This is a genomic window from Bordetella flabilis, assembly GCF_001676725.1.
Classification (GTDB): Bacteria; Pseudomonadota; Gammaproteobacteria; order Burkholderiales; family Burkholderiaceae_B; genus Bordetella_C; species Bordetella_C flabilis.
This window is the reverse complement of record NZ_CP016172.1, coordinates 4498324-4612754: the sequence shown is the minus strand read 5'-3', so window position 1 is coordinate 4612754 and position 114431 is coordinate 4498324. Positions and strand designations below refer to the sequence as shown.

The 114431-nt window shown below is 66.0% G+C and carries 103 protein-coding genes, 2 tRNA genes and 1 other RNA gene (2 of these 106 only partly in view); 55 read left to right on the top strand and 51 right to left on the bottom strand.

What is annotated here, in order from left to right; all coding sequences use genetic code 11:
* Positions 1–46: the 5' portion of an NADP-dependent succinate-semialdehyde dehydrogenase gene (gabD, locus tag BAU07_RS20525; RefSeq protein ID WP_066661770.1), read on the bottom strand. It extends 1415 nt beyond the left edge of the window; the window shows 46 of its 1461 coding nt (coding positions 1–46); it begins with the start codon at positions 44–46; its stop codon lies off the left edge, out of view.
* A gap of 79 nt (positions 47–125) precedes the next feature.
* The gene (locus tag BAU07_RS20520; RefSeq protein WP_066661768.1) at positions 126–1109 is read right to left on the bottom strand and encodes a 2-hydroxyacid dehydrogenase; all 984 of its coding nucleotides are present in this window, start codon (positions 1107–1109) and stop codon (positions 126–128) included.
* A 131-nt stretch (positions 1110–1240) separates the two neighbouring features.
* Here BAU07_RS20520 and BAU07_RS20515 point away from each other — a divergent pair, with 131 nt between their 5' ends.
* The 4 genes from BAU07_RS20515 to BAU07_RS20500 all read left to right on the top strand — a co-directional run bounded on the left by BAU07_RS20515 (position 1241) and on the right by BAU07_RS20500 (position 5542).
* Positions 1241–2071 carry a FadR/GntR family transcriptional regulator gene (locus tag BAU07_RS20515; protein ID WP_232338175.1) on the top strand — a complete coding sequence of 277 codons (831 nt, stop codon included), beginning with the start codon at positions 1241–1243 and terminating at the stop codon, positions 2069–2071.
* A gap of 268 nt (positions 2072–2339) precedes the next feature.
* Complete coding sequence (locus BAU07_RS20510) at positions 2340–3488, top strand: mandelate racemase/muconate lactonizing enzyme family protein (protein ID WP_066661759.1); 1149 nt, start codon at positions 2340–2342, stop codon at positions 3486–3488.
* A gap of 38 nt (positions 3489–3526) precedes the next feature.
* Positions 3527–4504 carry a Bug family tripartite tricarboxylate transporter substrate binding protein gene (locus BAU07_RS20505; RefSeq protein WP_084025894.1) on the top strand — a complete coding sequence of 326 codons (978 nt, stop codon included), beginning with the start codon at positions 3527–3529 and terminating at the stop codon, positions 4502–4504.
* Positions 4505–4774: 270 nt separating this feature from the next.
* A complete protein-coding gene (locus tag BAU07_RS20500; protein WP_066661755.1) occupies positions 4775–5542 on the top strand; it encodes a bestrophin-like domain in 768 nt (255 codons plus the stop codon).
* 93 nt (positions 5543–5635) lie between these two features.
* On the opposite strand, the gene BAU07_RS20495 is transcribed toward BAU07_RS20500, so the two are convergent.
* From BAU07_RS20495 to BAU07_RS20480, 4 genes are read right to left on the bottom strand one after another with little or no spacing between them, the layout of a single operon-like run.
* Positions 5636–6871 (bottom strand): NAD(P)/FAD-dependent oxidoreductase, encoded by a 1236-nt coding sequence (locus tag BAU07_RS20495; RefSeq protein ID WP_066661753.1) that lies wholly within the window; start codon positions 6869–6871, stop codon positions 5636–5638.
* Positions 6872–6875: 4 nt separating this feature from the next.
* A complete protein-coding gene (locus tag BAU07_RS20490; protein WP_066661751.1) occupies positions 6876–8399 on the bottom strand; it encodes an amidase in 1524 nt (507 codons plus the stop codon).
* Between the two features lie 25 nt (positions 8400–8424).
* On the bottom strand, positions 8425–9411 hold the full coding sequence (locus BAU07_RS20485) for a Bug family tripartite tricarboxylate transporter substrate binding protein (RefSeq protein ID WP_066665592.1): 987 nt from the start codon (positions 9409–9411) through the stop codon (positions 8425–8427).
* 53 nt (positions 9412–9464) lie between these two features.
* Positions 9465–10805, bottom strand: a complete 1341-nt coding sequence (locus BAU07_RS20480; protein WP_066661749.1) for a D-serine ammonia-lyase — start codon at positions 10803–10805, stop codon at positions 9465–9467.
* Between the two features lie 150 nt (positions 10806–10955).
* On the opposite strand from BAU07_RS20480, the gene BAU07_RS20475 reads away from it, so the two are divergent.
* From BAU07_RS20475 to BAU07_RS20465, 3 genes are all read left to right on the top strand, one after another.
* A complete protein-coding gene (locus tag BAU07_RS20475; protein WP_066661747.1) occupies positions 10956–11864 on the top strand; it encodes a LysR family transcriptional regulator in 909 nt (302 codons plus the stop codon).
* A 532-nt stretch (positions 11865–12396) separates the two neighbouring features.
* The gene (locus tag BAU07_RS20470; protein WP_066661745.1) at positions 12397–12660 is read left to right on the top strand and encodes a helix-turn-helix transcriptional regulator; all 264 of its coding nucleotides are present in this window, start codon (positions 12397–12399) and stop codon (positions 12658–12660) included.
* Positions 12657–14003 (top strand): type II toxin-antitoxin system HipA family toxin, encoded by a 1347-nt coding sequence (locus BAU07_RS20465; protein ID WP_066661740.1) that lies wholly within the window; start codon positions 12657–12659, stop codon positions 14001–14003. Before BAU07_RS20470 ends, BAU07_RS20465 begins: the two co-directional genes overlap by 4 nt.
* Before the next feature lie 180 nt (positions 14004–14183).
* Here BAU07_RS20465 and BAU07_RS20460 read toward each other — a convergent pair.
* Positions 14184–14259: transfer RNA gene (locus BAU07_RS20460), tRNA-Gly, on the bottom strand.
* Positions 14260–14314: 55 nt separating this feature from the next.
* Here BAU07_RS20460 and murB point away from each other — a divergent pair.
* Entirely contained in the window at positions 14315–15364 is a 1050-nt protein-coding gene (gene murB / locus BAU07_RS20455) for a UDP-N-acetylmuramate dehydrogenase (protein ID WP_066661732.1), read from the top strand.
* A gap of 7 nt (positions 15365–15371) precedes the next feature.
* On the opposite strand, the gene dapB is transcribed toward murB, so the two are convergent.
* The gene (dapB, locus tag BAU07_RS20450) at positions 15372–16163 is read right to left on the bottom strand and encodes a 4-hydroxy-tetrahydrodipicolinate reductase (protein ID WP_066661729.1); all 792 of its coding nucleotides are present in this window, start codon (positions 16161–16163) and stop codon (positions 15372–15374) included.
* 17 nt (positions 16164–16180) lie between these two features.
* Positions 16181–16804, bottom strand: coding sequence for an outer membrane protein assembly factor BamE (locus BAU07_RS27825; RefSeq protein ID WP_084025893.1), 624 nt, complete (start codon positions 16802–16804; stop codon positions 16181–16183).
* 183 nt (positions 16805–16987) lie between these two features.
* Between BAU07_RS27825 and fur the strand changes: the two genes are divergently transcribed.
* On the top strand, positions 16988–17404 hold the full coding sequence (gene fur, locus BAU07_RS20440; protein ID WP_066661726.1) for a ferric iron uptake transcriptional regulator: 417 nt from the start codon (positions 16988–16990) through the stop codon (positions 17402–17404).
* A gap of 71 nt (positions 17405–17475) precedes the next feature.
* On the opposite strand, the gene recN is transcribed toward fur, so the two are convergent.
* Positions 17476–19119 (bottom strand): DNA repair protein RecN, encoded by a 1644-nt coding sequence (gene recN / locus BAU07_RS20435; protein WP_066661723.1) that lies wholly within the window; start codon positions 19117–19119, stop codon positions 17476–17478.
* Between the two features lie 7 nt (positions 19120–19126).
* Positions 19127–20026, bottom strand: coding sequence for an NAD kinase (locus BAU07_RS20430; RefSeq protein ID WP_066661713.1), 900 nt, complete (start codon positions 20024–20026; stop codon positions 19127–19129).
* A gap of 118 nt (positions 20027–20144) precedes the next feature.
* On the opposite strand from BAU07_RS20430, the gene hrcA reads away from it, so the two are divergent.
* From hrcA to dnaJ, 6 genes are all read left to right on the top strand, one after another.
* Positions 20145–21149 carry a heat-inducible transcriptional repressor HrcA gene (hrcA, locus tag BAU07_RS20425; RefSeq protein WP_066661710.1) on the top strand — a complete coding sequence of 335 codons (1005 nt, stop codon included), beginning with the start codon at positions 20145–20147 and terminating at the stop codon, positions 21147–21149.
* A 48-nt stretch (positions 21150–21197) separates the two neighbouring features.
* On the top strand, positions 21198–22280 hold the full coding sequence (gene hemH, locus BAU07_RS20420; RefSeq protein WP_066661706.1) for a ferrochelatase: 1083 nt from the start codon (positions 21198–21200) through the stop codon (positions 22278–22280).
* A gap of 148 nt (positions 22281–22428) precedes the next feature.
* Entirely contained in the window at positions 22429–23028 is a 600-nt protein-coding gene (gene grpE / locus BAU07_RS20415) for a nucleotide exchange factor GrpE (protein ID WP_066661703.1), read from the top strand.
* 63 nt (positions 23029–23091) lie between these two features.
* Positions 23092–23427 (top strand): YbbN family protein, encoded by a 336-nt coding sequence (locus tag BAU07_RS20410; protein ID WP_066665591.1) that lies wholly within the window; start codon positions 23092–23094, stop codon positions 23425–23427.
* A 95-nt stretch (positions 23428–23522) separates the two neighbouring features.
* Entirely contained in the window at positions 23523–25448 is a 1926-nt protein-coding gene (dnaK, locus tag BAU07_RS20405; protein WP_066661700.1) for a molecular chaperone DnaK, read from the top strand.
* A gap of 171 nt (positions 25449–25619) precedes the next feature.
* Positions 25620–26741 carry a molecular chaperone DnaJ gene (gene dnaJ / locus BAU07_RS20400; RefSeq protein WP_066661698.1) on the top strand — a complete coding sequence of 374 codons (1122 nt, stop codon included), beginning with the start codon at positions 25620–25622 and terminating at the stop codon, positions 26739–26741.
* Positions 26742–26874: 133 nt separating this feature from the next.
* Here the strand turns inward: dnaJ and BAU07_RS20395 are convergent, their stop codons facing one another.
* From BAU07_RS20395 to BAU07_RS20380, 4 genes are all read right to left on the bottom strand, one after another.
* Positions 26875–28929: a 2Fe-2S iron-sulfur cluster-binding protein gene (locus BAU07_RS20395; protein WP_066661695.1), complete on the bottom strand. Its 2055-nt coding sequence runs from the start codon at positions 28927–28929 to the stop codon at positions 26875–26877.
* A gap of 126 nt (positions 28930–29055) precedes the next feature.
* Positions 29056–29670: a glutathione S-transferase family protein gene (locus BAU07_RS20390; protein WP_066661690.1), complete on the bottom strand. Its 615-nt coding sequence runs from the start codon at positions 29668–29670 to the stop codon at positions 29056–29058.
* A gap of 259 nt (positions 29671–29929) precedes the next feature.
* Complete coding sequence (locus BAU07_RS20385) at positions 29930–30874, bottom strand: Bug family tripartite tricarboxylate transporter substrate binding protein (protein WP_198168828.1); 945 nt, start codon at positions 30872–30874, stop codon at positions 29930–29932.
* A gap of 225 nt (positions 30875–31099) precedes the next feature.
* Positions 31100–31969 carry a polysaccharide deacetylase family protein gene (locus tag BAU07_RS20380; RefSeq protein ID WP_066665590.1) on the bottom strand — a complete coding sequence of 290 codons (870 nt, stop codon included), beginning with the start codon at positions 31967–31969 and terminating at the stop codon, positions 31100–31102.
* 130 nt (positions 31970–32099) lie between these two features.
* Here BAU07_RS20380 and BAU07_RS20375 point away from each other — a divergent pair, with 130 nt between their 5' ends.
* The 3 genes from BAU07_RS20375 (at position 32100) to BAU07_RS20365 (ending at position 34806) form a co-directional block, all read left to right on the top strand.
* On the top strand, positions 32100–32939 hold the full coding sequence (locus BAU07_RS20375) for an IclR family transcriptional regulator (RefSeq protein WP_232338173.1): 840 nt from the start codon (positions 32100–32102) through the stop codon (positions 32937–32939).
* Between the two features lie 4 nt (positions 32940–32943).
* Entirely contained in the window at positions 32944–34176 is a 1233-nt protein-coding gene (locus BAU07_RS20370; protein WP_198168827.1) for an amidase, read from the top strand.
* Positions 34177–34260: 84 nt separating this feature from the next.
* Complete coding sequence (locus BAU07_RS20365; RefSeq protein WP_066661673.1) at positions 34261–34806, top strand: cytochrome b; 546 nt, start codon at positions 34261–34263, stop codon at positions 34804–34806.
* A 30-nt stretch (positions 34807–34836) separates the two neighbouring features.
* Here BAU07_RS20365 and BAU07_RS20360 read toward each other — a convergent pair whose 3' ends face one another.
* From BAU07_RS20360 to BAU07_RS20350, 3 genes are all read right to left on the bottom strand, one after another.
* Positions 34837–35538: a DUF6776 family protein gene (locus BAU07_RS20360; protein WP_066661671.1), complete on the bottom strand. Its 702-nt coding sequence runs from the start codon at positions 35536–35538 to the stop codon at positions 34837–34839.
* A gap of 168 nt (positions 35539–35706) precedes the next feature.
* A complete protein-coding gene (gene murU / locus BAU07_RS20355; RefSeq protein ID WP_066661669.1) occupies positions 35707–36402 on the bottom strand; it encodes an N-acetylmuramate alpha-1-phosphate uridylyltransferase MurU in 696 nt (231 codons plus the stop codon).
* Positions 36402–37442 carry an aminoglycoside phosphotransferase family protein gene (locus BAU07_RS20350; RefSeq protein ID WP_084025891.1) on the bottom strand — a complete coding sequence of 347 codons (1041 nt, stop codon included), beginning with the start codon at positions 37440–37442 and terminating at the stop codon, positions 36402–36404. The genes murU and BAU07_RS20350 overlap by 1 nt, the downstream gene beginning before the upstream one ends.
* Before the next feature lie 212 nt (positions 37443–37654).
* Between BAU07_RS20350 and BAU07_RS20345 the strand changes: the two genes are divergently transcribed.
* Genes BAU07_RS20345 through rsmA form a run of 3 tightly spaced genes read left to right on the top strand, consistent with a single transcriptional unit; the run spans position 37655 to position 42621 of the window.
* A complete protein-coding gene (locus tag BAU07_RS20345) occupies positions 37655–40171 on the top strand; it encodes an LPS-assembly protein LptD (protein WP_415830455.1) in 2517 nt (838 codons plus the stop codon).
* Complete coding sequence (locus BAU07_RS20340; protein WP_066661663.1) at positions 40168–41781, top strand: peptidylprolyl isomerase; 1614 nt, start codon at positions 40168–40170, stop codon at positions 41779–41781. The genes BAU07_RS20345 and BAU07_RS20340 overlap by 4 nt, the downstream gene beginning before the upstream one ends.
* Before the next feature lie 21 nt (positions 41782–41802).
* Entirely contained in the window at positions 41803–42621 is an 819-nt protein-coding gene (gene rsmA / locus BAU07_RS20335) for a 16S rRNA (adenine(1518)-N(6)/adenine(1519)-N(6))-dimethyltransferase RsmA (protein ID WP_066661661.1), read from the top strand.
* A 35-nt stretch (positions 42622–42656) separates the two neighbouring features.
* Here the strand turns inward: rsmA and BAU07_RS20330 are convergent, their stop codons facing one another.
* A complete protein-coding gene (locus BAU07_RS20330; RefSeq protein ID WP_066661654.1) occupies positions 42657–43793 on the bottom strand; it encodes a glycerate kinase in 1137 nt (378 codons plus the stop codon).
* 152 nt (positions 43794–43945) lie between these two features.
* Here BAU07_RS20330 and pyk point away from each other — a divergent pair, with 152 nt between their 5' ends.
* The gene (pyk, locus tag BAU07_RS20325) at positions 43946–45388 is read left to right on the top strand and encodes a pyruvate kinase (protein ID WP_066661651.1); all 1443 of its coding nucleotides are present in this window, start codon (positions 43946–43948) and stop codon (positions 45386–45388) included.
* Between the two features lie 38 nt (positions 45389–45426).
* On the opposite strand, the gene BAU07_RS20320 is transcribed toward pyk, so the two are convergent.
* The 9 genes from BAU07_RS20320 to glyQ all read right to left on the bottom strand — a co-directional run bounded on the left by BAU07_RS20320 (position 45427) and on the right by glyQ (position 54152).
* Positions 45427–46656: a nucleoside recognition domain-containing protein gene (locus BAU07_RS20320; RefSeq protein WP_066661647.1), complete on the bottom strand. Its 1230-nt coding sequence runs from the start codon at positions 46654–46656 to the stop codon at positions 45427–45429.
* 18 nt (positions 46657–46674) lie between these two features.
* Complete coding sequence (gene def, locus BAU07_RS20315) at positions 46675–47208, bottom strand: peptide deformylase (protein ID WP_066665586.1); 534 nt, start codon at positions 47206–47208, stop codon at positions 46675–46677.
* A gap of 126 nt (positions 47209–47334) precedes the next feature.
* Complete coding sequence (gene gloA, locus BAU07_RS20310) at positions 47335–47730, bottom strand: lactoylglutathione lyase (protein WP_066661645.1); 396 nt, start codon at positions 47728–47730, stop codon at positions 47335–47337.
* A gap of 36 nt (positions 47731–47766) precedes the next feature.
* On the bottom strand, positions 47767–48864 hold the full coding sequence (locus BAU07_RS20305) for a 2-aminoethylphosphonate--pyruvate transaminase (protein ID WP_066665585.1): 1098 nt from the start codon (positions 48862–48864) through the stop codon (positions 47767–47769).
* Between the two features lie 19 nt (positions 48865–48883).
* The gene (locus BAU07_RS20300) at positions 48884–49843 is read right to left on the bottom strand and encodes a M48 family metallopeptidase (protein WP_084025890.1); all 960 of its coding nucleotides are present in this window, start codon (positions 49841–49843) and stop codon (positions 48884–48886) included.
* Entirely contained in the window at positions 49830–50567 is a 738-nt protein-coding gene (locus BAU07_RS20295) for a lysophospholipid acyltransferase family protein (RefSeq protein WP_066661643.1), read from the bottom strand. The genes BAU07_RS20300 and BAU07_RS20295 overlap by 14 nt, the downstream gene beginning before the upstream one ends.
* A complete protein-coding gene (gene gmhB, locus BAU07_RS20290; RefSeq protein WP_066661641.1) occupies positions 50564–51109 on the bottom strand; it encodes a D-glycero-beta-D-manno-heptose 1,7-bisphosphate 7-phosphatase in 546 nt (181 codons plus the stop codon). Before gmhB ends, BAU07_RS20295 begins: the two co-directional genes overlap by 4 nt.
* Positions 51106–53244, bottom strand: coding sequence for a glycine--tRNA ligase subunit beta (glyS, locus tag BAU07_RS20285; RefSeq protein WP_066661638.1), 2139 nt, complete (start codon positions 53242–53244; stop codon positions 51106–51108). The genes gmhB and glyS overlap by 4 nt, the downstream gene beginning before the upstream one ends.
* Positions 53241–54152, bottom strand: coding sequence for a glycine--tRNA ligase subunit alpha (gene glyQ / locus BAU07_RS20280; protein WP_066661635.1), 912 nt, complete (start codon positions 54150–54152; stop codon positions 53241–53243). The genes glyS and glyQ overlap by 4 nt, the downstream gene beginning before the upstream one ends.
* A gap of 176 nt (positions 54153–54328) precedes the next feature.
* Here glyQ and BAU07_RS20275 point away from each other — a divergent pair, with 176 nt between their 5' ends.
* Positions 54329–55096: a crotonase/enoyl-CoA hydratase family protein gene (locus tag BAU07_RS20275; protein ID WP_066661632.1), complete on the top strand. Its 768-nt coding sequence runs from the start codon at positions 54329–54331 to the stop codon at positions 55094–55096.
* 72 nt (positions 55097–55168) lie between these two features.
* On the top strand, positions 55169–56692 hold the full coding sequence (locus BAU07_RS20270; RefSeq protein ID WP_066661630.1) for a fumarate hydratase: 1524 nt from the start codon (positions 55169–55171) through the stop codon (positions 56690–56692).
* Positions 56693–56877: 185 nt separating this feature from the next.
* On the opposite strand, the gene BAU07_RS20265 is transcribed toward BAU07_RS20270, so the two are convergent.
* The 4 genes from BAU07_RS20265 to hda all read right to left on the bottom strand — a co-directional run bounded on the left by BAU07_RS20265 (position 56878) and on the right by hda (position 60229).
* Positions 56878–57396 (bottom strand): 2-amino-4-hydroxy-6-hydroxymethyldihydropteridine diphosphokinase, encoded by a 519-nt coding sequence (locus BAU07_RS20265; RefSeq protein ID WP_066661628.1) that lies wholly within the window; start codon positions 57394–57396, stop codon positions 56878–56880.
* Positions 57397–57468: 72 nt separating this feature from the next.
* Complete coding sequence (gene pcnB, locus BAU07_RS20260) at positions 57469–58827, bottom strand: polynucleotide adenylyltransferase PcnB (RefSeq protein WP_066661626.1); 1359 nt, start codon at positions 58825–58827, stop codon at positions 57469–57471.
* 5 nt (positions 58828–58832) lie between these two features.
* Positions 58833–59531: an HAD family hydrolase gene (locus tag BAU07_RS20255; protein ID WP_066661620.1), complete on the bottom strand. Its 699-nt coding sequence runs from the start codon at positions 59529–59531 to the stop codon at positions 58833–58835.
* Positions 59528–60229 carry a DnaA regulatory inactivator Hda gene (gene hda / locus BAU07_RS20250; RefSeq protein ID WP_066661618.1) on the bottom strand — a complete coding sequence of 234 codons (702 nt, stop codon included), beginning with the start codon at positions 60227–60229 and terminating at the stop codon, positions 59528–59530. The genes BAU07_RS20255 and hda overlap by 4 nt, the downstream gene beginning before the upstream one ends.
* Before the next feature lie 158 nt (positions 60230–60387).
* Between hda and purM the strand changes: the two genes are divergently transcribed.
* On the top strand, positions 60388–61437 hold the full coding sequence (purM, locus tag BAU07_RS20245; protein WP_066661616.1) for a phosphoribosylformylglycinamidine cyclo-ligase: 1050 nt from the start codon (positions 60388–60390) through the stop codon (positions 61435–61437).
* Here purM and miaA read toward each other — a convergent pair.
* The gene (gene miaA / locus BAU07_RS20240; RefSeq protein WP_066661608.1) at positions 61434–62423 is read right to left on the bottom strand and encodes a tRNA (adenosine(37)-N6)-dimethylallyltransferase MiaA; all 990 of its coding nucleotides are present in this window, start codon (positions 62421–62423) and stop codon (positions 61434–61436) included. The genes purM and miaA overlap by 4 nt on opposite strands.
* Positions 62424–62447: 24 nt before the next feature.
* Positions 62448–64406, bottom strand: a complete 1959-nt coding sequence (mutL, locus tag BAU07_RS20235; protein ID WP_066661603.1) for a DNA mismatch repair endonuclease MutL — start codon at positions 64404–64406, stop codon at positions 62448–62450.
* A gap of 96 nt (positions 64407–64502) precedes the next feature.
* On the opposite strand from mutL, the gene BAU07_RS20230 reads away from it, so the two are divergent.
* Positions 64503–65159, top strand: a complete 657-nt coding sequence (locus tag BAU07_RS20230) for a VTT domain-containing protein (protein ID WP_066661601.1) — start codon at positions 64503–64505, stop codon at positions 65157–65159.
* Between the two features lie 30 nt (positions 65160–65189).
* Here BAU07_RS20230 and BAU07_RS20225 read toward each other — a convergent pair whose 3' ends face one another.
* Positions 65190–66569, bottom strand: coding sequence for an N-acetylmuramoyl-L-alanine amidase (locus BAU07_RS20225; protein ID WP_066661599.1), 1380 nt, complete (start codon positions 66567–66569; stop codon positions 65190–65192).
* A complete protein-coding gene (gene tsaE, locus BAU07_RS20220; protein ID WP_066661597.1) occupies positions 66500–67033 on the bottom strand; it encodes a tRNA (adenosine(37)-N6)-threonylcarbamoyltransferase complex ATPase subunit type 1 TsaE in 534 nt (177 codons plus the stop codon). The genes BAU07_RS20225 and tsaE overlap by 70 nt, the downstream gene beginning before the upstream one ends.
* A 133-nt stretch (positions 67034–67166) precedes the next feature.
* Between tsaE and fumC the strand changes: the two genes are divergently transcribed.
* The 3 genes from fumC (at position 67167) to ybaK (ending at position 70366) form a co-directional block, all read left to right on the top strand.
* Entirely contained in the window at positions 67167–68564 is a 1398-nt protein-coding gene (fumC, locus tag BAU07_RS20215) for a class II fumarate hydratase (RefSeq protein WP_066661594.1), read from the top strand.
* Positions 68565–68814: 250 nt separating this feature from the next.
* Positions 68815–69798, top strand: a complete 984-nt coding sequence (locus BAU07_RS20210; RefSeq protein ID WP_066661591.1) for a tripartite tricarboxylate transporter substrate binding protein BugE — start codon at positions 68815–68817, stop codon at positions 69796–69798.
* A 76-nt stretch (positions 69799–69874) separates the two neighbouring features.
* A complete protein-coding gene (gene ybaK / locus BAU07_RS20205; RefSeq protein WP_066661589.1) occupies positions 69875–70366 on the top strand; it encodes a Cys-tRNA(Pro) deacylase in 492 nt (163 codons plus the stop codon).
* Between the two features lie 237 nt (positions 70367–70603).
* Here the strand turns inward: ybaK and BAU07_RS20200 are convergent, their stop codons facing one another.
* Positions 70604–71569 (bottom strand): GlxA family transcriptional regulator, encoded by a 966-nt coding sequence (locus BAU07_RS20200; protein ID WP_066661587.1) that lies wholly within the window; start codon positions 71567–71569, stop codon positions 70604–70606.
* 122 nt (positions 71570–71691) lie between these two features.
* Between BAU07_RS20200 and BAU07_RS20195 the strand changes: the two genes are divergently transcribed.
* Positions 71692–72333 carry an HD domain-containing protein gene (locus BAU07_RS20195; protein ID WP_066661584.1) on the top strand — a complete coding sequence of 214 codons (642 nt, stop codon included), beginning with the start codon at positions 71692–71694 and terminating at the stop codon, positions 72331–72333.
* Positions 72334–72515: 182 nt separating this feature from the next.
* Here the strand turns inward: BAU07_RS20195 and pbpG are convergent, their stop codons facing one another.
* The 4 genes from pbpG to vapB form a co-directional block, all read right to left on the bottom strand.
* Positions 72516–73691, bottom strand: a complete 1176-nt coding sequence (pbpG, locus tag BAU07_RS20190) for a D-alanyl-D-alanine endopeptidase (RefSeq protein ID WP_066661581.1) — start codon at positions 73689–73691, stop codon at positions 72516–72518.
* 440 nt (positions 73692–74131) lie between these two features.
* Positions 74132–74206: transfer RNA gene (locus BAU07_RS20185), tRNA-Arg, on the bottom strand.
* A 144-nt stretch (positions 74207–74350) separates the two neighbouring features.
* Complete coding sequence (locus BAU07_RS20180) at positions 74351–74752, bottom strand: type II toxin-antitoxin system VapC family toxin (protein ID WP_066661579.1); 402 nt, start codon at positions 74750–74752, stop codon at positions 74351–74353.
* Entirely contained in the window at positions 74752–74988 is a 237-nt protein-coding gene (gene vapB / locus BAU07_RS20175; protein WP_066661572.1) for a type II toxin-antitoxin system VapB family antitoxin, read from the bottom strand. Before vapB ends, BAU07_RS20180 begins: the two co-directional genes overlap by 1 nt.
* A 222-nt stretch (positions 74989–75210) precedes the next feature.
* Between vapB and ffs the strand changes: the two genes are divergently transcribed.
* From ffs to BAU07_RS20130, 9 genes are all read left to right on the top strand, one after another.
* An RNA gene (ffs, locus tag BAU07_RS20170) (signal recognition particle sRNA small type) lies at positions 75211–75308 on the top strand.
* 126 nt (positions 75309–75434) lie between these two features.
* Positions 75435–77918, top strand: coding sequence for a DNA polymerase III subunit gamma/tau (gene dnaX / locus BAU07_RS20165; RefSeq protein ID WP_066661570.1), 2484 nt, complete (start codon positions 75435–75437; stop codon positions 77916–77918).
* Between the two features lie 57 nt (positions 77919–77975).
* Positions 77976–78302 (top strand): YbaB/EbfC family nucleoid-associated protein, encoded by a 327-nt coding sequence (locus BAU07_RS20160; protein ID WP_066661563.1) that lies wholly within the window; start codon positions 77976–77978, stop codon positions 78300–78302.
* A gap of 79 nt (positions 78303–78381) precedes the next feature.
* Positions 78382–78990: a recombination mediator RecR gene (gene recR, locus BAU07_RS20155; protein WP_066661560.1), complete on the top strand. Its 609-nt coding sequence runs from the start codon at positions 78382–78384 to the stop codon at positions 78988–78990.
* A 127-nt stretch (positions 78991–79117) separates the two neighbouring features.
* Positions 79118–80353, top strand: coding sequence for a CaiB/BaiF CoA transferase family protein (locus BAU07_RS20150; RefSeq protein WP_066661552.1), 1236 nt, complete (start codon positions 79118–79120; stop codon positions 80351–80353).
* A gap of 23 nt (positions 80354–80376) precedes the next feature.
* The gene (locus BAU07_RS20145; protein WP_066661533.1) at positions 80377–81423 is read left to right on the top strand and encodes an ABC transporter substrate-binding protein; all 1047 of its coding nucleotides are present in this window, start codon (positions 80377–80379) and stop codon (positions 81421–81423) included.
* Positions 81416–82222: an ABC transporter ATP-binding protein gene (locus BAU07_RS20140; protein WP_066661531.1), complete on the top strand. Its 807-nt coding sequence runs from the start codon at positions 81416–81418 to the stop codon at positions 82220–82222. Before BAU07_RS20145 ends, BAU07_RS20140 begins: the two co-directional genes overlap by 8 nt.
* Before the next feature lie 3 nt (positions 82223–82225).
* Positions 82226–83020, top strand: a complete 795-nt coding sequence (locus BAU07_RS20135; RefSeq protein ID WP_066661523.1) for an ABC transporter permease — start codon at positions 82226–82228, stop codon at positions 83018–83020.
* 10 nt (positions 83021–83030) lie between these two features.
* Entirely contained in the window at positions 83031–83558 is a 528-nt protein-coding gene (locus tag BAU07_RS20130; RefSeq protein ID WP_066661520.1) for a carboxymuconolactone decarboxylase family protein, read from the top strand.
* A 50-nt stretch (positions 83559–83608) separates the two neighbouring features.
* Here the strand turns inward: BAU07_RS20130 and BAU07_RS20125 are convergent, their stop codons facing one another.
* The 5 genes from BAU07_RS20125 to tal form a co-directional block, all read right to left on the bottom strand.
* Complete coding sequence (locus tag BAU07_RS20125; protein WP_066661515.1) at positions 83609–84583, bottom strand: Bug family tripartite tricarboxylate transporter substrate binding protein; 975 nt, start codon at positions 84581–84583, stop codon at positions 83609–83611.
* A 137-nt stretch (positions 84584–84720) separates the two neighbouring features.
* Positions 84721–85536, bottom strand: a complete 816-nt coding sequence (locus BAU07_RS20120) for an enoyl-CoA hydratase (protein WP_066661513.1) — start codon at positions 85534–85536, stop codon at positions 84721–84723.
* On the bottom strand, positions 85533–86285 hold the full coding sequence (locus tag BAU07_RS20115; protein WP_084025889.1) for a FadR/GntR family transcriptional regulator: 753 nt from the start codon (positions 86283–86285) through the stop codon (positions 85533–85535). Before BAU07_RS20115 ends, BAU07_RS20120 begins: the two co-directional genes overlap by 4 nt.
* Positions 86286–86315: 30 nt before the next feature.
* Positions 86316–87494: a CaiB/BaiF CoA transferase family protein gene (locus tag BAU07_RS20110; protein ID WP_066661509.1), complete on the bottom strand. Its 1179-nt coding sequence runs from the start codon at positions 87492–87494 to the stop codon at positions 86316–86318.
* A 217-nt stretch (positions 87495–87711) separates the two neighbouring features.
* A complete protein-coding gene (gene tal / locus BAU07_RS20105; RefSeq protein WP_066661507.1) occupies positions 87712–88668 on the bottom strand; it encodes a transaldolase in 957 nt (318 codons plus the stop codon).
* Between the two features lie 220 nt (positions 88669–88888).
* Between tal and carA the strand changes: the two genes are divergently transcribed.
* From carA to BAU07_RS20085, 4 genes are all read left to right on the top strand, one after another.
* Entirely contained in the window at positions 88889–90061 is a 1173-nt protein-coding gene (carA, locus tag BAU07_RS20100) for a glutamine-hydrolyzing carbamoyl-phosphate synthase small subunit (protein ID WP_066661506.1), read from the top strand.
* Between the two features lie 11 nt (positions 90062–90072).
* A complete protein-coding gene (gene carB, locus BAU07_RS20095) occupies positions 90073–93318 on the top strand; it encodes a carbamoyl-phosphate synthase large subunit (RefSeq protein ID WP_066661504.1) in 3246 nt (1081 codons plus the stop codon).
* A gap of 65 nt (positions 93319–93383) precedes the next feature.
* The gene (gene lpxO / locus BAU07_RS20090; RefSeq protein ID WP_066661501.1) at positions 93384–94283 is read left to right on the top strand and encodes a lipid A hydroxylase LpxO; all 900 of its coding nucleotides are present in this window, start codon (positions 93384–93386) and stop codon (positions 94281–94283) included.
* Positions 94284–94393: 110 nt separating this feature from the next.
* Entirely contained in the window at positions 94394–95170 is a 777-nt protein-coding gene (locus BAU07_RS20085; protein ID WP_066661489.1) for an SDR family oxidoreductase, read from the top strand.
* A gap of 46 nt (positions 95171–95216) precedes the next feature.
* On the opposite strand, the gene BAU07_RS20080 is transcribed toward BAU07_RS20085, so the two are convergent.
* Positions 95217–95861 (bottom strand): histidine phosphatase family protein, encoded by a 645-nt coding sequence (locus tag BAU07_RS20080; RefSeq protein WP_066661487.1) that lies wholly within the window; start codon positions 95859–95861, stop codon positions 95217–95219.
* Between the two features lie 248 nt (positions 95862–96109).
* Here BAU07_RS20080 and BAU07_RS20075 point away from each other — a divergent pair, with 248 nt between their 5' ends.
* Both BAU07_RS20075 and greA read left to right on the top strand, forming a co-directional pair.
* Positions 96110–97426 (top strand): solute carrier family 23 protein, encoded by a 1317-nt coding sequence (locus tag BAU07_RS20075; RefSeq protein WP_066661485.1) that lies wholly within the window; start codon positions 96110–96112, stop codon positions 97424–97426.
* A 381-nt stretch (positions 97427–97807) separates the two neighbouring features.
* On the top strand, positions 97808–98284 hold the full coding sequence (gene greA / locus BAU07_RS20070; protein ID WP_066661482.1) for a transcription elongation factor GreA: 477 nt from the start codon (positions 97808–97810) through the stop codon (positions 98282–98284).
* A 70-nt stretch (positions 98285–98354) separates the two neighbouring features.
* Here greA and BAU07_RS20065 read toward each other — a convergent pair whose 3' ends face one another.
* Positions 98355–98957, bottom strand: coding sequence for a YhbY family RNA-binding protein (locus tag BAU07_RS20065; RefSeq protein ID WP_066661480.1), 603 nt, complete (start codon positions 98955–98957; stop codon positions 98355–98357).
* A gap of 17 nt (positions 98958–98974) precedes the next feature.
* Here BAU07_RS20065 and BAU07_RS20060 point away from each other — a divergent pair, with 17 nt between their 5' ends.
* The 5 genes from BAU07_RS20060 to BAU07_RS20040 all read left to right on the top strand — a co-directional run bounded on the left by BAU07_RS20060 (position 98975) and on the right by BAU07_RS20040 (position 104866).
* Positions 98975–99616 carry an RlmE family RNA methyltransferase gene (locus BAU07_RS20060; protein ID WP_066661476.1) on the top strand — a complete coding sequence of 214 codons (642 nt, stop codon included), beginning with the start codon at positions 98975–98977 and terminating at the stop codon, positions 99614–99616.
* A 128-nt stretch (positions 99617–99744) separates the two neighbouring features.
* Positions 99745–101634: an ATP-dependent zinc metalloprotease FtsH gene (gene ftsH / locus BAU07_RS20055; protein WP_066661473.1), complete on the top strand. Its 1890-nt coding sequence runs from the start codon at positions 99745–99747 to the stop codon at positions 101632–101634.
* A 23-nt stretch (positions 101635–101657) separates the two neighbouring features.
* Positions 101658–102548 carry a dihydropteroate synthase gene (folP, locus tag BAU07_RS20050; RefSeq protein ID WP_066661471.1) on the top strand — a complete coding sequence of 297 codons (891 nt, stop codon included), beginning with the start codon at positions 101658–101660 and terminating at the stop codon, positions 102546–102548.
* Entirely contained in the window at positions 102545–103888 is a 1344-nt protein-coding gene (glmM, locus tag BAU07_RS20045; RefSeq protein WP_066661469.1) for a phosphoglucosamine mutase, read from the top strand. The genes folP and glmM overlap by 4 nt, the downstream gene beginning before the upstream one ends.
* Before the next feature lie 138 nt (positions 103889–104026).
* Positions 104027–104866, top strand: a complete 840-nt coding sequence (locus BAU07_RS20040) for a GNAT family N-acetyltransferase (protein ID WP_066661466.1) — start codon at positions 104027–104029, stop codon at positions 104864–104866.
* 40 nt (positions 104867–104906) lie between these two features.
* Here BAU07_RS20040 and ppx read toward each other — a convergent pair whose 3' ends face one another.
* Positions 104907–106394, bottom strand: coding sequence for an exopolyphosphatase (gene ppx, locus BAU07_RS20035; RefSeq protein WP_066661458.1), 1488 nt, complete (start codon positions 106392–106394; stop codon positions 104907–104909).
* A gap of 163 nt (positions 106395–106557) precedes the next feature.
* Here ppx and ppk1 point away from each other — a divergent pair, with 163 nt between their 5' ends.
* From ppk1 to pstB, 5 genes are all read left to right on the top strand, one after another.
* The gene (gene ppk1 / locus BAU07_RS20030) at positions 106558–108642 is read left to right on the top strand and encodes a polyphosphate kinase 1 (protein WP_066661457.1); all 2085 of its coding nucleotides are present in this window, start codon (positions 106558–106560) and stop codon (positions 108640–108642) included.
* 128 nt (positions 108643–108770) lie between these two features.
* Positions 108771–109811 (top strand): phosphate ABC transporter substrate-binding protein PstS, encoded by a 1041-nt coding sequence (gene pstS / locus BAU07_RS20025; protein ID WP_157122543.1) that lies wholly within the window; start codon positions 108771–108773, stop codon positions 109809–109811.
* 66 nt (positions 109812–109877) lie between these two features.
* On the top strand, positions 109878–110894 hold the full coding sequence (pstC, locus tag BAU07_RS20020; RefSeq protein WP_066661454.1) for a phosphate ABC transporter permease subunit PstC: 1017 nt from the start codon (positions 109878–109880) through the stop codon (positions 110892–110894).
* Between the two features lie 17 nt (positions 110895–110911).
* On the top strand, positions 110912–111769 hold the full coding sequence (gene pstA, locus BAU07_RS20015; RefSeq protein ID WP_084025888.1) for a phosphate ABC transporter permease PstA: 858 nt from the start codon (positions 110912–110914) through the stop codon (positions 111767–111769).
* A gap of 55 nt (positions 111770–111824) precedes the next feature.
* A complete protein-coding gene (pstB, locus tag BAU07_RS20010) occupies positions 111825–112601 on the top strand; it encodes a phosphate ABC transporter ATP-binding protein PstB (protein WP_066661452.1) in 777 nt (258 codons plus the stop codon).
* A 184-nt stretch (positions 112602–112785) separates the two neighbouring features.
* Here the strand turns inward: pstB and BAU07_RS20005 are convergent, their stop codons facing one another.
* Positions 112786–113541: a hypothetical protein gene (locus BAU07_RS20005; protein WP_157122361.1), complete on the bottom strand. Its 756-nt coding sequence runs from the start codon at positions 113539–113541 to the stop codon at positions 112786–112788.
* 229 nt (positions 113542–113770) lie between these two features.
* Positions 113771–114431 carry the 3' portion of a GntR family transcriptional regulator gene (locus BAU07_RS20000; protein ID WP_066661446.1) on the bottom strand. Its footprint extends 56 nt past the window's final position, so only the last 661 of its 717 coding nucleotides appear in the window; the start codon falls outside the window, past its right edge — the gene reads right to left on this strand; it ends in the stop codon at positions 113771–113773.

Genomic DNA, 114431 nt, shown 5'->3' with positions numbered 1-114431 from the left:
CATAGCATTGCTGGCGGAACAGCTCGGAATGGGAAAGTGTAGTCATGGGCTTCGAAGGGTGGGAGAGGTGGGTCGGGAGGGCGTGTAGGGACAGGCAGGGCGAATCGGCGTGCCGCTGCCGCGTGTCAGCAAAGAAGGTTGGCTGGCTGGCCGCCGGCGCGCAGTGTTTCCAGGCCCCGGATCAGCAGCCAGCCCATGGCTTCGCGCGTCTGCGTCGTGGCGCTGCCGATGTGCGGCGAAAGAAATACGTTGTCGAGGTGGCGGTAGCGCGGATCCACGCGCGGTTCATTGGCGAATACGTCCAGGCCCGCGGCATGAACGCGTCCGCCTTGCAGCGCGGCGATCAGCGCGTCGTCGTCGACCAGGTCGCCACGCGATATGTTCACGACGACTGCTTGCGGCGGCAGCAGCGCGATGCGGTCCGCGTCGAGCACGCCCTTCAGCGATGGGGATCCAGGCGCGGCGATCACCAGGATGTCCGCGTGGCGCAGGGCGTCTTCCAGGGTGGCGTGGTAGCGCGCGCCCAGCTCCTGGTCAGCGGGAAGGCGGGAGCGGTTGTGGTAGTGGACCTCCACGCCGAAGCCCCGTGCACGCGCGGCAATGGCGCGGCCGATGCGCCCCATGCCGAAGATGCACAGGCGGCGCCCTTCCAGGCCCAGCCCCAGCAGTTGCGTGGGGGCCCAGCCGGGCCAGGCGCCGCTGCGCACCATGCGGTCGGCTTCGTAGCCGCGCCGGCAGGCATTCAGCACAAGCATCATGGCGACTTCGGCGCACGCGCCGCTGAGCACGTCCGGCGTGTTCAGCACGCGAATGCCCGATGCGCGGGCGGTGTCCATATCGATGTGGTCGTACCCCACCGACAGGGTCGCGATATGGCGCAGCGTGGGAGCCAGCGCGCGCATGACGTCCCCGGAGATCCGTTCGGTCGCGCTGACGAACAGGGTCTGCGCGCCGGCAGCGCGGCGCGCGATCTCATCGGATGGCAGGATGGTGTCGTCGTCGTTGACGGCGAGCCGGTAGCGTTCATGCAGGGCTGCTTCGATGGTAGAGGGATAACGGCGGCATAGGTATGCGCGGGGAAGATCCCGGGCGTTTGCATCGTTCGGCATGCCGGTGTCTCCAGTTCGGCTTTTTCCTATACTAGCAATTCATCATACAAATATGTCAAGCAAATTATCGCCGGATGCTATGATGTGCCACTGCCCCATCGCACCTGCGGTGCGATGCCACAGGCCCCGACATGGAAACATCCAAGCACGACATGAGCGCCCGGACCGCGCCCTCCACCGATGCGACGCTGGCCGATCGCGTGACGGCGCTGCTCGCGGCGCAGATCCGCAGCGGCGCCTATCCCGTCAACGCGCGCTTGCCGACGGAGCAATCCATGACGCAGACGTATGGCGTAAGCCGTACGGTGGTGCGCGAGGCGATCTCGCGGCTGAAGTCCGAAGGACTGGTGGAGACCCGCCAGGGCAGCGGGACCATCGTGCTGGATCCCTCCGCCGCGGAAGCGTTCCGGCTGGGGCGTTCCGACGACCCGGCGCGCGGCGTGCTGCGCATCATCGAGCTGCGGCGCGGCATCGAGGGCGAAATGGCGGCGCTGGCGGCCGAGCGCCGCAGCCAGGCCGATATGAAGGCGCTGCGTCGTGGGCTGGTCGCAATCGACAAGGCGGTGGCCGCCGGCGGCGACGGCGTGGCGGAGGACCTGGCCTTTCACATGGCCATTTCACGCGCCACCGACAATCCCCACTACACGGACCTGCTGGGACTGCTGACGCGCGCGCTGCACGACGCCATCCGCGTGACCCGCGGCAATGAAGCCCGCCATGCGCATTGGGCCGCCCAGGTCCGCGCCGAGCATGCCGCCATCTGCGCGGCCATCGACGCGCGCGACGCGCAAGCCGCCCGCGCGGCGGCCCTGGACCACATGCGCAACACGGCGGGCCGCATTCAGGAAGCGGAGGCCAGCTACTGGGCAGGTGACCGTATCGCCGCCGCCGAGCGGCTGGCGCGTACCAAGCTGGGCACCGTCCTGCGCGACACCGTCGAACCGCGGCGCGCCCGACGTTGAGATTCCCGCTTTGCTGTCGCGGCGATCCTGCGGCAACGGCGCCGTGTCAGGCCGCCGGCAATAGTCCGCCGGTCCATTCCGGCTCGCTTGAAGCGGTGTATCGATGCACATCGCATCGCCGCATCGATAGGCATTGCGCGGATGGTTTTCCGTGAATTTGGTGTGATACATTCGTCATACAAATTCGGCACCCGAGCCAGCGTGGCGGGGTCGTCGAGCGAGGTGTCCGCCCTGCCGGCGCGCCATCGACAATTTCCATGGAGGAGACATGAAGATCACGCGCATTACCGCCGTTCCGTTGTCGTATCGATTGCCGGAGGGCAAGACCGTCACGATGGGTATAGGCAGCACGCTCAAGCGCGATGCCATCGTGGTCCGCGTGGAAACGTCGGAAGGCATCACGGGCTACGGCGAATCGCACCCGGGACGTAGTCCGGGCGCCATCGTCAGCCTGATCCACAACACGCTGGCTCCCTTGCTGGAAGGCATGGACGCCACGGATGTCGTGGGCGTGTGGCAGCGTGTCCACCGCATGCAGCTATCCAGCCACGGGCTGGGCGCGGGGGCGGCGCTGGCACATTCGGGTATCGACATGGCGCTCTGGGACATACGCGGCAAGGCGGCCGGGATGCCGTTGTACGAACTCATGGGCGGCGCGCGCAAGCGCATTCCGGCCTACGCGGGCGGCATCGCGCTGGGCTACCAGCCACCGGCATCCCTTGCCGAAGAGGCGCAGGGCTATGTGGAGCGCGGTTATCGCGCGGTAAAGCTGCGTATCGGCGACAGTGTGGAGAACGATATCGCGCGGGTGCGTCGCGTGCGCGAGGCGCTGGGCGACGGCATCGATATCCTTACGGATGCGAACACGGCATACACGATCGCGCAGGCGCGTCGTGTGCTGCCGGTGTTGGCCGAAATCCAGGCGGGGTGGCTGGAGGAGCCGTTCGCCTGCAATGATTTTGCTTCCTACCGCCAGGCGGCCGCGATCACGCCCTTGGTGCCGATCGCAGCCGGCGAGAACCACTACACGCGCTTCGAGTTCGCGCAGATGCTCGAGGCCGGCGCGGTCCAGGTCTGGCAACCCGACCTCTCCAAGACGGGCGGCGTCACCGAGGGCATGCGCATCGCCGCGATGGCGTCGGCCTTCCGTATTCCCGTGCACGTGCATTGCTCCGCGACCGGGCTCAACCATGCCGCCTGCCTGCACTTCCTGGCCGCGACCGAGAACGCGGGCTACTTCGAAGCCTGCGTGTCCGCTTTCAATCCATTCCGCGACATGTTCGGCACCATCTTCGAGATTGGCGCGGACGGGTGCGTGGAGCCGCCGCCGGGCCCCGGGCTGGGCGTGGAGGTCGACGAGGACATCTTCAAGCGTTATCCGATCATCGATGGGCCGGGGTATGTCGTGAAGTTCTGAACAACAAAACACAGGCCGCCAAAGGCCGAGGAGACAAGATGAAAATAGTGCGCAGTCTTGCCGGTGCTGTCTGCCTTCTGTTGTCGCTGTCGGCCTACGCGGCCGATCCTGCCGGCTCCTATCCTGACAAGCAGATACGCATTGTGGTGCCGTATCCCCCTGGGGGCTTCAACGATACGCTGGGGCGCACGGCCGCCGAATACCTCGGCACGCGTTGGAATACCTCCGTTGTCGTGGACAACCGGCCAGGCGGCAACACGTTGATCGGTAACAGCATCGTCGCGCGCGCCGCGCCGGATGGCTATACGCTGCTCGTGACGCCACTGCCCTTCTCGGCATTGCCAGGCCTTTACCATGACAAGATGCCCTATGACGCCGTCAAGGATTTCACGCCGGTGATCTGGGCGGGCAGTACGCAGAACGCACTGGTCGTACGCGCCGATTCGAAATTCAAGACGGTGCAGGACGTGATCGACTACGCCAGGAAAAATCCCGGCAAGATCAACTACGCCTCCACGGGATCCGGTTCGTCCAATCATCTGTCCATGGCGCTCTTCAATTCGATGACCAATACCCAGATGACCCATATTCCCTACAAGGGCAGCGCGCCCGCGGTGACGGCGTTGCTGGGCGGTGATACGGATATGCTGTTCGACAATGTGCCGAACGTCTATCCGCAGATCCAGGCGGGCAAGTTGCGGGCGCTGGCGACCACGGGCACCAAGCGCTCGCCGATGCTGCCGGACATACCCACGGTCGACGAATCCGGCGTGCGTGGGTACGACGTCACGGTATGGTTCGGTATGCAAGCCCCGGCGGGCACACCCAAGCCTATCGTCGAGAAGTTGAATGGGGAACTGGGGCGCATGCTGAAGGACCCGTCCGTCATGGAGCGCTTCGCGAAGCAGGGCGTGCAGCCCGTCGGCGGCACGCCGGAACAGTTCGCCAGGCAGGTTGCCAGCGAAATCAGGAAGTGGGGAGACCTGATACAGCGCGCGGACATCAAGGTTCAATAAGGGTGTGGCGGCGGGGCGGCAGCACGGTTTCGTTTGGTCGAAGTGCGGGAGCGAAACTGGGCAAGCAGGGTGCGCGGTATCGATCCGGGGAGGTACGTTGTCAATTCGCCGCGTCCGCGTTTGAATTCTGACCGGACGATCGCGACGCTGCTATCCCGCCACGCCATATCCGGTATGGCTTCAGTACACTCCCCGGGAATCATTCCGTCGTACATGCGTCAGCAGGCGCGTTGCGCTCGACCATGGCCGCGATTCCCAGGAGAGTTCGTCATGGCAGATGTCATCGGTCGCCCGCTGCTTTTTTTCGTCATTTCACTGGCAATCATGTCGGCGGCCGCGTGGATCGGTGTCCTGGTGTTGCGGCATTCCGGGGCCATGGCTTCCGCCGACCGAGAGGATTTCAGCGTCATACAGTCGGCCACGCTGACGCTGCTGGCCCTGGTCATCGGCTTCAATCTATCGATGGCGGTCAGCCGCTACGACCAGCGCAAGAACTACGAGGAGGAAGAAGCCAACGCCATCGGTACCCAGCTGCTTCGGATCGACCTGCTTCCCGCCGCCAATGCAGCCGCCGTGCGTTCCCTTCTGGAGAAGTATTTGGAACAGCGCATCCAGTATTACCGGGTCACCGACAAGGAAACGCTGGACAGGCTCAACCGCACGAGCGCGGCGCTGCAAGCGCTAATGTGGAAAGCCGTGCGCGACGGCGCCCTGATGCAGCCCAACGCCGTGAACGCGCTGGCGGTCTCCGGCATGAACGACGTCATCAACCGGCAGGGTTATACGCGGGCGGAATGGACCAACCGCATCCCGCCGGCCGCGTGGGTTCTGATGATCGCGATCGGTGTCCTGAGCAACGTCCTGGTTGGCTACGGCTCGCGCACCGCGGCGTCCCGAACGCGCTTTCTCTTCGTCATGCCCGTCGTCGTTGCCTTGTCGTTCATGTTGATCGCGGATATCGACAGTCCCCGCGGCGGCATCATCCGTATAGCGCCCCAGAATCTGCAGCTCGTGGCGCAATCGTTGGCCGAGCCTTGACGGCGCATTGTGGGTGGTTCCGGTTCGACGCCGGCAGGCGACCCGTGCGCCGAGAAGAGAAAAGATGATCAACCGCGCGCTGGCCCGATCTCGCTAAAGCAGCCGCTCGACACCGAACGGCGAAGGGTCGATGAAAGGCTCGGATCCCGTGATCATTTCTGCGATCAGACGCCCGGTCACCGGTCCCAGCGTCAAGCCGTGATGCGCGTGGCCGAAGGCAAACCACAGGTCGCTGTACCGAGGGGCGGGGCCGATGATGGGCATCATGTCCGGCGTGCAGGGACGGCATCCCATCCAGGGTGTGGCATCGACGCGCGCCCCCAAGGGAATCAGCCCCCGCGCGAGCGGCTCCACGGCCGCCAATTGGTCGGGCGTGGCCGGCGAGTCGCGATGGGCGAATTCCGCGCCCGTCGTCAACCGGATCCCGCGCGACATCGGTGCGATGAGGAAGCCGTTTTCGGCATCCAGGACCGGATGGTTCAGGCGGGCGTTCGCGTCGGCCTCGTAGTGCATGTGATAGCCGCGCTTGACCGCGAGCGGAAGACGGTAGCCCAGCTTCCTGGTCACCACGTCGGACCACGGACCCAGGGCCACTACCGCGCTGCGCGCCTCTATGAGTCCGTGATCGCTGTGGACATGCCATCCTGGTTCCAATGTGGTCGCATCGCCGACGAGGATACGGCCCCCCAGGTCTTCGAAGTGCCGTGCGTAAGCGGCGACCAGTGCGTGAGGATCGGAAACCGACTCGGCATCGGTATAGCGCAGGCCACCCGCCAGCGCGGAACTCAGCGCCGGTTCCAGGCGGTGCAGCGCGTCCCCGTCCAGCGGTTCGAAACCCACGCCGAATTCGCGGTGCCAGCGCTGCGCCAGCCGCAGTTCCGCGTCGCGCATCGCGGCGCGGCGGAACACCTTGATCCAGCCGGATGGCCGGATCAACCCCTGAGCACCGGCCGTCGTCGCCAGACTGTGGTGTTCCGTGACGCAATGTTCGATCAGCGTGGCATACCGCGCCGCGATGGCCGCGTGCCGCGCCGGATGCGAGTGACGCCAATACCGGTACAGGAAGGGGGCGAGCCTGGGCAGCATGCTGGCGTGATAGCGCACGTCCGGCGCACGATTGCCGGCGTACTTGACGATCGAACCGAGCTCGCGCGGGAACGCATAGGGGTAGATCCCCTCACGTTGGATCAGCCCGCCGTTGCCAAAGGATGTCTCGGTGCCCGGCGGCTTGCGGTCGACCAGCGCGACCGACCGGCCGCGCATCTGCAGGTGCACGGCAGTGCAAACGCCCACGATACCGGCGCCCAATACGAGCACGTCGACTTTCATCGGGCTACACCGCCGACGCGTTGTTTTGCGGCCCTGCGTCGTCGAACACCGGCGGAGTCGTTACGATGGATCGCAGATCGGGCCGCGCGGGCCCCAGTGCCGCGATGTCGGGTATAGGCCGCCGAAGGGTATCCACGGAGACAAACGCCTGTTCCATGGCGTGCGCCGCCGCCAGCAGCGCATGGTCCCCACGGAAGCGACCGATAACCTGCAGGCCGAAAGGCATGCCGCGATCGTCGCGCCCACAGGGCAAAGCGATGGCCGGATGCGTCGTCAGCGTGATCACGTACGTCAGCGCCAGCCAGCGGTAATAGTTCTCCTGCCGCTCGCCGTTGATGAAGTCTGCGTACAGTTGCGTCCACGGAAACGGCGACACGGGCGTGGTGGGCGCCAGCACCAGATCATAGTCTTGGTAAACATGCTGAAAGCGCTTGATCAGGCGCGTCTGTGCAGCCTGGGCCCAGGCGCTGTCCTTCAGGTTCATCGTGGCGCCCAGTTCGTAGTTGGCACGGGTGTTCGGCCCCAGGCTGTCCGGATCCTTTTCATAGGCGTCGCCCATGCCCGCAACGAACGCCTCGGCGCGTAGCACGTCGAAGCACCGGTGCGCATCGCCCAGATCCAGTGTGACCGGATCGCAGGCCGCAAACAAATGGCGCATGGCGGCAATCTTTTTGCGGAAGACGGCGCGGATGCCGTCGTCGACGGCGCAGACACCGAAGTCTTCCGTATAGGCGACGCGCAGCGTGCCGAGATCCACGCCGCCGGGTCGCAGGAAGGACAACGGGTCGAGCGGATAACTGAGCGGATCGCCGGCATGCATGCCGGCGCTCGCCGCGAGCTGCAGGCAGGCATCGGCCACCGTGCGCCCCATGGGACCGACGACGGAGATGGGTGTCCAGCCCAGCAGTTTGCGCACGCTCGGCACCACACCAGGGGAAGGCCGAAAACCCACCACGCCGCATTTGGCGGCAGGGATGCGCAGAGAACCACCGGTATCCGAGCCCGTGCAAACGGGCAACATATCGCAGGCAAGCGCCGCGGCGGAACCGCCCGATGATCCACCGGCGTTCAGGTTGGGATCGAAGGGGTTGCCGGTCGCGCCCCACACCGTGTTGCGCGAATTGGCACCCGCGCCCATTTCGGGCACGTTCGTCTTCGCCGTCACGATGGCGCCCGCGCGCCGCAGGCGTGCGACCAGTTCCACGTCCTGTTCCGGCACATTGCCACGGTAGATGGCAGAGCCGTAGGTGGTGAGCAAGCCCGCCGTAGGCTCCAGGTCTTTCACCCCAAGCGGCAGGCCATGCAGCAGGCCGAGCGGTTCGCCTTGCATGACGGCGCGTTCGGCCTCCCTGGCCTGGGCGCGCGCCTGCTCGTAGGCCGTAGCCGTAATGGCGTTGACGTAAGGGTTGACAGCTTCGATGCGGTCAACGCATGCCTGTAGCAGTTCGACCGGGGATACCTGGCGGGCGCCGATCAAGCGGCGCAGCTCCACGGCCGACAGCGACACCAGTGAGTGGGAGGATGTCATGGAAGGGAATTCCAGATCGCGTTCATCAGTCTGCCTTGATATTCGCCCGTTCGGCGATTTCGCGCATTTGGGGTAGTTCCTTGCGGATCAGGGCTTCGCCTTGTTGCGCGTCCTGAAAGCCCGGCTCGAAGCCCTGCGCCAATAGACTCTTGCGGATATCGGGATTGGCGATCACATCGGCCAGCGCCTTGCCCAGCCTGGTCCGCACTTCGGCGGGCAAGCCCCGCGGCGCGGCCACCATCAGCCATGTATCCATGGCCACTTGGGGATAGCCCGATTCAGCGAAGGTCGGCACATCGGGCAGGAAGGCGGAACGCTGCGGACTCGATACCGCGATGGCCTTGACCTTGCCGTTCTTGAGCTGCGGTAGCGCCGCGGCAACCGTGTCAATCGAAAACGGGATCTGCCCGCCGATGAGATCGGCCATGGCGGGCGCGCTGCCCTTGTAGGCGACGTGCGTCAGCTTGATGCCAGCTGCCGCCGCGAACGCTTCTCCGACGAAGTTCGCCGTCGTACCGCTGCCGAAGGAGCCGTATGGCGTGCCGGCGTGCGACGGGTCCCTCGCATAGGCCAGGAACGATTTCACGTCGCTGACCGGGACCTGCGGATGGGCCAGCAGGATCAGCCCCGTGCGCGCCACGATGCCGATCGGCTCGAAGTTCTTGACGGGGTCGTAGGGCAGCTCCCGGCGTACGGCTGGATTGATGGTGAAGGTCGTGCCGGAACTGATCAGCAGGGTGTAGCCGTCGGGCGCAGAGCGCGCCACATACGAAGCGCCGATGACGGTTCCCGCGCCGGCGCGGTTCTCCACGACCACGCTTTGGCCGAGTTCCTTGCCAAGTGCCTGCGCGATGACGCGACCGCCCACGTCCGTGGCGCCGCCGGGGGGGAAGGGAACAACGAGCGTGACAGGGTGGGTGGGATAGCCGGTTTGCGCGGCGGCGGGGAACACGGCGGCGAGCAGGCAGGGCAAGGCCAGCCTGGCGGCGAGATACAGGTAACGAGCGTTCATGATGGGCTCTGTGGACGGGTGGCGGATGAAAAGGCGGCCGTGAAGCGCCACCCCTAGGTGTAGGCCGCGCTTGACCTGCCGCGGCTCAGGAAATGGTCGAATTCTTCCGGCGGCACGAAGCGGCCGCCGGTCGTCCATACCAGGTGTGTGGCGGCGCGCATGGCTTGCGCCAGTCCGCGCGATTCCAAATACGCTTGCCCGGCAGGGGTCATGCACAACTGCCCGGGTCCGCTGAAGCCCGCCGCCGCGGATGGTTCGATGTCCATTCCTTCCCTGTCGTGCAGGCGGGCCACGTCGGCGAAGAGCGTATCGTCGGCTACCGTATAGACGCCATCGAGCCGTGTCGCCATGACGGCCGCCGCCAGTTCGGATGCGCGCGGCACCGCCAGCCCGTCGGCTTCGGTGCGATTGTTCAAGCCCACGTCGTACACCGACGGCGAGGCAGGGGCGTTGGGCAACTGCCCAAAGGCGGCCATCATGCGGACGAGAAAGCACGGCGATTGCGTGGGTTCGGCGAAGAAACAATGCACGTGCGGGCCGAAAATCGTCTTCAAGCCGAATGTGATGCCGCCTGGCGCGCCGCCCACTCCGCAGGGCAGGTAGACGAAAAGCGGATGCGCCGCATCCACCGTGATATCGGCGGACTGCAGTTGGTCGTGCAGATGCAGGGCTGCCGCCGCATAGCCCAAAAACAGCGATGAGGAGCGTTCGTCATCGACGAAGTAGCCATTGGGATCGGCCTGTACCCGCGCCCGGCCCGCGGCCACTGCATTTTCGTAGTCGCCGTCATGCTCGATCACCGTCACGCCGTGCGCGCGCAGCCGTGCTTTCTTCCATGTCTTGGCGTCGGCCGACATATGCACCGACGCCTGAAAGCCAAGCGCGGCCGCAACGACTCCGATGGCCAGGCCAAGATTGCCGGTCGAGCCCACTGCAACGCGGTAGCGTGAGAAACACGCCCGCGCCAATGGCGCGGCCAGCGCGCGATAGTCCTGTCCCGGCTGCACCAACCCGTGGCGCAGCGCCAGCGATTCGGCGAACTCCAGGACCTCGTGCACCCCGCCGCGCGCCTTGATGGAACCGGCCACCGGCAGATCGTGGTCGGCCTTGATCCAGAGCCGGCCCATGGTCTCCGGCAAGCGCAGCGTCGCCTGCATGGCGGGAGCCGGAAGCAAGGGAGATTCGATCGTGCCCGCTGTCTTGGCCAGTTCCGGAAACAACGCCGCCAGCAGGGGCGCGCAACGATCGAAGCGCGCGCGTGCCTGGCGTATGTGCTCCAGCGTAAAGGGAGATTCATCGATCGTCCGGGCCGTCCCTGGCCGCACCCACAGTAGCGGACGTCCGTCGCGCAGGGCGCGGACGAGATCGAAATTGACGATGGGGATAGCGGTCATGGGCGCAAGGGCGGCAAGTGCAATGAAGGTGAAACAGCACAATGCTAGGGGTCAGCCTGCCATGCAGCAATATCAAGGGTTAGAATGTTCCGTTGCGATAAACGCAATTCACGTGCACCGGGTATTCGCCTCCCTCAGGTAAACGTATCCATGAACAACCTTGTTCTTCAAGGCACCGCACTGCGATATTTCCTGGAAGTTGTCCGCACCGGGTCGATCACGGAAGCGGCGGAACGGCTGGATGTCGCACCATCGGCGGTAAGCCGGCAGATCGCCCGACTGGAACGGGAACTGAACACGCTGTTGTTCGAGCGCCGCGCGCGCGGGATGGCATTGAATGCGGCGGGCGAAGTACTGGCGGCGCACGCCAGGCGCACGCAGCAGGATGTCGAACGGGTGGCGGGAGACATCATGGCCCTGCGGGGCCTGCGCCATGGAAAGGTTCGCCTGGTCAGCACGGAAGGGTACGCCTTCGACTTCATCCCCTCGCTGATCGCCACGTTCCGGCAAAGTTACGCCGGCATCCGGTTTTCGCTGGACGTGTGTTCCCAGCAGGACGTACCGCGTCGCGTCCGCGATGGCGACGCGGATATCGGCCTGACACTGAGCCTGACATCCGAACGGGATATCCGCGTCGAATTGCGCACGCCGTCGCCCGTGCTGGCGGTCCTGGCGCGCGATCATCCGCTGGCAGGCAAACGCTCGCTCTCCCTGGCGCAACTGGCGCCTTATCCACTGGCGCTGCCCGATCGCGATTCGACGCTGCGGCAATTGTTCGACATCAGCAGCAGTCGGCAGCAGTTGCAATGCGAACCGGTATTCGTCAGCCGGCATCTCGATTCACTGATCAGCTTCGCCAGCGCCGGCGGCGGCGTGGCGTTCTGCGGCGAACTGCCTATCCGCGGCCGGCTTCGACACGGCAGCGTGATCGCCGTCCCCTTGCGTGATCGCGAAATGAACGAGCGCCACTTCGAAGTGCAAACGCTTGCAGCCCGCATCCTGCCCGATGCCTGCAAGGCATTCCTGGGCCACATCCGGGATGCGGTGCGCACGACGTGAGGAGAGGGGCTCCGCACGTACAGAGCAACACCTTCATATGACGAATCATGCGCCCCGCCGGGGGATGCCCCGGCGGGGGCAGAAGAAGGCGCCATGGCCGTTCGCCGTGCAATGGTGGACTTCAGTGGGGGCAGGTGGAATGAAGAGAGGGGCGAATCTTGCGACGCCCTTCGGAGTCATTCAACGACTTGCAGCCTTCTTTGACTTCAGAGGAACACGGCAAATCGAAATATTGAAGCGGGAAAAGACACGTGCCTCAAGCCTGCATCGGGTTGAAATCAAGCAGGGTCGTGGCGCCCTTCTTTAGCCCTGAGGTGGACTTGACCTGGCGCCCGGCACCCAATCGCTGGTGTATCACTTGGGCTTCATGTCCAGCCGGTGAAGGTTGCCTTGATGCCCTAGGGCGACAAAGTGGGGCATTCCGGTTTTCCGGGGAGAGATGACGCATATCTCTAATCCGGCGCTTGTAAAATTGTGCCTTAGGGGATACATTAATTTCGATTTTAGCGATTTTTGATGCCCGAGGGATACAGTGACCACATTGTCGGACGTTGCGGACCTGCTGCGTAGCGTACGCCGCGAGGCAGGCCTAAGCCAGGAGGCCTTGGCCCAGCGAGCGGGCGTCTCCCGGACGACCGTGGCCCGCATGGAAACGGTTGCCAAGGGTGACATGAGCGTTTCCGCATTGCTGCGACTGTTAGAAGCCGCAGGCTATGACCTCAAGCCCGTCAAGCAGGGCCACGTCCGGACCGTCGAGGATATCCTGGCCGAGCAGCGGCGGGGTGACGGCCCATGAAACTCGATGTGCATGTATGCGGGAGGACGGTTGCCAAGCTTTATCGGGAGCGCGACGAGTATGTTTTGAGTTACCTGCCCGGCACCGATCCGGCCTACTTCGTCAGCCTGACGATGCCAGTGCGCGCGGAGCCCTGGCGATGGCCGCGCGACCTGCATCCCTTCTTTCGTCAGAATCTTCCCGAAGGTTATTTGCTGAGCGTCATCCGCGAAGAGTTCGGTCCGCTGCTCGATGGCACCGATCTTTCGCTGCTGGCCGTGGTGGGTGGAATGGGGATCGGACGTGTCACCGTCACGCCCGAGGGCGGGGTGCCCGGCATTGACATGCAGCCGTTGCAGGTCGAGCAGTTGCTGAAGGCGGAGAACACCGCGGCACATTTCGCCAGCCTGGTGCGCCGGTATGCCCGGGCATCCATCTCCGGCATGGTTCCCAAGTTCATTGCCCCGGAAGAGTGGGCTGGCACGTCCCCATCCGACGTGGGAAAGTCCACATTGCGCACGGGCCGCCACATCGTCAAGGGATCGGACGACAGCACTCCTTATCTCGGCTTCAACGAGTTCTATACCATGCGGGTGCTGGAGCGCTTGAATGTCGTGCCCGTGGCCAGGACACGCATGTCGGAGGATGGGCGCGTGCTCGTCGTGGACCGGTTCGACGTGGATGGGCAGGGCAGGGTCACGCATGGTGTCGAAGACGCGTGCAGCTTGCTCGGACTGCCGCCGCACGAGAAGTATGCGACGACGATGGAGCGGGTGTTGAACTCGACCCGTGTGTACGTGCCTGCCGCGCATGTGCGGACGCAATTGGAGTTGTTTGGCTGGCATTTGCTGACCAACTATGTGGTGCGTAATGCAGATTGCCATGCCAAGAACGTGGCGCTGTACTACACCAGTTTGAAAGACGTTGCATATACGCCGGTCTACGACCTCGTCACCACGCAGGCATATCCGCGCTACGCCGCCAATCCGCCAGGGTTGTCCGTCGATGGGCGGCAGGCCTGGGCTGTGGGAAAGAGCTTGGAACGTTTCTTCAAGGCCAGGCTGGGCATTGCGCCGAAGCAGTATGCGGAGATGGTCGAGCGCTTGTGCGATTCCGCGGTGGACGTCGGGCGGGAAGTGGTCGAGGCGGCCAGGAACGAGCGGCGGTGGCATGTCGTGGCTACGCAGATGGTGCATGCCTGGAATGATGGGATGGCATCGCTACGGAGCCCGAAGAGCCCCGTCGCCTTCAGGGGACTGGATGAGGCGATTGCGCAGGCAGGGCTTTCAACGCCGGCTCGCCCCGAGAAGGGGCGAGAGGTAATAGGCCGTTCAGAATTGTTGGTCAGGTCGCGCAAGCGCTAGGGGTTGTTGGCGGCGCTGGGCACGAGCGGGGCTCGTATCCGCAGGCTGCCGACGGCTGATAGTGGCGCTAACGCGTTCAAGGGCGGAACGTGGAAAACAAAAAGGCCGAAACGCGAAGTTTCGGCCTTTTTCGAAGGTCCATGGACCATATAACTAATGGACGTCCATGGGCCAGAATGCTGGAGCGGGAAACGAGTCTCGAACTCGCGACCTCAACCTTGGCAAGGTTGCGCTCTACCAACTGAGCTATTCCCGCTTGGGTGTTCGCGTAAAATCAGCGAAGAACGAAACTATATCGGCTGCCAAATACAATGTCAAATCCTCCGGCGTCTTGCCCAGACGCCGACACACTTACGCCAATGCCGGCGGACCTGACCTCCCTGAATACCTTCGGCCTGGCCGCCATGGCTCCGGCCTATGTGCGCGTGACTTCCCTTGCGCAGTTGGACAGCCTGTCCGCGCTGGTCAAACGCTATTCCCGTGTGTTCGTGCTGGGGGGCGGCAGCAACGTCGTGCTGCCATCCACGGTGGACGGCCTGGTGGTGCACATGTGCATCCCCGGTATCCGCCTGCTGGAAGCGCGCGCCGACGCGTGGATCGTCGAGGCCGGCGGGGGCGAGAGCTGGCATGGCTTCGTCGCGACCTGCCTGCGCCAGGCCTGGGATGGCCTGGAAAACCTGGCTTTGATTCCCGGCACGGTGGGCGCGGCGCCGGTGCAGAACATCGGCGCCTATGGTGTCGAGCTGGACCAGCGTTTCCTGGGACTGACGGCGTGGGACATCGTGCGCGGCGCGAGCGTGGAGCTGTCCGCGGCAGACTGCCGGTTTGCCTATCGCGACAGTCGCTTCAAGCACGATGATCCAGGCCGCTGGCTGATCGTCGCTGTCCGCTTCGCGTTGCCCCGGCCCTGGCGCCCCGTCCTCGAATATCCCGACCTCGCGCACCATGCCGGGCTCGCGGGCGGCGAAGCGGTATCCGCGCGCGCCATATTCGATGCCGTTTGCGCGATCCGGCGCCAGAAGCTGCCGGACCCGGCAGTCGTCGGCAACGCGGGGAGTTTCTTCAAGAACCCCATCGTCGACGCAAGTCGCCATGCCTCGCTCAAGCAGCGTTATCCGGGCCTGGTGTCCTACCCGCAGGCGGATGGCCGCTTCAAGCTTGCCGCCGGCTGGCTGATCGACCAATGCGGCTGGAAAGGGCGCGCGATGGGCGCCGCGGGCGTGCACGACCGCCAGGCGCTGGTGCTGGTGAACAGGGGCGGGGCCCGGGCTGCCGATATCCTGGCCCTGGCCGATGCCATACGCGCCGACGTCCAGGCGCGCTTCGGGGTCGACCTGGATCGCGAGCCCGTATTGCCTTAGCCGCTTCCTAGAGCCCCAACACCGCCTGCATATCGAAAAGGCCGCTGGCCTTGTCGCGCAGGAAGCCGGCCGCGCGCAGGCTGCCCTGGGCATACGTCGCGCGGCTGCTGCTGCGGTGCGTGATCTCGATGCGTTCGCCCATGCCGCAGAAATACACCGTGTGGTCGCCCACGATATCCCCGCCGCGCACGACGGAGAAACCGATGGTGCCCGGTTCGCGCACACCGGTATCTCCGTGGCGCGTCCATGTCGCCACGTCCGGCAAGTCCACTCCCCAGGCCTGCGCGATGGTTTCACCCATCTTCAGCGCGGTCCCGGAAGGCGCGTCCACCTTGTTGCGATGATGGGCCTCGAACACTTCGACGTCATAGCCGGAGTTCAGGATGCGCGCGGCCATATCGAGCAGCTTGAGCGTCGCGTTCACGCCCACGCTCATGTTGGGCGCGAAAACGATCGCGATATGGCCCGAGGCCTGTTCGATGGCGGCGCGGCCGGCATCGTCCAGCCCCGTGGTGCCGATGACCATCTTTACCTGGTGCTTCACGCAAGCCGCCAGATGCCGCAGTGTTCCTTCGGCACGGGTGAAATCGATCAGGCAATCCGCGCCGGCCAGCGCATCCAGGTCGTCGGTAATGAGGATGCCGCTGTCCCGGCCCAGGAACGCCGCGGCGTCCTGGCCCAGCTGGTCGCTGCCCGACCGGTCCAGCGCCACGGCCAGGGCCATGTCGGGATGGTTGAGGACGGCGTCGATGAGCATGCGGCCCATCCGGCCGCCCGCCCCGGCAATCGCGATGCGCATGGGGTGATCCTGAGTGGTTATTGCATGGGCTGGGCAGGGCTGCCCGGTATGGTGCCGGGCGCACCGGTGGGCGTGGCGCTGCTGGGCGTATTCGCCGAGGCGCCCTGGGCAGGCGCGCCGCCCGCGGGGGCCGGGTCTGCCGGCGTATTGCCGGTGGTGGCGCCGCCCGATGGCGCGCTCACGCCGGCCGGAAGGCCACCGCCGGACGTGCCTGCCGCCGGCATCGCGCCGGCCTTCTGGCCCGCCGCGTTGTTCGCCTCGGTCTTGGCGCGGGCGGCGGCCTTGGCCTGTTCGTCAGCGAGCTGGAAGGGCTGCACATCGGGCTGCTGGTCGCCGTCCCAGCGCGCGACCTTGTCGTTCTCGAACCAGACGGTGAACTTGCGCTCCTGCGCGTTGCCGTAGCCCGGCTTGAAATAGTAGGGATAGTCCCAGCGGTCGGCATGCAGCACGCTGGTCAGCGTGGGGCTTCCCAGAATGAAGCGCACCTGTTCGCGCGTCATGCCGGGCCGCAGTTGCGCGACCTGTTCGCTGGTGATCCAGTTGCCCTGTTGTACAGGCGCCTTGTAGGGGAATCCCCATTTCCCGGAGGAGCATCCCGCCAGCGCGAAGCTGATCGCCGCGATGGCAAGCACCGCTTTCATGCGGCGGGATGTTGAACGTGCAGTCCTGGACACTAGCGGGCCCCCGTAAATGGATGCTGGCAAAACCGTTATCATAAAGGCTTATCAAGTCATTTCCGCTTGGTGAAAAGGCACGGGGGCATGGGCCGGCGGCCGTCCCGTACGTTTCTTGTGCCGCCCACCGGCGGGAAAAATCCAAATACCATGACCGATCAAAGCGAACTGAAGACCATGGGTCTGAAGGCCACCTTTCCGCGCCTGAAGATCCTGGATATTTTCCGTAAAGCGGAGCAGCGCCATCTTAGCGCGGAAGACGTCTATCGCGCCTTGATCGCCGAGAACGTCGAAATCGGTCTGGCGACCGTCTACCGCGTCCTGACGCAATTCGAGCAGGCGGGCATCCTTGCCCGCAGCCAGTTCGATACCGGCAAGGCCGTCTTCGAATTGAACGATGGCGACCACCACGACCACCTGATCTGCACCAATTGCGGCAAGGTGGTCGAATTCAACGATGTCGACATCGAAAAGCGCCAGCACAAGATCGCCAAGGACAATGGCTTCCTGCTGGAAAGCCATGCCATGGTGCTGTACGGGACCTGCGGCGATTGCGCGAAGCGTTGAACGCAACGCCGTCCCATAGGCGGCGATCCGGGCGCCGGCGCGGCCCCGTGGCCGCGACGCCTGCCCAGCGGTCAGGCGCCGAGCATTTCGCGGGCGTGCTGGCGCGTCGTCGCGGTGATCTTGATGCCGCCCAGCATCCTGGCGATTTCCTCCACGCGCGCGTCCTCGTCAAGCTCGACGATGCGCGAATGCGTGGTGCCGCTTTTTTCCGCCTTGCTGACCTGGTAATGCGCGCCGCCCCGGGCGGCCACCTGCGGCAGGTGCGTGACGCACAAGACCTGGTGCCGCTGGCCCAGCTCGCCCAGCAGGCGGCCGACGACCTCGGCCACCGCGCCGCCCACGCCGCTATCCACTTCGTCGAAGATCAGCGTCGGGACGCGCGCGGCGCGGCTCGCGATGACCGACAGCGCAAGCGAGATACGCGATAGTTCGCCGCCGGAGGCAACCTTGCCCAGGGGACGGGGCGAGGTGCCCGCATGCCCCGCCACCAGGAATTCGACCGCGTCGTCGCCATGGGCGGATGGCGCGGCATTTTCCACGGCGACCTCGAAACGGCCCCCTTGCATGGCCAGCGCCTGCATGGCTTCCGTGACCAGCTTGCCCAGCTCCTTGGCGGTCTTGCGCCGCGCCGTGGACAGCTTGGCGGCCGCCTTGGCGTAGTCGGCCTGGGCCGCTTGCGCCTGGGCGCGCAGGGCATCGATGTCCGAAGCGGCAGCCATGTCGGCTAACTGCGCGTGCAGCGATTCACGCAACGCGGGCAAGGCATCCGGCTCGGCCTTGAACTTGCGCGCCAGGTCGAAGATGGCGCCCAGCCTTTCCTCGGCCTGTGCCAGCCGCGCCGGGTCCAGCTCCACGCGGCTGACGTAATTGTTCAGGTCGGATACCGCTTCGGCGATGGCGATGCGGGCCGACTCCAGTTCATCGCACACGCCCTGCAGTGCCGGATCGTGCCGCTTCAGCTGCTCCATCATGTGCACGGCCGCCACCACGCGGCTGTGCGCGGAGTCGTCGTCGCCGTCCAGCGCTTCCAGCGTGCGCGATGCGCCGTCGAGCAGGGATTGGGCATGGGCCAGCCGGGTATGCTCCTTCTGCAAGGTGTCCCATTCGCCGGGGCGCGGGTCGACCTTGTCGAGTTCGTCGGCCTGCCATTGCAGGCGCTCGCGCTCCGTTTCCAGCGTCGCGCTATCGCGTTCCGCCGTCTCCAGCTGCCTGGCGACCTGCCGCCACCGTTTCCACGCCTGGCCCACGACCTGGCGCAGTTCGCCGTGTCCGCCATGCGCATCGACCATATCGCGCTGGGCGTCCGGCCGCAGCAGGCTTTGATGCGCATGCTGCCCATGGATATCCACCAGGCTGTCGCCCAGCTCGCGCAATTGCGCGATGGTGGCGGGTACGCCGTTGATGAAGGCGCGGCTGCGGCCCTGGGGATCCACCACGCGGCGCAGGACGAGCTCGTCTTCGGCGTCGATCTCGCGTTCGGCCAGCCACGGCCGCAGCTCGTCCGGCGTATCGAAGACCGCGCTGATGTCGGCGCGCGTCGCGCCTTCGCGCAGTACCCCGGCGTCGGCGCGTTCGCCAAGCGTCAGGGCCAGCGCATCGATCAGGATGGATTTTCCGGCGCCGGTTTCGCCGGAGAAGACCGTGAAGCCGGGACCGAAATGGATATCGGCCTTTTCCACGATGACGAAATCCCGGATGTGCAACGTGCGGAGCATGTGCGGGTCATTCTCCGGAATCGCTGGCCTGCGGCATCAGGTTCCAATGGAGCTTGTGGCGCAGGGTCGTGAAGAAGCTATAGCCTTCGGGATGCAGGAAGCGGATGGTGTGCGGGGCGCGGCGGACAACGATGCGGTCCCCCGGCTGCAGGTCCGACCACGTCTGCATGTCGAAGTGGCAGGACGCACCGTGCTCCACCCGCCCCATGCCGATCAGCGTCATCGTCAGTTCTCCATTGTCGGGAATGACGATGGGCCGGTTCGACAGGGTTTGCGGCGCAACCGGCACCAGAACCATGGCCGTGATGCCGGGATGCAGGATGGGGCCATTCGCCGACAGGGCATAGGCGGTCGAGCCGGTCGGCGTGGCGACGATCAGGCCGTCGGCACGCTGGGTGTACATGAAGACGCCATCCAGTTCGACGCGGACTTCGATCATGCCGCCGCGTCCGGCGCGGTTCAGGACCACGTCGTTCAGCGCGGACGCCGAGTACATCTGCTGGTCGCCGCGCCAGATACTGCCTTCCAGCAGCATCCGGTCTTCCGCCTTGAAGTTGCCTTCCAGTACGCGACCCAGCGCATTCCTGGCGTCCTGCAGCGGAATATCCGTGATGAACCCCAGGCGCCCGTGGTTCACCCCGACGAGCGGGACGCCATGCGGCGCCAGGTATCGCGCCGCGCCCAACATGGTGCCGTCGCCGCCCATGACGACGGCCAGGCTGGCCTGGCGCGCGATGTCCTCCAGGCTGGCGACGGGAAATTCCGTCAAACCGGTGTTGTGCGAGGTGTCGGCTTCGATAAGCACGGCACGGCCGGCCTCTGTCAGCATCCGGGCCAGGACGCGCAGCGGCGCGTCCAGGCCGGTATCCTGGTGCCTGCCGATGAGGGCGACGGTCGGAAAGTGCATGGCTGGCGGCGGGCGTCCGTTTGAAGTTTGAGCTAGGATTGAACGATTATATGGGGCCATATTTGTCTTTGCGGGACAAAATTGGCACCGTTGCAAAAAGATTCCATAGAATAGCGACATGGACGACCGCGCACGCGCATTACTGAAGGCGTTGATTGAACGCTATATCGCCGACGGCCAGCCGGTCGGCTCGCGCACGCTTTCCAAAGTGTTCGATCTTTCGCCGGCCACCATACGGAATGTGATGGCGGACCTGGAGGAGTCGGGCCTCATCCATAGCCCGCATACCTCGGCCGGCCGCATCCCGACCCCGCGGGGTTACCGTCTTTTCGTCGACTCCCTGCTGGCCGTGCAGAACTATGACATGCAGGCCTCGCATATCGGCGAAAGCCTGCCGGCCGCGGAGCCGGCGCGCGCGGTCAACGCAGCGGCGGCCCTGCTGTCCAACCTGACCCAGTTCGCCGGCGTCGTGCTGACGCCCAAGCGGGCGCAGGTTTTCCGGCAGGTCGAGTTCATCCGTCTTTCCGACCGTCGTGTACTGCTCATCATCGTCACGCCCGATGGCGACGTCCAGAACCGCATCCTGTTCGTGCAGCGGGACTATGCCGAACATGAACTGGTGGAAGCGGCGAACTTTTTCAACGTCCACTTCGCCGGCAAGTCCTTCGACGCGGTGCGCCGCACCCTGGCCACCGAGCTCGCCCAGTTGCGCGACGATATTTCGCGCCTGATGCAGGCGGCGGTGGAGGCGGGTACGGAAGCGGCGGAGGATACCGATTCCGTCGTGATCTCCGGCGAACGCAAGCTGCTCGACGTGACGGACATCGCCTCCGATATGGACAGGCTGCGCAGGATGTTTTCCCTGTTCGAAAAGAAAACGGACCTGCTGCAGCTGCTCGACGTATCCAGCCGGGCGCAGGGCGTGCAGATCTATATCGGCGGCGACTCCCAACTGCTGCCGCTCGAAGAAGTGTCGGTCATCACGGCGCCGTATGGCGTGGACGGCAAGGTGGTCGGCACGCTGGGCGTCATCGGCCCCACGCGCATGTCCTACGAGCGCGTCATTCCCATCGTCGACATTACGGCCCGCCTGCTGTCGAACGCCTTGAGTCATAACCATTAATATCCGGGGCGGCCCGTCGGGGGGCCCAGACGGCTGGCGAGGTATTGCGTGTTCCTGCGTGCGTTCAAATATATATGGCCCGAGCGTTTCCTTCCTGAACCGGAGCGCGGCGATCCTTTCGCCGAGCAACCGCCCTCCGGGCCCGGGAAGACCGGTGTGCTGTTGGTCAATCTGGGCACCCCGCGCGCGCCCACCCGCACGGAGATCCGCCGCTATCTGGGCGAGTTCCTCTCCGACCCCCGCGTCATTGAGATCCCGCGGTATCTGTGGTGGCCTATCCTGCATGGGCTTATCCTGACCCTGCGTCCGAAGAAGCTGGTGCCGCGCTACCGCGACATCTGGATGGACGAAGGTTCTCCGCTCATGGTCTATAGCAGGCGCCAGGCCGAAGGCCTGGCGCAGACGCTGGATCAGCGCGGGATTCACGTCGAGGTCGCGCTGGGCATGCGCTACGGTTCGCCGTCGGTGTCCAGTGCCCTGGCGGAGCTGCGCGGCCGGGGCTGCGAACGTATTCTGGTGGTGCCGATGTACCCCCAGTACGCGGCCAGCACCACCGCAACGGCCGTGGACGCGGTGACGCGCCATGCCGCGCGCCTGCGCGACCAGCCCGAGTTGCGCTTTATCAAGCGCTTTCATGACGACCGCGGCTATCTGGAAGCCGTGGTTGGCCGTATCGAGGGATATTGGCGCGATCACGGACGCCCCCAGAAGCTGGTCATGAGCTTCCACGGCCTGCCGCGCTATTCGGTGGAGCTGGGCGATCCTTATTACCAGGATTGCCTGCGCACCGGCCGCCTGCTGCGCGAACGCCTGGGCTTGATGCCGGAGCAGGCGCAAGTGACCTTCCAAAGCCGGTTCGGGACGGCTCGCTGGCTGGAGCCGTATACCGCCCCGACCCTGATGGAGATGGCACGGGACGGCGTCACGGAGGTCGACGTGGTGTGTCCGGGCTTCGTCGCCGATTGCCTGGAGACGCTGGAGGAAATCCAGGTGGAGTGCCGCGATGCCTTCGTCGGCGCCGGCGGCCGCCGCCTGCGCTATATCCCGGCGGTGAACGACGACCCGGCATGGGTCGCGGCGCTCACCGATATGGTGCAGCGCAACCTGCAGGGCTGGCCGACCCAGCCCTGACGCGGCCGCCCTGGGCAGACGGGTGGAGCGGGGCGCGTGGCGTCCCGTTCGCGTTTTTTTTGGCCCCCTTTGATAAACCCGCCTTGAAATGGGGGCATTGGTCCCCATAGTCGATCGCGAACGTATTCGTTTACCTGGAGGAAAGTCCATGACGGCACAGAACGAGCCTGCCGAGAAAAGGCCCGATACCGACGCGGTCGCCCAGCCCGCCGACGCTACCCCGGCACCGGAGTCCGCCGCGCCTGGCGACCCGGGGCAGGGGGGCAACACGCCCCAGGACCCGATCGCGGAGCTGCGTGCCCAACTGCAAGCGGCCCAGGCCAGGGCGGATGAGCACTACGACCTGCTGCTGCGCACCCGCGCCGACGCCGAAAATGTCCGCCGGCGCGCACAGGAAGACGTTTCCAAGGCGCACAAGTTTGGCATCGAGTCATTCGCGGAAAGCCTGGTGCCGGTCAAGGACAGCCTGGAAGCCGCCCTGGCTCAGCAGGACCAGACCGCGGAAGCCCTGCGCACCGGTGTGGAAGCCACGCTCAAGCAGCTCAGCGCCGCATTCGAGCGGAACCGGCTGATGGAAATCGCCCCGGCCGTCGGCGCCAAATTCGACCCGCACCAGCACCAGGCCATATCGTCGGTACCGTCGGAGCACCCTGCCAATACGGTGGTCCAGACCCTGCAGAAGGGCTACCTGATCGCCGATCGCGTGCTGCGTCCGGCGCTGGTGACGGTCTCGGCGGGCCAGGGCTGACCGGAGCGCATCGTGGCGACCCCCCAGGCTTTCGATCCCGCGCAGGTCTTCGAGCTGTTCCGCATGCGGCCCGTCGATAGCGAGGCTTTCGACCGGGACGTGGTGCAGGCGCCCGGCGACGACCTGCGCTGCGTATTCCTGTGGGGCAACGACTGCTACAACTGCAATGTGTTCAAGCAGACCGCGCTGCTGCACAAGGATGCGTTGCTGGCCCTGGACCTCACCTGGTTCGAGGCCAACGTTTACGCGGATGTGGCGCTGGGGCGGCGTTTCGCCCTGCATGGGGTGCCGACCTTCATCATGTATCGGGCCGGCAAGCGGCTGGGGCGCATCACCGGCTGGCCGGGACTGCCCCAGTTTTCCGAAGCCGTTGTCCGGCTGCGGGCTGCCCCGGCGTGAATCCGGGCTTGAAAACCCTGACGGCAGCCCCACTTATCCGTTATCCGAGTTTTTTCACCATCCACGAATAAATCGAACTCTCAAGGTAATCCATCATGAGCAAGATCATCGGCATCGACCTGGGCACCACCAACAGCTGCGTGGCTGTGATGGAAGGTGGCCAGGTGCGCATCATCGAAAACGCCGAGGGCGCCCGTACGACGCCCTCCATCATCGCCTACATGGACGACGGCGAGACCCTGGTGGGCGCGCCCGCCAAACGGCAGGCCGTCACCAACCCGAAGAACACGCTGTATGCCGTGAAGCGCCTGATCGGCCGCAAGTTCGAGGAAAAGGCGGTGCAGAAGGACATCAACCTGATGCCCTACAAGATCGGCAAGGCCGATAACGGCGACGCCTGGGTCGAGGTGCGCGGCAAAAAGCTGGCGCCGCCCCAGGTGTCGGCCGAAGTGCTGCGCAAGATGAAAAAGACCGCCGAGGATTACCTTGGCGAGGAAGTCACCGAAGCCGTGATCACGGTGCCGGCGTACTTCAACGACAGCCAGCGCCAGGCCACCAAGGACGCCGGCCGCATCGCCGGCCTGGAAGTCAAGCGCATCATCAACGAGCCGACCGCGGCCGCGCTGGCCTTCGGCCTGGACAAGACCGAAAAGGGCGATCGCAAGATCGCCGTGTATGACCTGGGCGGCGGTACCTTCGACGTCTCGATCATCGAGATCGCGGACGTCGACGGCGAGAAGCAGTTCGAAGTGCTGTCCACCAACGGCGACACCTTCCTGGGCGGCGAGGATTTCGACCAGCGCATCATCGACTACATCATCGCCGAGTTCAAGAAGGAACAGGGCGTCGATCTGTCCAAGGACGTGCTGGCCCTGCAACGCCTGAAGGAAGCGGCGGAAAAGGCCAAGATCGAGCTGTCCTCCAGCCAGCAGACCGAAATCAACCTGCCGTACATCACGGCCGATGCGTCGGGTCCGAAGCACCTGAACCTGAAGATCACGCGCGCCAAGCTGGAAGCGCTGGTCGAGGAATTGATCGAGCGCACGATCGAACCGTGCCGCATCGCGATCAAGGACGCCGGTGTCAAGGTGTCGGATATCCATGACGTGATCCTGGTGGGCGGCATGACCCGCATGCCCAAGGTGCAGGAGAAGGTCAAGGAATTCTTCGGCCGCGAGCCGCGCAAGGACGTCAATCCTGATGAAGCCGTGGCTGCCGGTGCCGCCATCCAGGGTTCGGTCCTGTCGGGCGACCGCAAGGACGTGCTGCTGCTGGACGTGACGCCGCTGTCGCTGGGGATCGAAACCCTGGGCGGCGTGATGACCAAGATGATCCAGAAGAACACGACCATCCCGACGCGGTTCTCGCAGACGTTCTCGACGGCTGACGATAACCAGCCGGCGGTGACGATCAAGGTGTTCCAGGGCGAGCGCGAGATCGCCGCGGGCAACAAGGCCCTGGGCGAGTTCAACCTGGAGGGCATTCCGCCCTCGCCCCGTGGCGTGCCGCAGATCGAGGTGACCTTCGACATCGACGCCAACGGTATCCTGCACGTGTCGGCGAAGGACAAGGGCACGGGCAAGGAAAACAAGATCACCATCAAGGCGAACTCGGGTCTGTCGGAAGAAGAGATCCAACGCATGGTGAAGGATGCCGAAGCCAACGCCGACGAGGATCACCGCCTGGCCGAGCTGGCGCAGACACGCAACCAGGCCGACGCCCTGGTGCATGCGACGCGCAAGTCCCTGACCGAGTATGGCGACAAGCTCGATGCTGCCGAAAAGGAAAACATCGAGAACGCCATCAAGGATCTGGAAACCACGCTGAAGGATGGCGACAAGGCCGCGATCGACGCCAAGGTCCAGGCCCTGTCCACCGCGTCGCAGAAGCTGGGCGAAAAGATGTACGCCGACATGCAGGCGCAGCAGGCCGCGCAGTCGCAGACGGCGGCGGACAACGCCAAGCCGGCTGACGACAACGTGGTCGATGCCGACTTCAAGGAAGTGAAGCGCGATCAGTAATGAACGACGCTTCGGCTTGACGCCCCGACGCCCGGACCCGGAGTATTCTCCGGTCCCGGGCGCGGTCGTTTGAGCCGGGCATCAAGGTGCCGCCTCGTGCAGCACCGGGTCGGCGGCCATTGCCTGTGCGGTGGCAGCGCCCCTCTGTAGAAAAGAAGCCTCTGGAAGATCATGGCAAAACGTGACTATTACGAGATTCTGGGTGTTGCGAAGAACGCCTCGGACGACGACATCAAGAAGGCCTATCGCAAGCTGGCCATGAAATACCATCCGGACCGCAATCCGGACAACAAAGAGGCCGAGGAAAAGTTCAAGGAGGCCAAAGAGGCCTACGAAGTCCTGACCGACGACCAGAAGCGCGGCGCCTACGATCGATATGGCCATGCCGGTGTCGACCCCAATGCGGCCGGCATGAACGGCGGCATGGGCGGCGGCTTCGCCGATGCGTTCGGGGATATCTTCGGTGAAATCTTCGGCGGCGCCGCGCGCCGCGGGGGCGGTCCGCAGGTGTACCGCGGCGCGGACCTGAAGTACGGACTCGAAATCACGCTGGAGCAGGCGGCCAACGGCTTCGACACGGAAATCCGTGTGCCCAGCTGGGAAAATTGCGATGTGTGCCACGGCAGCGGCGCCAAGCCCGGCACCTCGCCGAAGACCTGCCGTACCTGCGGCGGCGCCGGCGCCGTGCGCATGCAGCAGGGCTTCTTCAGCGTGCAGCAGACCTGCCCGACCTGCCATGGCAGCGGCAAGGAAATCACCGATCCCTGCGTGGCGTGCGACGGCGTCGGCCGCATCCGCCGCAACAAGACCCTGCAGGTCAAGATCCCGGCCGGTATCGATGACGGCATGCGCATCCGCTCCGGCGGCAATGGGGAGCCAGGCATCAACGGCGGGCCCCCGGGCGACCTGTATGTGGAAATCCACATCAAGCCGCACAAGATTTTCCAGCGCGACGGCGACGACCTGCACTGCGAACTGACCATCCCGTTCACCACGGCGGCGCTGGGCGGCGACCTGCAGGTGCCGACGCTCGGCGGCAAGGCGGAGATCTCCATCCCGGAAGGAACCCAGTCAGGAAAGACATTCCGCTTGCGCGGCAAAGGCATACGCGGTGTGCGCGGCACCTATCCGGGTGACCTGTATTGCCACGTCGTGGTCGAAACGCCGGTGCGCCTGAGCGACGAACAAAAGGCCATACTGCGCCAGTTCGAAGCGTCGTTGAACGACGGCGGCGATCGCCATTCGCCGCAAAGCAAGTCGTGGACGGACCGCGTGAAGGAATTCTTCAGCTAGGGCGCCACGGGCATCGCGCGGATACGCCGAGGCACCGATACCCGATCGTGCAAAGGCGGCGCGCGTCCGCCCGGCGCCGTGATCGGGCGGCCCCGCTGATCGGGTGCCTTATCGGGCGGTTCAAAGCGGCGGTTCAAAGATCCAGATGCAGCGCCGTGCAGCCTTGCGCCGGCATGGCTCGGCAGATCAGGGCCTCGTCGGGGCCTGCCTCCGCGGTGGGCGGTTCGGCGTAGGTCACGGAGCCGCTCAACACGCGCGTACGGCAGCTTCCGCAGTTCCCGCTGCGACAACTGAACTCCGGTGACAGACCCCGCTGTTCGGCCAGTTCCAGCAGCGTGCCGGCTTCGGGCGTCCAGCGCGCCTCCTTGGCGGTTCGCATGAACAACACCGGTACGGGCGTGGTGGATACCGGTACGGCCGGCGCGGGTACGGCGCCTTCATCCATCCGCCGCTTGACGCTGGATGGGCCGAAGGATTCGGCGTGGATGCGCTCGTCGTCCACATGCATGTCGCGCAGGCCGTCGTACATGTCCTGCATGAACGCGGCCGGGCCGCACAGGTAAAAGTCGTAGTCGTCCCAGGGCAGCGTCCGCTTCAGCAGGTCCATGGTGATACGGCCGGTGGCGTCGTAGTCCTTCCCCGCCTCGGCGCCTTGCGGATCGCCCAATACGCGGATATGGCGCATGCGGCCCTGGGCGGACTGGACCAAGGCATCGATTTCCGCACCGAAGGCTCGCTGGACCTGGCTCCGTGCAGACTGGAATAGCCACACTGGCCGCTGGTAACGCGTACGCAAGCCCTCCCGAACCAGGTGGCGGGCCATGGAAACGATCGGCGTCACGCCGACCCCGGCGGCCAGCATGACCACGGGCCGGCGCACCGCCGGGTCCAGCGTGAAGCTGCCGGCGGGGGCGCGCGCTTCGATGAGGTCGCCGGGCCGCAAGGCGTCGTGCAGGTGGCGCGAGAAGATACCTTCGCGCTTGACGCTGAGGCGCAGGAATGGGTCGGACGGCGCACTGGACAAGGTATAGGTGCGCAGCAGCGGCGTCGCTGTACCGGGTAGCGTCAGGCGTACGGGCAGGTGCTGGCCGGCCAGTGCGGACGGAAGGCCGGCGTCGTCAGCGGGCAACAGGTGAAAGGAGCGGATGTTCTGGCTTTCATCGACGACGCGGTCGACGCGAAAGGGCCGCCATTGCGCGGCCAGGCGAGCCGCCTTTTGCCGTGCCGCCGCGTCGCTCCAGTCACCGGTGATGAGGGCATTCGGCGAGGCGCCGTCCGGCACATCGACCCAGCGCAGCGGCAGGGCGGCCGGCCGATACAGGATTCTCTGCGGCATGAAGCGCCACATGCGCTCCGCACCGACGAAGGCCGCGACCTCCGGGGCGTCCAGCAGGACCTCGCTGCGTCCGGTCATTTGCAACAGGTCGCCACTGTGGAAATCCACGAAGACCAGACCGGCGCGCGGATTCAGCAGAAAATTCCCCAGCGTATTGAAGAACAGGTTGCCGGAGAAGTCGGGGATGGTCAGCGTGCCATCGTCGGCGATGTGCACGAAGCCGGGCTTGCCACCCCGATGCGAGGCGTCCACCTGGCGCTGGTCATCGCGCTCGACATAGGACGCCACATAGAAGGAATCGGCGCCCGCGATCAGGGCACGGGCCCGCGCATCCAGCGTCGTCGTTTCCACGACGGGTTGGGGGGCGGCGTCGACAAAGGCGTACTGGCGCAGCTGGATGTACTGCGGGCAATTGCCGTAGGCCTGCGTGGCCTCGATCTGGAAGCCGGCGTTGCCGCTGCGGCGCACGACGCCGTTCAGGCGGTTGCGGCGCCGGGTATGCAGTTCGATACCGAGCATGCCGATGCCTTCGCCGTCTTCCATACCGGCATCGGCGGGGTCCTGGGAATCCCGCGCCAGGTCCAGTGCCAGGCGCTCCGGCACGGGCGAATGCATGAAGCCGGGTTGTCCGGCGCGCAGCGTGGCCCACACGTCGCCCGCCTTGTCGACCGCGCCGAGCACCACGAAGGGCAATTGCGCATAGAACTCCCGATGCTGGTCGGGCATCCATGCCCGGGCCATCTGCCTCTGGCCCGGGCCTGCCATGCGCTCGACCACTCCCACGCTACGCTGCAGGGCCAGCTCTCCTTCATGCCAGGGCGATGCGCTGGCGGGGGATGACGTTGCGTCCATGATCGTTCCTTCGGGGGAAAGATGGGGCGGCCTTGCCGTCCTCGACTTCATTCACAAGAGCAGTGGGTCCATGCGGCGGCGTCGGCGGGCCGCGGGCGATGGCCGCAACGAAGCCGCGCCGTGCGCCTATGCGGCCAGGCCGACCGCAGTTTTCTGGAAGGGCACGAAGCCGGGCAGCGCCTCGACGCGGGCCAGCCACGCCAGCACCTGCGGGTAGCCGGACAGATCGACATTGCCTTCCGGGGCGCTGGAAACATAGCTGTAGATCGCCACGTCGGCGATCGTGGGGTGGTCCGCCGCCAGCCAGCCGCCGCGCTCGACCAATTCGGCCTCGATGTGTGGCAGCAAGGCATGGGCGCGCTGGATCGCGTCCTCGGCATCCAGCTTTGCGCCGAATACGGTAACGAGGCGCGCCGCGGCCGGGCCACGCGCCAGTTCGCCGGCAGCCACGGACAGCCAGCGTTGCACGGCGGCGGCGCCGGCAGGGGTGTCGGGCAGCCAGTCCTTGCGGCCCAGCGCCGTCGCCAGGTACACCAGGATCGCGTTCGAATCGGCAACGACGTTGGCGCCATCCACCAGCACGGGCACTTGGCCGAAGCGGTTCAGCTTCAGCATTTCGGGTGATTTTTGCTCGCGATTTTTCAGGTCCACCAGCACCAGCTCATACGGGACGTTCAGCAGGGACAGGAACAGGTGGGCGCGGTGGGCGTGGCCGGACAAGGGGTAGTGGAACAGTTTCAAGGCGATCTCCTCGGGCGTAGGGTGGGTATGGACGTCAGGGCTACAACGTGACGCCAGTGTCATCCATAACTGCATGAAGGAGAATTCCTCGGTGAGGAAAGGAACTGTTCCTGAAAATGAAACAATCTGCGCGAGGTACCAGGGGCAGCGCCGTGGCTCCGATACGGCGCCGGCGCGCCAACGCAAAGAATCCTTGGAGGCGTCGCCACCTCCAAGGATTCTTCGTTCATCGGCCCCGGCCCGAGCCGGCGCCTGCCTTTCAATCGACCTTGGCGCCGACTTCCTTCACGACTGCGCCGTACTTCGGGATATCGGCATTGAGTTGCGCCAGCACCTGTTCCGGCGACATGGAAACCGGTTCGGCGCCCAGCGTCGCATAGACGGTCTTCACCTCGTCGCTGTTGGCGGCTTCGTTGAAGGCCTTGTTGAGCTTGGCCAGGATAGGCGCCGGCAGGTTGGCCGGCGCCAGGACGCCGTTGTACAGGATCACCTCCGCCTGCGGGACGCCGGCTTCGGCGATGGTGGGCACATCGGGCGCCGCCGCGATGCGCTTGGGCGTGCTGACGGCCAGGGCGCGCAGCTTGCCGGCTTTCACCTGCGAAATGGCGGGCGGCATGCTGCTGAAGGCAAACGCCACGTCGCCGGAGAGCAGCGCCTGGATGATGGGCGCGCTGCCCTTGTAGGGCACATGGACGGCCTGCACCTTGGCGGCCCGGTCCATCATCTCGCTGGCCAGGTGAATGATCGTGCCATTGCCGGATGATCCGTAGGCGTAGCCGCCGGGCTTGGCGGCCAGCATGGCGATCAGTTCCTTGACGGTCTTCGCGGGCGAGTCGGCGTTCACGACCAGCATCAATGGCGAGCTGGAGACCAGCGCCACCGGCGTGAAGCTCTTGACCGAATCAAAGGGCAGCTTGGGGTACAGGCTGGCATTGATGGCCTGGGTGGTCGTGTCCTGCAGGAGCAGCGTATAGCCGTCGGGCGCGGCGCGCGCGACCAGGTCGGCCGCGATGGTGGTGCCGGCGCCCGGCCGGTTCTCGACGACGATGTTCTGCTGCAGGATCGCACCGGCCTTGGCCGCGACGGTGCGCGCGATGACATCGGAAATGCCACCAGGCGGAAAGCCCACGACCATGCGGATGGGGCGATTGGGATAGTCATCTCCCTGGGCCAGCGCGGAGGCGCCGGCGGACAGGGCTGACATGCAAATCAGGGCTGCTACAAAACGTCGACTGCGCATAGGAACTCCGAACGGTACAAGAAAGGAGGGGCGGCGCGGTGCGCGCGTAAGGCCTCGGGGTGCGTCGGGGCAAAGTCCGAGCGACCGCATTCTTTGTTTTCCCCCACCGCTCGCCCCGTTTTTTTTCGGTGCGGTCCGGCCCTTTCGGGCGTGGCCGCTGTCCGGGTGTCGTTGTGCTTCAGTGTCCGATCAGGCTTGCTGCCCCTGATACCAATCCAGGATCTGCGCGCCTGTCATGAACTTCACTTTTTCGTGACGAGCGATGTAGGCGAGCGCCTCTTCGAAGTATTTGATCCGGTGCGGCACGCCACTGAGGAAGGGGTGAACCGCGATCCCCATGACGCGCACATGTTCTTCGCCTTCCTGGTACAGGCGGTCGAAGGTGTCCTTCACCCGTATCAGCAGTTCATCCGAGGAATGATGCTGCACGGCGACCACGGGGATATCGTTCAGCTCCAGCGCGTACGGCATGGCCACCATATCGCCCGTCGCGGTACGCAGCCTGCAGGGCTGGTCGTCCAGGCACCAGTCGCCGATATAGCGGATGCCGGCGGCGTGCAGGTGATCCACGGTGTCCAGCGTCTGCGTCAGGCCCGGTCCCAGCCAGCCGACCGGCTTGCTGCCTGTGAAGGCTTCGATCGTTTCCACCGTGCGCTTGATCATCGCCGGCTGGTCTTCGACCTGGTGGGTCGGCATCTGGATATAGCCGTGCCCCATGAATTCCCAGCCCGACTTGTGCGCTTCCTCGGCGATGCGCGGATAGCTGGTGCACACCTGGCCATTGATGGACAGGGTCGGAACGATGCCGAGGCGGTCCAGCGCCGCCTTCAGGCGCCAGAATCCGACGCGCATGCCGTATTCGTGCCATGCCCAGTTGGCGATGTCCGGCAAGGTAGTGACGCCCGTGGGTGGCGGCAGCACCTGGCGCGGCATGAAGCGTTCGATCTGCCAGTCTTCCACATTGACGATGGGCCACACGATGACGCGCGCCCCGTCGGGAGGTGTCAGGCGCTTGCGATCGATGATCGCGGAATAGTCGATGCGTTCCTTGGGCAACATGAAAATGTCCATATAATGGATAGGCTTCGGCTACGAGACGTGCCGCCGCCTTGACGGAGGCAATTTATTGCCCCGGCGGAATCGCGTCAACGTCCGTAAAACAACTATCCATGTAGTGGAAAACTGAGTCGTGGTTAACCCTCACCAGGCTTTTCAGGCCGGCGCGCCGGAGCTGCCCCCGGCCGCCGCGCCGGGCACATCCGCGCCGGCCGGTCCCGCCGGCACGCAATCGCTCCGGCGTGTGGTGCAGGTCCTGAAGATCCTGGCGCAGCACCAGGAAAGCGGGCTGAGATTCGTCGATGTCGCGCGCCTGTGCGGGCTGGAAGCCCCGACCGCCCACCGCATGCTCAAGGCCTTGGTGGCCGAAGGCATGGTCGCGCGCGATGCCCAGGCGCGGCGTTACCGCCTGGGACCGCTGGTGTTCGAGCTGGGCCTGGTCGCCGCGCCTCAGTTCAACCTGCGCGAACTCTGCGCAGCCTCTTTGCGGCGGCTGGCGGATGCGACTGGCGATACCGCCTTTCTTTTTATCCGGCGCGGCAATGACGCGGTCTGCATCAGCCGTGTCCAGGGACACTACCCTATCCAGACGCCCGTCGTCACGGTCGGCAGCCGCCAGCCGCTGGGCGTCAACGCCGGCGGGCTCGCGATACTGCTTGCCTTGGCGCCCGCCGAGGTGGCGCGTATCGTAGCGGCGGTCGGACCTCGCATCGGCGCCTACGGCGAACTCGACGGGCGCGACCTGATGGATGCCGTCGCCGCCGGCCGTGCCCAGGGATATGCCGCGATCGGCGAAAAGGCGGTCCCCGGCGTGACCGCGATCGGCCTGGCGGTGCGCAATCCCTTCGACGCACCGGTGGCGGCGCTGGCCATCGCCGCGATCTCCAGCCGCATGACGCCCGCGCGCCAGGCGGCCCTGTACCCTTTGCTGCGCGATGAAGTGAACGTAATCGGAACCCTCTTGTATCGGTGACTCCATGACTCAAACGAATCAAACGGCCCAGCAGGCCGGCATGCAGGCGACCTCGGTCGACGACAACCCCAGCGGGGCGTTCGCGCGGGAGGGCCGCTTCCATCTTGCGGGCGCGGCGGACGGCCCGCTTGCGCGCCTGCGGGTGGGCGTGAAGGACATGATCGACATCGCCGGGCGCATCACCGGCGCCGGCAACCCCGATTGGCGGGCCTCGCATGCCCCAGCGGCGCGGCATGCGCCCGTGGTCGAGGCCTTGCTGGCCGGCGGCGCCGACATCGTCGGCAAGACGCTGACCGATGAACTGGCCTATAGCCTGAATGGCGAGAATATCCATTACGGCACGCCGGTGAACCCCGTCACGCCGGATCGCATTCCGGGTGGGTCCTCGTGCGGGTCCGCCGTTGCGGCGGCGGCGGGCCTCTGCGATATCGGCCTGGGCACGGATACGGCGGGTTCGATACGCCTGCCGGCGACGTTCTGCGGCGCATGGGGCCTGCGTCCCACCCATGGCGCGGTATCGAGCGAAGGCGTGGTGCCGCTGGCGCCCAGTTATGACGTGGTCGGCTGGATCACGCGGGATGCCGCCACGCTGGCGCGCGTGGGCCGGGTGCTGCTGCCGCCGGCCAAGCTGTCCAGCCTGCCGCAACGGATGTTGATCGCCGACGATGCCTGGGCGCTGGCCGGCGACGAAGTGCGCCGCGGGCTGGCCAGTACGCTCCAGGCGGCGCAGGGGCGCTTCGACCAGGTGGCGCACACGACCCTGGCCGCCGAGGGGCTGATCGCGTGGCAACAGGCCTTCCGCGTCATCCAGGGCAGGGAGGTCTGGGAGGCCCATGGCGACTGGATCACGAAGTCCGGGCCGCATTTCGGTCCGGATATCGACGAGCGTTTCCGCTGGGCGTCCACCATCGGCGCCGACGAGGCCCATGCCGCCGGCGTGGAGCGCGCGCGCATCACCGCGCAGCTGGACGCGCTGCTGGAGGATGCGGTCCTGTGCATCCCGACGGTGTCCTTTGTCGCGCCGCTGAAGGGTTCCTCGACGGCGGCCGAAGACCGCACCCGGGCACTGTGCCTGCTTTGCATCGCCAGCCTCGCCGGGCTGCCGCAATTGACCATGCCCGTGCTGTCCGCGGGCGGTTGTGCCCTCGGGTTGTCATTCATCGCGGCGCGCGGCAAGGATATCGCCTTGCTGGAACACGCGGCAGGCTGGTCTCAGGACCAGGCCCTGTCGGGTTGAGCGGGCCCTCAGATAAACCCACGGCCGCCCGGCCGCCCGCGCCGTTCAAGGCGTTTTCCTCCACCCTTCATCCTGGAGTCATCGATGTCCGCTCAGTCTTCCATCGCCGCACTGCCGGTCGCGCGTTACAGCCGCCCGGCGGTCATTCTGCATTGGGTCATTTTCCTGGTCGTCGCGCTGGCCTTGTTCGCCATCGAGATCCGTGGGCCGCGGGGCAGTGATTCGCGCGCCTTCTGGACCGGCATCCACATCTGGGCCGGCGTCTCCGTGCTCTGCCTGACGGCGCTTCGGTTGATATGGCGGCTGGTTCATGGCGTGCCGGCGCCGGAAGCGGGCCGGGGGATCTTCGCCGCCTGTGCGCGCGGGCTGCACCTGTTGTTCTACATCGTCCTGATCGCGCAGCCCTTGCTGGGCATACTGATGACGAATTTCTCCGGACGGTCCGTGTCGCTCATGGGCACACCGATCGCCTTTTCGCTGGTGGCGGAGAATCGCGGCATAGGGGAAACCGTGCACGACATCCACGTATACCTGGGCAATACGCTGTATTACCTGATCGCCATCCATGCGCTCGCGGCCCTTTGGCACCAGTTCGTGCTGAAGGACGGCACCTTGCGCAAGATGCTGTGATGGCGCGGCGGGCGACCGCGCGCGACGGAGTCAGCCCCGTACGTAATAGACGCGCATCGCTTGCTGTTTCTGGGCCGAGTCCAGGACCTTGATCGTTACCGTGCGCGCGATGAAGCCCTCGGGCAGTGTCAGGGTGCCGCCCATGTGCGCGTAGCGGTCCAGATCCATCGGCAGGGCATCCGGCGTCACGGTGCCCGTGCGGCCGTTCGGGTAGCGTCCTTCCACGGCGAATTGCAGCTCGCCCTTGAAGGGCACTCCGGTCTTGTCACCGTCGCGCATGATCAGCACCTGGTAGTTCAGCTGACCTGGCTCGCGCGACAAGGTCGCGGACCGCACGCCGATAGGTCCGCCGCGGGGATCGGGCGGAATCGCGTCCTGGAATAGCAGCAGGTTCTTGTTGAGGGTGTCGATCTGCTGGCGCGCCTGCGTCAGGTCCGCCGTGAGTTTTTCATGGGTGGAGCGTGCGGCATCCCGTTGCTGGGTGACTTCTTCCACCTGGGCCTGCAGGCGTTGCCGGTCCAGATTGGCGGCGCTCAATTCACTGTGCAGTTGTTCCGACTGTTCGACGCTGAGCCGCTGGGGGCCATAGTTGGCTTGCAGAAACAGCACGCCGCCGGCCCCGAGCACGATGCCCACGAACAGCAGGACCAGCCAACGCGGCATGCGCCGCGAGCGTTTCCCGGGCTGATAAACCGAAGGCTTGAAAACCGAGCGCTGCGACCGTCCGAACATCCCCATCCATCCAAAAAATTTTGCGTGCCGGCGTGCACGAGGCCCGTTCTGGCATACGGGTCGGCCGCCCAAAGCGTTGAAGGATAACCTGCCGAGCCTTGGGCTTCCACGCTTCGTCAAGCCTGGTTGCGTAGATTGATATTGTGAAATATCCCGTCGCGGGCGAATTCAATTGCCGGACGCGGGGCCAAGGCTTGCGTCCAGCGCAGCCAGCCGTTCGGGCGTGCCGACGTCGACCCAGCGGCCGGCATGCCGTTCCCCGCGTACCGCGTGGCGCCCGATGGCATCTCTGAGCAGGGGCGCCAGACGTGCCGGTGCGCCGGGGCCGATACCGCCGAACAGCGCGGGATGGTAGATGCCGATACCGGAGAAGGTCAGCCGTTCGCCGCCGTCCTGGGCCAGGGCGCCATCGCCCATCAGGTGGAAGTCGCCTGCCCGATGGTGGTCGGGATTCTCGACCAGAAGCAGCCAGGCCAGGGTCGGACGTCCATCGATTTGCCGCGCCATGGCGGCAGCCCCGGCGGGGTCCCAGTCGCACCAGACATCGCCGTTGATGACCAGGAAAGGGTGTCCACCCAGCAGGGGCAGGGCATGCGCGATGCCGCCCGCGGTTTCCAGCGCGCTGCCTTCGCGCGAATACCGCAGGCGGGCGCCGTAGCGGCTGCCGTCACCCAACGCGGCTTCCAGCCGGTCGCCCAGCCAGGCATGGTTGATGACGATATCCGGCATGCCGGCCGCAACCAGGCGTTCGATATGCCAGACGATCAGCGGCTTGCCGCCCACGGGCAGCAAGGGCTTGGGCATGCTATCGGTAAGCGGGCGCATGCGTTCGCCGCGGCCCGCCGCGAGGATCATGGCCTGCATCAGAACGTATATCCCACCGAGGGTTGCTGGTCGTCCAGCTTGTCGAGCAGGCGCACCAGCGGCCGGAAGACGCCATAGCGCTGCGCGACCTGGCGCACATAGGCATTGACGCGCGGGATATGCACGAGATAGCCCGGCTTGCCATCACGGTGGTGCAGCCGCGCGAATACACCCAGGATGCGCAGGTTGCGTTGCAGGCCCATCCATTCGTACGCGCGGTGGAATTCGGCGAAGTCCGTGTCGACGGGCAGGCCGGCGGCGCGCGCCAGTTCCCAGTAGCGGATGGCCCAGTCCAGTTGCTGGGCTTCTTCCCATGTGGTGCGGGCGTCCATGACTAGCGATGCCAGGTCGTAGGTGATCGGCCCCGCCAGCGCGTCCTGGAAATCGATGATCCCCGGGTTGGCGCCATAGCGGGCTTCCTCGCACACCATCAGGTTCGGCGAGTGGAAATCACGATGCACCAGTACCGTGGGGGCCGCGCCGTTGGCCGTGGAGAGCAGGGTGAAAACGCCTTGCAGCGCCTCGCGGGTGCGATCGTCCAGTTCCACGCCGTGATGGCGCGTGACGTACCAGGCGGGGAACAGGTCAAGTTCCGCCATCAGGCGCCCGCTGTCGTAGGCGGCGAGCCCGCGGGTCGCCGCCCGCTGCATGCGGACAAGCGCCGCGAGCGCGTCGCGATACAGGCGCTGCAGCCGCCCGTCTTCCATGCCGGCCTGGATCTCCTGGTAGTAGGTGCGCGGACCGAGATCGGACAGCAGCAGCAAACCCTGCGCGGGTTCCTGCGCCAGGATGGCCGGCACATTCAGGCCGGCCTCGCGCAGCAGGTCGCCGACATGCAGGAAAGGGCGGGTGTCCTCGTGCTGGGGCGGCGCATCCATGACGATGACCGTATCGGCGCCGGCGTCCAGCCGGAAGTAGCGCCGGAAGCTGGCGTCGCTGGAGGCCGGACGCAGGGAGTCGATATTCAGCCCAAGGGTGGGTGGCAGTCCGCGCAGCCAGCCGCACAGCTGGTCGAGGCGCAAATCGGCGGTAGCAGACAAGAAACGACCTGTAGAAAAGTGGGGGGTGTCCAATGCCGCGTATCGTGGTTTTCCCCGTGCCGGCGCGACGCGGCGACACGGTGGCTGCACGGATGCCGGGCTTATCTATAATACCGGGTCCCCGCGGGTTTGGCGGGACGGTCGCTGGCTGCCGTCCCGGGCCGCATTGCCTTCATTTTCAGGTTCCCACGTACGTGCGCATCGTCCGGTCGTTGATCCTATTCCTTGCTGGCGCGGCCCCGGTCGCCCAGGCCCAAGTCGCAACGGATACGTCCGCGAATTCGAAACCGTCGGCAAAGCAGGTCGCGCCTTCCGCCACGAATACGCCGGCCACGCAGGGCACGCCCGCCACGGCCAGGCCGCAGGCGATCCGCATCGGTCCCTCGGGACCGCCGGACCAGGGTGTCGAAGTGCTGGGCCTGCGGCCGTCCACGGGCCTGCGCCTGCACCGGCTCACCGATGACCAGATCACCACCTACGTCGAAGGCGACACCATAGACGGCGATCCGGACTCGAATGTCACGGTGACCGGCAACGCGCAGGTCCGCCGTATCGACACCGTCATCAAGGGCGACAGCATCACCTATCGGCGTGCCGCGGGCGAGATCGACGCCACGGGCAGCGCCCGGCTGATGCGCGAAGGTTCGCTGGCGACGGCGCCGGCCATGCATTACAACGTCGATAGCGAAAGCGGCCAGCTGGATTCGCCGAATTTCTGGCTGGGGGCCACCGGCGGCTACGCCAAGGCCGACCATGCGGAACTCTTCAGCCGTTCCACCATGCGCCTGACCACGGTGACCTACAGCGGCTGCGAATGCGCCGAGCCCTCGTGGTATATCAAGTCGCAGTCGGTGGACCTGGATTTCGACGAGAACGAAGGCGTCGCGCGCAACGGCGTGCTGTATTTCAAGGACGTTCCCATCCTGGCGTCGCCGTACCTGACCTTCCCGATCAAGAAAGAGCGCAAGTCCGGCTTCCTGCTGCCCACGTATGGCGTGTCCAGCCGCAGCGGCTTCGACCTGCAGACGCCGTACTATTTCAACCTTGCGCCGAACTACGACGCCACGCTGTTTCCCCGCTACCTGGCCAAGCGCGGCATGCAATTGGGCGGGGAGTTCCGTTACCTGGGCTCGGGCTACAGCGGCCTGCTGGCAGGCACCTATCTGCCCAGCGACGCGGAAACCGGCGACAGCCGCTGGATGTACACCACGCGCCATTACCAGAGCTTCGGCAACGGCTTCTACGGGTCGTGGAACATCAGCCGTGTTTCCGATGACGACTATTACCGCGATTTCTCCACGCTGGGGCTGAACGAGGCGTCGACGACCTATCTGCCGGGCCAGGGTATCGTGGGCTGGAGCAACCAGTATTGGCAGACGTCCCTGCAGGTCTACAAGTACCAGACCCTGCAGGATCCGGATTCGCCTATCCTGCCGCCCTACGACAAGGTGCCGGAATTGTCGGTGAAGGGCGCGCGCTACGACTGGGGCGGCTTCGACGCGGAATTCACCAGTACGGCCACCCGCTTCGAGCGCGCCAAGCTGACGGGCGCCGCGGACCGCATCTTCAATATCAACGGGCACAACGGGCCCAATGGCGACCGGCTGGAGATGTATCCCACGGTGGCCTATCCCATCGTTCGTCCCGGCTGGTACATCACGCCCAAGGTCGGCTATCACCTGACCGAATACCAGGACACCGATTGGTTCGGCGGCGATTGGAACCAGTTGGGAACAACGAGCGGGTATCGCAGCAGCATGTCGCGCGCGCTGCCCATCATATCGGTGGACAGCGGAATGACGTTCGAGCGCGAGACCACGCTGTTCGGCAAGGCGTCCACGCAGACGCTCGAGCCGCGCCTGTACTACCTGCGCGTACCCTACCGTGACCAATCCCGGATGCCGGTGTACGACACGACGCTGGCGGACTTCAGCTTCGCGCAGGCGTTCGAGGAAAACACCTACGTCGGCGGCTGGGACCGTATCGCCAACGCCAACCAGCTGACCGCCGCCGTGACGACGCGCTGGCTGGACGCCAACACCGGCTTCGAGCGACTGTCGATGTCCGCCGGCCAGCAGATCTACTTCCAGGATCAGCGCGTTACGCTGCCCGGCGAGACGCCGCGCAGCAATGTCCGGTCCAACTTCCTGGTCGAATCGAGCGCCGCGCTTACCGATACCCTGACCGCCACGGTGGGTGGGCAGTACGATCCCTATAACGACAACTGGCAGCAGGGGCTGATCTCCGCGCGCTGGGCGCCGCAGCGCCTGACCTCGGTCTCCGTGTCGTATCGCTATCAGCGCGATCCTCCCACTTTGTCCAACGGCGTCCAGCAGCAATACCTGCCGCAAGGACAGAACCAGGTCAGCCTGGCTTTCCAGTGGCCATTTACCAAGCGGTGGTTCGGCGTGGGCCGGATCGACTATTCCCTGCACAACGGTCCCGTCATCGGTTCCGACGGCACCCTTCAGGCCGATTCCCGCCGTATTACCCAGGCGATCGCCGGTCTGGAGTACAAGGGCGATTGCTGCTGGACGGGCAGGATGGTGTTCCAGCGCTACGCCGTGGCGGCCGACGAGGTCAATACCGCCGTGTTCTTCCAGCTCGAGCTTACCGGTCTGGGCGCGCTCGGCACGGACCCGATGAAGCTGCTGTCTCGCAGCATCCCTGGCTACCAGTCGGTGAATCCGCCGCCGGTGCCCGGAACGACTTTCGAAAGGTATGAATGATGCGTAGTGTGTTTTCGCCGGTTCGTAGTGCCCGCGGCATGTTGGCGCTGGTCGTGTGCGCCGCTTTTCCGCTGGTCTGCGCGGCACAGTCCCAGGGACGGAACAGCGCTGCGCCGCGCCAGCCGAACAGCTCTGCCAAACCCGCCGCCAAGCCGTCCGCGGCTGCGCCGGCTGCCGCCGCGGCGGCACCCGCGGCCGCGGCGCCCGACCAGTTCGTCGATGGCATTGCCGCGGTGGTCAACAAGGATGTGATCACCCTGCGCGAGGTCAACGAAGCCGTCAAGGGCGCGACCCAGGAGCTGACCCGCCAGCGCATCCAGCTGCCGGACCCGCAAGTCCTGCAACGCCAGGTGCTGCAGCGCCTGATCATGCAGACCCTGGAAAAGCAGGAAGCGGCGCGCCTGAATATCCGCGTCGACGATGCACAGGTGGACCAGGCCATCAGCACGGTCGCCTCGCGCAACAAGCTGACGGTGGACCAGCTGCGCCAGGCCGTCGAAAAGCAGGGCTTGTCCTGGGCCGAGTACCGCAAGAACATCCGTGGCGAGGTGCTGACCGACCGGCTGCGCCAGCGTGCCGTGGATTCCACCGTGGTGGTTTCGGACGCCGAGATCGATGCCTTCCTGAAGGAGCAGCAGCGTCGGCAGGGGGGCGTCGCGCCCGCGCCCGCGGGGCCGGGCCCGGCCGGCGCGGCAGGCCCGGGGCCGCAGGTTCCGGCCGGTCCGGAGATAGTCACCCTGGCGCAGATCCTGGTCCGCGTGCCGGAGAACGCCAGTACGGAGCAGGTCGCCACGCTGCGCAAGAAGGCCGAGGACATCCTCGCCCGCCTGAAGTCGGGGGGGGATTTCGCCAGCATCGCGGCGGCCGTATCGGATGGTCCGGAAGCCCTGCAGGGCGGCACCATGGGCGACCGTCCGCTGGAAGGCTGGCCCGACCTGTTCGTCAATGCCATCGCCAATGTGCCCGCGGGCGGCGTGTCCGGCATCGTGCAGAGCGGCAATGGCTTCCATATCCTGAAGGTGGTCGCGCGACGCGCCGTCGGCCGCCCCGGCCCGGCGCCCGCACCGGCCCAGGCGCCCGCTGCGCCGGCCAATTCGGCATCGGACACCACGGTGCAACTGCCCCGGGGCCCGGTACAGGTCACGCAAACGCACGCCCGGCATATCCTGATCAAGACGTCGGCCGTCGTGAGCGACGACGATGCGCGCCAGCGCCTGGAGCTGTTGCGGCAACGTGTCGTCCAGGGCAAGGAAGACTTCGGCGCCCTGGCGCGGCAGAACTCGCAGGATGCCAGCGCGCCGCAGGGCGGCGACCTGGGCTGGCTCAATCCCGGCGAAACCGTGCCGGAATTCGAGCAGGCGATGAACACGCTGCAGCCGGGCCAGGTCAGCGAGCCCGTGCACACCCGTTTCGGCTGGCACATCATCCAGGTACTGGAGCGCCGCGAGAAGGACGTCAAGGACGAGGTCGAACGCCTGCAGGCGCGCCGGGTGCTCTTCGAACGCCGCGCGGAATTGGCATTCGAGGATTACCTGGAACAGTTGCGCGACCAGGCTTACATCGACAACCGCCTGGAGAAGAAGGCCCAGGGCGACGGCACCACGCCGTAAGCGGACACGGGCCTATCCACCATGCCGCAACATCAGGCGCGCAAGCGCTTCGGACAGCACTTCCTGGTCGACGAAGGCGTCGTGGACGCGATCGTGCGCGCGATCGCGCCGCGTCACGACGACCTGATGGTGGAAATCGGTCCGGGGCTGTCGGCGTTGACGCAGCCGCTGCTGGAGCGGGTGGAGCGGCTCACCGCGGTGGAGATCGACCGCGACCTGGCGCAGCGCCTGCGCGGCCAATATGGGGCGGATCGGCTGACCGTGGTCGAGGCCGACGCGCTGACGGTCGACTTCACGCAATTCGGCGAGCGCCTGCGTATCGTGGGCAATCTGCCCTACAACATCTCCAGCCCCATCCTGTTCCACCTCATGGCGATGAGCGCCTCGGTACAGGACCAGCATTTCATGCTGCAGCGGGAAGTCATCGACCGCATGGTTGCCCAACCCGCGTCGTCGGATTACGGACGCCTGTCGGTGATGCTGCAATCGCGCTACCGCATCGACAAGCTGTTCGACGTCCCGCCCGAGGCCTTCGATCCGCCTCCGCGTGTGGTGTCGGCCGTTGTTCGCATGGTGCCCTTGCCCGCGGAGCGCCCGCGGCCGCTCAGTGAAGCGGCCTTGGAACAAGTGGTGGCGCGGGCCTTCGCGCAGCGGCGCAAGATGCTGCGCCGCGCGCTGGGCGATTGGGCACCGCATGTGCCTTGGGACGAGCTCGGCATCGCGCCAACCGCGCGGGCCGAGGAAGTCTCGGTGCCGAAGTTCATCGGATTGGCCGATGCACTGCTGCGCGCCGGGCTGGTCGGCCCGGCGCGGCCGCACAGCGCCGAACTGGACGCCTGAACGCGCCAGCTCCTCACCGCGCCAGCCGTCTCACACTACGTGCGCCGCCCTGCCATGAACAGCCGCGTTGCGTCGCGCGCGCGATCGGTCAGCAGATCGGCGGCGTTGGCGCAGGCCTGGGCCAAGGTCATCGGGCCGGCGGCCAGGCTGTATGCCGCCGTGATGCCGACCTCGTACAGCCGTGCATAGCCGGCGCCGAGCGAGCCCGCCAGCGCGACGACCGGCACGCCGGCTTCCTGCGCGATGCGCGCCACGCCGGCGGGCGTCTTGCCATGCAGCGTCTGTTCGTCCATCCGGCCCTCGCCGGTGAAGGCCAATACCGCGCCGCGCATGGCCTCGGCAAGTCCGCCCAGCTCCGCCACCACCGCCACGCCAGGACGAAAGACCGCATTCAGGAATGCATGCGCCGCGAAGCCCAGGCCACCCGCCGCGCCGGCGCCCGGCCGGTCGCGCACGTCGCGTCCCAGCGTGCGTGCGCATACATCGGCGAAGTGCTTGAGCGCCGCGTCCAATTGTTCCACCTGCGCGGCCTGCGCGCCCTTTTGCGGGCCGAAGACGGCGGACGCGCCGTGCGGCCCGCATAGCGGATTATCGACATCGGAGGCGACTTCGATGCGCACCGTGGCCAGCCTGGGGTCCAGGCCGCTGGCGTCGATACGCACGGCCTGCGCCAGCGCCGCACCGCCATCGGCCACCACCGCGCCATCGGCGTCGAGGATGCGCAGCCCCAGCGCGGACAGCATGCCGGCGCCCGCGTCGTTCGTCGCCGATCCGCCCAGGCCAAGGATGATGCGGCGGGCGCCGGCATCCAATGCCGCGCGCATCAATTCGCCGACGCCGCGGCTGGTGGCGCGCAGCGGGTCGCGCCGTTCCTGCGGAACCTGTTCCAGTCCCGCCGCGGCGGCCATTTCGATGACGGCCGTTTCGTCGTCCAGCCAGCCCCATGGCGCGTCGACGGGCTCTCCCAGGGCGTCGGTGACGCGCGTGGAGCGCCACTGGCCACCCGTGGCGGCCAGCACGGCAGCCACCGTGCCTTCGCCGCCGTCCGCCATGGGGATGGTGACGATGTCGGCCTGTGGGCAGGCGGCCTGTACGCCGCGCGCGATGGCCGCGGCCGCTTCGGGCGCGGAAAGGCTTTCCTTGAAAGAGTCCGGTGCGATGACGATTTTCAAGATCAGGGTCTCGTGGCGTTCCGGCCGCCCCGCGCGGCTGGCAAGGCGCCCATGATAACGCCCGCATCCCGGCCCCGCATGGCGGCGTCATCACCATTGCATGCGGGCAGGCGTACCATATGGCGCTTGGTCAACTTCCAGAGGGAATCGTCATGGCAGTGCTGCGTCGCACCAAAATCGTTGCCACCCTGGGGCCTGCCACATCGTCGCCCGAGCGCATCGAGGCGCTCGTGCGCGCCGGCATGGACGTGGCGCGCCTGAACTTTTCGCATGGCGATCCCGACGACCACCGCCAACGGGCGCAGCTGGTGCGCGAGGCGGCTGCACGGCAAGGGCGCTTCGTCGCCTTGATGGGCGACCTGCAGGGGCCGAAGATCCGCATTGCCCGTTTCACGGACGGCAAGGTCGTCCTGAAAGTCGGCGCTACCTTTACGCTGTCCAACAGCCATCCCTACGACGAGGGGAACCAGGAGATCGTCGGCATCGACTATCCGGAGCTCGTGCAGGACTGCCGGCCCGGCGATGAGCTGCTGCTCGATGACGGCCGCGTGGTGTTGCGCGTGGACAGCGTGGATATTGACTCCGTGCATACCACCGTCACGGTGGGCGGCACGTTGTCGAACAACAAGGGCATCAACCGGCGCGGAGGCGGATTGTCCGCGCCCAGCCTGACGGACAAGGATCGCGCCGATATCAAGGTCGCGGCCGAGCTGCAGCTCGACTACGTTGCCGTTTCCTTTCCGCGGCATGGTTCGGACATCGACGAAGCGCGCGAACTGGTGCGCGCCGCCGGCAGCGACGCCTGGATCATCGCGAAGATCGAAAGGGCCGAAGCCGTCGCCGACGACGAGGCGCTCGACGCGTTGATCCGCGCCAGCGATGGCGTCATGGTGGCGCGCGGCGACCTGGGCGTGGAGGTGGGCGACGCCGAGCTCGCCGGCATACAGAAGCGCATCATCCAGCACTCCCGGACCCTGAACAAAGTGGTCATCACGGCGACGCAGATGATGGAGTCCATGATCGCCAGTCCCCTGCCTACCCGCGCGGAAGTTTCCGATGTGGCCAACGCGGTGCTGGACTACACGGACGCCGTCATGCTGTCGGCGGAAAGCGCGTCCGGACAGTACCCGGTGGAGGCCGTCGAAGCCATGGCCCGCGTGTGCCTGGGCGCGGAAAAACACCCGACATCCACGCACTCGCATCACCGGCTCGGCGAGACCTTCTCGCGCTGCGACGAGACCATCGCGCTGGCGGCGATGTATGCGGCGAACCATTTCCCCAACATCAAGGCCATCATCGCCTTGACGGAAAGCGGGCACACGCCCTTGATCATGTCCCGCATCCGTTCCGGCGTGCCGATCTATTGCTACAGCCGCCACGCCATCACGCAGAACCGCGCGGCGCTGTTCCGCGGCGTCTATACCGTGCCTTTCGATGCGTCGGCGCATGACCCGGCCGAACTCAGCAACGCGGCCATTGCTGAACTGAAGCAGCGCGGGCGCGTCGAGCCGGGCGATTGGGTCATCCTGACCAAGGGCGACTTCTATCGCGACAGCGGCGGCACCAACGGGATGAAGCTGCTGCCCGTGGAGTAGGGCCGGTCCATCGGGCCCGCCGCCGCCGCCGGCGGCGGTTATCCGAAGAACCAGTAGCAGACGCCGATGGATGCCAGGACGCCGGCCACATCGGCCAGCAGGGCGCACCCGACCGCGTGCCGCGCCCGCCGCACGCCCACGGCGCCGAAATACACGGCCAGGACGTAGAAGGTCGTCTCCGTGCTGCCTTGCACGGTGGCGGCCAGCAGCGCGGGAAAACTGTCCACGCCGGAATGCGCCATGGTGTCGAGCATCATCGCCCGCGCCGCGCTGCCTGAAAAAGGCTTGACCAGCGCCGTGGGCAGCGCATCGACGAAGCGTGTATCCCAGCCCGCCATGTGCGCCAGCCAGCGTATCCCGTCCAACGCGAAATCGAGCGCGCCCGATGCGCGCAGCATGCCTACCGCGCACAGCATCGCCACCAGATAAGGCAGCAGGTCGCGCGCGATGTCGAAGCCTTGCCGCGCGCCGTCGATGAAGGACTCGTACACGGGTACCTTCTTCCATGCGCCGGCAAGCAGGAAGGCGATGATCACCAAGAACAGCGTCAGATTGCCCAGCAGCGATGACAGCGCAGCGACGGCCGCGGTCGACAGCGTCGCCAGGAGCGCGGCGAAGCCGCCCAGCAAAAGCGCGACGCTCCCCAGCCAGGCCAGTACCACGGGGTCGCCCAGCTTCAGGCGCTGGTACAAGGCCACCGCCAGCAGGCCCGTCAGCGACGATACGCTGGTAGCCAGCAGAATGGGCAGGAACACCAGGGTGGGATCGCTGGCGCCTTGCTGCGCGCGGTACATGAAGATGGTGACCGGCAGCAGCGTCAGCGACGAGGCATTCAGCACCAGGAACAGGATCTGTGCATTGGTGGCCGTATCGGGACGCGGATTCAGCGATTGCAGCTCGCGCATGGCGCGCAGGCCGATGGGCGTGGCGGCATTGTCCAGTCCCAGCGCATTGGCGGCGAAGTTCAAGGTGATCAGGCCGATGGCGGGATGGCCGCGCGGCACCTCGGGCATCAGCCGCGCGAACAAGGGCCCCAGCACGCGCGCCAGGGCCTGCACCAGGCCCGCCTGTTCCGCGATGCGCAGGAAGCCCAGCCACAGCGTCAAGGTGCCGAACAACAGCACCATGATTTCCACGGACAGGCGCGCCATGTCGAACAGCGCCGCCACCATGGCGGCAAAGACGTCGGGTTGTCCGCCGACCAGCCAGCGCAAGCCGCCCGCCACGGCGGCCACCAGGAAGAAAGCCAGCCAGAGTCTGTTCAGCATGGTCTAGCGTGAACAGGCCTAGTCGTCGCGCTTGGGATCGAGTCCCGGAAACAGCACCTCGGTAAAGCCGAGTTTGGTCAGGTCGGTCATGCGCGTGGGATACAGGCGTCCGATGAGGTGATCGCATTCGTGCTGCGCCACGCGGGCGTGGAAGCCGTGGGCTTCGCGCTCGATCGGTGCGCCGGATGGCTCGAAGCCGGTGTAGCGGATATGCCGATAGCGCGGGACCAGCCCGCGCAGGCCGGGCACCGACAGGCAACCTTCCCATCCCTCTTCGGTCTCGTTGGAAAGCGGCGTGATGACCGGATTGCATATCACGGTCTGCGGCACCGCCTCGGCATCGGGATAGCGTTCGCTGCGCTCGAACCCGAAAATCACCAGCTGCAGGTCCACGCCGATCTGCGGCGCCGCCAGCCCGACGCCGCCGGCATGCGCCATGGTGTCGAACATATCGCGCACCAGCGCATGCAGCGCCGGCGTATCGAAATCGCGCACGGGTTCGGCCACGCGCAGCAGGCGCGGGTCGCCCATTTTCAGGATGTCGTGGATCATGGCGGAAGCGGTCGGCGGGAGATCGCCGACCATTCTATATCAGTGGCTGTATCGGCCCGGGCCGGGCGGGCGAGCAGAGCCGGCTGTATCGGCCCAGGCCGGGAGGTGATGGAAACCGGCAGCCGGCTAGTCGTTCTGGCTGCCTTTCTGGATGAACTCGATCTTGTAGCCATCGGGGTCTTCGACGAAGGCGATCACGGTCGTGCCGTGCTTCATCGGTCCGGCTTCCCGGGTCACCTTGCCGCCACGCTCGCGCACGCGATCACAGGCCTCGTAGGCGTTCGGCACATCGATGGCAATGTGGCCGTAGCCGTTGCCCAGGTCGTAGCGATCGGTATCCCAGTTGTGCGTGAGCTCCAGCACCGCGCCTTCTTTCTCGTCCTGGTAGCCGACGAAGGCCAGCGTGAACTTGCCTTCGGGATAGTCCTTGCGGCGCAGCAGGCGCATGCCCAGCACGTTGGTGTAGAAGTCGATGGAGCGGTCCAGGTCGCCGACGCGCAGCATGGTATGGAGGAGTCGCATGGTGTTTTCCTTTGGATCCGAGGGTGAAAGCCGCGCTCACGCGGCAATGGCGAGTTCACGCAGGGCATCGTCCATGGCATCGACCGCACGCGACATATCGCCGGGAGTGATCGCGCCGATGCAGCCGACGCGGAACGTGGGTTGCTTGGTGTTGTAGAAATTGCTGATGATGAAACCGCGCCGCTTCAGGGCGTGGACAAAGGCCTGCAGGTTCCAGCCGGGATGCGCGGGCGGCTCGGCATTGACGATGATCGGTCCTTGCAGGGCCGCGTACAGATACGGTGTCAGCCCCAGCGCGCGTATCCCATCATAAAGCGTTTGCTTGTTGGCGGTGTAGCGGGCCAGGCGCGCCGGACGGCCCTCCGTGCGGTGCAGGTCCATGGCCACCGACAGGGCGGCCAGCGTCGGTGCGGGCGGGGTGAAGCGCGCGCCGCCATGCGTGGTCTTGCCATGCTCGTGGATATCCGCGAGGTCCAGCGACCCACTGCCGGCATTGCCGCGCGCCGCCTCCAGCCGGTCGACGCGGCAGACGGCGAAACTGGCGCCCGGCGGTCCTTCCGGGCACTTGTTGGAGGTCAGGATGACGGCATCCACCGCCGGCAGGGCGGACAGGTCCAGCGGCAGCGCGCCAAAGGCCGACACGGCATCGATGATGACACGGCGTCCGAGGTCGTGCGCCGCCTGCGCCAGCGCGGGCGCATCGTGGCAGATGCCGCTCCCGGTTTCGCTGCACACGAGTCCCACGTGCGTGACGTCCGGGTCGCGCCGCAGCGCTTCGATCAACCGGGCCGGCTGCGCGCGGTCGCGGACGCCGACCTCCATCGTGGCGACGGCGCGCCCCGCCTCGCGCGCCAGGCGCTGCAAGCGGTCCGCATAGGCGCCCGTCCCCGGCACCAGCAGCCTGCCGCCCGGCGGCACGAAGGTGCGGACAGCCGCTTCCAGCGCGAAATGCCCGCAGCCGGAGAGCGGTAGCGCCACGTGGACATCCGGTACGCCCCCGGCCGCGTCGCGAATATCGGTGCACAGCTTGCGCACGATGGCGCGAAAGTCGTTGTCCCAGGGTGCATAGTCCTGCGCCAGGGCCGTCTTGACGGCGTCTGCCGTGGTGACTGGGCCCGGTATGAGCAGCAGCATGGTGGGGTCCGGAAAAGAATCAGAATTGCGGCAGCGTGGCGGGATCGTGGCGCCGCAGGACATCGCGGGCATGCTGGTAGTCCGGCAGGATGTGCCCGACCTCCGTCCAGAAATTCGTGCTGTGGTTCATCTCGCGCAGATGGGCCAGCTCATGCGCGATCACATAGTCGATGATGGCGGGCGCGAAGTGAATCAGCCGCCAGTTCAGCATGATATGGCCGTCGCTCGTGCAGGACCCCCAGCGGGTGGCGGCCGATGACAGGCGCCAGCGGCGGATCTTCAGGCCGCTGATCTGCAGGAAATGCGCCAGCCGGGCGCCGAACCACACGCCGGCGCGCTGTTGCAGCCACGCCTGGGCCGCATCGCGGATGCGCGGGGCTTCGGCATCGGCGGGCAGGGCCAGGCGCAGGCGGTCGCCGTCGCATGGGGCATCGGCATCGCCCGACAAGCCGGCGTGCCGTTCGCGCGATCCCAGCTCCAGGACGATGCGCCGTCCCAGATAGGGCAATTCGCCGCCGCTGCGCCATTGCGTCTGCGAGAGCGCCAATTGCTCCTTGCGCCGGTGCCAGTCGCGCAGCTTGGCCAGTATCCAGCCGGATTTCTCGATCACGGCCTCGTCGATCTGCCGCAGCGTGACCCAGTTCGGCGCGGTCACGCGCAGCCCGTCGTCGGTAATGACGAAACCGATGGTGCGCCGGCGCGAGCGCAGCAGTACGAAGCCGATGGGTTGTTGCGGCGCCTGGACGATGCGCCACCGGCCGTTGGGCGGCAGGGTCGGCGGACAGGGCGTGGCCACGACGAAGGACGACCCCGTCGGGGTGAGGTCGAAGCGCTCCGTGGTGGGGGCAAGGGATGGCGGCTTGGCGTCCGGAAGCTGGGCGCCGGCCCCCAGGTCCGCGGGAAGTGGCTCCGGCGCGCCGCCACCGGCGTCGCCGTGCGGGGCGTCGAACAGCAGTTCGAGCTGATTATTCCGAGCCATACCTTTCGGGGTTGAGGCGGCGCATCTCGCCTTCGATCCAGGCCTGGACCTCGCGGTTCAGGTCGTCGGGGGACTTGCCTTGCGATTCTATCGCGGGCCCGATGGAAACGGTAATCAGGCCCGGCTGTTTCACGAAGGCGTTGCGCGGCCAGCACTCGCCGGCATTGTGAGCGATGGGAATCACCACGGCGCCGGTGCGCGATGCCAGCAGGGCGCCGCCCATCTTGAAGCGGCCGGCCTTGCCCGGCGCGATGCGCGTGCCTTCGGGGAACAGCAGCGGCCAGCGGCCTTCGTTCAAGCGGCGCTGGCCCTGGCGCACGACCTGTTCGAAGGCGTCGCGACCACGGCTGCGGTCGATCGGGATCATGCGCAGCAGCGCCAGGCCCCAGCCGAAGCACGGCACCCAATGCAGTTCACGCTTGTAGACGAAGCACACTTCGCGCGGCATGTGCGCGGGAAAGTACAAAGTCTCCCATGCCGACTGGTGCTTGGACAGCAGGATGGCCGGTCCGTCCGGGAGGTTTTCCCAACCGCGCACCTGCCAGCGTATGCCGCAGAACGCCTTGGCGCCCCAGATCGCCAGGCGGGGCCAGCCCACTGTCAGCCGATAGCGCCAATGCAGCGGCAGCGGCGCCCAGATCAGGCAGGCCAGGGCATAGGGGACGACAGTAACTGCGAGGAAAACCAGGTAGAGCAGCGAACGCAAGGCAAGGAGCAGCTTCATGCCGGGCTTTCCTCCAGCAGCGCGTCCACCGCCGCGCCCAGGTCATCCACGATCCGTGTCCCGGCCGGCAGTTCGCCTTGGGCCAGGGTCTTGAGCCCGTTGCCCGTCTTCACCAGCCATGGCGCGCAGCCCATGGCTGCGCAGGCTTGCAGATCGCGCAGCGAATCACCCACCGCCGGCACGCCTCGCAGATCCACGTCATAGCGTTCGGCGATCTGCTGGTACATGCCGGGCAGCGGCTTGCGGCAGGCGCAATGGTCTTCCGGCAGGTGCGGGCAAATGAAGATGGCATGGATGGCCCCGCCTGCCTGCGCGACTTCCCGCCGCATCTTGGCGTGGATCGTCGTCAGGGTGTTCATGTCGAACAGGCGCCGCCCCAGTCCCGACTGGTTGGATGCCACGACGACCGTCCAGCCCGCCTGGTGCAGGCGCGCGATGGCCCGCATCGAGCCAGGCAGCGCGATCCATTCATCCGGCGTCTTCACGAAAGCATCGCTTTCGTGATTAATGACGCCATCGCGGTCGAGGATGATCAGTTTCACTGGGCCAACCTGGAAATGTCGGCGACCTTGTTCATCAGGCCATGGAGTTCGGCCAGCAGGGCCAGCCGGTTGGCGCGGACCGCCGGGTCGTCGGCCATGACCATGACGTCGGCGAAGAAAGCGTCCACCGGTTCGCGGGCCTGTGCCAGGGTGCTGAGGCTGCCGGCGAAGTCGCCCGCCTCGAACTGCGACTGGGCGCGCGGGCTCAGTGTTGCGATGGTCTGCGCCAGTGCGCGTTCGGCGGGTTCGAACAGGCGTTCGGCCTGCACCGCACCTATCTCCCCTTCGGTTTTCTTCAGCAGGTTGCCGACCCGTTTGTTGGCCGCGGCCAGGCTGGCCGCCTCGGGCAGCGCGCCGAAGGCCGTGACGGCGCGCACGCGTGGCGCCACCTGGTGCAGGGGCGGGCTCAGGGCGATAACGGCATCCACGGCGTTGCGTTCGAACTCCGCCGCCAATTGGTTGCGATAGCGTTCGTAGACGAAGGCCTGCACCTCGGCCAGGACGTTGTCGGCGATCTGCCCCGGCCCGAAGCTGTCGGCGGCCAGGCGCAGCAGGCCCTCCAGGGTCAGGGGACCGTTCTCGCTCGGTTGCAGCCAGCCGCCGGCCGCCAGTTGTTCGAAAGCGCTGATCACGCCCAGCGCGGCGCGGCGCAGCCCGTAAGGATCGCGTTCGCCCGTGGGGGCCAGCCCTATGCTCCAGATTCCGACCAGCGTTTCCGCACGTTCGGCGATGAACAGGACCGCCGCCGTCAGCGCGGCAGCGTCGACGGCGGTGTCCAGGCGGTTGCGGTATTGATCGCGCAGCGCCAGCACCACGTCCGCGCCTTCGCCATCGGCTTGCGCGTAGTACGCGCCCATGATGCCTTGCAGTTCGGGGAACTCGCCCACCATCTGCGTGCCCAGATCGGCCTTGGCCAGCAGGGCGGCGCGGTCCGCTGCCCGCGGATCGGCGCCGAGCGCCTGCGCGACGCCACGCGCCACCGCCCGCACGCGCTCGACGCGCTGCAACTGCGTGCCCAGCTTGTTGTGATACACGATGGTGCCGAGCTGCTCGACGCGCGCGGCCAGCGGGGTCTTGCGGTCGGTCTCGAAGAAGAATTGCGCGTCGGCCAGGCGTGGACGCACCACGCGCTGGTTGCCTTCCACGATGTTGGCCGGATCGGCCACGTGCATATTGCTGACGATAAGGAAGCGGTGCGTCAGCTTGCCCGTGCCCGGCGCGAACAGCGGGAAATACTTCTGGTTCAGCCGCATCGTCAGGATCAGGCATTCCTGCGGCACCTCCAGGAAGCGGGGTTCGAACTCGCCGATGTAGACCGTCGGGTGCTCGACCAGCGCGGTCACCTCATCCAGGAGGGCGGGCACTTCCGGATCGTCGCCCAGGGTGGCGCCCAGGCGTTCGGCGTGCGCCTGCAACTGCGCGGCGATATCGGCGCGGCGCGCGTCGAACGAGGCGATCACGCGTCCGCTTTCGGCCAGTTGGTCGACGTAGCTATCGGCGTCGCGCAAGGCGATGGGCGCGGGGCTCATGAAGCGGTGACCCAGGGTGCCGCGACCCGCGGACAGGCCCAGCGCGGCGATATCGACGACATCGGCGCCGAACAGCGCAACCAGCCCATGCGCCGGGCGCACGAATTTCACCGTCGTGACGCCGTCGGCCAGCTGGTAGCTCATGACCTTGGGAATCGGCAGGCCATCGATGGCCGCATCCAAGGCTTGCTTCAGTCCGGCGGCCAGGCTGGCGCCCGGGGCGGTGCCGCGAGCCACCAGGTATTCCTGCTTGCCGTCCGACTCACGCGCCAGCGCCGCGACATCAATCGTATCCAGGCCCTTGGCGGCGAGCTTCTTGATCAGTGCCGGGGTGGGGCGGCCTTCGCCGTCCAGGCCCACCTTTACCGGCATCAGCTTTTCGGCATAGTGCTGGTCCGGCGCCTGGGCGCGCACCGCCGACAGGTGCACCGCCAGCCGGCGCGGGGTGGCGTAGGGCTGCATACGGCAATCCGGCGCCAGCAGGCCGTTCGCGTCCAGGGACAGCCGGATGGCTTCGGCAAAGGCCTCGCCCAGGCGGCGCAGGGCCTTGGGCGGCAACTCCTCGGTCAGCAGTTCGAGCAGCAGGGGGCGGATGGCGTCGGTCATTGCACGGCCTCCGCGGCGGACTGGCCGGCCAGCATGGGAAAGCCCAGCCGTTCGCGCGACTCGTAGTAGGCCTGCGCGATGGCGCGCGACAGATTGCGGATGCGGCCGATATAGGTGGCGCGCTCGGTCACGCTGATCGCGCCGCGCGCGTCCAGCAGGTTGAAGGTATGGGCGGCCTTGAGCACCGCTTCGTAGGCCGGCAGGGCCAGCGGCACGTCCATCAGGCGCTTGGCCTCGGATTCGTAGTCGTTGAAATGCGCGAACAGCATGTCGGCCGAGGAATATTCGAAGTTGTAGGTGGATTGCTCCACCTCGTTCTGGTGGAAGACGTCGCCGTACTTGACCGGCCGGCCGTCGCGGCCCACCGTCCACACCAGGTCGTACACGCTCTGCACGTCCTGCAGGTACATGGCCAGGCGCTCCAGCCCGTAGGTGATCTCGCCGGTGGTGGGCGTGCAATTCAGCCCGCCCACCTGCTGGAAGTACGTGAACTGCGTGACTTCCATGCCATTGAGCCAGACCTCCCAGCCCAGGCCCCAGGCGCCCAGCGTGGGGTTCTCCCAGTCGTCCTCGACGAAACGGATGTCATGCTGCGTGGGATCGATGCCCAGCGCCTTCAGCGAGCCGATATACAAGTCCAGGATTTCCGGCGGCGCGGGTTTCAGCACCACCTGGTATTGGTAGTAGTGCTGCATACGGTTGGGGTTTTCGCCATAGCGGCCATCCTTGGGGCGGCGCGACGGCTGCACATAGGCGGCCCGCCAGGGCTCCGGGCCGATGGCGCGCAGGAAGGTGGCGGTATGCGAGGTTCCCGCGCCGACTTCCATATCGTAGGGCTGCAACAGCGTGCAGCCCTGCTTATCCCAGTATTCCTGGAGTTTTAGGATGATTTGCTGAAAGGTAAGCATATGGGTGCAGGGGGAACCGCCCGTAGGGCGTGCCGATGGGAAACCGGGCATTTTAACTGGGGTGCCGGCTGCCGGGGAAACGCCGCGTCGTTGGACGTATCATTCCATCTTCCCGCGGTCCGCGCCGGCCTCCATGCCGCGCGCCCGGCTTCCTCCAACGTGAAAGGACACAGACCATGGCCGACCTCATCAAGGTTGAACTCGTCGACGGCATCCAGACCATCACCATCAACCGTCCCGACGCCCGCAATGCGATCAACCTGGAGACCGCGCAGGCCATGGCCGCGGCGCTGGATGAGCTGGACAACAATCCGGCCGCCCGTATCGGCATCCTGACCGGCGCCAACAATACGTTTTCCTCCGGCATGGACCTGAAGGCCTTCGCGCAGAGCGGCCAACGTCCGCTGATCCCGGGCCGCGGCTTTGCCGGGCTGAACGAAGCGCCGCCCAAAAAGCCGCTGATCGCCGCGGTGGAAGGGTATGCCCTGGCCGGGGGCTGCGAAATGGCGCTGGCCTGCGACCTGATCGTCGCGGCCCGCAATGCCAACTTCGGCTTGCCCGAGGTCAAGCGCGGGCTGGTGGCGGGCTCCGGTGGCATGCTGCGCCTGCCGCGCCGCCTGCCGTACCACATTGCCATGGAAGTCATCCTGACGGGCGATATGCTGACGGCCGAGCGCGCCCATGCCTATGGGCTGGTCAACCGCCTGGCCGAACCGGGCCAGGCCCTGGAAGGCGCGATGGCGCTGGCGCGCGCCATCGTGGAGAACGGCCCGTTGGCGGTCCAGACGGCCAAGAGCGTGGTCGCGCAGGCGGTGGACTGGGAGCAGGACGGCATGTTCGACCGCCAGCGGCCGTTGATCGCCCACATCTTCACGTCCGCCGACGCCAAGGAAGGCGCCACCGCCTTCGCGGAAAAGCGCAAGCCGGTCTGGCAGGGAAAATAGCCGGGCCCGCCTATACTTCGCCCGCCGACATCCCGCCGGCCGCCATCGTCCACCCCTTACCGCAAGCTCGTCATGACCGTCATCATCAAGGAAGAAGATTTCATCCAGTCCATCGCGGATGGCATCCAGTTCATCAGCTATTACCATCCGGTGGACTACATCCGCCACCTGGCGCGCGCCTACGAGCGCGAGGAAAGCCCGGCCGCGCGCGATGCCATCGCGCAGATACTGACCAATTCCCGGATGTGCGCGGAAGGCAAGCGCCCGCTGTGCCAGGACACCGGGATCGTCAATGTGTTCCTGAAGATCGGCATGAACGTGCGCTTCGACAGCGCACGCAGCCTGCAGGAGCTCTGTGACGAAGGCGTGCGGCGCGGGTATCTGAACGCCGACAACCCGCTGCGCGCCTCGGTGCTGGCCGACCCGCTGTTCGCGCGTCGCAACACCAAGGACAACACGCCCTGTATCGTGAATGTGGAGCTGGTGCCCGGCGACAGGATCGACGTGCAACTGGCTTCCAAGGGCGGCGGCTCCGAGAACAAATCCAAGTTCGCCATGCTCAATCCCAGCGATTCGCTGGTCGACTGGGTGCTGAAGACCGTGCCGACCATGGGGGCGGGCTGGTGCCCGCCCGGCATGCTGGGCATCGGCGTCGGCGGCACCGCGGAAAAGGCCATGCTGATGGCCAAGCAGTCGCTCATGGACGACATCGACATGTACGAGCTGCTGCAGCGCGGTCCGCAGAACAAGCTGGAAGAACTGCGCATCGAGCTGTACGAAAAGGTCAACGCACTGGGTATCGGCGCCCAAGGGCTGGGCGGCCTGACGACCGTGCTGGACATCAAGATCGCCACCTTCCCCACCCATGCGGCATCGCTGCCCGTGGCGATGATCCCCAATTGCGCGGCCACGCGCCATGCACATTTCGAACTGGATGGCAGCGGTCCCGCGCAGCTGACGCCTCCGGCCTTGTCGGAATGGCCGGAGGTCCGTTGGGCGCCGGACTACAACAAGTCGAAGCAGGTGGATCTCGACACCTTGACCAAGGAAGAAGTCGCCAGCTGGAAGCCGGGCCAGACCCTGCTGCTGTCGGGCAAGATGCTGACCGGCCGCGATGCCGCGCACAAGCGCATCCAGGACATGCTGGCCAAGGGTGAACCGCTGCCCGTGGACTTCGCCAATCGCGTCATCTACTACGTGGGTCCCGTGGATCCCGTGCGCGACGAGGTGGTCGGCCCCGCCGGCCCCACGACTTCCACCCGCATGGACAAGTTCACCGACATGATGCTGGACAAGACGGGCCTGATCGCCATGATCGGCAAGTCCGAGCGCGGCCCGGTCGCGATCGAGGCGATCCGCAAGCACCAATCGGCATACCTGATGGCGGTCGGCGGCGCGGCCTACCTCGTGTCCAAGGCCATACGCGCCGCCAAGGTACTGGCCTTTGCGGACCTGGGCATGGAAGCCATCTACGAGTTCGAGGTGAAGGACATGCCCGTGACGGTGGCGGTGGATGCCCAGGGCACCTCCGTGCACACCACGGGTCCGCGCGAGTGGCAAGCCAGGATCGGCAAGATCCCGGTCGCGGTGGCCTGAGGCTCCGGAACGGGCTGCACGCCGCGGCGGGTGAACCCGGCGGCGTGCGGCGCGCGGTGCGTCATGTGGGCGTGCGCTGCGTGAGGCGCGCTGCGTGAGGTGAACGGCCTCAGGTTCGCCGTGCGACGTGCGCTGTAGGGCATGCGGCGCGTATTCGGGGCGCATACCGCGGCGCGGTCGTGTACTCAGTCGTCGTCGAGCCGCGCGATGGCCTGGTCGCCGCAGCGGGCGAGCAGCCCCTGCAGGGTCGCGCCGTCGAGCCGCAAGCCGGGCTCCAGGTCGCGCAGCGGCATCAGCACGAATGCGCGTTCCGCCATGCGCGGGTGCGGCAGCGTCAGTCGCGCTGTGTCCAGGCGCAGGTCGCCGTACAACAGCAGGTCCAGATCGAGCGTGCGTGGCGCGTTGCGGTGAGGCCGGTCGCGGCCATGCCGGTGCTCGATCGTTTGCAGCGCGTCCAGGACGGCCAGGGGCGGCAGGAGGGTCTGCACGCGCGCGACCGCATTGACGAAATCCGGGCCGCTGGCCTGCACGGGAGCCGAACGATAGAACGGCGACGCCACGCAGGCCGTGATGCCCGGGACCGCCGCCAGTTCGCGCAGCGCGGCGCGCAAGGTCGCCGCGCTATCGCCCAGGTTCGCGCCCAGGCCGACGTACGCCACGGCAAGGACGGGCGGCACGGACGTGGAGACGGTGTCGGTGGCCATGGCGCGATATCCTGCCTGTCGGTCTATTGCCTGTTGCCTGTTGCTGGCTGCCTGGGGTGGCCGGCCCGCGGCCTACTCGTCGCCGCCCGGCGCCACGGTGGCCGGATTGGGACGGCGGCGCGAGCGCCGTCGGCGCGGCGGGGCGTCCTCGCCCTTGGGACGCGGCGCGCGCGAGGCTTCGTCGATCATCTGCGCGCGGGCGATTTCGTCGCCGTTGGCCAGGTCCATCCACCACTGCGCCAGTACGCTGTCGAATTCGCCGGCCGCGGCGCGCAGTTGCAGGAAGTCGCAGGCCGCCCGGAAGCGCGGCTGTTCCAACATCCGATAGATCGTTTTGCCGGCGCGCCGCTCGAAGCGAGGCTGCATGAACCAGATTTCCCGCATGTCGGCGGAGAACCGACGCTGGATGGCCAGCTTTTCCGTCTGCTCGTCCAGCACCGAATCGGCGGCCTGGATCAATGCGGGAATCGGCTGTTCACCCTGCTTGCAGAGGTCGCGCCAGCGCACTTCCACCTGTTGCCACAGCAGCGCGGCGAACAGGAAGCTGGGGCTGATGGTCTTGCCCGCCCGTACGCGGGCATCGGTGCGCTCCAGGGCCAGTTCCACGAAATGCTCGCCCTGCGGCTGCTCCAGCACCACATCCAGCAAGGGCAGTACCCCGTGATGCAGCCCTTGCGCACGCAGTTGGCGCAGGCAGTCCATGGCATGGCCGCAGGTCAACAGCTTCAACATTTCGTCGAACAGGCGCGAAGCCGGAACGTTCTCGATCAGGCTCGCCATGGCGCTGATCGGCGCGCGCGTGTCGGGGTCGATGGTGCCGTTCAGCTTGGCCGCGAAGCGGACCGCGCGCAGCATGCGCACCGGGTCCTCGCGATAGCGTTGCGCCGGATCGCCGATCATCCGCACGACGCGCTTCTTCAGGTCGGCCACCCCATTGTGGTAGTCGATGACTACTTCCGTCAGCGGATCGTAGTACAGGGCGTTCATCGTGAAATCGCGCCGCGCCGCGTCTTCTTCGTGGCTGCCGAAGACGTTGTCGCGCAGGATGCGCCCGTGTTCATCCGTTTCCTGTCCGCCGCTGGCCGGGGCGCGGAAGGTGGACGTCTCGATGATCTCCTGACCGAAGACCACGTGCACCAGCTGGAAGCGCCGGCCGATGATGCGCGCGCGCCGGAACAGCGGGCGGATTTCCTCGGGCGTGGCGTTGGTGGCGACGTCGAAGTCCTTGGGCTCGATGCCGACGATCAGGTCGCGTACGGCGCCGCCGACGATATAGGCGTCGTAGCCCGCCTGGCGCAGGACTTCGCAGACTTTGATGGCGTGCCGCGAAACGTTGCGGCGATCAATGCCGTGGCGATCCTGGGAGATGCGCTGCGGGCCGCGCGCCGGGAACAACCGGGCGACGAATTTTTTTATGGTTTCGGTGATCATCGAATTCAGGACTTCGCATCTTCCATGTGGGCAAACAGCTCCAGCACTTGCCATCCGCGCGTTTGCGCGATGTCGCGCAGCGCGGGACTGGGATTGGTGGCGACGGGCCGGGAGACCACATCGAGCAGCGGCACGTCGTTGATCGAGTCGCTATAAAAGAACGTTTCGGAGAAATCCGCAAGGTCCAGGCCCATATCGCGCAGCCATTCGTGCACGCGTACGACCTTGCCTTCCTTGAAGCTGGGTGTGCCGGCGATGCGTCCGGTATAGCGGCCCGCCACGTATTCGGGCACGGTGGCGATCAGGTGCGGCACGCCGAAGGCGCGGGCGATGGGCGCGGTGACGAAATGGTTGGTGGCCGTGACCACGGCGCACAGGTCGCCGGCATGCAGGTGGTCCTGCACCAGGCGCACGGCCGCCAGGCTGATCGACGGACGGATCACCTCCGCCATGTATTCCTCGTGCCAGGCCGCCAGGTCGAAGGGGGTATGCGCGGCCAGCAATCCCAGCATGAATTCGGCCGACTGCTCCGCGGTGAGCTCGCCGCGGTTGTAGCGCGCCATCAGGTCTTCGTTGCGGGCCCGCGCTTCGTCGGGGTCGCCCGCGCGGCCCGTGCGGGCCAGGAAATCCGCCCACTGGTAATCGCTGTCCAGGGGCAGCAAGGTGTGGTCGAGATCGAAGAGGGCAAGGCGTGCGGCAGTCATGACGTAGGGGTATCCGGGTCCGCCAGCATGGTACGCAGCAGCGGAATGGTCAGGGGCCGGCGGGTGGCCAGGGAATAGCGATCCAGCGCATCCAGCAGGGCGGACAGGCGGCCCATGTCGCGCACGTAATGGGTGAGCATCCAGCTGATGACTTCCGGCGCCAGCTGCAGGCCTCGTTCGGTCGCCTGCGCGGCCAGCGCGGCCAGTTTGTCGTCATCCGACAGTGGATCGAGCCGGAAGACCAGGTCCCAGCCCAGCCGGGTCCGAAGGTCCTCGCGCAGCGGCATCGCCAGCGGCGCGCGGTCTCCCGCGACGGCGAGGGCGAAGGCATGGCCCGTCGCCGCGGACTCGCGCCAGCGATTGTACAAGGCAAACAGCGCCGCCTGTCCCGCCTCGTCCATGCGGTGCAGGTCGTCCACGGCCACGATGGCCGGCATGGGGTCGGTCGGCGCCGTCTGCGCCAGCGTGGCCAACTCCGCATGCGCGGCCTGTGCGCCGACGTAGCGGCCGCCGTGCTGGTGCGCGATGGCGTGCAGCAGGTGGCTGCGACCGCACCCGGAAGGGCCCCACAGGTATAGCGCCCGGCCGGGAGCCATCTGGCGCGCCGCTTCCAACGCCTGCCCATTGGGCCCGGCGATGTAGTTGCCCAGCGTAGGCGCGGGCGCGGGAAGCACGTCTAGCAACAGCTGGCGATTCATGGGCAGGACAGGGCCCGGCCGTCCGTCCGCCGCAGGGCTGGCACGGGGCGGCGGGGCCGTCTTCCGGCCGCGCGGCGAAGAAATGGTGGGCTCATCGTAAAATCCGGTAGGCTGACTGAAAAAATCCCGCAATTCTTACATACCCCACGGTTTTTCTCATGACAAATCAACCTTCCGCCCCGTTGACCTACCGCGACGCCGGCGTCGATATCGACGCGGGCGACGCCCTGGTCGACCGCATCAAGCCGCTGGCGGCCCGCACCATGCGGCCTGGCGTGCTGGCAGGCATAGGCGGCTTCGGCGCCTTGTTCGAGGTTCCCGGGAAATACCGCGAACCCGTGCTGGTATCCGGCACGGACGGCGTGGGCACCAAGCTCAAGCTGGCCTTCGAGTGGCAGCGCCACGATACCGTAGGGATAGACCTGGTGGCCATGAGCGTCAACGATATCCTCGTCCAGGGCGCCGAACCGCTGTTCTTCCTGGATTACTTCGCCTGCGGGAAGCTGTCCGTCGATACCGCGGCCGCGGTCGTCGGCGGTATTGCCCGCGGCTGCGAACTGGCGGGGTGCGCCCTCATCGGCGGGGAAACGGCGGAAATGCCCGGCATGTACCCGGACGGCGAATACGACCTGGCCGGGTTCGCCGTGGGCGCGGTGGAAAAGTCCGCCATCATCGATGGCAAGTCCATCCGGCCGGGCGACGCCATCCTGGGCCTGGCCTCCAGCGGTGCGCATTCGAACGGCTATTCGCTGGTGCGCAAGATCCTGGAGCGGGCCGGCGCGCGTCCCGATCAGGACTTCCACGGACAACCGCTGGTCGATGCCGTCATGGCCCCGACGCGCATCTACGTCAAGCCGGTGCTGGCCGCGCTGGCCGCGCATGGCGGCGCCATCAAGGGGCTGGCGCACATCACCGGCGGAGGCCTCGTCGAGAACGTGCCCCGCATCCTGCAGGATGACGTCGCCGCGACCTTGCATCGCGATGCCTGGCAGTGGCCGGCGCTGTTCGGCTGGCTGCAGCAGCAGGGCGGCGTGGCCGATGCGGAAATGCATCGTGTCTTCAACTGCGGTATCGGCATGGTGATCGTCGTCGACGCCGCCCAGGCGGATGCCGTTGCCGCGACGCTGCGCGAGCACGGTGAAACTGTCAGCCGTATCGGCGAGGTCGTCGCCCGCCAGGGCGACGCGCCGCAGACCGTGGTGCGCTAGGCCGGCCAGGCCAGCCCGGGCCCAGGCCCGGTCGCGCCCGGCGCTTGCAGGACGCCGGCGCATGCGTCGATCACGCGTGCGACGGCATCCGCCGCCAGGCAATCCACGACAAGGCGCTGCGGCTGGGCACGCAGCCACGTCAATTGGCGTTTGGCGAGCTGGCGGGTTGCCGCGATACCGCTGGCGCGTGCGTCGGCCAGATCGGTCTCGCCCGCCAGGTACGCCCAGATCTGCCGGTAGCCCACGCAGCGTATCGACGGCAGGCCTGGATGCAGGTCGCCGCGCCGGCGCAAGCCCATGACTTCGTCGACCAGTCCCCGCGCCAGCATGGCATCGAAACGGCTGGCGATGCGCTCGTGCAGCGCGAGGCGGTCCGTGGGCTCCAGGCTGATGGTCACATAGCGCTGCGCGTCCGTGTCGGTGGGCCGCTGCGCGGCGGCCTGTCGCAGCAATGAGGACATCGGCCGGCCGCTCACCATGCACACTTCCAGCGCCCGCTGGACGCGCTGGCTGTCGTTGGGCTTCAGGCGCGCCGCGGTGTCGGGATCGAGCCGGGCCAGTTCCGCGTGCATCGCGGGCCACCCGATGCGGGCGGCCCGGGCTTCGAGCGACGCGCGCAGCGCCGGATCGGCGGACGGCAGGTCGTCGAGTCCTTCTCGCAGCGCCTTGAAATACAGCATCGTTCCGCCGGCCAGCAGCGGTATACGGCCACGGCTGCGAATGTCGTCGACCAGGCGCTGTGCATCGGCGCGAAACTCGGCGGCCGAATAGGACTGCGCCGGATCCCGGATGTCCAGCAGGTGCTGGGCGACGCGGCTGCGTTCGGCGGTGGTGGGCTTGGCGGTGCCGATATCCATGCCACGATAGATGGTCGCCGAGTCCACGTTGACCACTTCGATGGGCCAGCGTTCGGCCAGCGCCAGGGTGGCGGCGCTCTTGCCGGCGGCCGTGGGCCCGGTCAGGCAAATGATGGGGGGGGCGGTCATGCGGTGGGGGCGGGCCGTTTTGGGCTATTGGCCGCGCAGGAAGAGCCTGTCCAGTTCGGTGATGGACCATTGCACCCAGGTGGGGCGGCCATGGTTGCATTGGTCGGCCCGTTCGGTGGCTTCCATGCGCCGCAGCAAGGCGTTCATCTCTTCCAGGGTCAGCCGGCGGTTGGCGCGCACGGACCCATGGCAAGCCATCGTGGAAAGCAGTTCGTTGCGTTGTTCCGTCAGCAGGCGGGACACGCCGACCGTGGCCAGATCGCGCAGCACCGCGCGCGCCAGGGCTTCCACGTCGCCGCGCGCGAGCAGCGCCGGCACCGACCGTACCGCGATGGAGCCCGGGCCGGCCGGGCGCATGCGAAAGCCCAGGTCCTCGAGCTGCGCCTCGCATTCCTCCACCAGGGCCACATCCTTCTCCTGGGCATGGAAAACCACCGGCACCAACAGGTCCTGGCGCGGCATGCTGCGCGCGTCCAGTGCGGCTTTCAGCTGCTCGTACACCACGCGTTCGTGGGCCGCGTGCATGTCCACCAGGACCAGGCCGCGGGCGTTTTGCGCCAGGATGTAGATGCCGTGCAGTTGTCCCAGCGCCATGCCCAAAGGGTGGTCGTCGTCGGCCGCCAGCGTGGCCGCGCCGACCGCGGGTTCGCGCAGGAGGGTGGCCGCTGTAATGCTGTCGGCCTCCGTGCCATCGTTGCGCGCCCGGTTATCGCCCGGTTCCGTCGCGAGCGGCCGGTACAGGCTTTGCCAATCCACGCGCTGTCCGGCGCGCAAGGCGGTGTCGGCGCTGTGCAGCCGGAACGGCATCTGGGTATGGGCGCGAGGAGCAGAAGCCGTGTACGCCGGCCCGGCCTGCAAGCCGTGGCCACCGCTCCAGGCCCCCCGTTCCGTGCCCGCAGTCACTGCGGTCGGAAGTGGTTGCGGCTGCGGCGACTCCGCACCGGCGTAGCCCGCCGAGCCTGCCGCCACGGCGGATTCGCCGGGCAGGCGTTGCCCGCCGGTCTGCGCGAGCGCATCCGACACGGCCTGCGCCACGAAGCGGTGCACCGCGCCGCTGTCGCGAAAGCGCACCTCGTGCTTGGCCGGATGAACGTTGACGTCCACGGCTGCCGGATCGATGTTCAGGAAAAGGACATAGGCAGGTTGCCGATCGCCGTGCAGGACGTCGGCATAGGCGCTGCGCAAGGCGTGGCTGACCGTACGGTCGCGCACGAACCGGCCGTTGACATACAGGTATTGCCGATCGGCGCGGGCGCGCGCGGCCGTGGGCCGCGTGATCATGCCGGCCAGCGCGACCGGACCCACGGCCTGGTCGATCGGCAGGCCCTGGTCGGCGAACTCGGCGCCCAACACGTCGCGGATGCGCTGGGGCGGATCGGCCGGCAACCATTGGCGGTGGGCACGGTCATGGTGAAAAAGGCGGAAGGCGATGCCGGGGTGGGCCAGGGCGACCCGTTCCAGCGCGTCCAGGCAGTGGCCGAACTCCGTTGCTTCGGCGCGCAGGAACTTGCGCCGCGCCGGAACGGCATCGAACAGTTGCCGTACGTCGACCGTGGTACCCGGCGGACCCGATGCCGGGGTGGCGGGGCCGCCGCCCGCGTCGATCTGCCACGCATGGGCGGCCTCGCGCGTGCGGGAAATCAGCGTGAGCCGGGCGACCGAGGCGATGGATGCCAGGGCCTCACCCCGGAACCCCATGGAGGCCACGGCCTCCAGTTCGCCCAGGGTAGCGATTTTGCTGGTGGCATGGCGCCGCAAGGCCAGCGGCAATTCGTCCGGCGGGATGCCGCCGCCATCGTCGGTGACCGCGATGCGGCGGATGCCGCCTCCTTCCAGGCGCACCTCGATGGCGCGCGCGCCCGCATCGATGGCGTTTTCCAGCAGCTCCTTCAGGACGGAGGCGGGGCGCTCGATGACCTCGCCGGCGGCGATCTGGCTGATCAGCAGGTCGGGGAGGGCGGCGATGGGACGGCGATCGGACATGGGATAGGCACTCAGGGTTTGCGCTCGATTTTAGCCCCGCCGCCGTGTCGGCTATAGTCGCGGCCTGACCCAACTTCTTTTGCAGACTTCGCCGGCATGCTCGATCTTCTGAATATGGTGCTGCACATCGACCAGACACTGGGTATCTGGGTCGCCGAGTATGGAGCGTGGGTCTATCTGGTTCTTTTCCTGATCATATTCGGGGAAACCGGCTTCGTCGTCCTGCCGTTTCTTCCCGGCGATTCGCTGTTGTTCATAGCGGGGGCTTTCGGCGCTTCCGGCCATATCGACCCGATGTTGCTGGGCATCCTGCTGATCGTGGCGGCCACCACCGGCAACACAATGAACTACGCCATCGGCCGTTATATCGGGCCTCGCGTGTTCTCGATGAATGTACGGTTTCTGGATCGCTCCGCCTTGATGCGCACGCACGCGTTCTACGAGAAGCACGGCGGCAAGACCATCGTGCTGTCGCGCTTTATTCCACTGGTGCGGACCTTCGCGCCCTTCGTGGCCGGCGTCGCGGAAATGAGCGTGGCGCGTTTCCAGCTGTTCAACATCACGGGCGGCGTGCTGTGGGTGGGCAGCCTGGTGACCGCCGGCTACTTCTTCGGCAATATCCCGCTGGTCAAGGAGCACCTGAACCTGATCGTATTGATCGGATTGGGGGCGGCCATCCTGCCACTGGTGGTGGCAGGGGCGTGGAAGATCATCCGGCGCCACCCGGCGGTCGCCCGGTCACGCCGATCCTGACGCGATCGATAACCGCACGAGGACAAGACCTCAACTGACGTCGCCGACGCGGGCGAGCGGGGGATTGGTCGTCAGGTAGCGTTGGATGCCGTTGAACATGGCCAGCGCCAGTTTGTCCTGGTGCGAGTTCGATTTCAGCAGCGCCTCCTCGCTGGGGTTGCTGATGAACGCGGTTTCCACCAGGATCGACGGAATGTCGGGCGCCTTGAGCACCGCGAAACCGGCTTGTTCCACGCTGTCCTTGTGCAGGCGGTTGATCTTCTTGATCTCTTCCAGGAAGACCGATCCCAGCTTGAGCGAATCCTGGATCTGCGCCGTCGTCGACAGGTCCAGCAGTACCTTGGCGACCTGTTCGTCGTGCGCGCCAAGGTTCACGCCACCGATCAGGTCGGCGGCGTTTTCCTTGTTGGCCATCCAACGGGCCTGCGTGCTCGAAGCGCCGCGTTGCGACAGGGCGAAGACCGAAGAGCCGCTGGCGCTGGGCTTGATCCACGCATCCGCATGGATGGAGACGAACAGGTCGGCGCGCACGCGGCGCGCCTTCTGTACGCGCACATGCAGCGGCACGAAGTAATCGTCATCGCGCGTCAGGTAGGCGCGCATATTGGGCTGCGCGTCGATCAAGGCCTTCAGCCGATGCGCGATACGCAGCACCACGTCTTTCTCGCGCAGGCCTGTGCGGCCGCTGGCGCCGGGATCCTCCCCGCCATGTCCCGGATCCAGCGCGATCGTCAGCATGCGCTTGCGCCCGCCCAGCTTGGGCGTATCCGATGGCCGCGGCAGCGCCACCGCGGGCGGCGCGCTGGGCAGGGGGCTGGGCGCGGGAATCGTGGCCGTATTGGGGCCCGGCGGGTTGCGCGAGATGTCTTCGAGAATGCGAGCCAGCGGGTCGTCGACGTCCGGCCCCGGCGGTTTTTTCAGGATGGCCAGCAGCGGATCCTGCGCCACCTTGGGATACAGGTCCAGCACCAGGCGGTACTGGTAATCGGCCACGGGTTTCAGCGTAAAGATCTGCGGGGCGACGGCCTGCTTCAGATCGAACACCAGCCGGACCACGTTGGGCCGGTTCTGCGCGATACGCAGCGAACGGATATACGGATCGCCGTCGCGGATTTTCGCCGCCAGGTCGTTCAGCGAGCGGCTCATGGAAAGCCCTTCGATATCCACCACCAGGCGGTCGGGATTTTCCAGGGTGAATTGTTCGGCCTTCAGCTCGCTGTCCAGTTCCAGCGTGACGCGCGTGTATTCGTCCGCGGGCCAGGTTCGTACGGCCAGGATGGTCGCGGCATGCGCGAGGCGGGGAATGACGGGAAGGACCAGCAGCGTGGCTGCGGCGCCGATCAGGCGGCGCCGGGAGACGGCGCGCCGCGGGAAGGGGGCGCCTGGAGGGGGACAATCGCGTTCAGCCATAGTTGTCCTCGAGCGGTATGCGCAGCCAACGTGGCATCGCGTCCCTGGCCCGCATAAGCCAGGGAAATATGCAGGTCGGGCGGGGGCAAAAGCCCGGCCGCCCGCTCCGGCCATTCGATCAAAACGACCGCATCGTCCCGCAATAAATCGCGAAAGCCTGCGTCCAGCCACTCGCGCGGATCGCTAAATCTATAAAAATCAAAGTGATAGAAGTATAAGTTAGAAACTTTATAAGATTCAAGCAGCGCATAGCTGGGACTCTTGATCCGGCCCCTAATGCCGCTTTCGCGCAACAGGGCGCGCGCGAATGCCGTTTTGCCCGCGCCCAGGTCGCCGGATAGCTGGATATGCCCGCCCGCCGGCCCGCCGCCCGAACCGTTCAGCAGCGGGGCCAGTTGCCGCGCCAGCGCGTCGGTGGCGTGCTCGTCGGGCAAATGCAGGGCAAGGGTGCGCAAGGGGGACATGGCGCGGGCCGAGTGGTAAAAACAGAGGATTATAGGAAGCCGGCCCGCCGCCGCGCCTTGCTTTCGCCTGCCTCAACCTTCGGACCGTCGCCGCCGTGCGGCGCGGCCGTGTGCACAACGGAGCTGCATCGACATGAAGACCCGCATCGAGAAAGACACTTTCGGCCCCATCGAGGTCCCCGCCGACCATCTATGGGGCGCGCAGACCCAGCGGTCGCTGCAGTTCTTCGCGATCTCGACCGAAAAGATGCCGGTGCCTCTCATCGAAGCGATGGCGCGCCTGAAGAAGGCGGCGGCGCAGGTCAACGCCGAGCTGGGTGAACTGGACGGCGGGATCGCCAAGGTGATCGTCCAGGCGGCCGACGAGGTCATCGCCGGCAAGTGGCCGAACGAGTTTCCGCTGTCCGTCTGGCAGACCGGGTCGGGCACCCAGAGCAACATGAACATGAACGAGGTGCTCGCGAACCGGGCTTCGGAACTGCTGGGGGGCGAACGCGGCGAGGCCCGCAAGGTCCATCCGAACGACCACGTCAATCGTGGGCAATCTTCGAACGACACCTTTCCCACCGCCATGCACGTGGCGGCGGCGGTGCAGGTCGAACAGCACCTGCTGCCGGCGCTCAAGGGACTGCGCGCCACGCTGGCGGAGAAAAGCGCGGCCTTCTACGACATCGTCAAGATCGGCCGCACGCACCTGCAGGATGCGACGCCCTTGACCCTGGGCCAGGAGCTGTCGGGCCACGTCGCGCAACTCGATCTGGCGGAACAGCAGATACGCGCGGTGCTGCCCGGCCTGCACCAATTGGCCATCGGCGGCACGGCGGTGGGGACCGGGCTGAACGCGCACCCCGAATTCAGCGCGCGGGTGTCTGCCCAGCTGGCCCACGATACCGGCGCGGCCTTCGTATCGGCGCCCAACAAATTCCAGGCGCTCGCTTCGCATGAAGGCCTGCTGTTCGCCCACGGTGCATTGAAGACGCTGGCTGCCGGCCTGATCAAGCTGGCCAACGACGTGCGCTGGCTGGCCAGCGGGCCCCGCTCGGGCCTGGGCGAGATCAGCATCCCTGAAAACGAGCCGGGCAGTTCCATCATGCCGGGCAAGGTCAATCCGACGCAGTGCGAGGCGATCACCATGCTGGGCGCCCAGGTGCTGGGCAATGACGTGGCGATCAACATCGGCGGCGCAAGCGGCAACTTCGAACTGAACGTGTTCAAGCCGCTGGTCATCCATAACTTCCTGCAGTCGGTGCGCCTGCTTGCGGATGGAATGAACAGCTTCAATGCCCATTGCGCCCAGGGTATCGAACCCAACCGCGAACGCATCGCGGAACTGGTCGACCGTTCGCTGATGCTCGTCACGGCCTTGAATCCGCATATCGGCTACGACAAGGCCGCGCAGATCGCCAAGAAGGCGCACAAGGAAAACCTGTCGCTGAAGGAGGCGGCATTGCAACTGGGCCATGTGACCGAGGCGCAGTTCCAGGAATGGGTCGTGCCCGCCGACATGACCAACGCCAGGCGCAAGCCCTAGGGCGCCACCGCCCGCGCGACACGGCCCGGTGAAATGCAGGAGGGGCAGGTATGGGAAGCGGCGCTCTTTGCCGCCCACCACAAGCAGCTCCTGCTGAAGCGGAGCAGGCCCCAGTACCCGCTGTAAAAAAATGCTGCTATCCTGCGCGATCGTGCAGGAGCGCGCATCTCCCCATAAGGCGAGGACAAGCGCGCCCAGAATCAAATCAGCCCGCAACGGGCGGGTTGAAGAAACAGGAGGAACTACTTCGATGATGAAAATCCACACGCTGGCGGCCGCCATCGCACTGGGTGCCGGCACCCTGGCCGCATCCGCCCAGGCCGCCGATACCTTTCCGAGCCACGCCATCCGCGTGATCGTGCCGTTCGCTGCCGGCGGCTCCACGGATATCATTGCCCGCCTGGTGACGCAGCGCATGAGCCAGGAGCTCGGCCAGCCCATGGTGGTCGAGAATAAAGGCGGCGCCGGTGGCGCCATCGGGGCGGCGGAAGCCGCCAAGGCCGCACCGGACGGCTACACGCTGTCCATCGCCACGGTCTCCACCATGGCGGTGAACCCGGCCTGCCGGCCCAACGACCTGCCCTACGATCCGATCAAGGATTTCCAGCCCGTGACCAACTTCGCCAACACGGCGAACGTGGTGTCGGTGAATCCGAAGAAGATGCCCGTCAAGGACTTCAAGGAGTTCCTGGAAGTCCTGAAGAAGAACCCGGGCAAGTATTCGTACGGCAGTTCGGGTACCTGCGGCGTGCTGCACCTGATGGGCGAATCGTTCAAGCAGGCCACGGGCACCGACATGGTTCACGTGCCGTACAAGGGTTCCGGTCCGGCCCTGTCGGATGCCGTCGGCGGGCAGATCGAGGTTCTGTTCGACAACCTCCCTTCCTCCATGCCGCAGATCCAGGCCAAGGCCCTCAATGCGCTGGCGGTGGCATGGCCCAAGCGCATCGCGACGTTGCCTAACGTACCGACCTTCGCCGAAGTCGGCTATCCGGTGCTGAACCAGCCGGTGTGGTACGGCCTGCTGGCGCCCGCCGGCACGCCCATGGCGGTGGTCAACAAGCTGCGCGACGCTGCCGTCGTGGCCCTGAAGGACCCCAAGGTCATCAAGGCATTGGACGAGCAGGGTTCCGCCCCATCCGGCAATACGCCGGAAGAGTTCGCCAAGGAAATCAAGGACCAGTACGACTGGGCGCGTGAAGTGGTGAAGAAGGGCAACATCAAGCTGGAGTAGTCCGGCTCGAAGGGCCACGACAGGCCAGGCCCGCGCGGGCCTGGCCTTTTTTCATGGTCCGCGCCAGGTACGTCGCATGAGCAAATCCCGACACGTTTCCGAAACGCCGGCCACGCAGTGGCTCAAGCAGCACAAGGTGCCGTACACCGAGCACACCTACGACTACGTCGAGCACGGCGGCGCCGGCGAGGCCGCGCGGCAGCTCGCGCTGGACCCGCACGCCGTCGTCAAGACATTGGTGATGGAAGACGAGGCCGCGCGCCCGCTGATCGTGCTGATGCATGGCGACCGCGAGGTCTCGACGAAGAACCTGGCCCGCCAGGCCGGGCTGAAGAAGGTCACGCCGTGCCAGCCGGAGGTTGCGCAACGCCATTCGGGATACCAGGTCGGCGGAACATCGCCCTTCGGCACGCGCAAGCGCATGCCGGTCTGGGTCGAGGCCAGCGTCCTGGACTATCCCGTCGTGTATATCAACGGCGGGCGGCGCGGTTACCTGGTCGGTATCGCGCCCCACGTGCTGGTCGACCTGTTGCTGGCGCGCCCGGTATCGGTCGCCCTTGAGGCTTAGTTGCCGCGCGCGGGTCCGCGGCGAGGCCGGCCGCGGCGGCCCCACGCGGCCGCATAGTGGCCACATAGTGGCCGTGGCGTATCGACGCGACGCGGCCGAGGCGACGCCGCGCTCAGGCCGTACTGACGCTGCGCTCAGGCGGCACGCCGGCGGCACTCAGGGAGCGGTGGCAGCACTCCGGCGGTACTCAAGCAGCACTCGGACAGCATCCAGGAAGCACTTCGGCTGCACTCACGCTCAGGCCGCCGCGGACGCATGGCGGCGCCGATACTCCGCCGGCGTCACGCCCACATGCTTGAAGAATGTCCGCCGCAAGGTATCGGGGTTGGCGAAACCGCATTCGGCGGCGACCTGCTTGGGCGTGCGCGCGCCTTCTTCGAGCAGTGCCCGCGCGGCCGACACGCGCGCGGCTTCGACCCAGGCGGCCGGCGTGATGCCGATTTCCGAGCGGAACAGGCGGGCGAAGTGGCGTGGGCTCAGTCCCGCGTGCTGCGCCAGGCTGGAAACGTCGTGCCGCAGCCCGGGGTTGGCGGCGACCCACCGCTGCACTTCCTGAAGTACCGATCGTCCCGCGGGATGCGTTTCACCCTTGCGGCTGAACTGCAGTTGCCCGCCCGGCCGCTTGAAGAACATGACCAGCTTCGACGCGACGCTGCGCGCGATTTCCCGCCCGAGGTCCTCTTCCACCAGCGAAAGCGCCAAGTCCAGTCCGGCGGTTACGCCGGCGGCCGTGCGCAGCTTGCCATCCCGCACGTACAGCGCATCGGCGTCCACCGTGATCGACGGATAGGCCTGCACCAGGGCGTCGACCGCGGCCCAATGCGTGGTCAGGCGGCGTCCGTCCAGCAGGCCGGTCGCGGCCAGCGCGAAGGCCCCGGTGCACACGGAGCCGTAGCGCCGGGCGCGCACGGCATGGGTGCGCAGCCACGAGACCAGCCCTGGGGGCAGCTGCATGCTGGCCGCATTCGGCGCCCCGGCCACCAGCAGGGTGTCGAAGCGTTCCTGCGCTTCCCCCACCACCAGGTCCGGCAACAGCCTTACCCCGGATGAGCTGCGCAACGGCCCGGGCGCACAGCCCACGATGCGCATCGCGTAGCACTCGCGTCCCGCCTCGATATTCGCCTGCGCGAACACATCGACGGGCCCGGATACGTCAAGGAGCTGCACGCCCGGCAGCGCCAGCACCGCAATTGTTTTTGCCATTTCAGGGCTTCCTTCTGCCATGTCCCAATGACACGCGAAATGGCAGTATAAGGCGTATTACGCCGATTGATGCCAAGCGCCGCGGATCGCACAATGAAGCACACCCTTCTTGGAGCACCGACATGACTCTGAACATTGGCGGTATCGCCATTCCCGACAGCCAGCTCGCCCGCGAAATCACCGACCTGGTGCGCGACACCGAGTCCCCCCTGCTTTTCCACCATTCCAGCCGCGTGTACTACTTCGGCGCCTTGGCGGGCCAGCGCCGCGGCCTGAAATTCGACGCTGAATTGCTATATGCCGGCGCCATGTTCCACGACATGGGGCTGACCCATGCGCACAGCAGCGATCACCAGCGTTTCGAAGTGGATGGCGCCAACGCGGCGCGCGATTTCCTGCGCAGCCACGGCATTTCGCAACAGGACATCGACCTGGTATGGACGGCCATCGCACTGCATACCACGCCCGGCATTCCGGAACATATGCATCCCGTCGTTGCCCTGGTCACGGCCGGGGTCGAAATGGATGTGCTGGGTATCGACTACGCGGGCTTCAGCGAGGCCGACCGCGAGGCGGTCGTGCACGCCCATCCGCGCGGCGAGCATTTCAAGGAAAACATCATCCAGACGTTCTACGACGGCATCAAGCACAAGCCGCATACCACTTTCGGCAACGTCAAGGCGGATGTGCTGGCGGACAAGGATCCGCATTTCCATCGCGGCAACTTCTGCAGCGTCATCCGCCAGTCCGCCTGGCGCGGCTAAGCCGGTTGCCGCCATCTCGCCGCAAAGCGGGCGCGCGGCCTCGCCGAATGAAAACACCCCAAAGGTGGCAATGGCTGCCTTTGGGGTGCGGTTATGTGGCTTGCGGTGCGGTGCGGTGCTTCGTGGTGCGGGGGAAATCGCCGCATTCCGCCCAATGGGCGTGGCGAGCTCCCGCCACGGCCCTACAGCATTGCCACTTCGTTCTGCACGAATTTGCGGATACGCAGCGCATCCGCGATACGCGAATACTTCCCTTGCGCGTCCAGCAGCACGATGGCCAGGTCGCGGCCGTTGATGCGCGCCAGCATGACCAGGCATTCGCCCGCTTCGTTGATGAAGCCGGTCTTCGACACCTTGATATCCCAGTCGGCATTGCGCACCAGCGCATTCGTGTTGCGGAAGGTGCGCATATGGCCCTGGCCCATGTCGATGTCGTATTCCGTATCCGTGGTGTAGCGGTGGATCAGCGGCCGTTGCGAAGCCGCTCGCAACAGGCGTACCAGGTCACGCGGAGAGGAAACGTTCTCGCTGGACAGGCCGGTCGGTTCGACGAAGTGGGTATCCATCATGCCCAGTTCGCGCGCCTTGTCGTTCATGGCCTTGACGAAGGCCGGCATGCCGCCGGGATAGTAGCGGCCCAGCGCATGGGCCGCGCGATTCTCCGACGACATCAGTGCGACATGCAGCATGTCCGCGCGGCTCAGGCGCGTGCCTACCGGCAGGCGCGAAGCCGCATGCTTCAGACGATCGATATCGTCGTCCGACACCTCCAGCACTTCATCCATGGGCAGGTTGGCGTCCACGACAACCAGCGCGGTCATCAGCTTCGAAATGGAAGCGATGGGTCGGATGGTGGCTTCGTTCTTGGAGAACAGCACGGTGGACGTTTCCAGGTCCTGCACGTAGGCGACGCTGGAGCGCAGCGCGGCCGCCTGTGCGGACGGCGTGACCAGGTGCTCGGTGCTGCCGCTTTGGGTGGAAACCTTGCGCGCGGCGATGGAGGTGCGATGCACGACCTGCTTGGTCGACTTGCCCGACTTCACCGTGGTCTTGGCGACGACGTTCTTCTTCGTCGTGGCGCTGGTTTTGCCGCTGGAGGTCTTCTTGGCGACGGTCGTGGTCTTCGCCGAAGTCTTGGATACGGTGGTCTTGGCGCCTTCCTTGGCGACGCTGGTGCTCTTGCTCACCGTCGTCGTGGTCTTGGTCGCCTTGGTCTGGGTCGCCTTGCAAGCCGCCGATTTGGCGTTCACTTTGCAAGGATCGGAGGCCGCCCGGGCGCCGGGCGACACCAGTAGCGATGCCGCGAGCATCAGCGGGGCAACCGCTGTCACGACAGTACGTTTCGTAAAAAGCGCCATAGATAAAACGTCTTTGTCAGGGCAGGAAAGGCAGGGGATCGGCCTGCTCGCCGGAAAATTGAATCGAATTATAGGGTTAGGCCCACAATTTAAACAATCTTTTTAACGTGCCGAGCCGCGGGTAGCATACCGCGGGATGGACTCCTGTGGGGAGGGGCGGCGTCGCGCCGGTCACGGGCGCGACCAGGCGGCAGCGGAAATTCGAGCGGGTGCGCTCACTTTGGTTCCGGTGCGTTACAAACGGCTGCCGGTGCCGTCCTGCTGGCCGGGGCCTCATCGACGTGTCCGGAGGCGGCCGGCGATAGCTGGGACGTCGCAGAACGATTGCAACGCGGGAGCCGTCCGCATTCTGCCCTCAGGCGGCTTGGCGCGCTTCACGCATAGCGGAGGAGGGGGGAGGAAGTCCGGGCTGAGAGGCCGGCGGCCCCATGGGACGGGGTTGGCCTCGCCGGGTGGAATCGAACCACCAATTGACCCTTAGGAGGGGCCGGTTATATCCATTTAACTACGGCGAGTCGCTGTTTCGCGGGCGCGGCGCAGCTGCGCCAGGAAGGACCAAGATTCTAACACTGGGCCGCGCGCAGCTTTTTCGGCCGCCGTGCACCCTGGCCCTTGCCAGGACGCTCGGCACCTGCCGGCGCGGCGGCCTTCCTGTCCCCTCAGGCATGCAGCCAGTTCTCGATCCGGAGGCCGGGATAGGCGACGAAGTCACGCTCGTTATTGGTCACCAGCACCGCCTGCAACGCAATGGCATGTGAAGCGATCAGCTTGTCCAGGTGGTCTTTTTTTCGCTCCCGCGTGGCCATGCGGACCGGTCCGTAGGCGTGAGCGGCGTTGAGATCGAAGGGGGCCACGATGATAAGCGATGTCAGGACTTCGAGGTTATCCCGCTCCCGCGCGGGGTTGGCCGAAGCGGCCACACCATAATTCAGCTCCGCGAATGTGATTGCCGACATGACGACATCCCCGACGTAGCAGGCAGCGAAACGACGCGCGACCTGCTCGGGCTGATTCTTCATCAGGTAGATGCACATATTCGTGTCGAGCATGTAGCGCGGCATCAGATGTCCTCCCTCTCCGCCTGTTCCTGATCACCTCTTCCTTCCCTCATGAAGTCGGGCGAGAACCGCGCGAACAGGTCCAGAACACCGGCGAGCGAGCGGTTGGCTGGTCGGATGCGGAGCTCATCGCCTACGCGTTCGATTTCAAGCTCGAGATCCGTCCGGTCGTACGCGAGTTCCGCCGGGATGCGGACTGCCTGGGAGTTGCCGTTCCTGAAAACCTTGGTAAGTTGCATGGTATGGATCCCTGTGTGTACGTGTATGTACTTTAACAGAGGAAATGTGGAATGTACATCCCATGTGTGTACAATCTTAGTGAGTCGCGGGCTCAGACGCTCAATAAACCTCCTTCCAGCGTCCGAGCGCTACGCTGCTGCGAAGTACACGCAGTAGGCGGCACAAGGGCTGCGGAATCCAGCGTCCCGGTGCGTCCGGCCCGACCTGATAGAATGTTGCCTGGCGGGCCCCTTCGCATGGTCCGGCGGTGAATCTGGTCAGGTCGGGAACGAAGCAGCCATAGCCGTTTAGGGTCAGTGCCGGAGTAAGGCTCGCCTCTCGAAATTCGCCAGGGAAAGGACGGCGCGGTTGCCATGCACCGCTCCGTCCTTTTCCTTTCTGGCCTGCCTACGGGGCAGGCCGTGCCGGCGCTTCTCCGTGGGCCGGCAGGCTCTACAATCCGCGCATGACCTATCTCGTTTTGGCCCGCAAGTGGCGGCCCCGCTCGTTCGACACCCTGGTCGGGCAGGATCATGTGGTGCGCGCCCTCACGCATGCCCTGGATACCCAGCGGCTGCATCACGCGTGGCTCTTCACGGGCACGCGGGGCGTCGGCAAGACCACGCTGTCGCGCATCCTGGCCAAGTCGCTCAATTGCGAGACCGGAATCACCTCCAGGCCTTGCGGAGTGTGCCGGGCGTGCACCGAGATCGACGCCGGCCGTTTCGTCGATTACCTGGAGCTCGATGCCGCCTCGAACCGCGGCGTCGACGAGATGACGCAGTTGCTGGAGCAGGCGGTGTACTCGCCCGGCGCCGGCCGCTTCAAGGTCTACATGATCGACGAAGTGCACATGCTGACCGGGCATGCCTTCAACGCCATGTTGAAGACGCTGGAAGAGCCGCCGCCGCATGTGAAGTTCATCCTGGCGACCACCGATCCGCAGAAGATCCCGGTTACGGTGCTGTCGCGCTGCCTGCAGTTCAACCTGAAGCAGATGCCGCCCGACGCCATCGTCGGCCATCTTCGCCAGGTGCTGGGCGAGGAGCAACTGGCGTTCGAGGCGCCGGCGCTGCGCCTGATCGCCCAGGCTGCCTCGGGCTCGATGCGCGATGCCCTGTCCCTGACGGACCAGGCCATCGCGTATAGCGCCGGCAATCTGACCGAAGATGCCGTACGGGGCATGCTCGGCACGATCGACCAGCGCCACCTGGTGCGGCTGCTCGATGCGCTCGCCCTGGGTGACGCCCGCGCGGTATTGGCCGTGGCGGACGAGCTCGCCACGCGCGGTTTGTCGTACGCCGGCGCGCTGGCCGACCTGGCGGCATTGCTGTCGCGCGTGGCCATCGAGCAGCGCGTGGCCGGGGCCACGCCGCCGGAAGATCCGGTGGCCGCCGACATTGCCCGCCTGGCGCAGGGGCTGCACCCCGACGCCGTGCAGCTTTTCTATTCCGTGGCCGTGCATAGCCGTGGCGAACTGGCGCTGGCACCCGATGAATACGCCGGCTTCGTGATGGCCTGCCTGCGCATGCTGTCCTTGAGCGGCGAGGCCGGGCCGCAGACACTGCCCGCGATACCGGCCGCGGATGTCGGCTCCAAGGCTGCCACGGCCGCGACAGCGGCTGCAGCCGGCCCTGGCGCGACAACGCCCGCCATGGCGCACGCGGGCACACCGGACGTTGCCGGCGCGCATTCGCCTTCCCCGGCCGCCACACCCGGCGCCGCTGTCGCGGCCGGGACTTCCGCCGTGTCGACCTCCCCGGGTTCCGCCGCGCCGGACGGTTCCGCCACGACGGCGGCGCGGCCCGGGCCCGCGTCCGGCGCCGCAGCCCTGGCAGTGACGCCGCCCGCGGCGTTGTCGATTCCCGCGGACGCGCCAGCGGAGCGGGTGGGGCAGCCGGCCAGCAATGCGCTGTACCCCGCGGCGACCACACGCCCCGCAGCCCCCGCTGCACAGCCCGCTGCCCGCGCGATACAGGCGGCAGCGCCCACGGCCCAGCCTGGCGCCGGCGAGGCGCAAAAGGCGGCCACGGCCGAGCCGGCGCCTGCCTCCATTGCGCCATGGGACGATGTTCCACCGACCGGCGCACCCGGCGACACAGCCACCGTCACGGCCCCGCCGGCGGCCCATGTCGCCGCCGAAGGCCAGGCAAGCGCGTCCGTACGCCCGGCCGAACCGGTGGCGCCGCCGGATCGGGGCGGGGCAGGGGCCATGGATACACCCACCGTGGTCCCGGCCGCGGCGTCCAATGAACCGCCGGCTACCGCTGCGCCGGCCGCGCCGGCCAAGGAAGCGCCCGTTGCCGCCGCGCCGCAAGGCGTCGACCCCGATGCGCCGCCGTCCTGGGTGGATGAAGTCATCCCGGACGATGTGGAGGGAGGCTACCAGCCGCTGGCGACCGGCGACAGCCTGGACGACGGCTTCATCGCCAGTCCGGACGACGACGATTTCGAAACCGTGGCCCCCGCCCGGGCTGCCGAACCGGCGGCCACGCCGGTCCGCCGCGCGCCAGGCACGCGCAGCGCGAGCCGCCGTGGACCGCGCCTGGCCGATATGTCGGCCGCGACCTGGCCGGAACTGGCGGCGCGCTTGCCGGTGACCGGCCTGGCCGCCGAACTGGCCCGGCAGAGCGAATGGCTGGGCTCCCAGGGCGACACGGTGTCGTTGCGCGTGGCCGTGAAGACCTTGGCCGACAGCGCCAGCCGCGTGCGCCTGCAAACGGTGTTATGCGAGCATTTCGGCCTAAGCCTGAGGCTGGACGTGCAGGTGGGCGCCACGGGCGATGCCACGGCGCATGCCGTGGCCCAGCAGGTACGCGCGGAGCGCCAGCGCGCCGCCGAACAGGCCGCGCAGCAGGACCCCTTCGTACGTTCCTTGCTGGCGGACTTTGGCGGCCAGATCCTGCCCGGTTCCATACGTCACGTCGACCCGCCGGCGGCCACGCCGTAACCGGCGTCGACCGTCGACGCACTCATTGAATTTCACCGACACAAGGATGCTTCCATCATGATGAAAGGACAATTGGCCGGTCTGATGCGTCAGGCCCAGCAGATGCAGGAAAACATGAAGAAGGCCCAGGAAGCGCTGGCCGACGTGCTGGTCGAAGGCGCGTCCGGCGGCGGACTGGTCAAGGTCACCATGTCGTGCCGCAATGACGTCAAGCGGGTCGCCATCGATCCCTCGCTGCTCAGCGACGACAAGGACATGCTGGAAGACCTGGTCGCGGCGGCCTTCAACGACGCCTTGCGCAAGGCAGAGGCCACGGCGCAGGAAAAGATGGCGTCGGTGACCGCCGGCATGCCCTTGCCTCCCGGCATGAAGCTGCCGTTCTAAGGCGGCCCAACATTCTTCCCGAAGGGCTGCCGCTCCGATCGCGGGCCATGCCCACGTCCTTGCCTGCCGCCACGCTCCCATGGAATCCTCGCTTCCCGAACCCGAACCCCTGCGCGCGCTGATCGAGGCGCTGCGTCGCCTGCCCGGCGTCGGCGTGCGCTCGGCGCGGCGCATGGCCTATCACCTGTTGCAGCATGATCCGCAAGGGGCCGACCAACTGGGGCGCGCCCTGGCGTCGGCCGTGCACAACCTGCGTCATTGCGCGCGCTGTAATGGGTTTACCGAAGACGAGATCTGCGATACCTGCAGCAATCCCAAACGGGATGCGACGCAGTTGTGCATCGTCGAGACGCCGGCGGACCAGAACATGATCGAGTCCAGCCATGGTTATCGCGGGCTGTACTACGTGCTGATGGGCCGCGTCGCGCCGCTGGAAGGCGTGGGGCCGCGCGAGCTGGATTTCGAGCGCCTGCTGGCCCGCGCCGGCGATGGCGTGGTGACGGAGGTCATTCTGGCCACCAATTTCACGGCGGAAGGCGAGACCACCGCGCATTTCCTTAGCGAGGCCTTGCGCGAACGCGGCTTGTCCGTGACGCGGCTGGCGCGCGGGGTGCCCGCCGGCAGCGAACTCGAGTACGTCGACGCGGGAACCATTGCCTGGGCCTTGATGGAACGCAAGTCCGCCTAGGCCTGGCCGATGTCGACGCATTCCCGCATGCCTTTGCCTGGCCAGCCGCGATCGGCCGGCGCCGGCGGCCGCGCGCGCCGGGCGATCGCGGCCGCACCCCTTCGATAACGACAACGGAGACCTTGCCATGTCCGCCTTGGCCGGCCTGAAAGTCCTGGAACTGGGTACGCTTATCGCCGGGCCGTTCGCGGCCCGCCTGTTCGGCGAATTCGGCGCCGACGTCATCAAGATCGAAACCCCGGACGGCCCCGACGGCAAGGGCGGCGGCGACCCGATTCGTACCTGGCGGCATCTGCATGAAGGCAATTCGCTATGGTGGACGGTGCAGGCCCGCAACAAGCGTTCCGTCGCCTTGAACATGAAGGATGCGCGGGCGCGCGAGATCGCGCTCGCGCTGGCGCTGGAAGCGGATGTCATCATCGAGAATTACCGGCCCGGTGTCCTGGAAAAGTGGGGCCTGGGCTACGAGCAGTTGCGCGCCCGCAATCCGGCCACCGTCATGGTGCGCTTGTCGGGGTACGGGCAGACCGGTCCGCTGCGCGACCGGCCCGGCTTCGGCGCCATCGGCGAATCCATGGGCGGCCTGCGCTATGTGTCCGGCCATCCGGACCGGCCGCCGGTTCGCGTGGGCATATCGATCGGCGATTCCATCGCCGCCTTGCATGGCGTCATCGGGGCCATGATGGCGCTGCGGCATCGCGACGCCACCGGTGGCCGCTGGAACGGCGTGACGGGCGGGCAAGGCCAGATGGTCGACGTGGCCTTGTACGAGTCCGTGTTCAACATGATGGAAAGCCTGGTGCCGGAGTACGACGTGGCCGGCGTGGTGCGTGAACGCACCGGCGGCGCGTTGCCAGGTATCGTGCCTTCCAATACCTACACTACGCGGGATGGGCAGAATATCGTCATCGCGGGCAACGGCGACGCCATCTTCCATCGCCTGATGCTGGCCATCGGCCGCGCCGACCTGGCCCACGATCCGGCGCTGGCCCGCAACGATGGCCGCGCGCGGCGGGTCGAGCAGATCGATGGCGCGATCCAGGCGTGGTGCGATACCCAGACCATCGAAAGCGCCCTGGAGACGCTGGGCCGTGCCGATGTCCCGGTGGGCAAGATCTACAGCGTGGCGGACATGTTCCGCGATCCGCAGTTCATCGCGCGCGGGATGATCGAGCAGCACCACTTCCCGGACGGCACGCCCGTCAAGCTGCCCGCGGTCACGCCCAAGCTGTCGGAGACGCCCGGCGGCACCCGCTGGCTGGGGCCGCGCTTAGGGGAACATACCGAGGAAGTGTTGAAAACGCTGGGGTATGATGCTGCGGCAATCGCCGCCCTGGCTGCCTCGGGCGCCATCGGCACATAGGTTTCATCACCGGAGACGACAAAATGTCCGTGACTCGACGTGAATGGCTCAAGCTTGCCGGCGCGGCCGGCGCCCTGGGCCTGGCTCCCGCCATCGTGCGGGCACAGCAGTTGGAGAAAAAGCAGGTTTCGATCGCCGTGGGCGGAAAGTCCCTCGTTTATTACCTGCCGCTGACCATCGCCGAGGTGCGCGGGTATTTCAAGGATGAGGGCCTGGACGTCAGCATCGCCGACTTCGCCGGTGGCGCGAAGGCGCTGCAGGCGGTGGTGGGCGGCAGTGCCGACGTGGTATCCGGCGCCTTCGAGCACGCCTTGAACCTGCAATCCAAGGGGCAGTTCTACCGCGACTTCGTGCTGCAGGGCCGTGCGCCCATGATCGGCTTCGGGGTGTCGCCCAAGGCCATGCCGAACTACAAGTCGCCGGCGGATCTCAAGGGCAAGAAGATCGGCGTGACGGCTCCCGGTTCGTCGACAAACATGGTGGTGAATTTCTTCCTGGCCAAGCACGGCCTGAAGGCCTCGGACGTCTCCATCATCGGCGTGGGCGCAGGCGCGGGCGCGATCACCGCGCTGCGTTCGGGCCAGATCGACGCCATCTCGAACACGGATCCGGTGGTCACCGCGCTGGAGCAGTCCGGCGACCTGAAGATCATCGCCGATACCCGCACGCTCAAGGATACGCGCGACATCTTCGGCGGCAATATGCCGGCCGGCTGCCTGTATTGCTCGCAGGCCTACATCGACGCCAATCCCAATACCGTGCAGGCGCTGGCCAATGCCATCGTGCGCGCGGACAAGTGGATCCAGAAGCAGCGCGACAACCTGGACGCCATCGCCAATGCCGTGCCGAAGAACTACCTGCTGGGCGAACCCGAAGTCTATAAGGCGTCGCTGCGGGCCAGCCTGGAAGGTTTCTCGCCGGACGGCATGATTCCGGAAGACGGGGCGGCGACCGCCACCAGGGCGTTGGCCGCGTTCGTGCCGGGCTTCGATGCAAGCAAGATCGATCCGTCCAAGATGTGGACCAACGAGTTCGCCAAGAAAGCCAACCAGAAGTACCCGAATGGCTGACGCTGCACTTTCCTTGGACCGCATCACCTGCACCTTCGTGTCGCGCGAAGGCGGGCAGCGCTATACGGCCGTGGAACAGGCCAGCATCGCCATCGCGCCCGGCGAGTTCGTTTCCGTCGTCGGGCCGACGGGTTGCGGAAAGTCCACCCTGCTGAACGTGGGCGCCGGCCTGCTGGCGCCCAGTTCGGGCGAGGTACGGGTCTTCGGCGAACCCTTGTCCGGCATCAACCGTCGCGCCGGCTACATGTTCCAGGGCGAAGCGCTACTGCCCTGGCGCAACGCCCTGGACAACGTCACGGCCGGCTTGCAGTTCGCCCGGGTATCGGCGCAGGAAGCCGCCGAGCGCGGCCGCGAATGGCTGCGCCGCGTCGGCCTGGGCGGGTCCGAGGACCGCTATCCGCACCAGATGTCCGGCGGCATGCGCAAGCGCGTCATGCTCGCGCAGACGCTCATACGCGACCCGGACATCATCCTGATGGACGAGCCGTTCTCCGCGCTGGACGTGCAGACGCGCCAGCTGATGGAAAACGAGGTGCTGGACCTCTGGATGGCCAAGCGCAAGGCCGTGCTGTTCATCACGCACGACCTGGACGAAGCCATCGCCATGAGCGACCGCGTCGTCGTCCTGTCGGCCGGGCCGGGGACCCACCCCATCGGCGAATTCGCCATCGACCTTCCTCGTCCGCGCGATGTCGCCGAAGTGCGCACGCATCCCCGTTTCGTCGAGCTGCACGCGGCCATCTGGAACGTGCTGCGCGAAGAGGTCCTCAAGGGCTATGCCCAGCAGAAGCGTGCCTAGACCATGTCCACGTTGATCAAACCCGGTTCCAAGTCGCTGCGGATATGGCAGTTGCTGCTGCTGGTCATCCTGTTGGCAGCGTGGCATCTGGCTTCGCGCAGCCAGAATGTCGCTTTCTTCTTCGGCGAGCCATGGCAAGTCGCCCAGCGTATCTGGGCGTGGTTCGTCACCGATGCCGACGTCTACCGGCATCTCTGGGTCACGCTCACTGAGACGGTGCTGGCCTTCGTCATCGGCACGGTGTCCGGCCTGGGCTTCGGGCTGTGGCTGGGCCTGTCGCCGGTTGCCAGCGCGATCCTCGATCCTTACATCAAGGCAGCCAACTCCATGCCGCGCGTCATCCTGGCGCCCATCTTCGGCATGTGGTTCGGCCTGGGCATCTGGTCCAAGGTGGCGCTCGCCGTGACGCTGGTGTTCTTCATCGTGTTCTTCAACGTCTACCAGGGCGTGCGGGAAGTCAGCAACACGCTGCTGGACAACGCCCGCATGCTGGGCGCGGACCGCCGCCAGTTGTTGCGCTATGTCTATCTGCCGTCGGCCACCAGCTGGGTGTTCTCCAGCCTGCATACCTCCGTCGGCCTGGCTTTCGTCGGCGCGGTGGTCGGCGAATACCTGGGTTCGGCCAGCGGCGTGGGTTACCTGATCCTGCAGGCCGAGGGCACGCTGGACGTCAACACGGTGTTCGCCGGCATCGTGGTCCTGACGGCGTTCGCGCTGGTGCTGGACGGCCTGGTGACCCTGGTCGAAAAGCGCCTGATGAAATGGCAGCCGCGCGCCGGCGAAACCGAAAAACTCTGAGCCCGCGACCATGGCGCGCCTCCCCTATGCCGACCTGGACAGCGCCGAAGCGCGGCCGCTGGTGGATCGCATCGTCGCGGAACGCGGCAGCGTGCTGCTGCTTTACCAGATGCTCCTGCACAGTCCTCCGGTCGCCTCGGGCTGGCTCACCTACCTGACGGCGATCCGCCAGCTCAGTACCTTGCCGGGCGCCCTGCGTGAATTGGTCATCATGCGTGTCGCATCGCTCAACGGCGCGCCCTACGAGGCGGACCAGCATGCGCCGATCGCGCTGCAGGAAGGCATCACGCCCGCGCAACTGCAGGCCCTCGACCGCTGGCAGGACTCGCCTCTCTTCGATGACGACCAGCGCGCCGCGCTCGCCTATACCGATGCGATGACGCGCGACATCCGCGTCCCGCAAGCCGTCTTCGATGCGGTGCGCGTCCGCATGGGCGAACGGCTGGTGGTCGAGCTGACCGCCACCATCGCGGCCTACAACATGGTGTCGCGCTTCCTGGAAGCCCTGCAGGTCCATACGGGCGACGAACACGCCTAGGACCAGCTCGGCGCCTGCCACCCGAGCACGGTCCAGGCAACTGGCGTCTGTCAATCGATCTTGATATTGACCGACTTCACGATGCCTGCCCACTTCTTCAGTTCACCGTCGATGAAGACATTCAGCTCCGCGGGCGTGCTGGTCCTGGGTACGGCGCCCTCGCTCTGGAACCGCTTCTGCAATTCAGGCGACGCCATGGCTTGCCGGAGCGCCGAGTTCAGCCTGTCGATCGCCGCCGCCGGCGTGCCCTTGGGCGCCAGCAGTGCGTTCCAGGTGTTGATTTCATAGCCCTCGAATCCCGGCGTTTCGGCGACCGTGGGGACGTCCGGCAATTGGCTGGAGCGCTCCCTGGTCGTCACTGCCAGGGCGCGCAGCGCACCGGCCTTCACCTGCGGCAGCGCCGCCGGCAGCGTGGCGAAGCTGAACTGCGTTTCTCCGGCCATGACGGAAGTGTTGGCCAGCGCTCCGCCGCGATAAGGCACATGCACGATATTGACGTGCGCGGCCTGCGCGAACATCGCGCCGGCCAGATGCACGGGCGACCCATTGCCGCTGGACGCATAGTTCATTTCGCCGCCCTTGGCCTTGCACAGGGCGGCCAGCTCGGCGACATCGCGGGCGGGCAGCTTGGGATTGGCGATCAGCACCAGGGGGATCTCCGCGACCATGCCCACGGGGGCGAAGCCGCCTTTCGGGTCGTAGCCCAGCTTGTCCTTGTACAGCGCCGGGTTGATGCCGTGGCTCGACACCGTGGCCATGAACAGCGTGTAGCCGTCCGGCGCCGCCTGCTGCACATAGGCGGCGGCAATATTGCCGGCCGCGCCGGGCTTGTTCTCGACGATGATGGATTGGTTCAGGATCCTGCCCAACTGCTCGCCCAGCGCGCGTGCCAGGATGTCGGTGGTGCCGCCAGCGGCGTAGCCGATGACGATCTTGATCGGCTGGTCGGGATACGCCGCGCGCGCGGCGGGCAGGGTCGCCACCAAGCCGGCCGCCATCAGCATGGCCGCCCAGGTTTTCTTCATGATGTGTCTCCTCGTTGTGATCGTTTTTCTGCTTGCGACAGGCGTGCCGGGCCCTGCGGGGTCCGGGACCCCACATGTCGCTGCGGTCGAATCATGGTGCTGCGTGCCGCCCGGCGCGATGCGCCTGGCGGCGAGGCTCAGGTGCCGGTGAACACGGGCGGGCGCTTTTCGGCGAAGGCCTTGCGCCCTTCACGGTAATCATTGCTTTCGAAGCAATCGAGGACCAGGCGCTTCATCGCTGCCATGTCGATCTGCGGCCCGATCTGCTGCAACTGGCGAATCATTTTCTTGCCGGCCTTCAGGGTCAGCGGCGCATTGGCGGAAATCGAAGCGACGTAGCCGTCGACCGCTGCATCCAGGTCGCCCGCCGGCACCACCTTGTGGACCAGCCCCCGTTCTGCCGCCTCCGCCGCATCCAGGCGCGTCGCTGTCAGGAAGATCTCCAGCGCGCGGGCCGCTCCCACCGCCGTGACCAGGTTGCGGATGGCCGTCATGCGATAACCCAGGCCCAGTTTGCCGGCCGGAATGGCGAACGAACTGTCGTCCGATGCCATGCGGAGGTCGCAACACAGGGCGATATTCAGACCGCCACCGATGCAATACCCCTTGATCCGGGCCAGTGTGGGCTTCTCGAAGTCGTACAGCGCCATCTGCGCCGCCTCGGCCACTTTTTCGTAGGCGAGCACGGCCTGCTCGCCGGACCGCATATTGTCGAACTGCGAGATATTCGCGCCGCTGACGAAGGCGCGTTCGCCGGCCCCGGTCAACACCACCACGCGTATCGCCGGGTCTTCGTCCAGCGCGGCCAGCGCGATAGGAATGGCTTCCCACATCGCCACCGATACCGCGTTGTGGCGGCCGGGATCGTTGAAGGTGATCCAGCCCGCGCCACCGCGCTTTTCCACAATGAGGTTTTCGGTGATGCGGTCCTGCAGGATACGTTCGGTATTCATTGCGGTTTTCCATTCAGCAGAGCCTGGTGGCGCTGCATGCCGTTGGTCAGGTGCAGGCGCATGGCCTGGCGCGCGGCCTCGCTGTCGCGCGCGGCAATCGCATCGAAGATCCGGTGGTGCTCCTGCTCGATCTGCGCCACGCGGTCGGTGCCGGTGCTGCCATAGCGCAGCGTGCGCACCGCATCGCCGATGGCGTGGCCGAAATGCGCGAGCAGCCGCACGAAGTAAGGGTTGTTGGTGGCCTTGCCGACCGCCATGTGAAAGTCCAGCGCGGTATCCGCGCCCTCGCGCCAGTCCTCGCTGGAGGCGTCGGCGATGATCAGCGCGGCGCGCAGGGCCTGCAACTGCGCATCCGTGCGCTGCTGCGCCGCCAGCGCCGCCGCCCCCGCCTCGATTTCCACCCGCAGCTGGTAGACCTGTTCCAGCGCCTGCCCGCGCAGCAGGTCTCCTGGCAGGATCTCGAAATTGCGCTGTCCGGCTTCAGCCGTCACAAAGCTGCCGACCCCGCGGCGCGTTTCGATATAGCCGGACAGCTTGAGCCGCGCGATGGCCTCGCGCACCACGTTGCGGCTGACGCCGAAGAGCTGCGCCAGCTCCAATTCGGTGGGCAGCCGCTGGCCCGGCTCGAAGGCCTGGCTCAGGATCTTCTGCCGGATCTGCTGCGCGATTTCATCGGGCAGGTTATCGGGCCGGGCCAGGCTGCCGAAGATCGCGTCGGACGGGATTTCGTTGCGGACCATGGGTGACATGCGGCTCATACGTGGAAAGGCGCGATGGTGTCATATCGCCCCGGCCGCGCGCAAACGGGCGCGCCGCGCCTCGTCCATGCCCAGCCAGGCCAGGATTTCGTCGGAATGCGCGCCGGTGTCGGGCGCCGGCCGTACCTCCGGCGGCTCGGTTCCGCTGAACACCACCGGCTGCGCCATGATGGCGATGTCGCCCTTGGTGGCATGGCGCACATGGCGCACCATGTTCAGGTGCTTTACCTGCTCGTTCTCGAATGTGCCGTCCATGGAGAGGATGGGGCCGCAGGGCACGCCGGCGGCATTCAGGCGCTCTATCCATTCCGCGCTGGTACGGCTGCGCGTGCGGGCGATGATTTCGCGATTCAGGTCCGCGCGGTTTTCCACCCGCAATCCGGCCTCGACAAAGCGCGGATCATGGACCAGCGCCGGCAGGTCCAGCACTTCGCACAATCGTGTGAACATGCCCGAACCCATGGCCGCAATATTGATGTAGCCGTCCGCGGTGGGGTAGACGCCGGTCGGCGCGCTGGTGGGGTGGTCGTTGCCCGACTGCGCGGGCACTTCGCCGTCGATCAGCCAGCGGGTTGCCTGGAAATCCATCATCCATACCTGCGCCTGCAACAACGATGTCTGCACCCAGCGTCCCGCGCCGGTCTCTTCGCGTTCCAGCAGCGCGATCAGGACGCCGATGGCGGCGAATAGGCCGGCGCTCAAGTCCGCGATCGGGATGCCCGCGCGCATGGGGCCGCGATCGGCTTCGCCCGTCACCGACATCAGGCCGCCCAAGCCCTGCGCGATCTGGTCCAGTCCGGGACGGTCCGCGTAAGGGCCGTCCTGGCCAAACCCGGAAATGCTGCAATAGACCAGCCGGGGATTCACGGCCTTCAAGGATTCATAGTCGATGCCCAGCTTGGTCTTGACCGAGGGGCGGTAGTTTTCCACCAGCACATCGGCGCGTTTGACCAGTTCCATGAACACCGCCTTGCCTTCGGGATGCTTCAGGTTCAGCGTGAGGCTGCGTTTGTTGCGATGGGTGTTCTGGTAGTCGCTGAACTTGGCGGCGCCGCCCGGCTTGTCGTCCTTGATCTCGCTAGGTTCCTCGATCTTGATGACGTCCGCCCCCCAGTCGGCGAATTGCCGCACGGCGGCAGGACCAGAGCGGACCCGGGACAGGTCCAGGACGACGAAGCGTTTCAACGGGGCAAAGGCCAAGCGATGTCTCCTCTTGTGTGTTGAAGCGCCGCGCCTATCGCCGACAGCCGGGCGTGGTTATCCGCGCCGCCTCGGCGGGCAGGGCTGCAGCGGCTTCCTGTAGGATGTTGGACATCCTATCTGGACGGGCCGCGGCGCTCCATACAGGAAAACCCGCGGCGTCCGCGCTTTGCGTCGCCCCCGCGCTGGAAGAACGCATCTTCCAGCGCGATCCCCGCTAGCGTTGTTCCGCCGCGATCAGCATGTCCAGCTTGACGGCGTCCGCCGCGAAGGTCCGGATGCCTTCGGACAGTTTTTCGGTGGCCATCGCGTCATCGTTCAACTGCGTGCGGAATGCGACTTCCGAGACGTCTACACGCGGCGGGTGGGCTTCTTCCGCCACGGCAGGGGTCAGGCGGGCCGGCACTTCGCCCTCCTTGGCCGAAAGCTCGGCCAGCAATTCGGGGCTGATGGTCAGCAGGTCGCAGCCGGCCAGGGCCAGGATCTGTCCCGTATTGCGGAAGCTGGCGCCCATGATCTGCGTCGGAATGCCGTAGGCCTTGTAGTAGCGGTAGATACGCGTTACGGATTGCACGCCGGGATCATTGGCGCCGCTGCGTTCGGCTTCCACCCAGGCTTGGCCCTCGGCTTTCTTGTACCAATCGTAGATGCGGCCCACGAACGGCGAGATCAGCGTGGCGCCCGCCTGTGCGCAGGCGACGGCCTGGGGCAGCGAGAACAGCAGGGTCATATTGCAATGGATGCCCTCCGCCTCCAGCGCCTGGGCGGCCTGGATGCCCTCCCAGGTCGAGGCCATTTTGATCAGCACGCGGTCGCGCGAGATGCCGGCATCGGCATACAGCGCGATAAGCCCGCGGGCCCTTTCGATCGTCGCCTTCGCGTCGAAGGACAGCCGCGCATCGACTTCGGTCGAGACGCGCCCGGGTACGATCTGCAGAATTTCGCGGCCGAAAGCGACCAACAGGCGGTCCATCAGTTGTTCAGCCGGCTGGCCGCGATGGTCGCGTACCGTACGCTCCAGCAGGGGACGGTAGGCGTCCTTCTGGACTGCCTTCAGGATCAATGACGGATTGGTCGTGGCGTCGGTGGGCCGGTGCACCCGCATCGTCTCGAAGTCGCCGGTATCGGCGACCACGGTGGTATGGCGGCGCAGGGATTCCAATAGGCTGGGCATGGTGATCTCGCAAACGGGGCAGGGCGCAGAACCGGCCGCCGCGGGCGCATGCCCGCGCGGTGTAGCGACCGGGGGCGGAGCCGTCCGCCCGTGCGCACGCCCTAGCGTAGCACCCCCGACCCGTGCCGGTAGGGGGTGCCACCCATGGCTTCCCGGCCGGAAAGGCCGTTCAAGGTATAATCCCGAGGTTTGATTATCGATTCTGAAACCGGGGTTTACTGTGCTGCCGCAACTTTTTCCCGAGGGGACCGATGGGACGTATCGGCCTTCTCCAGCAATTCTGGCTCTTGCGGACGGTACCGTGTTCCGAGGGATCTCCATCGGCGCCCCCGGCCATACCGTGGCCGAGGTCGTCTTCAATACCGCCATGACCGGCTACCAGGAAATCCTGACGGATCCCAGCTATGCCGGGCAGATCGTCACGCTGACCTATCCGCACATCGGCAATACCGGCGTCAACGCCGAGGACGTCGAGGCGCGCCGTGTGTTCGCCTCCGGCCTGGTCGTGCGCGATTGTCCCGCACGCGTCTCGAATTTCCGTGCCACCAGTTCGCTGCCGGAATACCTGAAGGCGCAGGGCATCGTGGCCATCGCGGGGATCGACACGCGCAAGCTCACCCGCATCCTGCGGGAGAAGGGCGCGCAGGGCGGCTGCATCCTGGTGGGCGAAGACGCCGATCGCGCCATCGAGCTGGCGCGCGGATTCCCCGGCATGGCGGGCCAGGATCTGGCCAAGACCGTCTCCATCGAATCCAAGGCCGAGTGGACCGAGGGCACCTGGCAACTGGGCCAGGGCTTCAACCACCCGAAGGACCCCAAGTTCCACGTCGTGGCCTATGACTTCGGGGTCAAGACCAACATTCTTCGCCTGATGGCGGACCGCGGATGCCGGGTCACGCTGGTTCCTGCGCAAACGCCGGCCGAAGAGGTGCTGAAGCTGAAGCCGGACGGGCTGTTCCTGGCCAACGGACCCGGCGATCCCGAGCCCTGCGATTACGCGGTGGACGCCACGCGCGCCTTCCTCGAACGGAAGGTGCCGGTGTTCGGCATCTGCCTGGGCCACCAGATCCTGGGCCTGGCGGTGGGTGGCAAGACGCTGAAAATGAAGACCGGGCACCATGGCGCGAACCATCCGGTGCAGGACCTCGCCAGCAAGCGTGTGTTCATCACCAGCCAGAACCACGGTTTCGAAGTCGACGCCGCCAGCCTTCCGCAGAATGCGCGCGTCACCCATGTGTCGCTGTTCGATGGCACGTTGCAGGGCTTTGAACTGACCGATCGTCCCGCCTTCTGCTTCCAGGGCCACCCTGAAGCCAGCCCGGGGCCGCACGACATTCTTGTGCTGTTCGACAAGTTCATCAGCCAGATGGCCGGCCAAGCCAAGACCGACTAAAAGATTGCACCATGCCCAAGCGTACTGACTTAAAAAGCATATTGATCATCGGGGCCGGCCCCATCATCATCGGACAAGCCTGCGAATTCGACTACTCCGGCGCGCAAGCCTGCAAGGCGCTGAAGGCCGAGGGCTACCGCACCATCCTGGTGAACAGCAACCCGGCCACCATCATGACGGACCCCGAAACGGCGGACGTCACCTACATCGAACCCATCACCTGGCAAGCGGTCGAAAAGATCATCGAACGCGAGCGCCCCGACGCGCTGCTGCCGACGATGGGCGGCCAGACCGCGCTGAATTGCGCGCTGGACCTGGCGCATCACGGTGTACTGGACCGCTACAAGGTCGAGCTCATCGGCGCCAATGAAAAGGCCATCGAAAAGGCCGAGGACCGCCAGAAATTCAAGCAGGCCATGACCTCCATCGGCCTGGAATCGGCCAAGTCGGGCGTGGCGCACACCATGGACGAGGCCTGGGAAGTCCAGCGCCGCATCGCGGTCGAATTGGGCAGTTCCGGCTTCCCGGCGGTCATCCGTCCCAGCTTCACGCTGGGCGGCACCGGCGGCGGCATCGCCTATAACGCCGAAGAATTCGAAACCATCTGCCGCCGCGGGCTGGAGGCATCGCCGACCAACGAACTGCTGATCGAAGAATCGCTGCTGGGGTGGAAGGAATTCGAGATGGAAGTCGTGCGCGACCGTGCCGACAACTGCATCATCGTGTGCTCCATCGAAAACCTCGATCCGATGGGCGTGCATACCGGGGATTCCATCACCGTGGCGCCGGCGCAGACGCTGACGGACAAGGAATACCAGATCATGCGCGATGCCTCCATCGCGGTGCTGCGCGAGATCGGCGTCGATACCGGCGGTTCCAACGTGCAGTTCGCGGTGAATCCCGCCAACGGCCGCATGATCGTCATCGAAATGAACCCGCGCGTGTCGCGGTCTTCCGCGCTGGCTTCCAAGGCCACGGGCTTCCCCATCGCCAAGGTTGCCGCGCGGCTGGCCGTGGGCTACACGCTGGACGAGCTGAAGAACGAGATCACCGGCGGCGCGACTCCGGCTTCCTTCGAGCCGACCATCGACTACGTGGTCACCAAGGTGCCGCGTTTCGCCTTCGAGAAATTCCCCACCGCCGATGCCCGCCTGACCACGCAGATGAAATCCGTGGGCGAGGTCATGGCCATTGGCCGGACCTTCCAGGAGTCCTTCCAGAAAGCCTTGCGCGGCCTGGAAGTCGGCGTGGACGGCCTGAACCAGAAGACCACCGACCGCGAAAAGCTGCAGGTGGAACTGGGCGAGCCCGGTCCCGAACGCATCTGGTACGTGGGCGACGCATTTGCGCAAGGCTTCACGCTGGACGAGGTCCATGCGCTGACCCATATCGACCCCTGGTTCCTCGCGCAGATCAAGGAAATCGTCGACATCGAGCTGGCGCTCGAACAGAAGACGCTCGCCGACCTGGACTACGATACCTTGTGGCAACTGAAGCGCCGCGGGTTTTCCGATCGCCGGCTGGCCTTCTTGCTGGACACTTCCGAATCGGAAGTGCGGCGCCTGCGCCACCAGTTGAACGTGCGCCCGGTCTACAAGCGCGTGGACACCTGCGCCGCGGAGTTCGCGACGCGCACGGCCTACATGTATTCGACCTACGAGGAAGAGTGCGAGGCCGCGCCCACGGACCGCAAGAAGATAGTTGTGCTGGGCGGCGGACCGAACCGCATCGGGCAGGGCATCGAGTTCGATTACTGCTGCGTGCACGCGGCCCTGGCCCTGCGCGAAGACGGGTACGAGACCATCATGGTCAACTGCAACCCGGAAACCGTATCGACCGACTATGACACCTCGGACCGCCTGTATTTCGAGCCGCTGACGCTCGAAGACGTGCTGGAAATCGTCCACAAGGAAAATCCCGTGGGCATGATCGTCCAGTACGGCGGCCAGACCCCGCTCAAGCTGGCGCGCGCGCTGGAAGCCAATGGGGTGCCCATCATCGGTACCAGCCCGGAATCCATCGACGTTGCGGAAGATCGCGAGCGCTTCCAGAAGCTGCTGAACAAGCTCGGCCTGCGCCAGCCGCCCAACCGGACGGCTCGCACCGAAGCCGAGGCGTTGGCCCACGCGACCGAGATCGGCTATCCGCTGGTCGTGCGACCCAGCTACGTGCTGGGCGGCCGCGCCATGGAAATCGTGCACGAACAGCAGGACCTGGAACGCTACATGCGCGAGGCCGTGAAGGTCAGCAATGACTCCCCGGTGCTGCTGGATCGCTTCCTGAACAATGCCACCGAAGTCGATGTCGACTGCCTGGCCGACGGCGAGACGGTGTTCATCGGCGGCGTCATGGAGCATATCGAACAGGCCGGCGTGCACTCCGGCGACTCGGCCTGCAGCTTGCCGCCGTATTCGCTGTCGCCCGAGGTCATCGCCGAGATCAAGCGGCAGACCGGCATGATGGCCAAGGCCTTGAATGTCAGCGGCCTGATGAACGTGCAGTTCGCCATTCAGGGCGGCGACGTCTACGTGCTGGAGGTCAACCCGCGTGCGTCCCGCACCGTGCCTTATGTGTCCAAGGCGACCGGACTGCAGTTGGCGAAGATCGCCGCACGCGTCATGACGGGAAAGACCCTGGCGTCGCAAGGCGTTTCGCGCGAGATCGTGCCCGGCTATTACTCGGTGAAGGAAGCGGTCTTCCCCTTCGTCAAGTTCCCCGGCGTGGACACCATCCTGGGCCCGGAAATGAAGTCCACCGGCGAAGTGATGGGCGTGGGCGCCAGCTTCGGCGAAGCCTTCGTCAAGTCGCAGATGGCGGCCGGCGTGCGCCTGCCCGATACAGGAACGGCTTTCATCAGCGTCAAGCCGCAGGACAAGGCGCGCGCGGTCGAGGTGGCCCGTGGGCTGCATGCGCTGGGCTTCAAGCTGGTGGCCACGCGCGGCACCGCCGCGGAAATCGAGGCGGCCGGCATCCCGGTGCAGATCGTGAACAAAGTCACGGAAGGCCGCCCGCATATCGTGGACATGCTGAAGAACGGCGAAATTTCGCTGGTCATCAACACGGTGGAAGAGCGCCGCAACGCCATTGCCGATTCGCGGGCCATCCGCACGCAGTCGCTGGCCGCGCGGGTCACGTTCTATACCACCATCGCGGGCGCGCGCGCCGCGGTGGAGGGCATGCAGTATCTGCGCCAGGGGCATGGCCTGCAGGTTTATCCCTTGCAGACCCTGCACGCATCTCTGGCCTCGGCCAGTTGAAAATAGTGCCGGCGCCGTAGGACGCCGGCGGTGGGAAGGCGGAGGTCCGCCTGCAGGAGGTCGAGATGAAGTGGTGGGTACTCGGGCTGTTTGTCGTATGCGCGCTCATTGTTCACTATCGAGGGCGGGTCCGGCACAGGTTCTCCCGACAGGCGTTGGACCACTCGACCTTCACCGCGCCCATCAACGTTTTCATGTATGCGTTTTCCCGGGTCCCCAACCAGCCCTACCTGGCGCTGGCTGAGTTCCCGGAACTCAAGGTCCTGCAGCAGCGCTGGCAGGACATCCGCGCCGAGGCCGAACGGCTGTTCTCGGCCGGACATATCAAGGTCTCGGACAAGTACAACGACGCGGGCTTCAATTCGTTTTTCAAAAGCGGATGGAAGCGCTTCTACCTGAAGTGGTACGACACCGACCATCCCTCGGCGCGTGCGCTGTGCCCCGTGACGACCGAGCTGCTGGCGGATATCCCGTCGATCAAGGGCGCCATGTTCGCCGCCCTGCCGCCAGGCAGCCGGCTGCCCCGCCACCGCGATCCCTATGCCGGATCCCTGCGCTTTCACATGGGCCTGATCACGCCCAACCATGCCGATTGCTATATCGACGTGGACGGCCAGCCGTATCACTGGCGTGATGGCGAGGCGGTGGTGTTCGACGAAACCTACATCCACTACGCCGAGAACAAGACCGACGTCAATCGCATCATCCTGTTCGCCGACATCGAGCGTCCCATGCGGTATCGCTGGGCACAGGCGGTGAACCACTTCCTGGGCAGCCTGCTGCTGCGCGCGGCGACTTCGCCCAACCAGGAGGGCGATCGTACCGGCGGCATCAATCGCATCTTCGGTGGCGTCTATGCCCTGCGGCGCTTCGGCAAGGCGGTCAGGAAGAAGAACAAGACGCTGTACTACACGATGAAGTGGGCATTGGTGCTGGGCATCCTCGCCTGGATATTCTGGCCGTAATCGTTGCCCGGCGGCGGGCGGTTCCCGTCTCGGGCCGCCCGCGCGCGCGGCCGTACAATGCCAGCCATTCTCCCCGGGGCGAGGCTCCTTCCAGCATGAACAGGCCATAGATGCGTCACGTGTTCATCACCGGTGCCAGCAGCGGACTGGGACAAGCCCTGGCGCAGCATTACGCGGCCCGCGGCGCCATCGTCGGTCTGGTCGGACGTCGTGAGTCGGTTCTGCGCGACCTCGCGCACCGTCTGCCTGGCACGCATCACGGCTACGCCGTCGACGTGCGCGACCGCGCGGCCTTGCATGCGGCGGCCGCCGATTTCATCACGCGCTGTGGCGGAGAGGTGGACGGCGTTATTGCCAGCGCGGGCATCAGCGCCGGCACGCTGACGGACCACGGCGAGGATTTCGACGTATTCGAAGCCATCGTCCGGACCAATCTGCTGGCCACGGTCGCCACCTTCGAGCCTTTTATCGCCGGCATGCGTCGCGCTCGCGCCGGCCACCTTGTCGGCATCGCCAGCGTGGCTGGCGTGCGCGGATTGCCTGGGGCGGGTGCCTACAGCGCCTCCAAGGCCGCCGTGGCGGTGTATTGCGAAAGCCTGCGCAACGAGCTGGCCGCCGACGGCATACGCGTTACGACCATCGCGCCGGGCTATATCCGCACGCCCATGACCGACGGCAACCCCTATCGCATGCCTTTCCTGATGGAGCCGGGTGCCTTTGCCGCGCGCGCCGCCATCGCGATCGAGCGCGGGCGCCGCTATACCGTGATTCCGTGGCAGATGGGGATGGTCGCGCGCTTGATGCGCATATTGCCGGACGCCGTTTACGATCGCCTGGCGCGCAATGCGCCACGCAAGCCCAGGCAGTCACCGCCGGGCGATTCCTGAGCCGGCCGCCGGGTTCATTGGCCCCGGCCTGCCAGGCCGCGCGCGATCAAGGCACGATATCGTCCGCCGCCAGGGTCGAGATATGGGCAATATCGCCCCAGCCCATGACGCGCCAGCGGCGGTTCTCCACGGCGACCCGGTTCACGCCGGCGTTAAGCAGCGCGGCATCGCGCGCATGCGTCAGGGGGATCCCATGGGCGTGCCGCCAAACGATATCCAGCACGCCGCCGTGGGTGAACAGCAGGACGCGCCCGCCGTGATGGCGCTCGGCCACATCGTCGACGGTGGCCACCACCCGGTTATGGAACTGGCGCAGGGTTTCGCCGCCGTCCAGCAGGCGGTCCGGATCCCGGCTTTTCCACGCGGCGGCGGCTTCCGGCTGTTCGGCATCCATGCGATCCATGGTCACGCCTTCCAGGACGCCATAGCAGCGCTCGCGCAAGCCCGGCTCGGACCGCACCCGCAAGCCCAGCCGCTCCGCCACCGGTAGTGCCGTGTCGTGCGCGCGTCGCAGATCGCTGCTGTAGATCGCCTCGAAAGGGCCGCTGGTGGCGTCGCGTTCCAGTCGTTCGGCCAGGCGGCGCGCCTGATTGATGCCATGGGCGTTCAGCGGCGTGTCTTGCCAGCCTTGCAGGCGGCGGGCGCGATTCCAATCGGTTTCGCCGTGGCGGATCAGCCAGATTTCGGTCATGACGGGGCGGGTCGGATATTGAATGTTGAGGCGCTGCGGCGGCTTGTGCGGACGGCGCCGGGGACTTCCGATAGTACCTACAAAAGTCCCGGGAAGCGCCACCGGGGTGCCAGCGAAGCGACACCGCCGCCGCGGGCTGGGCCGGCCATGCGCGCTCAGCCCGCGGCCATTGCCAGCCGCCTGCTATCGCAAAGTGCCCAGCCTCGATAAACTTGCGCCGCCTTGTATACAGAATCGAAGGGGGAGGCATGTCTGGTTCGTATTTTCCTCGCTGGCGGCTGGTCCGTGAGATGTCCGCGGACGCCGTCATGGCGACCGATGAACGCCTGCCGTGGCCCAAAACGGCGGCTATGGGGTTGCAGCACGTCGTGGCCATGTTCGGTTCCACCGTGCTGGCCCCGCTGCTGATGGGCTTCGATCCCAACGTCGCCATCCTGATGTCCGGCGTAGGCTCGCTGATTTTCTTCGTCTTCGTGGGCGGACGCGTGCCCAGCTACCTGGGGTCCAGTTTCGCCTTCATCGGCGGCGTGATCGCCGTAACCGGCTATGCGGGGACCGGCCCGAACCCGAACATCGGTGTCGCGCTGGGCGGCATCGTGCTGTGCGGCCTGGCTTACGCCATCGTCGGCATCCTGGTATGGGTGGCGGGCGCCCGGTCCGGCGGCGGCGCGCCGTGGATCGAGGCGCTGATGCCGCCGGTGGTAACCGGTGCCGTGGTCGCCGTGATCGGCCTCAACCTGGCGCCGGTCGCCGCGCGGGGTGCGATGGGCGGCTCCGGTTTCGACGCCGCGATGGCCCTGGTGACCGTGCTGTGCGTGGGAGGTATCGCCGTGCGGTCGCGCGGCATGCTGCAGCGGCTGCTGATCCTGGCAGGCCTGGTGCTGGCCTGCGTGATCTACGCGGTGTGCGCCAATGGATTCGGCCTGGGCAAGCCCATGGACTTTTCCGGCGTGGCCCAGGCGGCGTGGCTGGGCGCCCCGCATTTCGCCAAGCCGGTCTTCCAGGCCTCGGCCATGGGCCTGCTGGTGCCGGTCGCCATCATCCTGGTCGCGGAGAACCTCGGCCACATCAAGGCGGTGAGCGCCATGACCGGCCAGGACCTGGACCGCTATCTGGGGCGGGCGTTCGTCGGCGATGGGGTTGCCACCATGGTGTCCGGGGCCGTCGGGGGCACCGGCGTGACGACCTACGCGGAAAATATCGGCGTCATGGCCGTCACTCGTATCTACTCGACCGTGGTGTTCGCCGTCGCGGCGGTGATCGCCATCCTGCTCGGCTTCTCCCCGAAGTTCGGCGCCCTCATTCAAACCATCCCGGGGCCCGTGCTGGGCGGCATGTCGGTCGTGGTTTTCGGGCTGATCGCGGTCGCCGGTGCCCGCATCTGGGTAGTCAATGGCGTCGACTTCACCGACAACCGCAACCTTATCGTGGCGGCCGTCACGCTGATCCTCGGCGCTGGGGACTTCACGGTACGGCTGGGTGGCTTCGCCCTGGGCGGGATCGGCACCGCCACCTTTGGCGCCATCATTCTTTACGCGTTGCTGCGCCCTCGCCGGCGCAATTGACAGGCGGCAGCGCGGTCGGGCTGGGAGGAACGCCGCCGGCTTTTGGCACGCCGGGGCGTTCCGTGCCCAACTTGCAATTCAGTCCGACTTTCCCCACAATGTCATCTGATCGCCCCGGTTCTACCCGAGCCGGGGTTTTGTTTTGGTCGAAGCTTGCCGTGGCCGGCCGTAGCCGGCAGGGAAGAGCAGCGCGGGCGAGGAGCAATCGGGTCGACCGTCCTCCGGTACGAGGATGCGAGGGAATACCCCGGGTCGAGCCCCCTTCCGCGGCACGCGGTTTTCCGTCCCGTTTCATGCATCGCGGCCAGGTGCCGCCGCGCTTCGGCTGTTATCGAAACGCTCCCATGCCGGGGCGTTTTCCACTTTTAGTAGAGATGCGATATGTCAGCCATTCCGTTGACGGTGCACGGGGCCGAGCGCCTTCGGCAAGAACTGCACCAACTCAAGACTGTTGAGCGTCCTGCCGTGATCAACGCCATCGCGGAAGCGCGTGCTCAGGGCGATTTGTCCGAAAACGCCGAATACGATGCCGCGCGCGAGCGCCAGGGCTTCATCGAGGCGCGCATCAGCGAGCTGGAAGCGACGCTGTCCAACGCCCATGTGATCAATCCGCTGGAACTGGATGCCGATGGCCGTGCCGTCTTCGGGGCGACCGTGGAAATCGAGGACCTGGATTCGGGCGACCGCGTGGTCTACCAGATCGTCGGCGACGTGGAAGCAGACATCCGTGCGAACCGGATTTCGGTGTCCAGTCCCGTTGCGCGGGCCCTGATCGGCAAAACCGAAGGGGACGTCGTCCAGGTGCAGGCGCCTTCCGGCCTGCGCGAATACGAAGTCATCAGCGTCCGCTACCTGTAGGGCGCCGGGTGCCTGGGATGTTCCTGCCGCGCGCCCCAGGGCGCGCACGGCGTCCCGGCAACGGGCGGCGTCAGCGCTTGGTTGTCTTGCGCGCCGGGCGCTGCTGCGCTGTGCGGGCGCCAGCGCGCAGGCTGAGCGCGCTACCGGAGCGGCGCGGAATACCATGCGCCGGCGCGGCGGCCTTGCGCGTGGCCGGCCGAGCCGGCTTGCCGGATTTGTTCAGGGGCACGCGTGCCGGGCGGCTTTCGATCGGCGAGTCTTCCGTCTTGCGTGGCGCGCGAGCCGGCTTGCGCGGGGCCTTGCCTTCGGCGGCCAGTTTTTTGGGAATATAGGGGTCGGATGCCTTGCGCTTCGGCGGCTTGGCGTCCGTGGCCGGTGCCAGCAGGGAAGGCATTCCGGGCTGCGGCCGGTACAGGATCAGTATCTTGCCGAGGTGATGCACCGGGGCGCAGGACAACGTGTCGCAGATCGATGCAAGCAGCTGCTCCCGGGTTTCGCGGTCTTCCCCGCCGGCGCGGACCTTGATCAGCCCATGCGAGGTCAGGTTGGCGTCGATTTCCTTCAGGACCGCGTCCGACAAGCCTTTATCGCCAATCAGGACGACGGGACGCAAGGCGTGGGCGGCGGACCGCAGCGTACTGCGATCGCGGGATGTGATTTCTAATATAGGCATGGCGGAATTGTACGGGAATGGCCAAGAATAAATTTTCCAAGGACTGGTTGCACCAGCACATCAACGACCCTTATGTGAAGATGGCGCAGCAAAAGGGATACCGTGCCCGTGCCGCCTTCAAGCTGATCGAAATCCTCGATACGGAAAAGCTGATGCGGCGCGGGGACGTGGTCGTGGACCTGGGTTCCGCGCCCGGCAGCTGGTCCCAGGTCGCCCGCGAACGCCTCGCCGGCCCGGGGGGCGTGGTGAATGGCCGCATCATCGCGCTGGATATCCTTCCCATGGAGCCCGTGGCCGGCGTCGAATTCATCCAGGGCGACTTCCGCGAAGATTCGGTGCTGCAGGAACTGGAAAAGACGCTGGAAGGGCAGGTGGTGGACCTTGTAATTTCCGATATGGCCCCCAACCTGTCGGGAGTCGGGGTGGCCGACGCTGCACGTATCCAGCACGTTTGCGATCTTGCGCTGGAATTTTCCCTGGCGCACTTGAAACCGGATGGTGCCCTGATCGTGAAGGCTTTCCATGGCAGCGGTTTTTCCCAGATCGTGCAGTCGTTCAAGCAACATTTCAAGCGGGTGGTCGAGCGCAAGCCCAAGGCGTCTCGCTCGAATTCTTCCGAAACTTTTCTCGTGGCAAGGACCCTTAAACAGCATGGCTGACGTTCCGCGGGGAACGTTCCACGCAATCGCCCTCAAACGGGTAGAATGGCTATTGACATGTTCGTGGTTGTGTCCTATGGCAGACGCTGCCCCAATCACCGGTCGGAATCGATAGCAGGAGATCGACCTTGAATAATTCATTTTCTAAAGTTGCGGTGTGGATGGTGATCGCCCTGGTGCTGTTCACCGTCTTCAAGCAATTCGACGGGCGCACCCAATCGCAGGACGGCGTGAGCTATACCCAGTTCATGGACGACGCCAAGGCGGGTCGCATCCGCAAGGTCGACGTACAAGGCGACGTACTCTACGTCACGCCTGACGCCGGGCGGCCGTATACCCTGACTTCCCCGGGCGATCTCTGGATGGTCTCGGATCTCCTGAAATACGGGGTGCAGGTTTCCGGCAAGGCGCGTGAAGAGCAGTCGCTGCTCATGAATATCTTCGTCTCATGGTTCCCCATGCTGCTGCTGATCGGTGTGTGGATATTCTTCATGAGGCAGATGCAGGGCGGCGGACGGGGCGGAGCCTTCAGCTTCGGCAAGTCCCGCGCGCGCATGCTCGACGAAAATACCAACCAGGTCACGTTCGCCGATGTCGCCGGCTGCGATGAAGCGAAGGAAGACGTTCAGGAACTGGTCGATTTCCTGCGCGATCCCAGCAAATTCCAGAAGCTGGGCGGGCGCATTCCGCGGGGCGTGCTGATGGTGGGCTCGCCTGGTACCGGCAAGACGCTGCTGGCCAAGGCCATCGCGGGCGAAGCCAAGGTTCCGTTCTTCAGTATCTCCGGTTCGGACTTCGTCGAAATGTTCGTTGGCGTGGGCGCGGCCCGCGTGCGCGACATGTTCGAGAACGCCAAGAAGCACGCGCCCTGCATTATCTTCATCGATGAAATCGATGCGGTCGGCCGCCAGCGTGGCGCCGGCCTGGGCGGCGGCAACGACGAGCGCGAGCAGACGCTGAACCAGATGCTGGTCGAAATGGACGGCTTCGAGTCGGGCCAGGGCGTCATCGTCATCGCCGCGACCAACCGTCCGGACGTGCTGGACCCGGCGCTGCTGCGCCCGGGCCGCTTCGACCGCCAGGTTGTGGTGCCGCTGCCGGACATCCGCGGCCGCGATCAGATCCTCAAGGTACACATGCGCAAGGTGCCGCTGTCGCCCAATGTCGACGCATCGGTGCTGGCGCGCGGTACGCCCGGGTTTTCGGGTGCGGACCTGGCCAACCTGGTCAATGAAGCCGCCCTGTTTGCCGCGCGCCGCAGCGGCCGTACGGTAGACATGTCCGACTTCGAAAAGGCCAAGGACAAGATCATCATGGGCGCGGAGCGCCGCTCCATCGTCATGCCGGAAGAAGAGCGCAAGAACACGGCATATCACGAATCCGGCCATGCCATCGTGGCCCACATGCTGCCCAAGACTGACCCGGTCCACAAGGTCACCATCATCCCGCGCGGCCGTGCCCTGGGCGTGACCATGCAGTTGCCGGAGAGCGACCGCTACAGCATGGACAAGCAGCGTCTGCTCAGCACCATCGCGGTGTTGTTCGGGGGGCGCATCGCCGAAGAGCTCTTCATGAACCAGATGACGACTGGCGCATCGAACGATTTCGAGCGCGCCACCGCCATTGCCCGTGACATCGTCACCCGCTATGGGATGACCGACGAACTGGGCCCCATGGTCTATGCCGAGAACGAAGGCGAGGTCTTCCTGGGTCGCAGCGTCACCAAGACGACGCATGTGTCCGAGGCCACGATGCAGAAGGTCGACGCGTCGATCCGCCGCATCATCGATGAACAGTACGCGGTGGCCCGCAAGATCCTGGAAGAGAATCGCGATAAAGTCGAGGCCATGACGGCTGCGCTGCTGGAGTGGGAAACCATCGATTCCGAGCAGATCGACGACATCATGGCCGGTCGGCCTCCGCGGCCGCCGAAGACGCCGCAAGGGCCTTCGGACGCCCAGGACACGCCGCCCAGCGGCCTGGCCCCGGGCGGCAGCAGCACCGCCCCGGCGGTCTGAGGACTGCTCAACCCGTATCCGCGATGGCGAATACTTTTCTTTGCGGGCGCTACGAGTTCGATCTCGAGCGCCCGCTGGTCATGGGCATAGTCAATGTCACGCCCGATTCCTTTTCGGATGGCGGCGAGCATGATGACCCGGATGCTGCTATCGCGCATGCGCGCCAATTGGTGGCCGAGGGCGCGCAGATCCTCGATATCGGCGGCGAATCCACCCGGCCCGGCGCGCCGCCCGTCCCTGAAGAACAGGAATTGGCGCGCGTCCTGCCGCTGGTGGAAGCGCTGCGCGATTGCGGTGTGCCGCTTTCCATCGATACCTTCAAGCCCGGTGTGATGCGAGCCGTGCTGGATGCCGGCGCGGACATGATCAACGACATCTATGGGTTCAGGCAGCCCGGCGCCATCGAGGCCGTGGCTGGCGCCCGCTGCGGGCTGTGCGTCATGCATATGAAGGGTGAGCCGCGTACCATGCAGGCCACCCCGCCCGAGTACAACGACCTGCTTGGCGAAATCGGCCTGTTCCTCGGCTCCCGTGCGCAGAAGCTGCGCGCCGCCTGGATCGATCCGCGCCGCATCGTGCTGGACCCCGGTTTCGGCTTCGGCAAGACGGCGGACCAGAATTACCAATTGCTCAGGCGCCTGGGCAGCCTGCGCGTATCCAGTTACCCGTTGCTGATCGGTGTGTCGCGCAAATCGATGATCGGTCACGCGACCGGCCGCGATGTGCATGGACGCCTCGCGGGCAGCCTGGCTGCGGCGCTGGCCGGCGTCGCGCGGGGCGCGGCGATCGTGCGGGTGCACGACGTCGCCGCAACCGTGGATGCCCTGAAAGTATGGCAGGCTGTCGAACAAGGCGGGACTGCCGCCGATGGCCCGGATCAGAAACCGATACGTATGAGTACACGAAACGTATGAGCGCACGTAAATATTTCGGCACCGACGGGGTGCGTGGCGAGGTCGGCGGCCCGGTGATCAATCCGGAGTTCGCCTTGCGGCTCGGCTATGCCGCGGGCAGGGTTTTCGCACGCGAAACCCGCGGGGGCGCCCGGCCCAAGGTCGTCATCGGCAAGGACACCCGCATCTCCGGCTATATGCTGGAATCGGCGCTGGAAGCCGGGTTTGCCGCGGCCGGCATCGACGTACTGCTGCTGGGGCCGGTGCCGACGCCCGCCGTCGCTTACCTGACCCGCGTGCTGCGGCAAACGGCCGGCATCGTCATCAGCGCCTCGCACAATCCGTATCAGGACAACGGCATCAAGTTCTTCTCGGGCCGGGGCATGAAGCTGCCCGACGAGACCGAGGCGGCGATCGAGGCGGCACTGGACGAGCCCCTCGGTTGTGTCGGCTCGGAAGCCCTGGGCCGCGCGCGCCGTGTCGACGATGCGGCGGGCCGCTACATCGAGTTCTGCAAAAGTACCTTCCCCAACGACCTCGACCTGAACGGGCTGAGCCTGGTCGTGGACGCGGCGCATGGCGCGGCGTACCACATCGCGCCCCACGTTTTCCGCGAGCTCGGCGCGGATGTGCACGCGGTGGGCGTCCAGCCCGACGGCTTCAATATCAACAAGGGCGTGGGCGCGCTGTATCCGGAGGCCCTGGCCGCCGAAGTGCGCGCGCGTGGTGCCCACCTGGGGATCGCGCTGGACGGCGATGCGGACCGCCTGCAGATGGTGGACGGCAACGGCCGCATCTATAACGGCGATGAATTGCTTTACGCCATCGTGCGGGAACGCATGCAGCGCGGAACGGTGGCGGGCGTGGTGGGCACGCTCATGACCAATTACGGTTTCGAGCGGCGCATGGAGCAACTGGGCGTGGGCTTTCACCGCGCCGACGTGGGCGATCGATATGTCATGGAGCAGATGCAGGCGCGCGGCTGGCTCTATGGCGGGGAAAGCTCGGGCCACCTGATCTGCCTGGATTGCCATACGACGGGCGACGGTCTGATCGCGGCCCTCCAGGTGCTTACGGCGCTGCGTCGCAATGGCTCCTCGCTGGCCGACTGGACCACGGATCTGCGCATGTACCCGCAGCAGATGATCAACGTGCCTTTGTCTCCGGGCCAGGATTGGCAGAGCCATCCCGGCCTGCTCACCGCGCGACGCAAGGTCGAGGCCGAGCTCGCCGGCCGTGGGCGCCTCCTGATACGCGCCTCCGGAACCGAACCCAAATTGCGCCTCATGGTCGAAGCGGAAGAATCCGCCCTGGCCATGGCTTGCGCGCAGGATCTCGCGGCGAGTTTATCGGCAGGCTGAGTTGTCACATTTCTCCCGTCAAAAAGCGCAATTCCTGTACGGGTAGGGGCGCCCTGTGGTTCACAGTCACGTAACATGTCGGTCAAATACCTGACATAGACGACGCCCACACTACTCGGACATCTAGGAGTTGGCCGAATGCTCGAATTAGTCCGCATCGATCCAGACCGTACCGCCGCCACGCCCGACACGTGGAAGGATCCTGCCGCCGGAGGCCTTGCCGTTGGGCTGGCGTGTACCGCCGAAGAGATCGAGGAAATCCAGCGGTTGCGCTTTCGCGTTTTTACCGAAGACATGGGCGCGGTGTTCCCGGACTCGCAGGACGGCATTGACCAGGACCGCTTCGACGACTGGTGCGAGCACGTCATGGTGCGGGAGCTGAATACCGGCCGCGTCGTCGGTACCTACCGCCTGCTGACGCCGGAGAGCGCACGGGCGGTGGGTGGCTACTATTCGGAATCCGAGTTCGACCTGTCCGGCCTGGGCGCCTTGCGCGACAAGGTAGTGGAAGCGGGGCGTTCCTGCACGCATCCCGCCTACCGCAATGGCGCCGTCATCATGCTGCTGTGGTCCGGCGTGGCCGAGGTCATGCGGCGCGGCGGCTACGATTACCTGCTGGGCTGCGCCAGCGTCAGCCTGCGCGACGATGGCGCGACGGCCGCCGAAGTCTGGCGCGCGGTGTCGGCATGCATGAACGATGCGGCCTTGCCGCGCGTGAAGCCGCTGCATCGTTATCCCCTGGAAAAGCTCCAAAGCACGACGCTGCCGGCGCGCGTGCCGCCGCTCATCAAGGGATACCTGAAACTGGGCGCGAAGGTATGTGGCGAGCCCGCCTGGGATCCCGACTTCAATGCCGCGGACTTCCCTGTGCTGCTGGACATGAAACAGATGGACGAGCGCTATCGCCGGCATTTCGGCTTGCCGCCCGTAGGCGAGGCCGAGCAGGCGCCGCGGCGTCCCGTTCGCAAAGCCGCTTGATAGGCAGCGCGCTGCGCGACGCCGCGCTGCGGCGGCTATCCTAGAATTCCAGCAGTTCGAAGGAAAAACCCACTTTGCGCCATTCCGATTCTTCGGCGCGCAGGGTGAAGTCGCTCAAAGGGTGCGTAGTCAGCCAGTCCTGGCGCACCCGCACCACGATGGAATCGCCTCGTACGGAGACGGTCAACGGCAACGCCGGCAGGTCTTCACGCCGGCGGAACAACAGGACCGCGAGCCGCAGGCACAGAATGGCCAGCCATTCCTGGCGGCTCCGCACCAGCGGTTCGAGCTTGCCCAGCTTGCCGTGGTGGCCCAAGGCGAGCAGGGCGAGCAGGCGCTGGTCATCGCGAGAGAAACCCGGCATGTCTGCGTTGCCCAGCACGTAGGCCGAATGCTTGTGGTAGTCGTTATGGGCGATGGACAGGCCGATTTCGTGCAGGTCGGCCGCCCATCCCAACGCGTGTGCGAGTTCGCCGCGTTCGGCGCCCTCGATGTCCAATTCCTGGAACAGCGCCAAGGCGGCACGCCGTACGCGCCCGGCCTGGTTGGCATCGATGTGATAGCGCTTCATGAACTGCCGCACCGACTCGTCCCGCTTGTCATGCTCGTCGTCCCGGCCCAGCAGGTCGTACAGCACCCCCAGGCGCAGGGCCCCGTCGCCGGTATGCATCACATCGATGTTCAGTTCGTCGAACAGGGCGCTCATGATCGCCAGTCCGCCGGGCAGCACGTCGGCGCGTTCCACCTTGATGCCGGGCAATTCGGAAGGGATCACGCGGCCCGAGCGGATGATGCGGTCCTTCAGCTTGGCCAGCCCCGCGCGGGTGATGCCCCGGTCGGAGAAGCCGCACTCGGTCAGGATGGCGTACAGCGCCTTGGCGGTGCCGGAGGAACCATAGGCTTCCTTCCATCCCATCTTGCGGTACTGCTTGGCGATGACTTCGGCCTCGCGGCGAGCCGCCAGTTCGGCCAGCTTCATCTGGTAGGCGTCGACCACGCCGTCGCCGAAAAACTGGCGGCTGTAGCTGACGCAGCCCATGTAAAGCGACGACATCAGGCCTGGCTCGTAGCCCTTGCCGATGATGACTTCGGTGGAGCCGCCGCCGATGTCGATGATCAGCCGCTTGTTGGGCGAGGGCGGCAGGGTGTGGACCACGCCCGAGAAAATCAGCCGTGCTTCTTCGCGTCCGGCGATGACCTCGATGGGAAATCCCAGCGCCGACTCCGCGCGCGGCAGGAATTCGGCCGTGTTGCGTGCCACGCGGAACGTGTTCGTGGCAACGGCGCGCACACGACTGGCGTGGAAGCTGCGCAGGCGTTCCCCGAAGCGCTCCAGCACTTCGATGGCACGTTCGACCGCATCCGGGGAAAGGCGCTTGTCGGCGTCCAGGCCGGCCGCCAGGCGCACGGTTTCCTTCAGGCGGTCTATCTGGTAGATCTGCGCCGTGCCTTCCTGTTGCACCACCCTCCCTATGGAGAGGCGGAAACTGTTGGAACCAAGGTCGACGGCGGCCAGTAGATGATCCATGCGGCAGGGCGGCAAAAAGCGGGAGTCGCGCCATTATAGAGAGCCGCGTCCATTCGTACGGTCGCATTGGGCCGCTTTTGAGCGTACGCTTACAGATTCGTCATGGAACGGTCATGAAACTGAAGTAAAACGATCCGCTGCCTGACACGAGACGGAATTTCGAATGACATCCACGACGGCTTTGGAGCCTTTATTCCTGAACCGGGAACTGTCGCTACTCAAATTCAACGAGCGCGTCCTGGCCATGGCGGAGAATCCCGGGACGCCCCTGCTGGAGCGCCTGCGCTACGTCTGTATCGTCAGTTCAAACCTGGACGAGTTCTTCGAAATCCGCATTTCCAGCCTGAAGGAGCAGCAGCGCCAGACGCCCAATGTGGTGGGCTGCGACGGATTGACCCCGGGCGAAGCCTATGTGCATGTCCAGGATGCCGTGCACGCGTTGGTGGCGCGCCAGTATGACCTGCTGAATGAAGAGATACTGCCGCGCCTGAACGAACAGGGCATCGTGCTGCATCACGCTTCGGAATGGGACGAGGCCCAGCAGCACTGGGCGCGCGAGGCCTTTCATCGCGACGTGATGCCGCTGCTGACCCCGATCGGGCTCGATCCGGCCCATCCCTTTCCGCGGGTCTACAACAAAAGCCTGAACTTCATTGTTTCCTTGCGCGGCGTCGACGCCTTCGGCCGCAAGGCGTCGATCGCCATCGTGCAGGCGCCGCGGGCGCTGCCGCGCCTGATACGCATGCCGCAGGAGGTCTCGGGCCATCCGGACGGCTATGTGCTGCTGACCTCCCTCATGCGCGCCTTCGTCGGCGAATTGTTTCCCGGGCTGGAAATGCAAGGCTGCTACCAGTGGCGGGTGACGCGCAACAGCGATCTGTTCGTCGACGAAGAAGAAGTCACCAACCTGCGGCAGGCGTTGCAGGGAGAACTGTCGCAGCGCAACTTCGGCGCCGCCGTGCGTCTGGAGATCGACAAACTGACACCGCCCGACCTGGAGGCCTTCCTGCAGCGCGAGTTTTCGCTGTCGCCCAGCGACACGTATCGCGTCAACGGGCCGGTCAACCTGTCCCGCCTGATGCAGCTCTGCAATGTGGGTGACCGACCGAACCTGTTATTCCCCGAGTACCGCGGGGCGCTGCCGGCGCCGTTCAACCAGCCGGCGGTCAATCCAGGCGCCATGTTCGCCGCCATCGCGGCGGGCGACCGCCTGTTGCACCACCCTTACCAGTCCTTCCAGCCCGTCATCGATTTCCTGACCGCCGCTGCGCTGGACCCCGACGTGATGGCGATCAAGCAGACCATCTACCGTACCGGCGAGGACTCCGAGCTGATGCAGATCCTGCTGGCGGCGGCGCGGGCCGGCAAGGAAGTGACCGTGGTCGTGGAACTGATGGCGCGCTTCGATGAGCAGACCAATATCAACTGGGCGGCGCGCCTGGAGGAAGTGGGCGCTCACGTGGTCTACGGCGTGGTGGGCCACAAGACGCACGCCAAGATGGCGGTGGTCCTGCGCCGCGAGCGCGGCCGCCTGCGTCGCTACGCGCACCTGGGCACGGGCAACTATCACCCGCGTACCGCGCGGCTTTATACCGATTTCGGCCTGCTGACGGCGGACCCCGACATTTGCGAGGACATGGACAAGGTTTTCGCGCAATTGACCGGCCTGGGCGCGCGCCGCTCGCTGAAGGCACTCCTGCAATCTCCGTTCACCCTGCACGAAAGCATGGTCGCCCTGATCCGCGCCGAAGCACAGGCGGCGCGCGAGGGGCGCAAGGCCCGGATCATGGCCAAGATGAACTCCCTGCTGGAAAACGCCGTGATCGAGGAGCTTTACGAGGCCAGCCAGGCCGGCGTGAAGATCGACCTGATCGTGCGTGGCGTATGCGCCTTGCGCAGCGGCGTCCGTGGCTTGTCCGAGAACATCCGCGTCCGCTCCATCGTTGGGCGTTTCCTGGAGCATTCACGGGTTTTCTACTTCCATGCGGACGGCAAGGAGACGGTCTACCTGTCGTCGGCCGACTGGATGGAGCGCAATTTCTTCCGTCGGGTGGAGATCGCCTTCCCGGTGAATGACAAGGCCCTGAAGAAGCGGGTCGTGGACGAAGCGTTCACCTGCGCGCTGCGGGACAACGAACTGGCTTGGCAGCAGCAGCCCGACGGCGACTACACCCGGGTGCGCAACCGGGCGGCCCGTTTCAGCCTGCACGAGCACCTCATGCACAAGCTGGGCGGCGCGTCGGCCTGACGGGGCTTCCGTCCCTCTCTCAGCGGTATATGACTGTCACTATCCTGTCATCTTGCGCTCTTAACATGCGCTCCATGACAAGAAAGACGGGCCTTGCCCGCGGTCATTCATCCACAGACGAGAAGGAAATCACGATGCGTGTCTTCAAGCAGATCTCCCTGGGCCTGGCCCTGAGTGCTGCCGCAATCGCCGTGCAGGCGGCCAATATCACCGGCGCCGGCGCTTCGTTCCCGTACCCGGTCTACGCCCGGTGGGCGTCCGACTACAAGGCCGCGACCAACAACACGGTCAACTACCAGTCGATCGGCTCGGGTGGCGGCCAGCAGCAGATCATCGCCAAGACGGTCGATTTCGGCGCCTCGGATGACCCGATGAAGGGTGAGGACCTGGAAAAGAACGGTCTGCTGCAATTCCCCGCCGTCATCGGCGGCACCGTGCCGGTCGTCAACATCAACGGCGTGACCCCCGGCCAATTGAAGCTGTCGGGCCCCGTGCTGGCCGACATCTTCATGGGCAAGATCAAGAAGTGGGACGATGCCGCCATTCAGGCGATGAACCCCGACGTCAAGCTGCCTTCCGCCGACATCATCGTGGTGCACCGTTCGGACGGCTCTGGCACGACCTTCGGCTGGACCAACTACCTGTCCAAGGTTTCCGCTGACTGGAAGGCGAAGGTCGGCGAAGGCAAGGCGGTCAAGTGGCCCACCGGGCAGGGCGGCAAGGGCAACGAAGGCGTCGCCGCCTACGTCGGCCAATTGAAGAACTCCATCGGCTACGTCGAATACGCCTACGCCAAGCAGAACAAGCTTTCCTGGACCCAGCTGCAGAATGCCGCCGGGAAATTCGTCCAGCCCGAGCAGACGGCCTTCGCCGCCGCTGCCGCCAACGCGGACTGGAAGAGCGCCCCGGGCATGGGTGTGGTGCTGACCAACGAGCCGGGCGACGCGTCCTGGCCCGTGACTTCGGCGACCTTCATCCTGGTGCACAAGGTGCAGGACAAGCCGGGCCAGGGCAAGGCCGTGCTGGAGTTCTTCGACTGGGCCTTCAAGAACGGCGCCAAGTCGGCCGAAGCGCTGGACTACGTGCCGCTGCCCGAGGCAGTCACCACGCAGATCCGTGCTTCGTGGCAGGTGATCAAGTCGGCCGACGGTAAGGCGGTCTGGCAATAACGTCACCCTCGCCGGGCCCGGGCGCCATCCGCCCGGGCCCGACTCTTCTGCAAGGAAAGCCCATCCATGAGCGCGGTAATGGATAATAATGTGCCGGTTTCATCCCACGCGGCGGGCTCCGCCGCCCACGGCACACCTTCCCCAATGAAGCAAAATCAAAACGCGCTGATGGATGCGCTGTTCAGAAACCTTACCCGTCTGTTCGCCTTCCTGGTTTTCAGCCTGCTGGCGGCGATCCTGGTTTCGCTCATTTATGGCAGCCGGGAATCCCTCGCGGAATATGGCCTGTCGTTCCTGTGGCTCAACGACTGGGATCCGGTCAAGCAGAGCTTCGGTGCCGTGGTGCCGATCTACGGCACATTGGCCACCTCGATCATCGCCCTGATCATCGCGGTACCGGTCTCCTTCGGCATCGCCATCTTCCTGACTGAACTTTCCCCGACCTGGCTGCGCCGGCCCTTGGGCACGGCCATCGAGATGCTCGCGGCGATTCCGTCCATCATTTACGGCATGTGGGGTCTTTTTGTCTTTGTCCCCGTATTCCAGCAATACGTGCAGCCCACGCTGATCGATGTGCTCGGCAACGTTCCCTTCATTGGAGGCTGGTTTGCAGGGCCTCCGTTCGGCATCGGGATTTTCACCGCGGGCCTGATCCTGTCCATCATGATCGTTCCCTTCATCGCAGCGGTCATGCGGGACGTTTTCGAACTCGTGCCGCCGATGCTGAAGGAATCGGCCTACGGACTGGGCAGCACGACCTGGGAAGTGATGTGGCGCGTGGTGTTGCCGTTCACCAAGTCCGGCGTCATCGGCGGCATCATGCTGGGCCTGGGCCGCGCCCTGGGGGAAACGATGGCGGTGACCTTTGTCATCGGCAATTCCTTCAGCATGGGCGGCTCGCTGTTCTCTCCGGGCAACTCGATCGCCTCGGCCTTGGCCAATGAATTCAATGAAGCGGGCGGCATGCAGAAATCCGCTTTGCTGGAACTCGGCCTGGTGCTGTTCATCATCACTACCATCGTGCTCGCCCTTTCCAAGCTGTTGCTGGCTCGCCTGGCGCTGCAGGAAGGCAAGAAGAACTGAGCCACCGGAAAATCGTCATGGCCACATCCGTCCTTCATATGCAGAACGCGTCCTACCGGCGCCGGCGTGTCGTCAACAAGGTGATGTTGTCCTTGTCGATGGCCGCCCTGGTGTTCGGCTTGTTCTGGCTGTTCTGGATCATCGCCACACTGCTGCTCAAGGGCGCCGGCGCCCTGTCTTTCACGCTGTTCACGGAGATCACGCCGCCGCCCGGGCAGGCCGGCGGCCTGATCAACGCCATCATGGGCAGCTTGCTCATGGTCGGCGTGGGAACGCTGATCGGCACGCCGGTCGGCATCCTGGCCGGCACCTACCTGGCCGAATATGGCGGGCGGGGATGGCTGGCGCCGGCCACCCGGTTCCTGAACGATGTGCTGCTGTCGGCGCCGTCCATCATCATCGGCCTGTTCATCTATGCCGTGTATGTCGCGCAGGTGGGCCACTATTCGGGCTGGGCGGGGTCGATTGCCCTGGCCATCCTGGTGGTGCCGGTGGTGGTGCGCACCACCGACAACATGCTGATGCTGGTGCCCAATGGACTGCGGGAAGCCACGGCCGCGCTGGGCTGCCCGAAGTGGCGCATGATTACCATGGTCTGCTACCGCGCCGCGCGTTCCGGCATCATCACCGGTATCTTGCTGGCGATCGCCCGTATCTCCGGCGAGACCGCGCCGCTGCTGTTCACCGCGCTCTCCAACCAGTTCATGTCGTGGAACATGAATGCGCCCATGTCCAACCTGCCCGTGGTGATCTACCAGTATGCCGCGAGCCCGTTCAGGGAATGGAACGACCTGGCCTGGGCCGGGGCCACGCTGATCACCCTGGTCGTCCTGGGAATCAACATCGCGGCGCGCAACCTGTTCCGCAAAGCCTGACCCGCTGGTCATGATCCGCCGTCCGCGCCGCGCGGCGCGGCCTTAGGGAAACGATATGGAAAACACCGCAAAAGCCCTTTCCTCGAAGCTCGAGGTCAAGAACCTGAACTTCTACTACGGCAAGTTCCACGCCATCCGCGACGTGAACATGTCGATCCGGGAAAAGAAGGTCACGGCATTCATCGGGCCTTCGGGCTGCGGCAAGTCGACGCTGCTGCGTACCTTCAACCGCATGTTCGAGCTGTATCCGGGCCAGCGCGCCGAAGGCGAGATCCTGCTGGATGGCGAAAACCTGCTGACCACCAAGACCGACATCTCGCTGATCCGCGCGAAGGTCGGCATGGTGTTCCAGAAGCCCACGCCGTTCCCCATGAGCATCTACGACAACATTGCCTTTGGCGTGCGGTTGTTCGAGCGCCTGAGCAAGGGCGAGATGGACGAACGGGTGGAATGGGCTTTGACCAAGGCCGCGCTGTGGAATGAGGTCAAGGACAAGATCCACCAGAGCGGCAACAGCCTGTCGGGCGGGCAGCAACAACGGCTGTGCATCGCGCGCGGCGTCGCCATCAAGCCCGAGGTCCTGCTGCTCGATGAACCTTGTTCGGCGCTGGATCCGATTTCCACGGCCAAGATCGAAGAGCTGATCGCCGAGCTGAAGAACGAGTACACGGTCGTGATCGTGACGCACAACATGCAGCAGGCGGCGCGTTGCTCGGACTACACGGCCTACATGTACCTGGGCGAGCTGATGGAGTTTGGCGAAACGGACCAGATCTTCGTCAAACCGAAGCGCAAGGAAACCGAGGACTACATTACCGGCCGCTTCGGCTGATCGAGCCGAGCGGCCGGGCCGCTCAGCGCCTGGCCCGCAAGCGTGGCCAGGCCCATGTGCGGCTGCGGCGCGCGCTGACGTCCGTGCTTCTGCTGCGGTGGTGTCCACCGGGGCGGGTTTGGGAGCGGGTCGAAGGCACCGGCCTCAAGTTGCGTATCGGCCGTGGGTTCGTGTCGGTCTGGGACTAGTCCTCGCTATCGCGGTCCGCCGGTTCATCGCCCAGCATGCGGCGCGGATCCATGTACCAGACGAAGCTGATGCGCTTGTCCGTTGGGGACATGTTGTCCCAGTCGGCGAAGTCGGCCAGAAATTTCTTCTCCGCCTGCGCCGCGTCCAGATGGGGGTAGAAGCCCTCGCGAAACCGTTGGATGGTGTCTTCGTAAGCGCCCCCTTGCTTGAGCACTTCCATACTGGCGCGCACCACCTTGTCGAAGGTGCCGTCCTGGCGCCAGGCGTCGACGACGGCATCGTAAAGGGCGACGCGGCGTGTCGTCCCCGCCACGGAGTCCAGGCCGTCTCCTTCCGTCATGGTATCCCGGTAGGCCGCGACGATATCCTGATGCTTGCCCGCACGCTCCCACCGGTTCAGGGTTGCCTCCAACGTGCGCATGCCAAAGGTGTGCGGCTCGTCCGGTATCCCAGGCGCGTTGTCCGGGCCAATGGCCGCGCGCCGGGTGCGTTCCGTGGCTTCGGCTGCATGGCGCCGCCCGGCCACGATGCCATGTCCGACGGGACGTCCGAGCGGGGGTGTGATGTGACGTGCGTGTGCCGCGACGTGGCGTCGCACGGCGTATCCGGCGAACATGGCACACGCGGCGATATCCTGCGATGTCGTGCCTTTTGACGGCTGGGGCGCGCTGCCTGGCGTGGTGCTATCCAATAGTGCCAGCGTCCCATGACACACAGCCGGCCCGGCGGTGCGGCTCATCGAAATCGACATGTCCTCTCCTGTTGCGTGAAGCGCGCACGGATCGGTGCGCGCGCCCTTAGGTGTTGCCCCCCTTCGTGGAGTTCCTGGGGCGGAGGGTCGAAAGACCGGGCAGGCACCGGTGCGCGCATCGAATCCGCGGGATCGCCGCGTCACCGTTCCGCGGGAGGGAGGTGTGAAGGCATCGGCTCCGGAGCGGTGTGCCAATCCACGCATCGAATGCGCCGAGGCCACCCGCCGGCTATCGGGTCAGGCGCAGTCCGTATTCGAAGCGGTCGCCGGCATGCGTGCTGATGGTGATCTGGCACACCCGGCCGGCGCCGTCCTTGTAGTGGCGCCTGATCTCGAGCGCGGCATCGTCCGGCTCGCAGCCGAGGTGCTGGGCCATGCGCGCTTCGAGTTTGACGGCGCGCATGGACTGCGTGATGTCGACGATGACGACGCCGCATTTTTCCTGCATCAGGTCGCAGATCAGGCCTTTTTCCTGCCTCACGTAGCGGCGGATACGGCGGCCGATCGCGGCGTCGAGATAGACCTCCGTCCAGCAGATGGCGGGTCCTGCACCCGTCTCCGTCCGGAGCATCCTGACGTTCAGCCAACGCTGGCCCGGACGGCAGCCCAGGCGCGCGGCCAGGGCGTCGTCGGCAATGACTTCCTCGATGTGTTTGACATGCCGCTCGGTCTCGGCGGCATATTGCACCAGATCTTCGACTGTGGCGATCGACCGTGCATAGCGCGGTGTGGGGGCTGTCGCCTCCACACGCGTGCCCGAGCGCCGCTTGCGCGAGATCAGGCCGAGGCTTTCGACGATGTCCAGCGCCGCACGCACGGTGGCGCGGCTGACGCCGCGCTGCCCGGCCATTTCGACCTCGCTCGGCAATCTGTCGCCGACCGCCATCTGT

Bases quoted from the DNA above. Each gene is read 5' to 3' on its own strand.
- BAU07_RS20520 (WP_066661768.1), bottom strand. From the start codon at position 1,109: ATGCCGAACGATGCAAACGCCCGGGATCTTCCCCGCGCATACCTATGC.
- BAU07_RS20515 (WP_232338175.1), top strand. From the start codon at position 1,241: ATGGAAACATCCAAGCACGACATGAGCGCCCGGACCGCGCCCTCCACC.
- BAU07_RS20510 (WP_066661759.1), top strand. From the start codon at position 2,340: ATGAAGATCACGCGCATTACCGCCGTTCCGTTGTCGTATCGATTGCCG.
- BAU07_RS20505 (WP_084025894.1), top strand. From the start codon at position 3,527: ATGAAAATAGTGCGCAGTCTTGCCGGTGCTGTCTGCCTTCTGTTGTCG.
- BAU07_RS20500 (WP_066661755.1), top strand. From the start codon at position 4,775: ATGGCAGATGTCATCGGTCGCCCGCTGCTTTTTTTCGTCATTTCACTG.
- BAU07_RS20495 (WP_066661753.1), bottom strand. From the start codon at position 6,871: ATGAAAGTCGACGTGCTCGTATTGGGCGCCGGTATCGTGGGCGTTTGC.
- BAU07_RS20490 (WP_066661751.1), bottom strand. From the start codon at position 8,399: ATGACATCCTCCCACTCACTGGTGTCGCTGTCGGCCGTGGAGCTGCGC.
- BAU07_RS20485 (WP_066665592.1), bottom strand. From the start codon at position 9,411: ATGAACGCTCGTTACCTGTATCTCGCCGCCAGGCTGGCCTTGCCCTGC.
- BAU07_RS20480 (WP_066661749.1), bottom strand. From the start codon at position 10,805: ATGACCGCTATCCCCATCGTCAATTTCGATCTCGTCCGCGCCCTGCGC.
- BAU07_RS20475 (WP_066661747.1), top strand. From the start codon at position 10,956: ATGAACAACCTTGTTCTTCAAGGCACCGCACTGCGATATTTCCTGGAA.
- BAU07_RS20465 (WP_066661740.1), top strand. From the start codon at position 12,657: ATGAAACTCGATGTGCATGTATGCGGGAGGACGGTTGCCAAGCTTTAT.
- murB (WP_066661732.1), top strand. From the start codon at position 14,315: ATGTCAAATCCTCCGGCGTCTTGCCCAGACGCCGACACACTTACGCCA.
- dapB (WP_066661729.1), bottom strand. From the start codon at position 16,163: ATGCGCATCGCGATTGCCGGGGCGGGCGGCCGGATGGGCCGCATGCTC.
- BAU07_RS27825 (WP_084025893.1), bottom strand. From the start codon at position 16,804: ATGAAAGCGGTGCTTGCCATCGCGGCGATCAGCTTCGCGCTGGCGGGA.
- fur (WP_066661726.1), top strand. From the start codon at position 16,988: ATGACCGATCAAAGCGAACTGAAGACCATGGGTCTGAAGGCCACCTTT.
- recN (WP_066661723.1), bottom strand. From the start codon at position 19,119: ATGCTCCGCACGTTGCACATCCGGGATTTCGTCATCGTGGAAAAGGCC.
- BAU07_RS20430 (WP_066661713.1), bottom strand. From the start codon at position 20,026: ATGCACTTTCCGACCGTCGCCCTCATCGGCAGGCACCAGGATACCGGC.
- hrcA (WP_066661710.1), top strand. From the start codon at position 20,145: ATGGACGACCGCGCACGCGCATTACTGAAGGCGTTGATTGAACGCTAT.
- grpE (WP_066661703.1), top strand. From the start codon at position 22,429: ATGACGGCACAGAACGAGCCTGCCGAGAAAAGGCCCGATACCGACGCG.
- BAU07_RS20410 (WP_066665591.1), top strand. From the start codon at position 23,092: ATGCGGCCCGTCGATAGCGAGGCTTTCGACCGGGACGTGGTGCAGGCG.
- dnaK (WP_066661700.1), top strand. From the start codon at position 23,523: ATGAGCAAGATCATCGGCATCGACCTGGGCACCACCAACAGCTGCGTG.
- dnaJ (WP_066661698.1), top strand. From the start codon at position 25,620: ATGGCAAAACGTGACTATTACGAGATTCTGGGTGTTGCGAAGAACGCC.
- BAU07_RS20395 (WP_066661695.1), bottom strand. From the start codon at position 28,929: ATGGACGCAACGTCATCCCCCGCCAGCGCATCGCCCTGGCATGAAGGA.
- BAU07_RS20385 (WP_198168828.1), bottom strand. From the start codon at position 30,874: ATGTCAGCCCTGTCCGCCGGCGCCTCCGCGCTGGCCCAGGGAGATGAC.
- BAU07_RS20380 (WP_066665590.1), bottom strand. From the start codon at position 31,969: ATGTTGCCCAAGGAACGCATCGACTATTCCGCGATCATCGATCGCAAG.
- BAU07_RS20370 (WP_198168827.1), top strand. From the start codon at position 32,944: ATGACTCAAACGAATCAAACGGCCCAGCAGGCCGGCATGCAGGCGACC.
- BAU07_RS20365 (WP_066661673.1), top strand. From the start codon at position 34,261: ATGTCCGCTCAGTCTTCCATCGCCGCACTGCCGGTCGCGCGTTACAGC.
- BAU07_RS20360 (WP_066661671.1), bottom strand. From the start codon at position 35,538: ATGTTCGGACGGTCGCAGCGCTCGGTTTTCAAGCCTTCGGTTTATCAG.
- murU (WP_066661669.1), bottom strand. From the start codon at position 36,402: ATGCAGGCCATGATCCTCGCGGCGGGCCGCGGCGAACGCATGCGCCCG.
- BAU07_RS20340 (WP_066661663.1), top strand. From the start codon at position 40,168: ATGATGCGTAGTGTGTTTTCGCCGGTTCGTAGTGCCCGCGGCATGTTG.
- rsmA (WP_066661661.1), top strand. From the start codon at position 41,803: ATGCCGCAACATCAGGCGCGCAAGCGCTTCGGACAGCACTTCCTGGTC.
- pyk (WP_066661651.1), top strand. From the start codon at position 43,946: ATGGCAGTGCTGCGTCGCACCAAAATCGTTGCCACCCTGGGGCCTGCC.
- BAU07_RS20320 (WP_066661647.1), bottom strand. From the start codon at position 46,656: ATGCTGAACAGACTCTGGCTGGCTTTCTTCCTGGTGGCCGCCGTGGCG.
- def (WP_066665586.1), bottom strand. From the start codon at position 47,208: ATGATCCACGACATCCTGAAAATGGGCGACCCGCGCCTGCTGCGCGTG.
- gloA (WP_066661645.1), bottom strand. From the start codon at position 47,730: ATGCGACTCCTCCATACCATGCTGCGCGTCGGCGACCTGGACCGCTCC.
- BAU07_RS20305 (WP_066665585.1), bottom strand. From the start codon at position 48,864: ATGCTGCTGCTCATACCGGGCCCAGTCACCACGGCAGACGCCGTCAAG.
- BAU07_RS20300 (WP_084025890.1), bottom strand. From the start codon at position 49,843: ATGGCTCGGAATAATCAGCTCGAACTGCTGTTCGACGCCCCGCACGGC.
- BAU07_RS20295 (WP_066661643.1), bottom strand. From the start codon at position 50,567: ATGAAGCTGCTCCTTGCCTTGCGTTCGCTGCTCTACCTGGTTTTCCTC.
- glyS (WP_066661638.1), bottom strand. From the start codon at position 53,244: ATGACCGACGCCATCCGCCCCCTGCTGCTCGAACTGCTGACCGAGGAG.
- glyQ (WP_066661635.1), bottom strand. From the start codon at position 54,152: ATGCTTACCTTTCAGCAAATCATCCTAAAACTCCAGGAATACTGGGAT.
- BAU07_RS20275 (WP_066661632.1), top strand. From the start codon at position 54,329: ATGGCCGACCTCATCAAGGTTGAACTCGTCGACGGCATCCAGACCATC.
- BAU07_RS20270 (WP_066661630.1), top strand. From the start codon at position 55,169: ATGACCGTCATCATCAAGGAAGAAGATTTCATCCAGTCCATCGCGGAT.
- BAU07_RS20265 (WP_066661628.1), bottom strand. From the start codon at position 57,396: ATGGCCACCGACACCGTCTCCACGTCCGTGCCGCCCGTCCTTGCCGTG.
- pcnB (WP_066661626.1), bottom strand. From the start codon at position 58,827: ATGATCACCGAAACCATAAAAAAATTCGTCGCCCGGTTGTTCCCGGCG.
- BAU07_RS20255 (WP_066661620.1), bottom strand. From the start codon at position 59,531: ATGACTGCCGCACGCCTTGCCCTCTTCGATCTCGACCACACCTTGCTG.
- hda (WP_066661618.1), bottom strand. From the start codon at position 60,229: ATGAATCGCCAGCTGTTGCTAGACGTGCTTCCCGCGCCCGCGCCTACG.
- purM (WP_066661616.1), top strand. From the start codon at position 60,388: ATGACAAATCAACCTTCCGCCCCGTTGACCTACCGCGACGCCGGCGTC.
- miaA (WP_066661608.1), bottom strand. From the start codon at position 62,423: ATGACCGCCCCCCCCATCATTTGCCTGACCGGGCCCACGGCCGCCGGC.
- mutL (WP_066661603.1), bottom strand. From the start codon at position 64,406: ATGTCCGATCGCCGTCCCATCGCCGCCCTCCCCGACCTGCTGATCAGC.
- BAU07_RS20230 (WP_066661601.1), top strand. From the start codon at position 64,503: ATGCTCGATCTTCTGAATATGGTGCTGCACATCGACCAGACACTGGGT.
- BAU07_RS20225 (WP_066661599.1), bottom strand. From the start codon at position 66,569: ATGGCTGAACGCGATTGTCCCCCTCCAGGCGCCCCCTTCCCGCGGCGC.
- tsaE (WP_066661597.1), bottom strand. From the start codon at position 67,033: ATGTCCCCCTTGCGCACCCTTGCCCTGCATTTGCCCGACGAGCACGCC.
- fumC (WP_066661594.1), top strand. From the start codon at position 67,167: ATGAAGACCCGCATCGAGAAAGACACTTTCGGCCCCATCGAGGTCCCC.
- BAU07_RS20210 (WP_066661591.1), top strand. From the start codon at position 68,815: ATGATGAAAATCCACACGCTGGCGGCCGCCATCGCACTGGGTGCCGGC.
- ybaK (WP_066661589.1), top strand. From the start codon at position 69,875: ATGAGCAAATCCCGACACGTTTCCGAAACGCCGGCCACGCAGTGGCTC.
- BAU07_RS20200 (WP_066661587.1), bottom strand. From the start codon at position 71,569: ATGGCAAAAACAATTGCGGTGCTGGCGCTGCCGGGCGTGCAGCTCCTT.
- BAU07_RS20195 (WP_066661584.1), top strand. From the start codon at position 71,692: ATGACTCTGAACATTGGCGGTATCGCCATTCCCGACAGCCAGCTCGCC.
- pbpG (WP_066661581.1), bottom strand. From the start codon at position 73,691: ATGGCGCTTTTTACGAAACGTACTGTCGTGACAGCGGTTGCCCCGCTG.
- BAU07_RS20180 (WP_066661579.1), bottom strand. From the start codon at position 74,752: ATGCCGCGCTACATGCTCGACACGAATATGTGCATCTACCTGATGAAG.
- vapB (WP_066661572.1), bottom strand. From the start codon at position 74,988: ATGCAACTTACCAAGGTTTTCAGGAACGGCAACTCCCAGGCAGTCCGC.
- dnaX (WP_066661570.1), top strand. From the start codon at position 75,435: ATGACCTATCTCGTTTTGGCCCGCAAGTGGCGGCCCCGCTCGTTCGAC.
- BAU07_RS20160 (WP_066661563.1), top strand. From the start codon at position 77,976: ATGATGAAAGGACAATTGGCCGGTCTGATGCGTCAGGCCCAGCAGATG.
- recR (WP_066661560.1), top strand. From the start codon at position 78,382: ATGGAATCCTCGCTTCCCGAACCCGAACCCCTGCGCGCGCTGATCGAG.
- BAU07_RS20150 (WP_066661552.1), top strand. From the start codon at position 79,118: ATGTCCGCCTTGGCCGGCCTGAAAGTCCTGGAACTGGGTACGCTTATC.
- BAU07_RS20145 (WP_066661533.1), top strand. From the start codon at position 80,377: ATGTCCGTGACTCGACGTGAATGGCTCAAGCTTGCCGGCGCGGCCGGC.
- BAU07_RS20140 (WP_066661531.1), top strand. From the start codon at position 81,416: ATGGCTGACGCTGCACTTTCCTTGGACCGCATCACCTGCACCTTCGTG.
- BAU07_RS20135 (WP_066661523.1), top strand. From the start codon at position 82,226: ATGTCCACGTTGATCAAACCCGGTTCCAAGTCGCTGCGGATATGGCAG.
- BAU07_RS20130 (WP_066661520.1), top strand. From the start codon at position 83,031: ATGGCGCGCCTCCCCTATGCCGACCTGGACAGCGCCGAAGCGCGGCCG.
- BAU07_RS20125 (WP_066661515.1), bottom strand. From the start codon at position 84,583: ATGAAGAAAACCTGGGCGGCCATGCTGATGGCGGCCGGCTTGGTGGCG.
- BAU07_RS20120 (WP_066661513.1), bottom strand. From the start codon at position 85,536: ATGAATACCGAACGTATCCTGCAGGACCGCATCACCGAAAACCTCATT.
- BAU07_RS20115 (WP_084025889.1), bottom strand. From the start codon at position 86,285: ATGTCACCCATGGTCCGCAACGAAATCCCGTCCGACGCGATCTTCGGC.
- tal (WP_066661507.1), bottom strand. From the start codon at position 88,668: ATGCCCAGCCTATTGGAATCCCTGCGCCGCCATACCACCGTGGTCGCC.
- carB (WP_066661504.1), top strand. From the start codon at position 90,073: ATGCCCAAGCGTACTGACTTAAAAAGCATATTGATCATCGGGGCCGGC.
- lpxO (WP_066661501.1), top strand. From the start codon at position 93,384: ATGAAGTGGTGGGTACTCGGGCTGTTTGTCGTATGCGCGCTCATTGTT.
- BAU07_RS20085 (WP_066661489.1), top strand. From the start codon at position 94,394: ATGCGTCACGTGTTCATCACCGGTGCCAGCAGCGGACTGGGACAAGCC.
- BAU07_RS20080 (WP_066661487.1), bottom strand. From the start codon at position 95,861: ATGACCGAAATCTGGCTGATCCGCCACGGCGAAACCGATTGGAATCGC.
- BAU07_RS20075 (WP_066661485.1), top strand. From the start codon at position 96,110: ATGTCTGGTTCGTATTTTCCTCGCTGGCGGCTGGTCCGTGAGATGTCC.
- greA (WP_066661482.1), top strand. From the start codon at position 97,808: ATGTCAGCCATTCCGTTGACGGTGCACGGGGCCGAGCGCCTTCGGCAA.
- BAU07_RS20065 (WP_066661480.1), bottom strand. From the start codon at position 98,957: ATGCCTATATTAGAAATCACATCCCGCGATCGCAGTACGCTGCGGTCC.
- BAU07_RS20060 (WP_066661476.1), top strand. From the start codon at position 98,975: ATGGCCAAGAATAAATTTTCCAAGGACTGGTTGCACCAGCACATCAAC.
- folP (WP_066661471.1), top strand. From the start codon at position 101,658: ATGGCGAATACTTTTCTTTGCGGGCGCTACGAGTTCGATCTCGAGCGC.
- glmM (WP_066661469.1), top strand. From the start codon at position 102,545: ATGAGCGCACGTAAATATTTCGGCACCGACGGGGTGCGTGGCGAGGTC.
- BAU07_RS20040 (WP_066661466.1), top strand. From the start codon at position 104,027: ATGCTCGAATTAGTCCGCATCGATCCAGACCGTACCGCCGCCACGCCC.
- ppx (WP_066661458.1), bottom strand. From the start codon at position 106,394: ATGGATCATCTACTGGCCGCCGTCGACCTTGGTTCCAACAGTTTCCGC.
- ppk1 (WP_066661457.1), top strand. From the start codon at position 106,558: ATGACATCCACGACGGCTTTGGAGCCTTTATTCCTGAACCGGGAACTG.
- pstC (WP_066661454.1), top strand. From the start codon at position 109,878: ATGAGCGCGGTAATGGATAATAATGTGCCGGTTTCATCCCACGCGGCG.
- pstA (WP_084025888.1), top strand. From the start codon at position 110,912: ATGGCCACATCCGTCCTTCATATGCAGAACGCGTCCTACCGGCGCCGG.
- pstB (WP_066661452.1), top strand. From the start codon at position 111,825: ATGGAAAACACCGCAAAAGCCCTTTCCTCGAAGCTCGAGGTCAAGAAC.
- BAU07_RS20005 (WP_157122361.1), bottom strand. From the start codon at position 113,541: ATGTCGATTTCGATGAGCCGCACCGCCGGGCCGGCTGTGTGTCATGGG.